Raw genomic sequence first — 115343 nt, forward strand, 5'->3', positions numbered from 1 at the left:
CCACGACGAAGGGCTGGCGGCCCATCTCCGTGAAGATCCAGCCGGCGGCGTTAGCCCCGAAGGGTGCCAGGATGCCGAAGACCGCGAGCCGCATCAGCCAGCGCGATTCGGGCACCGTACCCTTGCGGGTGATCCACAGGGCAACCAGCGCGGCCAGGGCTGCGAGGCCGCCGAATCCGATCATCATACGGAAACCCCAGTAGGTGACCTCCATGACGGGGACGTATTCAATCTCCTGGCCGGCGCGCTCCCCGTAGATCGGGTTGTCCGGAAGGTGCGTTCCGTAATCAGCTTTGTACTGGTCCAGGAGGCCGTTCACGCCGGGGACCTCGGTGGTGAAGTCACCCTTGGCGAGGAACGAAAGAATGCCGGGAACCTCAATCAGGGCCACGATCTCGTCGCAGTTCCTGGAGCCGAGGTTTCCCACGCTGAGTACCGAGAAACCGGTGCCGTCGTGGCAGGCGGCCTCGGCCGCGGCCATCTTCATGGGCTGCTGTTCGAACATCAGCTTGCCCTGCAGATCACCGGTGAGCGCAGTGCCGGCAAAGGAAATCATGGCCACAACGGCGCCGATCCGCAGGGACTTGATCCATACTGTGTAGTCGGTCCGGTCGCGGCCCGGGATGGCGGCTTCACCCGGGACCACCTTGCCGTCGGCGTCCACGGTGTCAATGCCGTCCCGCCTCCGCCGCCAGAGGTGGTACCAGGCGATGCCCAGGAGGAAGCCGCCGGCCACAGCCAGCGCGCCCATCAGCGTGTGCGGGACGGCTACCAGGGCTGTGTTGTTGGTGAAGACTGCCCACGCGTCCGTCATGACGGGACGCCCGTCGATCAGCTCCACACCCACCGGGTGCTGCATCCAGCTGTTGGCAACAATGATGAAGTACGCAGAGAACACCGAGCCCACCACGGCGATCCAGAGGCAGGCAAGGTGGATGCCGGGCTTGAGCTGCTTCCAGCCGAAGATCCACAGGCCGAGGAAGGTGGACTCGACGAAGAAGGCCAGCAGGGCCTCCAGTGCCAGCGGGGCACCGAAGACGTCCCCGACGAAGCGGCTGTATTCGCTCCAGGCCATGCCGAACTGGAACTCCTGAACGATGCCCGTTGCCACGCCCATGATGAAGTTGATGAGGAACAGCTTGCCCCAGAACTTCGTCATCCGCAGGTACTCCTGCTTGCCGGTGCGGTGCCAGGCGGTCTGCATGAGGGCAACCACCAGTCCAAGGCCGATGGTGAGCGGCACCATCATGAAGTGGTAGACGGTGGTGATCCCGAATTGCCAGCGTGCGATGTCCAAAGCTTCCAAGGCAGTTCCTCGTGTTGGCGGTCTCGACTCTTCTACGTTTCGTAGAAATGTAACTTCTACCGAGTGTAGAACAATGCGGCGGACACTGTAAAACACACAGTCCCATGGAGTCGGAGAGCCCACAAGGCCTCGGAAGCGGCATTCCGGGGCCCCGGCGCGGCGTGGCGTTCTACCGTACGTAGAAATTCGGGCGGAAACCGGGTAAATTTGTTCTTGTATTTGTTGTTTTCGTTGGCAGTCACCGCGGCCGTTCGGTCGCCCGGTGCAGGGAAAAACCTAAGGATGTATGGCAATGGCAAGTCTTGGCGAACTGGAACGGGCAGTGATGGATCTGCTCTGGGCAGGCCATGAAGCAGCCACCGCGAATACCCTGCGCGACAAACTGGCGCAAAGCACCGGTGCGCAGGGCGGCGTCGCGGGCCACGAGGGCAAGGAACTTGCCGTCACCACGGTTCTGACCGTCCTCTCCCGGCTGGAGAAGAAGGGCCTGGTGGAGCGGGAACGCGGCACACGGCCGCACCGCTACCAGGCCGTGTCCAGCAGGGAAGACCACACGGCCGAACTGATGCATGAAGTGCTGGGCTCAGCCCCGGACCGCGAAGCCGTGCTGGCCCGCTTTATCGGATCAGTGACCGCAAGTGAAGCGGAGACCCTGCGCAAACTGCTTGGCCACGTCTAGGGGACCATGTTCTGGACCTCGTACCTCCTGGCGGTCCTCGCGATAGTCCTGGCATGGCCAGTGCCTGTCTTCCTTTCCCGCGCCTCGTGGCCTGCCCGCTCGCCGTTTACGGCCATGCTCCTGTGGCAGGCCATCGCCCTTGCGGGTGGACTGTCCATGATTGGGGCGATGCTCGTCTACGGTCTTGAGCCGGTCGGCGACAACCTGATCGCAGGGCTACGGGCACTGGCCGGCATGGTCCTGTTCAATGCGCCGACGACGGCCCTTGGCTTCTGGCATATTTTTGCCCTTTCCGCCGCCGCGCTCCTTCTGGCCCACCTGGTGTTCACGTTGCTGCTGACCTACTACAAGATCGAGCGGCAGCGGCGCCGGCACCGTGAGCTCCTGCTGCTCCTGGCCTCGCCGTCCGCAGATGGCACCGGAACGATGGTCATCAGCCATGATTCGCCGGTGGCCTATTGCCTCCCGGGCGGGGCCCGTTCCGTGACTGTCCTCTCGGACGGCCTGATGGCAGCCCTTGAGCCCGCCGAGCTGCGGGCCGTCCTGATTCACGAGAACGCGCACCTGGGCCAACGCCACCATCTCCTGCTCTGGGCTTTTGCCGCCTGGCGCCAGGCACTCCCCTGGCTGCCCACTACGCGGCTGGCACAGGAATCCGTGAACTCGCTGATCGAGATGCTGGCCGACGACGTTGCCTTGCGGACAGAAAGCAAGGCCACGCTCATCAAGGCGATCGCCATTGTGGCCAGCGGCCCCTCCGGCGGCATGGCCGCGATGGCTGCGCCGGGACTGCCGGCGACTCACGCACACCTTTCCCTGACCGGACTTGAGGCCCCGTCAGGAGCCGTGTCGGGTTCTGCCCGCACCACGGTTTCCCGGGTCAGCAGGCTGCTCTCTCCCCAGCCGCCGCTGCCCGCGGCTGCCCGCGGGGCGGTCCTGGCAGGCTGTGTGTTGCTGCTTGCCCTGCCCACCGCGCTGCTGGTCGTGCCCGGCCTGCTGGGCTGACGTCCGACGCCGATCAGGCGTCAATCCGCTCCCTGTCCAGGCTGGAGGCGCCGGCGATGATGAAGTCCTTGCGCGGGGCAACGTCGGACCCCATCAGCAGGTCAAAAGTATCCTCCGCGTGCTTGGCGTTCTCGATGCCCACCTTGCGCAGCATCCTGTGCCGGGGATCCATAGTGGTCTCCGCAAGCTGTCCCGCATCCATCTCGCCCAGGCCCTTGTACCGCTGGATCGGCTCCTTGTAGCGCTTGCCTTCCTTGGCGAGCCGGGCAAGGAGCACGTGGAGTTCAGCCTCGGAGTACGTGTAGATCATCTCGTTGGCCTTCTGCCCGGCATTGATGACTTCCACGCGGTGCAGCGGCGGCACGGCGGCGTATACCCGTCCTGCATCGATCATGGGCCGCATGTACCGGAAGAAAAGGGTGAGCAGCAGCGTCCGGATGTGGGCGCCGTCGACATCCGCATCCGTCATCAGGATGACTTTGCCGTAGCGGGCAGCCGCCAGGTCGAAGCTACGCCCCGAGCCTGCGCCGACCACTTGGATCAGCGCCGCGCATTCAGCATTGGACAGCATGTCCCCAACGGATGCCTTCTGCACGTTCAGGATCTTTCCGCGGATGGGCAGCAATGCCTGGAAGTCCGAGGACCGTGCCAGCTTGGCGGTACCGAGCGCGGAGTCACCTTCGACGATGAACAACTCGGAACGTTCGACGTCGTCGGTGCGGCAGTCTGCAAGCTTGGTGGGCATGGACGACGTTTCCAGCGCATTCTTGCGCCGCTGGGTTTCCTTGTGCACCCGCGCGGAAATCCGGGACTTCATCTCGCTGACGATCTTTTCGAGCAGCAGCGCCGACTGGGCCTTGTCGTTCCGGTTGGCGGAGTTGAGCTTGGCATTGATCTCGTGTTCCACCACCCTGGCCACGATGGCACGGACAGCTGAGGTGCCAAGGATTTCCTTGGTCTGGCCTTCAAACTGCGGCTCGGCCAGCCGGACAGTCAGGACAGCGGTCATGCCCGCAAAGATGTCGTCTTTCTCGATCTTGTCGTTGCCTGCCTTGAGTTTGCGGGCATTGGCCTCCACGGCCTTACGGAAGGTCTTGACGAGGGCCTGCTCGAAACCGGACTGGTGCGTGCCGCCCTTGGGGGTAGAGATGATGTTCACGAAACTGCGCACTGTGCTGTCATAGCCGATGCCCCAGCGCAGTGCCACGTCCACTTCACAGTCCCGCTCGACCTCGGCGAGCTGGCTGTGTCCCCGCTCATCCAGGACGGGCACCGTTTCCTTGAACTTTCCGGAACCGTGCAGGCGCCAGGTGTCGGTGACCGCGGGATCGGCAGCGAGAAAGTCCACAAATTCGGAAAGGCCGCCGTCGTGGTGGAACACCTCTTCGTGTGGTCCGGCTTCGCCAGGGGTCCCTGGCAGCCTGCGCTCGTCGCGGACGGTAAGCCTGAGGCCGGGCACCAGGAAGGAGGTCTGCCGTGCCCGGGCAGCAAGTTCGTCGTAGGAGAACTTGGCATCGGGCGTGAAGATCTGGCGGTCTGCCCAGTACCTGATGCGCGTCCCCGTGACCCCGCGCTTTGCCTTGCCGGCCACATCCAGCACGGAGCCGTCCACGAATGGCTCAAACGTCGCCGACGGGTCAAGCTTTGTCCCCTGGTCCTTGAACCGGCCCGGCTCGCCGCGGCGGAATGACATCTTGTAGGTCTTACTGGAACGGTCCACCTCGACGTCGAGGCGGGCAGAAAGGGCGTTCACCACTGATGCGCCCACACCGTGCAGGCCCCCGGAAGCTGTGTAGGAGCCGCCGCCGAACTTGCCGCCCGCATGCAGCTTGGTGAAGACCACCTCGACGCCGGTGAGTCCGGTCTTGGGTTCGACGTCCACGGGGATGCCGCGGCCGTCGTCGTGGATTTCCACTGAGTTGTCGGCGTGGAGGATGATCTTGATGTCATGGCCGAAGCCCGCCAGGGCTTCGTCCACGGAGTTGTCGATGATCTCCCAGAGACAGTGCATCAGGCCACGGGAGTCTGTGGAGCCGATATACATGCCCGGACGCTTGCGGACGGCCTCAAGGCCCTCCAGTACGGAAAGGTGCCGGGCGGTGTAATCAGAACTTGGTGCCACGGGTTGTGAACTCCTTCAGTGACGGAACAGCCGGCGCTGCGGGCGCCGTTTCCAGCCTAGTCGGCCCGGCCCCGCAGGCCGGTCTGCCACTCCTGGCAGGGGTGTGGGCAGTGCCACTCGTTATGTTTCCGTGATCGGGTTTGAGCCTCTTGATGCAGTCTTGTGGCTACGCGGACAGCGAACTTGCCCCATCCTTGCGAAGGTTTTGCTACGAATACTGGTTACATAGAGGTACAGATCTACTAAGGAGGCCGACATGACAACAGCAGTGGCAGACCGCACACTGAACGCACTGGACCGGTGCGATCGCTGCGGAGCACAGGCATATGTCCGCGTTGTACTCGAGTCCTCCGGTGGTGAGCTGCTCTTCTGCGGCCACCACGCCCGTGGAGTCGAGGCTACGCTGAAGCCATTGAGCTCCGGCTGGCACGACGAGACGGGACGGCTTCACGAGAAGGCTCCCGTCGCAGTTGACTGACCCAAAGGGCGTCGACTGGACCTGACAAAAGCATCTCAGGACCCCTCCGGCCGGAGGGGTCCTGATTTCTTTAACTTTCTTTAACCCGGGCGGAGGAACCTGATCCTCAAAACCCGGGCCGACAGACAGAAACGCGGGACCACCTCAATCCCCATCGATCCGAAGATGTTGGGGGAAGGTGATCCCGCGTTGACCGGGGCGGCCCTAGTCCAGGTAGTCCCGCAGCACCTGCGACCGCGAGGGGTGGCGGAGCTTGGACATCGTCTTGGATTCGATCTGACGGATGCGCTCACGCGTGACTCCGTAAACCTTGCCGATTTCGTCTAAAGTCTTCGGCTGTCCGTCGGTCAGGCCGAACCTCATGGCCACCACACCGGCTTCGCGCTCGGAAAGCGTGTCCAGCACGGAGTGCAACTGCTCCTGCAGCAACGTGAAGCTCACGGCGTCGGCAGGGACCACGGCCTCTGAGTCCTCGATGAGGTCCCCGAACTCCGAGTCACCGTCTTCACCCAGCGGGGTGTGCAGCGAGATGGGCTCGCGGCCGTACTTCTGGACCTCCACCACTTTCTCCGGGGTCATGTCCAGTTCCAGGGCGAGCTCTTCGGGCGTGGGTTCGCGGCCCAGGTCCTGAAGCATCTGGCGCTGTACGCGGGCCAGCTTGTTGATGACTTCAACCATGTGCACCGGGATGCGGATGGTGCGGGCCTGGTCAGCCATGGCGCGGGTGATGGCCTGGCGGATCCACCAGGTGGCGTACGTGGAGAACTTGAAGCCCTTGGTGTAGTCGAACTTCTCCACTGCGCGGATCAGGCCAAGGTTGCCTTCCTGGATCAGGTCCAGGAACAGCATGCCGCGACCGGTGTAACGCTTGGCGAGCGAGACCACGAGGCGCAGGTTGGCTTCGAGCAGGTGGTTCTTTGCACGCTTGCCGTCGTGGATGACGAACTCAAGTTCGCGCTTGAATTTCGGATCCATCGAGCCGTCGTCCGCGTTGATCTTCTCTTCGGCGAAGAGTCCGGCTTCAATACGGAGCGCAAGGTCAACTTCCTGCTCGGCGTTGAGCAGCGCAACCTTGCCGATCTGCTTGAGGTAATCCTTCACGGGGTCGGCGGTGGCGCCCGCGGACATTACCTGCTGGACAGGCGCGTCGTCATCATCGGCATCCGAGTACACGAAGCCTTTGCCCGTGGCTGCGGAGGCAGCCTTGGCGGCGTCGATCTCGCTGTCGTCGCCGGCACCGTCAATGACGATGTCGTCGAGATCTTCTTCGGCGTCATCTTCATCAGAGTCCGAGGCGCTGCGCCCGGATTTTCCGGCGGCCTCGGCTGCGGCTTTGGCGCCGGGCTTGGGCCCGCGTTTCTTGGGCTCAGGCTTACCGTCCACGGCTGCGTCACCGGCGGCATCCTTGACGGCTTTATTGGCTGCCCGCGTCGCTGCTCGCTTGGCGTTCGTTGCAGCCTGCTTCTCCTCAGGGGACAACTCGTCCTGAGTGGCGGGTTCCTTCTTCGCGGAAGACGGGGTCACAGAAAACCTTTCTAGCGGCGGTCTGTGGAATCACCATACGGGCAACACCACTATGACCCTGTCAAGTCCGTGATGAATATCAGGTGCAACCACGGCCGGCAGAGTCTACAAGTAGAACTGCCGGAGCGGCCGTAATGTTCCCAGGAAGGGCCAATTACAAGCACTTGATTCACGGACCCAACCGGGTCTCGGCAACCATTGTCTCACGGTTTTGCCGCCAGGACCTCAAGGACTGCGGCTAGGCCGCATCCGGTTCGAACCTTTGCCAGGCTGCTTCCCTGCGCGCAGCCCAGCCGCAGAGCGTGCCCCGCCGGACCAGCTCCAGCATCAGTTCCGCCAGCCGGTAGCCCGGCTCTTCCTCCAGCGCCCTGCCCAGGTATGCGGCCGCGTACGAGCCCCGGCCCCTGCACCATGCAATCCACCCCCGGCCGGTCAGTGCGGAGGCGCCGGCCGGGCCGCCGCAGGCCGACAGCTGCTCCAGCACCTGGTCCAGGTTGTTCAGCCTGGACCAGGCCGGGAGCACGGGTTCACGTCCCAGCAGCACTTCGCCGTATCCCGGGACGTCGGCACCGTCTTCGCTATCAGCCCCGGCGTGCGGGCCAAGGAGTAACGATGCAGGCTGGTTTGTCCCCAGGGGTGCCGGCCCAACGGGGTCAAGCGTGCACCCGGCATCGAAGATGCCAAAGGCAACTGCGCCCGCCACGGCTGCCGTCCGGCCTGCTGCCGCCATCACCAGGACAGCGTCCCGCCACGCGGGGACCGCCAGCGAGGCCCGGAGGTAGGCAACGTCCTGCGCCGACAGTGGTTCCGCGGGCGGGTTGGCCAGCAGTGCCTCCCAGTGCACCATCAGCCGGCAGAACTGCTCCCTGCTCCCCCGTCGGCGGTCCAGCTGCGCCGCCCACGCTGCTTCCGAGGCCAGGATGACGTCCCGCTCGGCGTCAGAGACCGGTGACCTGGGGAGGTCCCGGACCGCGGGCGCCGGCCCCACACTGCTGCCGCGGTAGACCATCTCCGCGTTGAGCATGCTGTCACGGATCGCCTGGACCGGACGGCCCGGAAACGGGCAGCAGTCCTGGTCGGTGCAGTGGGCGTCACGCCAGTAGGCGTCCCCGACGTACCACGCGTCACGAACGGTCAGGCCCGCAGAGTCCAGGACGTCCTCCAGCGCACCCAGGAGCCCGCTGTAGGTTCCAGGCGGTTCCATCCAGCCGTCGTTGGTGAAGAAAGCCAGGAGGGCGGCGTCGGCGCGCTGGTCCGCAAGGAGGTAGTCGCGCACTGTACGGGCGTAGTCCCTGGGGTCGGCAAGCGTTTCCGGACCGGGCAAATCAAGCCTCAGGGTTGCGCCCAGGCGTTTCCCCTGCATGGTCATGGCCACGAGGCTGTCCGCCGGCCAGTACCCGAGGGAATGCGGAATGAACCCGAGGATGTCTTCAGGGCCCCGGACTGTCAGGTGTTCTGGAGGTGTCATGACTCCAGCTTTGGCCCGGTCGTGGCTGGTCTGAAGAGCCGGCTTTCCTATGTGAACAATCCTCCCGAAACAGCCTGTGTGGAGGACAAGTGCCGGCCTTAGTCAGCGCTGTCCCGGTGACGCCGTTGGGCCAGGCTCGCCCGCCGCTGCTGTGCCATGGCCTGCAGGAGGGGCGCCACCACAACACCCTGGGACGCCATCTGGCGCCGGACTTTGCGTCGGCAGGCAAGCATCATGACTGAACCGAATCCCAGGAGCAGGAACTGGACGCTGAGGGCAATACGGAAGGGGTCCAGGCCGTAAAGGACGCCCTGCGAAAAACCGGTGGCCAGCAGCACATCGAGGACCAGTCCGATCAGGAAGATGGCCACGAGCGCGGCGATGAAGCCGCCGACGTTCACAATCCCCGTCGCGGTGCCGATTCTGTGCGCCGGATTGAAAGTCCTCGCAAAATCAAAGCCGATCATCGACCCGGGCCCGCCGATGGCCAGGACCATCACCAGGCAGGCCAACAGCCACAGCGGGGCACGGCCGGGCGTCAGCAGGACCGCAGCCCATGCAGCGCCCGTGGACCCGGCGATCAGCAGGACCATGGTGGACCGCCGAAGGGGGTGTCTGGAAACGAACCGGCCAAAAAAGGGGCCAACCGCCATCGCCGAGGCCACGTAAAGCGACATCAGCCCGGCCACGGTTGCGGCGTCCAGGCCCTGTCCCGATATCAGGAAGGGATAGCCCCAGGTCATGGCAAACACCGTGCCGCTGAACTGGATGGTGAAGTGGCTCCACATCCCCAGCCGGGTTCCGGGCTGCCGCCATGCCCTCGCGAGGGTTGTGCCGGTGGCCCGCAGCCCCTGGTGCGTTCCCTGGACCGGCGCGCCCGGCGGGTGGTCCTGGAGGAGCACCACGACGAGCACCACGGCCAGTCCGGACAGGCCGGCGAGCATCAGGAAGCCGGGCGTCCAGCCGAAGGAGTGCAGCACGAACGCGAAGGGCACCACGCTGATCAGCTGCCCCAGCTGGCCGGACATGCCGGTCAGCTGGGTGACAAGGGGGACCCGCGCGGGAGCGAACCACAGCGGAATCAGGCGGATGACGGAGATGAAGGTCATGGCGTCCCCAGCGCCCACAAGAACGCGCCCGGCCACTCCCCCGGGGATGCTGTCGGCAAAGGCCAGCTGCAGCTGCCCCAGGCCCATCAGAACGGCGCCGCCGGCGATCATCGTCCGCGAACCGAACCTGTCCACCAGGAGACCGACCGGAATCTGCAGCGCCGCGTAGACGAGCAGCTGCAGCACCGTAAAGAACGAGATGGCGGAAGCCCCGGCATGGAAGCGCTCGGTGGCTTCGAGACCCACCACCCCGAATGACGTGCGCTGGGAGACTGCAACCAGATACGCGAAGATTCCGATGGTCCAGATCAGCCAGGCGCGGGGTGAAGTCACTCCCTTATTATGCCCGGGCGGGCGACGCCGCGCCGCAGGGGTCTGCCAGGCGGACGCCCCATGCAGGCCTCCGGGCGCATGCTCTACGTGCCGGGGTTCTCGCGGGCCAGGTATGCCTCCACCGCGGCCCCGAGCTCGTCCCCGTTGGGCAGTTCGTCGTTTTCATCGGCGAGGAGTGAGCGGCGGACGGTGCCTTCAGCCTTTTCGTCATACCGGGCTTCGAGGCGGGCAACCACCTGCTGAACGTCCTCCGAGGCTTCGATCTGCTCGGCGATCTGCCGGCCCACTTCCCTGCCGGCTTCGCGCAGCCTGTCCGTTGGCATCATCAGCGACGTCGCCGCACCGAGGAACTCAAGGCCCGCTACGGCAGCTGTCGGGTACTCCGCTTCCGCGAGGTAATGCGGGACGTGGATGACATAGCCGGCAACGTTGCGTCCGGCCTCCAGCAGCCGCAGCTCCAGGATGTGCCCCACGGCCGCCGGGACTTCCACGGTGGGTTTCCAGACGGAGATCCCCTCGATCAGTTCCGGGCGGTTGCCATGGACGGTTACACCCACCGGGCGCGTATGCGGCACCGGCATGGGAATGGAGTGGATCCAGGTCACGAGGTTCACCTCCAGCTTTTCCACGATGCCGACGACTGCGCGCGCAAAGCGTTCCCACTGAAGGTCAGGCTCAAAGCCTGCCAGCAGGAGGAAGGGGCTGCCGAGGCCGTCAGTAAGTTTGTAGAGTGCAAGCCTGGGCTCCTGGTAGTCCTGCAGATGGTCCTCCACAAAGGACACGTGGGGCCTGCGGGACCGGTAGTCGATGAGCTGGTCGGCGTCGAAAACAGCCACCGTCTCGGCGTCGAGGGCTTCGAGCAGCTCCGCGTTAATCTGCTTGACCACGTGGCCGGCATCGGCGAAGCCGGTAAAACCCATCACCAGGTTCAGCCCGCGGAGCGCCGGGCTGTGGAACAGCTCGATGTTGCTCGCATAGAGCGCATCGGGGTCCAGCAGGGAGCCGGAAATCCGTTCAAGCACGGCGTCTTCCTTTCGTGGGTTCGGGTGGATATCTTCTATAACGCGGCAGGGCACCCCCGCATTCCGCGCATCCCGGATGTGGCGCAGGTCTCCCGCAATACGGCAGCGGGCGTCCGCAGCGGCTACGATCGACAATGGCGTGCCGGACGGACTTAGCCTGCACCCCGGCCCCGTCCCGATCGGACGGCCGCCGGATTTCCATGGCCGGGAGCCTGGCATCCATCCAGCGCGAACAGCCTTTTCGAGAATTGAGGACTTGCACCATGGTCAAAAATACTGAAATCAACCTTAGTACCCTCTCGAAGGACCTGAGGAGGACCCCCAGTGACGCCGTCGTCATTGGCGTGGGACAAGGCCCGGACGGCCCTGTCCTTCTCAGTAACCCGCTGACCGGAAAATCGGCCGAAGCACTGGCCGATTCCCTCAAGGTCCTTGGTGTCACCGGCGCGGCGGACCAGATCGTCCGGCTCCCCGGCCTGCCCGAAACGGGAGCCGGGGTCCTTGTCCTGGCCGGTGTGGGCAAAGTCGCGGCTGACCGTCCGCTGACCGCGGAGGCGCTCAGGCGCGCCGCGGGTTCGGCCGTTCGCCAGCTGGCCGGGCTGCCCACCGTTGTCCTGGCACTCCCGACGGCGGAAACCTCCGACGTCGCGGCGGTCGCCGAAGGTGCCGCACTCGGCGCCTACTCCTTCACCGAGTACCGTTCATCGGCCGACGGGTTGAAGGACCCGGTCCGCAGCGCTGTGATCTGGACGGCAGTTCCGGAAAGCCAGGAACTGGATACGGCACTGACCCGCGCAGGCCTGATAGGCAAAGCCGTCAACGCCACGCGTTCCCTGGTCAACCAGCCACCCAGCCACCTTTACCCTGAGTCCTTCGCCGAGGCCGCGAAAGAGCTGTCCAAGGGCCTGCCCGTCAAGGTGACGGTCTGGGATGAGAAGCGCCTTGAAAAGGAAGGCTTCGGCGGCATCATGGGCGTGGGCAAGGGCTCCTCCCGCCAGCCGCGCCTGGTCAAGGTGGAGTACTCCCCCGCCAAAGCGACCGCGAAGATAGCGCTCGTTGGCAAGGGCATCACCTTTGACACCGGCGGCATTTCCCTTAAGCCTGCCCTGGGCATGGGCGACATGAAGAGCGACATGGCAGGAGCCGCCGTCGTCCTTAATACTGTGCTGGCGATCGCCGGACTGGGCCTGCCCGTGAAAGCCACGGCCTGGCTGTGCATTGCAGAAAACATGCCAGGCGGTGCAGCGTCACGGCCGGCCGACGTCCTGACAATGTTCGGCGGAAAGACCGTCGAAGTGCTGAACACCGATGCCGAAGGCCGTCTGGTGATGGCCGACGGAATCACCGCCGCCAGCCGCGAATACCCGGATGCCATCATCGACGTCGCCACGCTGACCGGTGCGCAGCTCATCGCGCTGGGCAACCGGACCGCCGGCCTGATGGGCTCGGAGAGCGTCACGGGTCCCCTCAAAGCCGCCGCTGACCGCGCCGGCGAACTTGTCTGGCCCATGCCGCTGCCGGAAGAACTGCGTCCAAGCATCGATTCCCAGGTAGCGGACCTGGCCAACATCGGCGAACGGCACGGCGGCATGATGACCGCCGCCGTTTTCCTCCGCGAGTTCGTGGGTAAGGGGAAGGACGGGGAACAGATTCCCTGGGCCCATATCGACATCGCCGGTCCGTCCTTCAACAACGGGAGCCCCTATGGCTACACCCACAAGCAGGGCACCGGCTGCACGGTCCGGACCCTGGTGGCCTATGTGGAGGACCTCCTGGTCTGAGCCGCGTGAGACTGGACACAAGCGCTCCACAAACGCGGCGGCAAGGTGGAGCATGGATAAGTGGTTCGCTAAGGTGAACAACGGTAGTCACAAATGCAAGAGAACCTGCCTGCTGGCATAATCACGGCAGTACAAGTTCCAAGACCAGATGATGCGTACTCTCGCGTCATCATTCACGCGAGGGAGCGTCTAAGTGGCCGATCAGGCAACTGCGCAAGAATTCGACATCCTGGTACTCGGTGGCGGCAGCGGCGGATACGCCACCGCCCTGCGTGCCGTACAGCTTGGCCTGACGGTCGGCCTCGTGGAGAAGGGCAAGCTGGGCGGCACCTGCCTCCACAACGGCTGCATCCCCACCAAGGCCCTCCTCCACTCGGCAGAACTGGCCGACCACGCCCGCGACTCCGCCAAATACGGCGTGAACGTGACACTGGACAGCATTGACATCACCGCCGTCAACGCCTACAAAGACGGCATCATCGCCGGCAAGTTCAAGGGCCTGCAGGGTCTGATCAAGGGCAAAAAGGGCATCACCGTCATCGAGGGTGAGGGCAAGCTCCAGGGCACCGACACCGTCGTGGTGAACGGGACCGCTTACAAGGGCAAGAACATCGTCCTCGCGACGGGTTCCTACTCCCGGACCCTGCCGGGCCTGGAAATCGGCGGCAAGGTCATCACCTCCGACGAAGCGCTCACCATGGACTACATCCCCAAGAGCGCCATCATCCTCGGCGGCGGCGTCATCGGCGTCGAGTTCGCTTCCGTCTGGAAGTCCTTCGGCGTGGACGTCACCATTGTTGAGGGCCTGCCCTCGCTGGTTCCCAACGAGGACGCAGCGATCGTCAAGAACTTTGAGCGTGCGTTCAAGAAGCGCGGCATCAAGTTCTCCACAGGTGTCTTCTTCCAGGGAGTCGAGCAGAACGACGACGGCGTCAAGGTCACCCTCGTTGACGGCAAGACCTTCGAAGCGGACCTTCTCCTCGTGGCAGTCGGCCGCGGACCGGTCACCGCGAACCTGGGCTACGAGGAAGCCGGTGTCACCATCGACCGCGGCTTCGTCATCACCAACGAACGCCTGCACACCGGCGTCGGCAATGTTTACGCCGTCGGCGACATCGTTCCCGGCGTGCAGCTTGCCCACCGCGGCTACCAGCAGGGCATTTTTGTGGCCGAGGAGATCGCGGGCCTGAAGCCTGTCGTCGTCGAGGACGTCAACATCCCCAAGGTCACCTACTCCGAACCTGAAATCGCCACCGTGGGCTACACCGAAAAGGGAGCCAAAGAGAAGTTCGGCGAGGACCAGGTGGAGATCCAGGAGTACAACCTCGCCGGGAACGGCAAGAGCTCCATCCTGGGCACCGGCGGCCTGGTCAAGCTGGTCCGCCAAAAGGACGGCCCCGTCGTCGGCGTCCACATGATCGGCTCCCGCATGGGCGAGCAGATCGGTGAAGCCCAGCTGATCGTGAACTGGGAAGCCTACCCGGAGGATGTGGCCCAGTTGCTGCACGCCCACCCGACCCAGAACGAAGCCCTGGGTGAGGCACACCTGGCGCTGGCCGGCAAGGCCCTGCACGGCTGATCAGCCCCGCCCGCACCACCGCAAGACCCTTGGGCTTAGTGCGCCCGGCCCGAACTGCCGGGTGCACTAAGCTCAAAATAAGGCAGCAACCATCCGCACTAAGATCAATAAGGAGAACGGGGACGACATGTCTGAATCCGTTAACTTGCCCGCCCTCGGTGAGAGTGTCACCGAAGGAACCGTCACCCGCTGGCTCAAGCAGGTAGGTGACCGGGTAGAGGTGGACGAGCCGCTGCTCGAGGTTTCCACCGACAAAGTAGACACCGAAATCCCCTCTCCGATAGCCGGCATCATCGAAGAAATCCTCGTCGCCGAGGACGAGACCGCCGAGGTCGGCGCTCCCCTGGTCCGCATTGGCGACGGCTCCGGCGGTGGCGCAGCCCCTGAAGCGGCAGCCCCCGAAGCCGCCGCACCGGCCGAAGAAGCTCCGGCAGCCCCCGCCGAAGCATCTCCGGCCGAAGCGCCCGCAGAGCAGGCCCCCGCCGAAGAGGCCGCCCCCGCCCGGCAGGCCCCGGCCGCAGCCGGTGGCGAAAGCCACGATGTCACCCTCCCCGCCCTCGGCGAAAGCGTCACCGAAGGCACCGTGACCCGCTGGCTGAAGGCCATCGGCGACACCGTCGAGGTCGACGAGCCGCTGCTGGAGGTATCCACCGACAAAGTGGACACCGAAATCCCCTCCCCGGTTGCAGGAACGCTGCAGGAGATCCGGGTCAACGAGGACGAAACCGCAGAAGTAGGCGCTGTCCTCGCCGTCATCGGCTCCGGCGCAGCAGCCCCCGCCGCAGCAGAACCCGAGGCCCCGGCACCCGCAGCCGAAGCCAAACCCGAGGCACCTGCCCCGGCCCCGGCCCCTGCAGCAGCACCCGCTCCCGAAGCACCCAAAGCCGAAGCACCCCAGGCTGAGGCAGCTCCCGCAGCCCCGGCCGCGCCCGCCGCTGCACCGGCTCCGGCAGCGGAGCCCGCAGCCGGCGGCGAGTCCGGCTACGTCACGCCACTGGTCCGCAAACTGGCGAACCAGCACGGCGTGGACGTCACGTCACTCTCCGGCACCGGTGTTGGCGGCCGCATCCGCAAGCAGGATGTCATCGCTGCAGCTGAAGCCAAGGCCGCCCCGGCCGCATCGGCCCCCGCAGCATCGGCACCGGCGGCATCAGCTGCCCCGGCCGGCCCGGCGGCCTCCTCGCTGCGCGGCACCACGCAGAAGGCTCCCCGCATCCGCCAGGTCATCGCCCGCCGCATGCGCGAGTCCCTCGAGGTCTCCACCCAGCTCACGCAGGTGCACGAAGTGGACATGACCAAGGTGGCCAAGCTCCGCCTCAAGGCCAAGAACTCCTTCCAGGCCCAGAACGGCACCAAGCTCACCTTCCTCCCCTTCATCGCCAAGGCTGTTGCCGAGGCCCTGAAGCAGCACCCCAAGCTCAACGCTGCGTACGACGAAGGCAAGCAGGAGATCACTTACCACAACGCTGAGCACCTGGCGATCGCTGTGGACACGGACAAGGGCCTGCTGGTCCCGGTTATCACGGACGCCGGCAACCTGAACCTGGCCGGCCTGGCCGGCAAGATCGCCGACGTCGCAAGCCGCACCCGCGACGGCAAGATCGGTCCGGATGAGCTCTCCGGTGGCACGTTCAGCATCACCAACATCGGCTCCGTCGGCGCACTGTTCGACACCCCGATCATCAACCAGCCGCAGGTGGGCATCCTCGGTACCGGAGCGATCGTCAAGCGCCCCGTAGTGGTCTCTGATGAGAACGGTGACGACTCGATCGCCATCCGCTCCATGATGTACCTGTCCCTCACGTACGATCACCGCCTGGTGGACGGCGCCGATGCAGGACGCTTCCTGCAGACCCTGAAGGCCCGCCTTGAAGAAGGCGCTTTCGAGGCGGACCTCGGGCTCTAGTCCCCGGCGGTTCCTTTAAGCTCAACCGGCGACGGCGGTGCGGACATCGGTGGGAAACCACCGACAGCCCGTGCCGCCGTCGCCGTTTTGCTCCCGGGCCAGGCAGTGCCGCAGGCAGCGCGGGTCTTACTACGCCGCGTAGAAACTTCTGGTTAGACTGGGGCCATGCAAATTGTCTATAACATCGTGGTTTTCCTGCACATCGTCGGCGCCGCCATGATCGTGGGCATCTGGATCGGCCAGATGAAGAAGCCCACCGTCCACCCGCGCCAGTTTGACGGAGCGATGCTGCAGCTCCTGACCGGCATCGCGCTCATGGGCCTGATCCCGGCGCTGGACATGGACGCGAACTACGCCAAGCTGGGCGTGAAGTTTGCGATCGCACTGGTGGTGGGCGTGCTCGCCTTCATCGGCCGCCGCAAGTACAAGAAGGGCGAGGACATCAGCAAGGGACTCGCGCACGGCGTCGGCGGGCTTGCGTTGCTCAACGTCGCCATCGCCACGATCTGGAACTGACCGGCCACTGAACCACGCACGACGGCGCCGCTCCCCGCATGTGGGGAGCGGCGCCGTCGTTGTTTATCCACTGAGAGCGGACACCCTGTGCGTGGCTGCCGGGGAATCCCTAGGATGGAAACCGGCGGGGCCAGGCAGCGGCCTGCCCCGGTTCGAACCGACATCTAGGAGTGGACATGGCAGCAACACGCACAGCGCACACAGTATGGAACGGCGACCTTTTCGCAGGCTCGGGACAGACCACGCTGGACAGCTCCGGCCTGGGCACCTTCGACGTCACCTGGAAGGCACGCACCGAAGCGGCCGAGGGCAAGACCAGCCCGGAAGAACTCATTGCCGCAGCCCACGCCAGCTGCTTTTCGATGGCTTTCAGCAACATGCTCGCCCAGGCCGGGCACACGCCCGAAGAGGTTCGCACCAAAGCCGACGTGACCTTTGTTCCCGGCACCGGCATCACCGGCAGCCACCTGACCGTCGGCGCGCGCATTCCGGGGATTTCCGAAGAGGACTTCCAGCGGATCGCCGGCGAAGCCAAGACCGGTTGCCCGGTCTCCGGAGCACTTGCCAGCATCAACATCACCATGGAAGCCACGCTCGACGCCTAAAGAGCTGACAAAGAAGGCCCTGCCCTTTCCGGTTCATCCGGCGGGGGCAGGGCCTTTCTTTGTTCGTGTCAGTGGCCCTCCGGCGCCTTGACGCGCGCCGGAAGCGGCGCGGGCTTGAGGCGACGGTAACCTTCCCGCGCCGGGGGCATGTCAGTGGGCAGCTCCTGGATCATTTCCTTGAGCGCCCCGATGCCGTATTCCAGCTGGGGATCCCGGCCTGCGGCATAGGCGTGCGGCGGGTAGGCGACCTCGATGTCGGGGTCCACGCCGTAGTTCTCCACCGACCAGCCCACACCGCCGCTGAACCAGTTGGCATACCGCGGCTGGGTCACGCCCGTGCCGTCGGCCAGCGAGAACCTGTTGTCAATCCCCACTACTCCACCCCAGGTCCGCGTTCCAATGACCGGCCCGATGCCGCGGAGCTTTGAAACCTGGGTGATGATGTCGCCGTCGGAGCCGGCGAATTCGTCCGCGAGGATGACGACCGGTCCGCGCGGGGCGTGGTGCGGGTACGTCCTGGGGCGTTCGCCGCGGGGCATGCTCCAGCCGGTGACCTTTCTGCCGATCAGCTCAGCGACGAGCTGTGACGTGTGGCCGCCACGGTTCCGGCGGACGTCCACGATCAGGCCATCGAGAGCGGTTTCGGTATCAAGATCCCGGTGCAGCTGCGCCCAGCCGTTAGCCATCATGTCCGGGATGTGGAGGTAGCCGTAGCGGCCTCCGGACGCCTCACGGACGGTCCGGCGGTTCGCGGCGACCCACTCCTGGTAGCGGAGTCGTTCCTCATCCCTGACCGGGATGACGGCAATCCGCCGTTGCTCCCCCGCTTTGGCCCCGTGACCGGGCCCGTTGCGGAGCGTCAGTTCGACAGCCCGTCCTGCGGCACCCACCAGCTGCATGGCCGGCGTCAGGGTAGCGGACAGGGGCACCCCGTCGATGGCCAGCAGCACGTCCCCGGCCATGGCCCCTGCACCGGGCCGCGTCAAAGGTGACGTGGCCAGCGGATCCGACGATTCGCCGGCCAGGACGCGGCTGATCTCCCAGCCGGCCGCGGTGAGCGTAAGGTCGGCCCCGAGCCGGCCCTGGCCGTTGCTGCCATTCTCGGTCACGGCCGCAGGCTTGACGTAGGCATGCGAGGTGCCCAGTTCACCGTGCAGCTCCCACAGAAGGTCCACCAGGTCATCATGGGACCCCAGCCGGTCCACCAGCGGACGGTACCTCTTGTGGATCGACGCCCAGTCCTGGCCGGCCATGTCCTCGGTCCAGAAGAAGTCGCGCTGCAGGCGCCAGGCTTCGTCAAAGGCCTGGCCCCAGACGCTGACGGGGTCCATCATGACCCGGATCCTGCCCAGATCCACCTTGACCAGCTGGCCGGAATCCTCGTCCGCCTTGGCCGCCGAAGGGACCACGCTGACCTGTTTGTCGCTGATCAGCACCACTTTCTTACCGTCGCCGGAGAGCCGATAGCTGTCCAGTGCCTCCACCAGCGTGGCGGACTTCCGCCGCGCGAGGTCGAACCGGACCAGGTTCGGGCGCGAATCCTTGTCATCCTTGCTGGCCTTGCCGTCGCCGGTGACGCCGGCAAGCGCCCAGTCCAGCCACAGCAGTGCGTCCTCCGTGGACGTCAGGGAGGTGTAGTTGCCCTGCGGAACGGGGACGCCGATGACCCTGTGGGCCAGCCCTTCCGGATCCACCTGGACCTGGGCTGTGCCGGACGCTGCGCCTGTGCCGTCCTCACCGTCCGGCGTCACGGCAGGTTCCAGGTCAACGGCCGGGCCAAAGGGCGATGGCGTGGCAGCGGCCAGTGCCACGAGATAGGGCTTGATGGGGCTTGGGAAGGAGAGGTCGAAGGAATGCCCGTCATATACCGGGTCAAAGCTGCGGTTGGAGAGGAAGGCCAGGAACTTGCCGTCCGGGGTAAAGCCGGGTGACTCGTCGCGGAAACGGCCGTCGGTGACCTCAACGATGCCGTCGGCGAAGCCCGTGACGCTGGCGAGCCTCAGCCGGCTCCGGGAGCCGAACGAGGTGACAGGTTCAGACCAGGCCAGCCATTGTGAATCGGGCGACCACGCCAACTCCTCGATCGCACCCTCACCGATGGTGGTGACCAGGGAAAGTACGCCGGAAACCGTGTCCGCCAGGAACACGTCGCCGAAGGAGGTGCCCAAGGCCAGCCAGCGGCCGTCCGGGCTCGCTTCCATGGCACTGGTGCGTGAGGGCTTCGGGAAGTCGATGCGTGATCCCGGTACCGTTGTTCCGGCATCAGCAGCCACCTGCGCCGGGCTGTCCCCAACGTCGGCCGCCGTTACCTCGGAACGTGAATCATCGTGTACGGAGACGACGACGTCGGCGGTCGCCGCAGGCGCCGAAGCCGTGGCAGGAACCGGCCGGGGCAGTTGTGCTTCCGCGGTGTCCGGCGTGCTGTCCGGGCCGGGCGCCGGCGCTGCCGACGGAACCGCCAGACCGGGAACCTGCGCGGCGATTTCCTTGATGTGGATTGCTTCGACGCCGTCGTGGTCGGCAATATAAGCGAGGCGGCCGCCGTCGAGCACTCTGGGGAGCCTGGCGCGGACTCCGGGAGTGGCCTCCACGATGCGGGAAGGCCCGTCCTTGTGCCGGATCCAGTGAATCGTGCCGTGGGCTTCCACGGCACTGGCCGAGCCGCTGGAGTCGGGCACAACCTCGCCCAGATGTTTGGCGGTCTTCAGCAGGGCCGGCCGCCGCGACTGCGAGGCGGAGCCCAGGGAGATGTCCAGCCGGACCGCGTCAGAGTCCAGGTCATGCAGGACCCAGAGCTCACCGGCGGATTCGAAGATGACCCGCTTGCCGTCACTGGCGGCGTGCCTGACGTAGAAGTCTTCGTGGTCGGTGTGGCGCCGCAGGTCCGCGCCGCCGGGCAGTACGGAGTACAGGTTTCCGTAGCCCTCGTGGTCAGAAAGGAAGGCAATCCGCCCGTCCACCCACATTGGATCGGCCAGGTTTCCGTCAAGGTCCGGAAGCAGGCGTTCGAACTCGCCGTTCCCGTCGGCATCGATCCAGAGCTTGCCGGCGGTGCCGCCGCGGTACCTCTTCCACCAGGCGGGCTCCCGTGAGAGCACACTGGCCAGGACAACCGGACGTTCGTCGCCGACCTCCGGGCCGAACGCCACGGATTCCACCGGCCCGAACGGCAGTTCCTCCGCCCAGCCGCCGTCAACCGGGACGCGGTAGGCATGGGTGTGCCGGCTTTCGGCCTGGCGGAAGGCGCTGGTCACCACCACTTCGCCACGGGCCGTGAAGCCCTTCACCCTGGTGGTGGCGTGGCCAAAGTATGTCAGCTGGCGGTAACCACCGCCGTCCACCTCGGCCGAAACCACTTCGGGCGACGTCCCCTGCACGACGGTCCAGACGAGCCGTTTGCCATCAGGTGTGAAACGCGGGTTGCGTGCGGGCAACTGCAGCGACGAAACGCGCCACGCCCTGCCACCGCCCAGCGGAGCTATCCAGACATCGTCCTCAGCCACAAATGTGACCAGATCGCCGTGGACGTGCGGAAACCGGAGGTAGCTCGAAGAAGTCATCGTTCGATCATAGTCAAAGTCAGGAGGCCGGACGGGAGGTGCCGCCGCCGTGCCGGGCGTGGTGAGATGGATCATGCGAATCATCATGGCCGGAGCTTCAGGCCTCATTGGAAGCGATATGGCCGCCCATTTGCGTTCGGGCGGCCATGAGGTCCTCCGGCTGGTGCGGCGGGCCCCGGCTTCGTCACTGGAACGGCGCTGGGACCCCTCCTCCGGAGAGCTCGATCCAGCCCATCTTGAGGGCGCGGACGCCGTAATCAACCTCTCCGGCGCCGGTATAGGAGACCGCCCCTGGACGCGCGGCCGCATTGACGAACTGTTCCGCTCACGGCTGGACCCCACCAGGACCCTGGCCGCAGGCATGGCCAAAGTGGACAGCCCGCCCAAGGTTTTCCTCAGCCAGTCGGGCTCCAACTATTACGGCGATTGCGGCACAGCCGTCCTTCGCGAGAATTCCCCGAACGGCACCGGAATCATGGCCCGGATCTGCAGCGAGTGGGAAGCGGCTGCACATGGTGCCCCGGCCGGAGTCCGGGTGGTGACGCCGCGGACAGGGGTGGTCCTGAGCAGGAGGGGAGGCGCGTTGGGCCGGCTCATGCCGTTGCTCCGGCTTGGCGTCGGTGGTCCGCTGGGCAACGGCCGCCAGTACTGGCCCTGGATCACGCTTCCGGATGTGTCCTCAGCCTTCAGCTTCCTGCTCCAGGCCCCCGTGTCAGGTCCGGTGAACGTCTGCGCTCCGGAGGCCGCGGACGTCAATGCCCTCATTGCGGGGCTGGCGGGTGCACTCCACCGGCCGGCAGTGTTCCGTGTTCCCGCGCCGGTGCTGCGGCTCGTGATGGGCAAACTGGCCGACGAACTCCTGCTGGGCAGCCAGCGGATGGAACCGGCGGTCCTGACTGAGGCGGGCTTCGCCTGGAGGCACCCGGGCCTTGCCCAGGCTGCGGCCTGGGTTGCGGCCAAGGACTGACCCGCCCACGGATATCCGGTGGCGGCTGCTCCGCACGGGCACTCCGGGTCTCAGGTCCCGGGCAGGACGTCTGTAATCCGCCACCGCCCTTCAGCGGAAACCAGCACGAGTCGAAGTTGTTGCCCCGCACCGGCCGGGGCCGTAGCCACCACCGCCCCGGAACGGTTCTTCTCCTCATACGAGGATGTGGTGGAGATGACCTGGATGACTGCCCGGCCGGACGAGCTTCCGGGCTGGACATCCAGACCAGATACGGTGCTGGTGAAGCCCGCGAGGACATTTCCCGATTCCTGGAGTTCGTCCTTGATGCGCGTGTCTGCGGCTGAGGCAGCGGAACCCGGGACATTAACGAGGTCAAGAAGCTCCAGCCGGCCGGAACTGAACGCCAGGGACCGCACCGCGGCCAGCCCGCGGACGGCTTCAATCGGGTCTGCTGAGTCCAGCCGCGCCGAAACCTCAGCGGGGATCAGGGAATCCGCCGGTGCACTGTTGCTCCCACCAGCTCCGTTGCCGGCCGCGGCACCCGCACCGTTGGTTGCCCCGGCACTGGCTGCCGGCTCCCCGGTTCCGGCCTGTGCCGTCCACGGACCCCCTGGCCCGAAGGCAGCGGCGAGCCAGATTCCCGCCGCGACCAGGACGCCTGCCCCCGCCGCCAGCAGCACGGTCCCCCGCATTTGTGGTGTTCTTGCCGTGGTTGCCGGAACCAGCCCGACCCGGTCTCTGGATGGGGGACCGGCTGCTTTCCGCTTCGAACCGTCTTCCATTGCGTGTTTGCCGTGTGAGGCGCTTTTTTCGAGTCCGGCAGCCTGGACTTTTCCGGCCCGCACACTGGTCCCTGACGTACGCGGCCCGGGTGGGTGCACCCGCCCGCCTTCTGGAAATAGCAGCATCGGGCGCGCCCCGACCAGCCCGGGCCAGCGGGAGGTTGAGATCCTGCGCCCCCAGGCCCGAAGGCCGTTTTTGTATGCGCTGCCGCGACCATCCGGAATGCGGCGCCGGGTCAACAGTTGCGGAATGACTGTGGAGTGGACGGACGAGGCAAGGTCAACAGGCAGCGGGGCCGCGCTCCGGTAGACCGCCGTCGCCAGTTCCAAGGCGGTGGGACGCAGCCGCCGGTCCTCGTTGAGACCGGCTTCCAGGGCCGCCGCGAGGTCGGCGGGAACGTCAGGAAGCAGGAGCGGCAGTGGCGGCCGGTCTGCTGTCCGCCGGGGCGCCTCCCCGGTCAGGCAATACCATCCCAGCGCAGCGAGGGAGTAGACATCCCGCTCCGGCTGCAGCCCGGCCCTGACAGCATCCACCGGTGACGGATCCATAAACCCCGGAGTGCCGTGGTCCGGCACAGAGGAAACGTCACCCACCATCCTGGCAATCCCGACGTCGGAGAGCATTGGCTTGCCTTGGCCGGTAAACAGGACATTGCCTGGCGATACATCACCGTGGGTGAATCCTTTGCCATGGAGATAACCGAGCACCTGGGCCATGGGGGTCAGGACTGTCACTGTCTCCCCGATGCTGAGTTTCGCGCGGCTGCCGACAAGTTCCGCCAGCGAGCCGCCGGGCGCATAATCCAGGAGCAGACCGACTCCGCAACGCGCTTTCCCCGATCCGCCCGGCCAGTCAAAACGGAATGCCTCGTGGGCCTTGATCAGGTGCTGGTGGTCCAGAACGGAAAGGATCCGGATTTCCCGGCGAATGGCCTCCTCTGATGCCGGACCGGGCCGCGGGGCTGCCGTGGGTCCGGCTGCGCTGCCGCCCTCGCTCCCCAGACATTTCAGGGCGAAGTCACGGCCCGTCTTTTCCTCCGTGACCAGCCACACTGTTGAGCTTCCGCCGCGGCCCAGCACACGCCCCACCACGAAACCGGGAACCTCCGGGACAGCGAAATTTGTCATGACACATGTCTAACGGATTCCTGCGGCCCCTGCAGAAGTTATCCACAGCCCCGCCTGCCCTGCGCCCAGGTCCTGGGACCCGGGCCACCGGATCAGGCCGTTGGATCCTCCGTGGGGTCCTCCGTGGGGGTCCCGTGAGAGGTTTGACACTTAAAGGGAGACGCCGCTGCCCGGGGTCTAAGCTGGAAGGCATGACTCTTGAGTTTTCACAGGTGGGTCTTGCCCCGGACTTCGTTGAATACACGCGCGGCTGGGAACTCCAACGCGAAATCCACGGCGCCGTCCTCGCAGGCACTTCCCCCAGCACGGTCCTGCTTTTGGAGCATGCCGCCGTCTACACCGCCGGCAAGCGCACTGAGGACCACGAGCGCCCCTTCGACGGAACCCCCGTGGTGGCCGTGGACCGCGGAGGGAAGCTGACGTGGCACGGACCCGGGCAGCTGGTGGGCTACCCGATCATCAAACTGAAAAACCCGGCCGGAATCCGTGATTACGTCGATCGGCTCGAAGCCGTGATCATCGCTGTCCTGGCGGACTATGGCATCCTGGCCGAGCGGATCAAGGGCAGGGCAGGGGTGTGGCTCAACGCAGATGCGAAGGGCCCTGCGCGCAAGATCGCGGCCATCGGCATCCGCGTCAGTGAGGGTGTCACCATGCACGGATTCGCTATCAACTGCAACAACGATCTCGCCCCCTATGGCCAGATCATTGCCTGCGGAATTACTGACGCCGGCGTCACCACCATTGCCCGGGAGACAGGCCGCGACGTCACACCCGCGGACCTGGTGGCACGGGTCACCGAAGAACTGCAGAAAAATGAAGACGCATTAGTCGCCACCCCTGAAGGAGCTCTCCTATGACATTGGCACCAGAAGGCCGCAAGCTGCTCCGGGTTGAGCAGCGTAACTCGGCGGTTCCCGTGGAGCGGAAGCCTGAGTGGATCAAGGCGAAGGTCCAGATGGGCCCGGAGTATGTGCAGCTGAAGAACCTGGTCAAGAAGGAAGGCCTGCACACGGTGTGTGAGGAGGCCGGCTGCCCCAACATTTTTGAGTGCTGGGAGGACAAGGAGGCCACGTTCCTGATCGGCGGGTCCGAGTGCACCCGGCGCTGTGATTTCTGCCAGATCGATACCGGCAAGCCCTCCCCGGTGGACATGTTCGAACCCACGAAGGTGGCCCGCTCGGTCCAGGCCATGCAGCTGCGCTACGCCACCGTGACCGGGGTGGCCCGGGATGACCTGGCCGATGAGGGTGTCTGGCTGTACGCCGAAACGGTCCGGAAGATCCACGAGCTGAACCCGGGCACCGGTGTTGAACTGCTGATCCCTGACTTCTCCGGCAAGCCGGAGCACATTGCGGCGATCTGCGATTCCAAGCCCGAGGTGTTCGCGCACAACGTGGAGACGGTGCCGAGGATTTTCAAGCGGATCCGGCCCGCGTTCCGGTACGAGCGGTCCCTTGATGTGATCACCCAGGGCCGGGCCCTGGGCATGGTGACCAAGTCCAACCTGATCCTGGGCATGGGTGAGACCCGCGAGGAAATCTCCGAGGCCCTGAAGGACCTGCATGAGGCCGGGTGTGACCTGATCACCATTACCCAGTACCTGCGCCCGTCCGAGCGGCACCTGCCGGTGGACCGCTGGGTCAAGCCGCAGGAATTCGTGGACCTCCAGGACGAGGCCACCGAGCTAGGGTTCCTCGGCGTCATGTCCGGTCCTTTGGTCCGGTCCTCCTACCGTGCCGGCAGGCTCTGGGCCACCGCGATGCGGAAGAAGGGCTGGGAAATCCCCGCCGAACTCGCCCACATCGAGTCCTCCGGCAGCACCCGCCAGGAAGCCAGCTCACTCCTGGCAGCCCGGGCCTAAGCCGCACTTTCTTATTCCTCAGGGCCGGCACCGGACTATTTCCGGCGTCCGGCCTTCAGGCTTAAATCACGTAGAATTGAGGCACTATGGCGAAATCCCCTGATTCCAGTAACACTACGCCGGCGGCCGACGACGCCCCGAAGCGTGGCCTCTTCTCGCGCAAGCCCAAAGAAGCAAAGGTCAAAAAGCCCAGCCGGCTCAAGCAGATCGGCGAAGTTTTCAACATGACCCGCCGGCATGACCCCATGGTCCCGTGGCTGATGCTGCTGGTGTTCCTGGGCGTTGTGGCGGTCAGCTTCCTGGTGGGCTTCTGGCTGGAGAACTGGATCACCGGCCTGATCATCGGCATCCCGCTGGGCCTGCTTGGCGCAACCCTGATCCTCTCGCGGCGTGCAGAACGCGCAGCCTTCGCACAGATCGAGAACCAGCCGGGTGCCTCAGGCGCAGCTTTGGGTACGCTCAAGCGCGGCTGGATCACCGAGGATCAGCCGGTTGCCGTAAACCCGCGCACCCAGGACGCCGTATTCCGGGCCGTCGGCCGCCCCGGCGTCGTACTCGTCAGCGAAGGCCCCACCGTACGTGTGAAGCCGATGCTCGATGCCGAACGCAAACGCCTTGCCCGCATCCTCCCGAACGTCACGGTCCATGTGATCGAAAGCGGCCGGGGCGAGGGCCAGGTGCCCATCAGCCAGGTTGCCAAAAAGATGACCAAGCTGAAGAACGAACTGACCAAGCTCGAGGTGAACGCGGTTTCCAAGCGGATTTCCTCGCTCGGCAACCGCCTCCCGATCCCCAAGGGAATCGACCCCTACAAGGCGCGTCCCAACCGCGGACGCTAGGACCATTGGACCGCCCCGGTTCCGGCTCGGCTGGAACCGGGGCGGTTTTTTGTCGGGTGGAAAACACCCCGGTGACCACACAAGCACGAGATTGGAAGAAACCGCGTGACGACGACGGCTACAGCCCTCACGATCAGGGCCTTTCGCATTCTGGCCATCGCAGAAGCATTCAGCTGGGCTGCGCTGCTGACGGGCATGTACTTCAAGTGGATAGCGCGGACCACCGAGATTGGCGTGGAAATCGCCGGCCCGGTACACGGTGCACTCTTTGTGGGGTACGCCGTCACCGCACTGGTCCTGTGGCGGCTCCAGCGGTGGCCGTTTGCTGTTGCCCTTTTTGCCGGATTGTCGGCGGTCTTCCCCTTCGCCACCATCGCCTTTGAACGCTGGGCCGGAAAACGCGGCCACCTCACGCCCCGTGCGCCCTATGATGCCGCTTCACCGGATGCCGGGGCCAGGGAAAAGTCAATAGTCTGACCCGGGCGCCTGGGGTCTATCGGCGGACCAGGACGGTGTTCATGGCTTTGTCGTGCAGGCCGCGGTGGTCCGGATCGAAAATCACCGCGGGGATCACCAGGCACAGGAGCAGCGCCCGTACCACCCCGGCCAGGGGACCGGCCGGACCGCCGCCAAGCCGCACAACATGGATTCCCACGAGTCTGTGGCCGATGCTGTAGCCAAGCGTGCCGACCAGCATCATCTGTTCAGCAGCGAAGACGGCCAGTGTGGCCCAGGGGTCTCCGCCGAAGGCAAAATTGCTGATCAGCAGGGCGATCCCCCAGTCCACCATGATCGCCACGATCCGGCGGCCGGCACGGGCGATGGAGCCGGAACCGGACTCCGGCAGCCCCAGCCGCTCCCCCGGATACTTTGAAATGCCGGACGTGTCCGGTCCAGTGAGCCAGGAGCCTATGTCTTTGCGATCTACCACGAACCAAGCTTACCGACTCGCCGTCGAACGTCCGGGCCATGCAGTGAAACGCCTTCTCACCGCCGTTCACAGAGTGGAACCAGCTAGACCACACTCTGGACACCCGATAGCGTTGCCTGATCAGGGCATTCTGTAACCTGCCCGAAACAATGTGGACATGGACGGGAAATGCCGCGTCCATAGGCTAAGAGCAGTTTCAAGCGAACCCGAAGCAGGGAAACCCCGTCTCCCTGCCCTTCGGATTGCGCTGGATCAGATGGCTTGCAGCCAGATATTACATATGCGTTAGGAGCATAGATGTTCAAGAATGCGGACGAAGTCCTCAAGTTCATCAAAGACGAAGATATCAAGTTCGTCGATATCCGCTTCACCGATCTCCCTGGTGTCCAGCAGCACTTCAACGTGCCGGCCAAGAGCGTTGACGCGGATTTCTTCGTCAACGGCCAGCTGTTCGACGGATCTTCCATCCGCGGCTTCCAGGGCATTGCGGAATCGGACATGCAGCTGATCCCGGACGTCACCACCGCATTCCTGGACACCTTCCGCATGGAAAAGACGCTGGCGCTGAACTTCTCCATCGTGAACCCCCGCACCGGGGACCCGTACCACCGCGACCCCCGTGGCGTGGCCGAAAAGGCTGAGGCCTACCTCGCCTCCACCGGCATCGCAGACACCGCGTTCTTCGCACCCGAAGCAGAATTCTTCGTCTTCGACAACGTCCAGTACCAGTCCTCCCCCGAGGGCAGCTTCTACAAGATCGACTCCGAAGAAGCCCACTGGAACACCGGCCGCGAAGAAGAAGGCGGAAACCTCGGTTACAAGACTCCCGTCAAGGGCGGTTATTTCCCCGTCTCCCCCACGGACAAGCAGGCCGACCTCCGCGATGCCATGTGTATTGCCCTGGATGAGGCCGGCCTTGAGGTCGAGCGCAGCCACCACGAGGTCGGTTCCGCCGGCCAGGCTGAGATCAACTACAAGTTCACCACGCTGACGCACGCCGCAGATGACCTGCAGAAGTTCAAGTACGTCATCAAGAACACGGCCGACGCCTGGGGCAAGTCCGTGACCTTCATGCCGAAGCCCGTCTTCGGTGACAACGGCTCGGGCATGCACTGCCACCAGTCGCTCTGGACCAACGGTGAGCCGCTGTTCTACGACGAAAAGGGCTACGCCGGCCTGTCCGACACCGCCCGCTGGTACATCGGCGGCCTGCTGAAGCACTCCTCCGCCGTCCTGGCCTTCACCAACCCGACGGTGAACTCCTACCGCCGCCTGGTCAAGGGCTTCGAAGCTCCGGTGAACATGGTTTACTCGCAGGGCAACCGCTCCGCCGGTATCCGCATCCCGATCACGGGCTCGAACCCCAAGGCAAAGCGCATCGAGTTCCGCGCTCCGGACCCCTCGTCCAACCCGTACCTGGCGTTCGCCGCGCAGCTGATGGCCGGCATTGACGGCATCCGCAACCGCATCGAACCGCCCGCCCCGATTGACAAGGACCTCTACGAGCTCCCCGCCGAGGAAGCCAAAGACATCCCCAAGGCACCGGGCACCCTCGAGGAGGCCCTGGAGGCCCTGGCCGAGGACAACGAGTTCCTGCAGGCCGGCGGCGTGTTCACGCAGGACCTGATCGACACCTGGATCGAATACAAGTACGAGTACGAGATCCGCCCGCTGTCCCTGCGCCCGAACCCCTACGAGTTCGAGCTCTACTACGGCGTCTAGCTAGAATCCGCGGCTAGATCGGGCTTAGTCCGCAGACAGTCCGCAAGAATCCAGATATACAGAAAAGGCCGGCCCCAGGTTCACCACCCGGGGCCGGCCTTTTTGTCGTGCCTGGATCGGCTCAGCCGTGCCGCTCAGTCCGCGAGCTCAGCCGCTCCCCCAGCACACCGGCCACGGCCGCCCGCGCCGACTCTTCCTTGTCCGGCCACATGTGCCCGTACGTGTCCAGCGTCGTCTTCGCTGAGGAGTGCCGCAGGCTCTTCTGCACCACCTTCACGTCAAGGCCCTGGGAAATCAGCAGGGACGCGAAATAGTGCCGCAGGTCATGGAACCTGAACCCCTCCGGTAGACCCTTGACCGTGGCCCGCGCTTCCCGGAAGTAGTGCTCAAGCCGGTGAGGCGAGATCCCGCGGCCCCACTCGTTGGTTACGAGTGTCACACTCCCCCACTTTGTGTGATTCACCGACAGCTCAAGGCACATGTTCTGTGGAATCGGGATCGGCGTTTTGGACTCTTTGGTCTTGAGCTCCACGCCAGGATATTGGATGGCCGGCGAGATGATGCCGCGCATGAAGTCGACATCGGAAACCCGCAAGGCCACAGCCTCCGCCACCCGGAGCCCGGCGAACGCAGCGAGCAGCACCGCAGGCTGCAGGCCGTCCGGCATCGCGTCATGCAGGGCCCACACCTGTTGCGTCGTTGCAACGTAGGGCCGCTGCTCCCCCGACTTGGGCGCCGTGCGCCGGCTCAGCGGCGACTTCGGCAAAAGACCGTCATGGACGGCGTCACTGAATAGCTGTCCCATGCGTGAATGCAGCGCGTAGATTGTGGAATCAGCCAAGCCCTCATCGCTGAGCTTTGCCGTCCATGCCTTGACTTCCGACGGCCGGACACTCTTGAGCGGGCGGTGCCCGAATACCGCATTGATCCGCTTCATGTGAGTCTTGGCCTGGCGCACAGTGGATGGCCGGTTGTTCTCGTAGCCCTTCAGCCAGACCTCCGACCACTGGCGGACCGTCGTCTGTGCCGTCTTGGGGTCCACGTAGGTGCCCGCAACAACCGTCGCGGTGACCTCATCAAGCCAATGCTGCCCGTCGATCTTCCGCCGGAAGTGCCTGGCATGCTCCTTGCCCGCGTCGTCGCGGTACCGGGCACGCCAGGTCCCGTCGGCCCTCTTCTTGATGCTCGCCATCAGAAGTAGTTCCCGGGGTCGGGTGCGCCGGTTGCCGGATTCATGCGGGGAGGTTCATCGAGCAGCTCGTCTGGCGATGTCACGTCTAGGGCCTCGTGATAGGCGTCGAAGCTCCCGAACTCCTGGAGTATGTCTTGAGCCTGATCATCCCCTTTGATGAACTGGCGGAACTGCTCCTTGCCCTTGGCAACGGCCCCCTCGGCTGACATTTTTAGAGCATGCTCCGCATTGTCGACAAGGTCCTGGACCGATGGACGCTCGGAGGCCGGAACCTGCACACGAGCAGACCCAAGAAGATTGCGCAGCTTGTAAAGCTCATGCTCGAGGATGTCTGTGTGGGCAACGATGTTGTCGTAGTTTTTCTGAACCCGCGTCCTTGCTGATTCAAGCTCCTCGGCAATTCGGGCATCCTCAGGTAGGGTCAGCATCTTTTCGAGCGGAACATCCAGGATAGCGGCCACCGCCCTAGCCTCCCCGAGCTTGATTGGACGCTCCCCCGACTCAATCCGGGAAACAGTCGTTTGGTGAAAGATGTTCCAGCCAGCCTCAATCAACCTGCGGCTCATTTCGCCCTGCGACCATCCCCGCTTCTCGCGAAGCAAGCGCATATTCATGCGGAATCGTTCCTCATCAACGCTAGGTGCGGGGTATTCGCTCATGCCATACCTTCTCACCTAAGCGCATTGACAGTCAACACGAATCAGACTTATGCTGATTCGTGTCAGCACGACTCACGACTTGTAAGAATGGATCCTTATGCCCAACCTTTTGAACATCCAAGAAGTATCTGAGATGACCCGTATCCCGGTTGCGACTCTGCGGTATTGGCGTCACCGCGGCGAAGGTCCACGCGCCGCACGCTTCGGGGCTCGCATTCTCTACAAACAGGAGGATGTCACAGCTTGGATCGAGGCCGCATTCGAGAGCGGCGCCGCATAAAAGCTCACCCGGCCCCATCTGGGCCCACGAGAAGAATCAGAATTACAAAAAGTCTGGGGAGACAGTAATGAACACTTCAACAAACACCGCAACGACCGCAATGACCTCATCAAGAGCCTCACAATTGGCCCGCGCATCGCATGCCGATGATTCCGCCGAGTATTCCCGCGCGTTCGACGAGGACTCGATAGTGACGCTCGTTGAAGACGAGGCCGGCCTCAATGTCCTGGACGTGTACGACGTGATTGACGGTGGCCAGCACGTAGGAATCAGCGCCCATGTCCCGCTGGAAGCCCTGACGTGTCTCGGGCTGGACGTCTGCACCGACATCGGAATCCTGGAACTCACCGGATCGCGAGAAGAAATCGCCAAGGCCGCCGCACTGTTCACCGAAGTCGGCGCCAAGCTTCAGGCTCACTTGGACTCGCTGCCCGAGGTTGAAGCGGTGGAGGGTGAGGCGATCGTCCTGCACTACGTTCCCAAGGACCGGTCAGCCTCGACCGTGCGCACGCTCTGTGGGGAAGCGTGGCACGCCGAGGAAGAACTGGGGCTTCCGGGTGAAGGAGTCGACGGTGCCGAGACTGTCGTCTGCCACCTCTGCCTCGATGCCCATCTGAAGCTGACGAAGTGACCCGACCGGGCACCGACGTAGTAAGCGCGGTCCGGCTGCACTCGCCAAAGTCAGTAGCCGGACCGCTTGAAAAAACCCCATCAGCCATCAGCTATCAGGAGATTTCCCATGCACAACAGTAACGAACCCAAGACCGCTATGCCCCCTGCAGGCTTCAGATCAACACCGGAGACAACCGCAGCGGGCACCCCGATCTTTGAGGGGACATCGCACTACATCAGGTCAGGCAGCCACGGCGTGACCCCTACCTGGACGGAAGACGGCGGGACCTCATACTTCATCGACGCGGCGCTTCGGCCCCTCACCGGCGAGCAGCTGGACGAGCTCACCGCTTGCCTGACCAACGCCCGCCGCACCGCGGCCACGTCGGAGCCCGAGCGCATCGGGCCGATCCTGGACCGAGTCGTCGAGGACCTGCGCCTGCGGGCCGCCCGCAGTGAGTCCAGGGAGGGCGTTCCAGTTTGAGCAGGGACCGCGCCAATATCAATACCGCGATCTGGACGGAGGTGGCAGCCTGATGGAGCTGGATGAATTCCCTCCCTATGACGGATCGATCGATATCGGGATTTGGAAGGCACAGCGGGCGAAAGCGATCAAAGTTGCCAGAGCCAAGCGGTCAACAATGCTGAGCCACGTGGGCGCAGACGGCGCTCCCCTGTACAGGCTGACCGAGGGCGGAAACTTCCAACGTACTGATCCGCTGTCGCAAACTACCCGGGAATTGGTCATTGAGCGCGACGGTCATGCATGTGTGTCATGCAGCGCCGCTGGCCCCTTTGAGGTGGACCACATCATTCGGTATGTGGACGGCGGTAGCAACGATCCTGGCAACCTGCAGACCCTTTGCGGGCCATGCCACCGAATCAAGGGTGGGCGCTGATGACGTGGTTCAAGATGGACGACGGCTTCGCCAACTCCAAGCCCGTACTGAGGATCCCCCGCCGCTACCGGCTGCAGGCCGTTGGCTTATGGGCGCTGGCAGGCACGTGGAGCGCCAAAGAAGAGACGGATGGATTCATCCCGGAATACGTCCTCGAAGAGCTCTGCGGGACTGCAGGAGTAGCTAATCAGCTCGTCCAAGCAGGTCTTTGGGAGACCGTATCGGGATCCTCCGAGCATCCTACTTCGATCCTATCGACATCCTCTAGCGATCCTCAGTTGCCCGGGTGGGTGTACCGGAATTGGAGTAAGTACCAGCCAACAAAGGCCGAACTTGAAGAAAACCGCGAGAAAGAGCGGATCAGGAAGGCTAACTATCGGATGTCCCAGCGGGACACCAAGGGGACCGGTTCGGGACAGACGGAGGGACACCACCCGGAGTCCGAACACCCCGACCCGACCCGACCCGACCCGACCATTAAAGAAGAAGCTAAAGCTTCTTCAGCGCAAACCCGCGAGGACGTCGACCATCTGTGCACCCTGTTGGCTGACATGGTCGAGGGCAATGGTTCAAAGCGCCCGGAGATCAGCACGACCTGGACGGATGAGGCGCGGCGCCTGCTGGACCTCGACGGCCGCGAGTTTGCGAAGGCGGAGAATCTGATCCGCTGGTCACAGCGCGACACTTTCTGGAGGAAGAACATCCTGTCGATGACGAAGTTCCGGGCCAAGTACGACCAGCTCCGGCTGGCCGCCATGGAGGATTGGGAGAAGAACAAGACCACGGCATCCCCGGATGGCGAGATCGACGTCGATGCCATCCTTGGCCGTGATGTCTGGTCAACGGGCACTCCGCCGGAGGGTCTGGACTATCACGGCGAGATCGAGTGGAAGAAAGCCCGACGCGCTGCCCATCAAGCGGAGCGTCTCGCTGAGGCCAAGGTCAAGCTCGGGCTGGCATCATGAACGACAGGACCCCACGTCAGGACGTGGAAGCTGAACGGGCCGTGCTGGGCGCAGTGCTCCTGGACCAGCGCGCCTTGAACGAGATCATCCTGAGAGCGGAGGACTTCTACCGCCCGCAGCATGAGCAGCTGTGGTCGATCATCCAGACCGAGGCAAGGGCGGGCCGGCCAGTGTCCGCGCTGACGATCTCCCAGAAGCTCATCTCCCAACCCATCGCGGGACTTGACCCCACCTACCTGCACCAGTGCATGGAAAATGCCCCGGTGAAGTCGGCGGCGGCTCACTACGCGGAGATCGTCACGGGCACCGCACGCCTGCGCAGACTGGCCGACGTCGGAGCCAAACTCCAGCAGATGGCCGGGACCGCGGGCTGGGAAGATACCGAATCGGTGCTGGATAGCGCCAGGCGGACCCTCGACGCCACCGCAAACGAGGCGGCCGGCATCAGGATCCGGACCTTCGCCGATGCGCTCGAAGACGCGATCGACCTCTGGTCATCCCCAAAGGGCAAATCCTTCCCAACCGGTTGGGGCGAGCTCGACTATCGGTTCAACGGCGGATGGCACCCCGGCCAGCTGACCATCCTCGGTGCACGGCCGGCCGTCGGCAAGTCGCTGGTGGCAGGTTGTGCTGCCGTGGCAGCCTCCGCATACGGCGTCGGATTCTTCTCGCTCGAAATGAAAGAGCATGAGGTTGTAGGCCGGATGGCCGCGGCATCCGAGGGCATCGACCTGCACAAGATCAACTCACACTCCCTCGGTGACCCCGAATGGCAGAAGATCGCACGACTGACAGCCAAAGCATCCGAATGGCCGGTCTACATCGAGGAAGCCTCACGCATCACCATGGCCCAGATCCGGGCAACCGTCCGCACATGGTCACGCCGGGGGCCGCTCCCACTCGTGATCATCGACTACCTGCAGCTGTGCGCACCGGCCGACCCTCGGGACATGAGGGAACGCCAGGTCTCCCGGATAGCTGAAGACTGCAAGCACCTCGCCAAAGAGTTCGACACTCACGTGTTGGCCCTCGCGCAGGTCAACCGCGGATCCACGCAACGAGCCGACCCCCGGCCCACCATGGCCGACCTGCGCGAGTCCGGCGGCATCGAAGCGCACGCCGACAACATCATCCTCCTGCACCGCGACGACCAAGAGATGGAAGGGGAAATCGAACTGATCATCGAAAAGAACCGGCACGGTGAGACGGGCAAGATCCGACTCGCATGGCGGCCACACTTCGCGTCCGTCAACAGCATGGCCCACGGCGCCAACGACTTCCGCCACGGCGTCGCATGAACGAGACATCGGAAGTGCAGCGCATCGCTGATTTCGCCGAGGCCCACGGATTAATCGTCTATCCATGGCAGCGCCAGCTGCTTGCCAACTTCTTGGCCGGCGGCACTGTCGGCTTGCAACATCGGCGCTCCAAGTTCGCACCCCCCAAAGGGCCACACCCAACCTCAACCCCTCACCCAGGAGACCGTCCCATGACCGACGCCAAACTGAACGAAACCGTCCACCGCCTCACCCGCGACCACCGAACCACCGTGGCAGACCCGGAAACCGGGACCCGCACGTACCCCACCGAGCTCGCACTCTTCACCCAACTCGAGCAGGAGCTCTCGTCCAGCAGCAGGCCATCCGGCGGAGCATCCACGGGCCCGAGGATCCCGCTCGCCCTCGCGGCCGTCATGCTCTGGTCTGAGATCCGGGAGACGCTCAACACCAAGCACATTGCTATCACCGGGCGCGACGACACACTCAAGCCGCCCGCGCAGAAGCTACAGGAGTGGGCAGCCTGGGCCGGGTCGGATGAGGCCGCCAAGTGTCTGCGCGCCTCAGCCGCATGGGCGAGAGCGATCGAGCAGCTGATCAACCCCATCCGCCGGACCGAGATCACCGGCGCCTGCCCGGCCGTCGACTGCGGCGCGACCCACGCCTGGACATGGGAAGACGGCGAGTACGTCCGCAACACGGCAATCATGGCAACTGGGTCCGAAGCGCGTTGCGGAGCCTGCGGAACCGCCTGGGTGGGTGCAGAATTGCACTCACTGGCACTTGGACTCCGGAAGGACGCGGCATGACATCTGATTCACCGGCGCCGATCTACAAGGCAGCGCTCACGAAGTATGCAATGCCATTCGACATGGCGGCCGGAGCACGGGCACCTCAAATACCGGACGACCCGGGTATCGTCCACGCCGTTCGCCCCGTTCATAGCGAGCTCGGCATCCGGGAACCGTACTACATCGAAGACACCGGCAATTACCGTGCGGCCCTCTGCGGAGCGCTCGTCAAAGTAATCATGCCCAACACCTTCAAGACTGAAGAGCCAGAGGCCTGCACGTACTGCATCGCGGAAACGTTGAACCCTGCAACCGACCACCGACCGATCCTTAGGCCGGGAGGGCTATTCGGAATGTACGGCGGAGACGCGTGGAGCCCCCGACGATGGTTCCGGAAGCGCGTCGAACGGAACAAATGACAACGATGGAATTATGAGTTAGAATCGACCTACAGCGCACAGCTGTCACCAAACGCCATGAAGCCCCGTCGAGCATCCGCCCCGGGGCTTCAGTCGTATCCGCCCACTTGACGGCGAAAACCCCCGGCCAACAACCGAAAACGCGGGGCGAGCCAGTAGCCGTCAGACTTAGTAGTAACTGAAACCATGGGAGGTCCCGAGTGAAGCGCGTGAAGGAATGGTTGGGCATCACCTCTCCGTCTGCTGCCGTGATCGCTGAGGCCGACGCCGAAACTCGGCGGCTTGTGCGGATCCTAAACGGCCAAGGGTTCCGAGAGTATGAGCGTCCGCAAGGCGTTCGCGGCACGAAGGACCTGCCCGAGTACCGCGTGACCGACTACTGGGATGGCCGAGACGTCGATGAAGGATTCACCTTCAGCCGAGCCACAGCTGACGCGATGCTGGCCGGAGCGGTTGATCAGGCTTATGGAGCCGAACTCCATGTCCGGACGGATGGCGACTGGCAGTTGATCGAACGACGCGAGCCCAGTGAATAGGGGTCATGCCCCCGCTCGATGAGTGGGACCCGAAGCGCGGCAGGTCCGGCCGACCATGGCAACGTCTGGTCAAGAGGCACTGCATACCCGGCGCGGTTTGCGCCTGGTGCAACGAAGAGATCCTGTTCGGACTCCGGCCCCGTCACCCGCTCGGCCCCTCACTCGACCACATCACCGCACTGATCGACGGCGGCCACCCGACCGCAGCCTGGAACCTTCAACCCATGCACCTGGGCTGCAACGTGAAGAAGGAGAACCAGCGCCGGCGGCTCGTCAAGGCACGTGCGCACCGCGTGGAAAGGCCGCGCACGAAGCTCAGGCCGCGCTGAACTTCCGCTAGAACACGGCGATTTTTTAGGAATCCGGCGTGTGGGCGACCCGCGCATCTTCCATTTTTTCTCCCCCTCGAAAATCCCCGGGTAGCGCCCTACGCGTGTAGGGCGGCGCCGCACATGAATGTCCTGGAGATTGGGACAGCAAGGCCCGCCCCAGCGGCCGGGCCTTGCTGCATCACGAAGCCTATAACCCGAGCCTTACCCGCGCAACGGCGGGCGACCGTTGCAACGCCGGACCCCGGCGAGGTGCACCGAACCGGGGCCTGGCACAAAAACCCGGGGAGGTGCCGCATGGACGAAGCAGTTGACCTCGCCAAGATCCCGTACCGCCATGGACCTGCAGGGCCCAGCCTCGGCGGATACCGAAAGGGCTGCCGCTGTGCGGGCTGCAAAAAGTGCAAGCGTGAAGACATGGCCAAATACCGGGCTGGTAAGAAGCCTTCGGTGACCACCGCGGACCGAGATCAGGATCAAACCGACTCTCCGGAAATCGAGACACCGTCACTGGCCATGGCGTGGGATGCCCCGGCGGGGCCGATTGAGACCGCGCTCCTTTCCGAGCTGGCCGCGCTTATTGGTGAGCCTCCCTTCAAGAAGACTCTGCTTGAGATGGCCAAGTACAACGCCCGTGTGCTGGATCAGATCCCCGCAATGGAGCGGCCGGACCTGATCAGCGGCATGCAGTCTCGCCTGTTCAACATGTTCGACCGCCTCCGGAAGACCGAGGCGGCGGCCGGCGCCACTGACAGCTGGGACCTTTCGGCCCTGCTGCAGGTGGATGACTAGCCCCCGGAACCCCCCGCCCCGGTACGGCACGCCCCGGAACCCTGACCGCAAGACCATCGGCGCAGGCGTCGGCAAGGTCATGGCCGCGCTGAAGAACCCCCCGATGCCTTGGCAGCGGGACTTCCTCGCCGCGGCCTGCGAGATCGACCCGGCCACCGGGCTGTTCTGGTATCGCAACATCATCCTGATCCTGCCCCGCCAGGGCGGGAAGACGTCAACGTCGCGAGGGAAGATCACGCACCGGGCGCTGACGACCAAGGATGCGCTGATGCTGTACACGGCGCAGGACCGGAACAAGGCGCGTAAGCGTCTGGAGAAGAACTTCTACAACCCGCTGAAGGCGTCACCGCTGAGCCAGTTCCTCGGCAAGCCCCGGTGGCAGGCTGGCTCAGAGGCCCTGCGCTGGACGACTGGCGCGGAACTGGGCATCGATGCGGTGGGCAGGAAGACCGGCCACGGGGACACGCTCACAGAGGCGCACATCGATGAGGCCTACGCGCACCGCGACACGGCCATCGAGCAGGGCATCACGCCGACCTTGATCACCGTCCCGGGTTCGCAGAAGTGGATCACTTCCGCAGCTGGTGACACCGACTCAACGTTCCTCTGGAACAAGGTGGAGATGGGCCGGGCCCTGGTCGAATCGGGCCAGGAATCCCGCACGCTCTACTGGGAGTACGGTGCCGAAGAGGACCTGGACCCGGAAGACCCGGAGACGGCACTGTCCTCGCATCCGGCCATCGGACACACGATCACCCTGGACGCGGTTCTGGACGACATCCTGAATTCGACTGACAAGGACGACGCCTACCGCGCGTACTACAGCTGGTGGGCGAAACCCAAGGCAGCACCACGGGTCATCCCCACTGAGGCCTGGGAATCGAACTACGTCACCGGCGAAGAAGAGACGTGGACCGGGACGCCATTCTGGGCAGTCGACACTTCACCTGATCGTGAGACGACATCCATAGCGATGGCCGCACGGTCCGTAGACCCGAAGGCCCGCTGCTACATCGAGCTGTACGAAGAGCTGATGGGAACCGCCGGCGTTGTCGCAACCATGGTCAAGCTCCGGTCGGATTTTGGCGGGAACATCATCGCCGTGGACGGCAGCGGGGCAGCGAAGTCTCTGGCCAGAGACCTTGAGGATGAAGGCTTCGAGGTCATCAGGGTCCCCGGAACCAGTCGCATCGATGCATGCGGCGGACTCTACGACGATGCCCTGGCGGGCACCCTTCGCTTTGAGAACGACCCCACCCTCAACACGTCCATGGGGAACGCCATCAAGCAGTACGTGTCCGGCCGCGCGTGGCTGTTCGCAAGGAATAAGTCGCTGGCGGATATCTCGGGCCTGTACGCGGTCACCTTCGCCCGCTGGCTGTTCAAGGAAAAAGCAGCCGACGACTACGACATCGGGGATTCCCTCGGATGAAAGGCAGGACACATGGAGCGAGTGACGTCATGGCTGGACCTGATCGGCATGCTGCTGGTCGTCTCAGCCGTTGCCCTCGCCATCGGCGCCCTATACCTCCCCGGCGGTGTGGCCGCCGGGGGTCTGGGCCTACTGCTTGTGTCTTGGCTGATTGATCGCAGGAGGTCCACCCAGTGAGCCTCCTGCGTCAACGATCCGCTGATTTGGGCTCACTCCTGCCGACTCGGCTGGGCAAGAAGAGCACGTCAGTGGCCGTCACGGCGTCATCCGCGTTCAAGCACTCCGCGGTGTGGGCATCCATCCGGCTTCGGGCGGACCTCATGTCCTCAATGCCGATAGATGTTTTCCGGCGTGTGCCCGGCGAAAAGGTGGACTTCGAGGTCGAGAAACCAAAGGTCCTGATCACTCCATCCAGCCACGGCGATGGCCAGCCCATGGATATCAGCGAGTGGATGTACTCGACGCAGTCGGATCTGGACAAACTCGGCAACACATTCGGGCTGATTGTCGAGCGCGACCAGCTGGGACTGCCATCGCAAATCGACCCGCTGCCCGCAGAACAGGTAACCGTCGTAGTCAAGAAGGGCCGCATAGACCACTACAGGGTCGGCGGGACCCGGTACGAGACGGCAGAGATCTGGCACGAAAGACAGTTCACCAGCGCCGGCTCCCATGTCGGGATGTCGCCGGTGGCTTATGCCGCTGCTTCCATCGGCGGTGCGCTCTCCGCGCAGCAGTTCGCCCTGGACTGGTTCAGCAACGGAGCAGTGCCAGGAGCCATCCTGAAGAACACCGGCAAGAAGCTGGACCGTGCCGAGACGGCGCAGGCGAAGGCATTGTTCCTCGCATCGGTCAGCATAGGCGAACCTTTCGTCACCGGCATGGACTGGGAATACTCGATGCTGCAGGCGAAGGCCAGCGAGTCGGAATTCATCAAGGAGATGGAGTTCTCCATCTCGGATATCGCCAGGTTCTTTGGTGTCCCCGGTGACATGATCGACGCGCCCATCTCGGGATCGGCTGTTACCTATGCCAACGTCACCCAGCGCAACCTGCAGCTACTCATCATGAACCTCGGCCCTGCGGTAATGCGCCGGGAAAGGGCGCTGAGCAGACTCACCCCCGAACCGCGCAAGGTGAAGCTGAACACCGACGCCATTCTTCGGATGGACCCGGAAGCCCGGCAGCGTGTCTTCAAGCTCCAGATAGATTCGCGGACACTCGCCCCGTCTGAAGCCCGGGCCCTGAACAACTACGCCCCGTTCACGCCGGAGCAGTTGCAGGAATTTGACCTGTTCCGTGGCGCCGAACCTGAACTGTCAGCGGCAGAAGAAGCCAAGCAGATCGCCGAAGTAATCCAGAAGATCTACCTCGGCGTCGGCACGGTCATCTCCGAAGAAGAAGCCCGCCTGATCCTCAAGGACGCCGGCCTGAACATCAACCCCAGCTCATCGATTGGAGCCACGCCATGATCCCGGATCCGCAACTGGCGGCACGCGAACGTGCCGCCGCGGTCAGCGCCCGCGCCGACCGCCCATCCCAGCGCCGTTGCTCTGAAGAGTCCGGGTCTCCGGCAAGGGTCAGTGCCCGCGCCCATGGCATCCAGATCCGTCAGGCCGGCGGAGACGGGCCCCTGCAGTTTGAGGGCCTCGCCTCGGTCTACGAGCGCGGCTACGAGATGTACGACTTCTTCGGCCCGTACACAGAGATAGTGTCCGCAGGCGCAGCGAGTGAGTCATTGGCCCGCACCGACCTCGATGTCCCGCTGGTCCTTCAACATCAGGACCTCCGACGGATTGCCCGCACCACCAACGGTTCCCTGATCCTCACCGAGACTGACGAAGGCCTGCACGTCAACGCACCGGAACTTGACCAGACGGATCACGACGTCCAGTACATCGTGCCTAAGCTCCGCTCCGGCCTGGTCGACGAGATGTCCTTCAAGTTCCGGATCACCTCCGGTGTCTGGTCCCCGGACTACACCGAGTACCGGATCCAGTCTTTCGACATCCACCGCGGCGACGTCGCCATCGTCGGCTACGGGGCAAGTCCTCACACCGCAGGCGCCGGGCTCCGCAAAGACGAGAGTCCAGCGTCCTTCATCCGCGGCCTCACCGAAACCGAAGCACGCCAGGCGCTCACCGAGCTCCGGGCACGCTTCCCCATGACCGGGCGTGACCTCATCGCAAACGAGGAAACTGCCCTGCGCCACCTCTAGGCGCACCATCTCTGCACCTCGCGTAAAGACCAAGCGCGCCGCGTTCGCCCGGCCTGCGTGGCACTGCCTGCTGCTGTCAGAGCGATTACAACAAACCCACCTGAGCCCCGCAACGACGGGGAGAAAGGGGCATGTCTTCCATGACAATTGCCCAGCTCATTGCTCAGCTTCGTTCGCAGATCGCCGACAAGCTGAGTGTCCGCAACGCCCACGCCACCGAACTGGAAACCCTTCGCGGGACCGACTCCGTCACTGACGAGCAGCGCGCCCGCATCACCGAACTGCGCAGCCTCAAGGATGGTCTCGACAACGAGATCGACGCCCTGCGCCAGCGCGTCACCGACCTGGACGACGAAGCCGAGCGAGACGCCGCAGCTGACCGCCTTGCGCGTGAAGTGACACCCGCGGCCGCCCGCCCCGCCTACGACGGCGTTGCCCGCGTCGGTCAGGAGCCCCGGACCTACACCCGCGAGACCGCGCGTTCCGGCCGCTCCTGGTTCGCTGACGCGTACCGCTCGCAGTTCAAGAGCGACCGCAACGCCTCCGAGCGTCTGGAGCGTCACGCCCGCGAAGTGGAGGTGGAAGGCGAACTCACCGAGCGTGCGCTGACCACGGGCAGCTTCGCCGGGCTGGTCACTCCCCAGTACCTGATCGACCTCACCGCCCCGGTCCTGCGTGCCGGCCGCCCGCTCGCGGACATCGTCAACCGCCACGAGCTGCCTGCCGAGGGCATGAACCTGGTCATCCCCCGCGGGACTACCGGCGCAACCGTTGCGGCGCAGACCGCCGAGAACACCGCCGGTTCCAACACCGACGTCGTGTTCGCTGATCTGACCGTCCCGGTCCGCACCCTCATGGGCCGACAGGAAGTATCCCGTCAGTCACTGGAGCGCGGCAGCAAGACGGACGAGATCCTCTACCTGGACCTCGCCCGCGCACACGCCGCCCAGGTCGATTCCCAGATCATCAACGGCAGCGGCTCGGCCGGCCAGATGAAGGGCATCCTCAACACCGCGGGCATCGGCGCTGCGACGGCTTTCGGCGCGGCCCCGTCCGCGGCAAACTATGGCCGGAAGATCGCCGGCGCCAACACGTTTGTGGCAACAAGCGGCGGCGGCATCTACGCAAAGGTCCTGGTCATGCACCCCCGCCGCTGGGGCTGGCTCACCGGCGAGTACGATTCCGCAGGCCGCCCGATCGTCACCGCCAACACGGTGCCGAACTTCAACGCCGCCGGGATCATCAACAAGCCGGGCGAGACCTCCGACAACGGCGCCACCGCCCCGTACTTCGTCGGCGTGCACTCCTCCGGACTGCCGGTCCTCTCGGACGTCAACATCCCGATCAACGTCGGCACCAACCTGGAGGACGTCACGCTCTCACTCGACACCTCCGAGCTGCACCTGTGGGAGGAAGGCGACGGGCTGCCCCGCCAGCTGAACTTCGAACAGCGCCAAGGCACCCAGCTCACGGTCGATGTCGTGGTCTACAGCTACGCGGCATTCACCGCAGAGCGGTACCCGACGGCAAGCGCCAAGATCGGCGGGCTCGACACTGTTGCCGGCAACGGTCTGATCGCCCCGACGTTCTAGTCGCGGATTGAGACACCTGCGGGGCAGGCGGCCTAGTCCCCTGCCCCGCAGCGCCTCCCCACAACACACCACCCTCAAGGAGTACGGCCATGTCCACAATCGACCCGGACGTCAAGCAGAACTACCAGGACCTTCACGAATCCACGGGGGAGTCCTACGAATCCATCGCCCGCCGCGTCAACGCCCACGGCGACCCGGAGCTGGCTTCCTGGCTCCGTTCGCAGGCCGCGGGCGAACCTGCCCATCAGGATGATCAGGAGACGCGCACCACTCCCCCGCAGGGCCGCCGCCCGGCCAAGCAGGAAACGGCCGCCGCAGCAGACGCTGAATCGTCGGCCACCGCCGACGCCAAGGCCAAGGAAGCCGCGGCTAAGAAGTAATGGGATCTCTTGATCTCGGCGCGCTGGCTACGGTGAGGTGGCCCACCGCGCCGGATACCGGAGCCTACGCGCTCGCGGTCAAGCGGCCGGACGGCACCACCCTGACCCCGGCACCCGCGGTGACCGGATTCAAGGAGACCGTGCAGGCGAAGTTCACCCCGTCGATGGCTGGCAGGTACCTGCTGTCCTGGACGGCGGGCGGTGCCGGCGCCCACACCGACGTGCTGGACGTGTGGCCCGCAGACCCGCAGTTCCTCATCTCGGTGGATGAAGTGCTTGCGGGTCTGCGACTGCCCGCTAACGCTGACCCGGCCAAGGCGCAGGACCTGCGCCTGTACGTGGCCGCAGCAACTCCCGTGATCGAAGACATCACCGGGCCCATGCTCGCCACCACGAAGACGTTCACGACCTGGGGCGGCGGCTCGGCCGTGGTCCTCCCGCATCTACCGAACCAGATCCTTGGCATCACGGCAGACGGCGCCCCAGTGACGAGCTATGTTCCCGAACTGGCCGCCGGCATCATCTATGCCGGAAGCCGGACGGCAGCGTCTTCCTTTCCCGGCGGGGAACTGGTCATCACCTACCGGGTCGGCGCCGCGGAGATTCCGCCGAACATCAGGCTGGCCGCGCGTGAGCTGGTCCGCTTCTGGTGGCAGGGCGGCATGCAGGGCTCGGGGGGCAACGCCCGCGGCTCAGCGTCGGACGGCGATGCCTTCACCCCGTCCGGCTACGCGGTCCCCCGCAGGGTCATCGAGCTGTGCGCAGCCCATGAGCAGGCCGGAGGGTTCGCCTGATGGATCTCACCCAGGCGACACTCGGCCTCGCTTTCAAGAAGGCCTTCTACCAGGCGGTCAAGACGCTGATGGCGGAGGGCTACGAAACCGAACACGTATATGTGGTCTTCGGCCCGCCCGCGACTTACAACCCGGAAGACATCGTGTCCTTCGGGCGCGTGTCCTCAGGGCAGGCAGCGGCCACGATGAGCACCAACCGCAGCCGCGAGGAAACACTCACCATCGAGGTGACCATCTCCTGCGCATTGGGCGGCGACGAAGACGCGGCACTCGCCACGTCTGAGCGCAGCACTGAGCTGCTCCGGCGGATCGAACGCCACGTCCGGATGGACGACACCACCCTCGGCGGCACCGTCAGGGAATGCGTGTTGACGTCCTATGAATCCGAAACGGAACTGACCGACGAAGGCATGGCTACGGACATCGCCGCCACATTCACCGCCAAAGCACGGATTACGGCCTAGGAGACCCCATGCCAAGAATCAAGAACGTATCCCCGCTCGGTGCACTCGACGTGCCACTGCTCCGCAGAGTCGTTGAAGCCGACGAGATCATCGACGTCACCGAGGATCAGGCCCGAGTCCTGCTCCTGCAGCCAGACAATTACCAGCCCACGGACAAGGCAGCCAAAACGCTGGCTGCCGATCTGACGGCCCAGCATGACGACGCCGGGGCAGAGAGCCGCGATGGCGACAACGAGGACGCAGGCACCCCAGCCGGCGGCGAAGGAGAGGGTGAAGACCAGTGACGACCCAGCTTGATTGCTCCGTGGGCCTGAAGAAGGAAACCACATACGGCACGGCGGTGACCGTGGACCGTTTCCCCGAGTTCATCGACGAGTCCTTCGCCTGGAACCCGACGTTCGTCCAGGGCACCGGGATGCGCGTCGGGTCCCGCCTCGCCCGCTCTGCCCGCCGCGTCCTCGCCAAGCAGTCCGCCGGCGGCGACATCAACGTCGAGCTCCTCAGTAAGGGCCTCGGCGTCCTGCTCGAAGCCCTGTTCGGCACCGGCGTTTCCACCGCGGTGCCCGGTCAGACAGGCGTCTTCCAGCAGCTCTACACTCCCACTACCACGGACCCGCTGAACTCCTACACGATCCAGAAGGGAATCCCCACCCTGGGCGGCGGCGCAGCCACGGCCATGACATTCCTCGGCGCGGTCTGCACCTCGGGTGAGTTCTCCGCTTCGAACGCTGACATCGTCAAGCTGAAGACCAGCTGGGACGCGAAGGAAGTCAAGACCGACGTCGCCTATGCAGCCCCGTCCTACGTTGTCGGCGGAGAGCTGTTCCACTTCGCCCAGGGCGCTATCACCGTCGGCGGGTCACAGACTCCGCCGACTGCGACGGCGCTCGCCACCGGCGGAACCGTGGCGGCCACGATCGAGGACTTCTCGGTCACCTTCGATAACAAGATCGATGACGGCGGCTTCACCTTCGGCGGCAAAGGCAAACGGCGCCGCAAGCCTGTCGTGGGCCTGGCTGATGCGAAGGGCAAGGTCACTGCCGAGTACAGCGACACGGTCCTGCGGGATGCCTACCTGAATCAGACGCCACTCGGCCTCACCCTGACGTTCCTGTCCGACGCGGTAATCGGGACCTCGGCGAACTTCGCGCTGCAGTTCCACTTCCCGGACATCCGCCTCGAGGGGGAACTGCCCAAGTCCAACGCGGGCGCACCGGTCAAGCAGTCCATCGACTTCACTGTCCTGGACGGTCTGGCCGCCGGTGTCTCGCCGGTCTACGTCGCACTGGTCACGACCGACGCCACGATCTAGTGGCACGCGCTGCGCATCAGCGCGGCGGCGGGCCTGATCTTCCGGAGATCACCATCACTTCCCCGAACATCCGGGAAGCGCTGGCGAGAGCGAAGGAGATCGGGCCCGCTGTCCAGCGGAACCTGCGACGGAACCTGCGTGGTGTGGGCGACGAGATCATCAAAGATCAGCGCGCCATCCTGGACGGCGCCAAACCGGGCAACGCACGCAAGGCCGGGATGAGGGTGAAGAAAGTCAAGCGCGGCGGCAGCGGCAAGGCCTACCTGCGGGCGGTCAACGTCTACAAAGCAGAGGCCGCCGGCCGGTCCCGCAGCACCGGCATGCGGCAGCGGGTCAAGGCCTCGCTGAAGACCCGCGTCGTGGCGGGCGCGACCAGGTCAGGGATCAGCGTCCGCGCCGACAAGTCCGTCGGCGGGGTCATGGTCAAGGGCTGGAACAAGAAAGTCATCCGCCACCCGGTGTTCGGGAACAAGGAAACATTCGTCACGCAGTTCGGCCAGCCCTACTGGTGGGAGCCGATCAAGCGCGGACGCATCGACGCGAAAGAGAAAGCCCTCCGGGCGATCGAGGACGCACTCAACGGAAAAGGGTAAAAGCGTGAAGCTCATTGTTGGAGATCAGAAGTACCCGCTGCAGGAAGCGATCCAGGGCGCGACGCTCCGGAACCTGTACACCCTGAAGCTGCAGACCAAAGGCGACGGCCAGCCCGGCATCGGCATCAAGTCGCTGCGGGACGCGTTCCAGCGGATGCAGGACAACGCCCCGAAGGACGGTACCCCGGCTGACCCTCTGGACTTCCTCGAAGACGCAGAGAACCTGCTCGCGCTCCAGGCCATGGTCTGGCTGTGCAAGCGCCACGCCGGCGAGTCCGTGACCGTAGCCGAAGCGAACGACTTTCCCCTCTCCCGGATAGGTTTCGAGGCCGACGAGTCGGAGGCCGCTGAAGCGGACCCTACGGTAGCCCGGACGGATACCGTTCCGGGCGAAGAGCCAGCAGCTCCACCAAGCAGCTAGAAGACGCTGACGACATCGAGGCGTCCATCTACCGGTGGATCACCACGATCTCGCACGTGTGGCCCGGTATCACCCCGCTGAACGTCTGGGACCTGCCCTACCTGATGTGGCTCAACTTCGTTGCGAACGCGGCCGCCTGGGAAGAACAGCAGGACAAGAACCGGCAACGATAAGGAAGGCGGTCCCTGGTGGCAACCCAGCAGCTGCTGTTCGACATTCTGGCCACGTCCAAGGGCGTCGATAAGACCTTCCAGGAAGTCGCTGACTCGGCTGACTCGATGGTCGGGAAGCTCGGCGCGGCCGGGTCCAAGGCCACCGCGGCGCTGTTCTCCCCGATGACGGCGGCGGCGGCAGGCGGTGTCGCAGGTGCTGCGCTGATGTCCGGTCTGACGACGGCCATCAACATGGATTCGGTCACTTCGACCATGACGGCCGGGCTGAACCTCACCGGCCCGGCCGCCGCAGCGGCAGGGCAGGTCGCAGGGAAGCTGTACGCGGACGGCTACGGTGAATCCTTCGAGGGCGTATCGGCCGCTGTCGGCGCTACCCTGTCCTCCATCAAGGGGCTCTCAGGCCAGTCCCAGGCGGACATCGAGTCCGTGACCGGCAAGGTCATGGACCTGTCCGCAGCCTTCGACCTTGACGTCGCCAGGGCGGCGCAGGTGGCCGGCCAGATGATCAACACCGGCCTGGCAAAAGACGGCGTCGAAGCAGCCGACCTGCTGGCCGCCACTCTCTCGAAGGTCCCGGTCAACCTCCGCGAGGACGTCATGGACGCCATCGACGAATACGGGCCGATGTTCGCCAACCTCGGCATGTCCGGCGGCGAAGCCATGACCCTGCTCGCCGACGCCTCCGCGAAGGGCATGTACGGGATCGACAAGACCGGCGACGCGCTCAAAGAGTTCACGATCCGCGCCACCGACATGTCCAAGGCAACCTCCGGCGCCTACGAGGCGCTGGGCATGGACCAGACCACCATGACGAACCAGCTGCTGGCCGGCGGCGACACCGCCCGCGGCGCGTTCGACAAGATCATCACGGGACTCGGCGACATCAAGGACCCGGCCCAGCAGTCACAGGCCGCGCTCGCGCTCTTCGGAACCCCCATCGAGGATCTGGGCACCGCCGAGATCCCCAAGTTCATCGACTCGCTGCTCAACTCCCAGGAAGCCCTCGGCACCGTAGAAGGCTCAGCGGCAACCCTCGGCGAGAAGCTCCACTCAGGACCGGGCGCCGCGTTCACTGAGCTGCAGCGCACAGCAGAGACCACCCTCGGCGCAATGGGAGCGCAACTGCTGCCGGTCCTGACACCCATCCTCGAAGGGATGAAGCAGTTCGCCCCCGTCATCGTCCCCGCCGTGATCGCTCTCGGCGCGCTCGCAGCCGTGATCGCCGTCGTGAACTTCCTGATGGCCACAAACCCGGCGGTCTGGATCACCGTCGGGATCGTGGCGCTGATCGCCGCGATCGTCGCCCTGGTCATGAACTGGGACACCGTCGTAGCGTTCCTCACCCAGGCATGGGCCGGATTCGTCGGCTGGTTCCAGGGCATCATGGGCGGGTTCGTGAACTGGTGGAACGAAGTCTGGGGCGGCCTGGGGAACTGGGTCACCGAGGTCTGGAACGGACTCCTGGGCTTCCTCAGCGGGATCTGGAATGCCATCGCCGCGGCCGTCATGGTCGGCGTGCACGCCGTGATGGACCCCATCATCGCCGGGGTAACCAACGTCTGGAACTTCATCACCTCGGTCTTCACCGCCATCGGTAACTTCATCGGCGGCGTGTGGAACTGGATCACTTCCCTGGTAGGGAACATCATTGCCGCGTTCGTGCAGACCCACGGCGATCAGATCGCTGCCATCTGGAACAACATCGTCGCGGTCTTCACGGCCATCGGCGGGTTCTTCGTCGGGATCTGGAACTGGTACGTCGGCATCATCACCGGCGCGCTGCAAGCCGTCTGGGGAGTCATCTCCGCAGTCTTCAACGCCGTCTGGGGATTCATCGCCGGAGTGTTCACAGCCATCGGCGGATTCATCGGCGGGGTCTGGAACAACATCGTAGCGATCATCTCAGGCGCGGTAGGCGCAGTCTGGGGAGCCATCTCCTCCGGGTTCTCCGCGGCGTGGAACTTCATCTCGGGGATCTTCGGTCAGGTAGGCGGGTTCCTCGGCGGTGTCTGGAACGGCATCGTCTCGGGTGTGTCCGGCATGATCGGTAACGTCCTCGGGGTCCTGGGCGGGCTTGGCTCCCAGATCATCGGGGCACTGTCCGGCGCCGGGAGCTGGCTGTTCGGCATCGGCAAGAACATCGTCGAAGGCCTGATGAGCGGTATCGGTTCGCTCGCCGGAAGCATCGGGAACTTCTTTCTGAACCTGATCCCCGGCTGGATCGTCGGCCCGTTCAAAACCGCACTGGGCATCGCATCCCCGTCGAAGGTCTTCGCCGGGTTCGGCGAGAACATCGGCGAGGGCGTGCTCGTCGGCGTCGGCCGTGTACAGGGCAGGATCGATGACCGCATGTCCAGCCTGGTCACCGTCCCGGACATCGGCACTGGCGGTCTGCTCGGAAGCGGCAGTACCGCTGGCGGTTCCCGCCCCGGCGGCGGGTCCACTATCGATGACCTGATCAGGGCCATCCGGGAACAGCGCCCGATCCAGGTCAACGGCGCCCCCGGGATGGACGAGGAACTACTCGCCCGGGCGACGGCCGAGCAGATCATGTGGAGAGGGTGACATGCCAAGAACACGCACGGTAACCGTGGACGGGCTGACCTTCAGTGAAGACGGCTGGACCAGCCCGGACGGGTACACCCTCTGGCTGGACGACCTCCCCGGGTGGAAGGACGGGCCCGGCGTCCGCAGGGAACGCGCCGCACGCATGAACGCACATGGCGAGTTCGGCGAACGAGGCTGGCGCGACGCCCGCCTCGTCACCATCCAGGGGGACGCTACCTGCCCCTCAGAGGAAGTAACAGCGCTCGCCGAGCAGCATCTCGCGGCGGTCCTCGCTGACGGGCTGGCGGGCGTTCTGGAAGTTACGGACACGGCGACGGTCCCCATGTCCTCCGGCACCTACCTTTTCAGCGAACCGAAAATCGAGTACAAGAACGACACCACCCTGACCTACCAGATCCAGTTCATCTGCCCCAAGCCCCGCAAGTACGGTGCCGCGGTCAACGCGGTGACCGGCGTGGCCACGGCCGGCGGCGGACTCGGGTACCCGCTCGGTGACCCGCTGGACTACGGCGCCGCCGGTACCCCCGGAACGGTCACCCTGGCCAACTCGGGGACAGCGGACACGGCCCCGGCGTTCACGGCCTCGGCCGTGACCACGGACATGCCGTTCGGTTTCACAATCACCCACGTTCAGTCGGGCAGCAGGCTGGTCTACTCCGACGCCGTGCTCCTCGGCCAGCAGATCCGGCTTGATGCCTCGGACGGGTCCGTGCTCCTCGAGGGATACGCCGACAGGTCAGCGAAACTCACCGTCCGCGAATGGACCAGGCTTGCCAAGAAGTCGGCAGGCACATGGCTCTTCGAAGCAACCGGTGCGCCCGGTGCGCAGCTGATCGTGGAAGTGAGGCCGGCATGGTGGTAGCCCCCGAGTTCCGCGTCTTCATCGGAAACATGGTCACCGGAAAAATCACCGCGGACCTGCCCGCTGCGTCGCAGTCATGGGGCATGCGACTCAACGGGGCCGGGTCCCTGGACCTGACGACCCGGGCACTGTCCGAGGATCTGCGGAACAAAGATCTGCGGAACGCAACAGCGACCAAGAAGAACTACCTCGCTGTCGCCTACGGAAACACCATCCTTGAAGCAGGGCCGATCTGGAAGCGGGACTACGACGCGCGGACCGGGGTCCTGAAGCTCGGCGCCGCGGGCCTTTGGTCATTCCTGGACAAGGTCAAGGCGCTGAACTGGGCCCAGATCACCGCAGGGACGGAAGTGACCCGGACATCCTTGGACCTGACAGGACTGTCCCGGGGCAGCATTGCCCGGGAAATCGTCAGGCTCTCGATCTTCGGCAACCCGAACAACCCGGGCCTTCCCATCGTTCTGCCTCCACTCGAAACCGGAACCCACGATCGGCACTACAAGGGCTACACGCTGCCCTGGGTAGGGGATCTGCTGCGGAAGCTCACCGCAGTGGACAACGGACCCGACATCGCGTTCCGTCCCCGGTACGACGGCGCTGACCCGACCCGCATCGAGTGGGTCATGACGCATGGTTCGGAAGCGGAGCCACTGCTGTACCAGGCCGGTGATGATTGGACCTGGGATGGCTCAACCGAAGAGTCCGGCGTCTCCGATATTGGAACCAAGGAGGACGGCTCCGGGATGGCTGATCGGGTATGGCAGCCCGGGGCCGGCTCCGAGCTCGCGATGAAGCTCGCCACCGCCCAGGACCTCGACCTCATCCGGTACGCCGGCTACCCGTGGACTGAGGCGGACGCCGCTTCCAAAGACGTCGAGGACGCCGCCATCCTCCAGAGCCACGCCGACGCCGCGATGGCCGCCGCCCGCCGCCCCGTTGAGACATGGGACATGACCGTCCGCGCCGACACCAGCCCGGTGCTGGGGAAATACTCCCCCGGGGACTTCGCCCACATCAACGTACCCAAAGGCAACCCCATGATCGAGGCCGGAAACCGTCGCGTCCGGATCATGGCCATCGACGGGGATAACACCCAAACCGTGAAGCTCACGCCCGCGCCCATGCCCTCAGGAGTGTAATGACCATCGACGCACCACGCTCCATCCCTGACCCGGACCCGCTCAAGCGGATGAGCGACAACACCAAAGACGACCAACGGCGAACAGAGGAGATGGAACGCGGCACACCCCAGCGTTCCATGTCGATCTCCGACGCCACCGGCCGCGGCATCCGCGCCGACGAAACAGGGTTCCGGACAGTGGACGCCGCCGGCAACACCATCGGCGACTTCCAGACCAGCGACGGAACCTTCGTCGTCAAAGACGTCACCACCGGCAACCCCCGGGCCCGCTTCGGCGCGCTGCTCTCGGACCCCGGCAACTTCGGCGGCGAAATCTGGGACACCGTCAACAGCGTCTGGGTCAAGCTCGTCACCGGCGCCTCCGCCTCATGGGCCTCCATCACCGGCAAACCGGCAACCTTCGCACCCTCAGCGCACACCCACGCAGGGTCCGACGTCACCAGCCCCGTGGCGCTCGCCGACGGCTCGGCGTATGCGTTCAACAACAACGTTGCCGGAACGACGTTCTACGCCGTCTGGGTGGGCAACGACGGCGGCAACCACTTGGGCAAGAACACATCCTCGATGCGGTACAAGCAGAACGTCAGGCCCTACGCCGTTGACCCCGCGAAGGTCCTCCAGTTGGAACCGAAGATCTTCGACCGGAAGCCCGTCCGGATCCCCACGGCCGAGGGTCAGGCAGGCCCGGACCAGATGGTCCCCGGGGCAACTGACGAGTACGGGCTGATCGCTGAGGAAGTACACCAGCTCGTGCCCGAGATCGTGGTCTGGTACGACGGCCAGATCGATGGCATCCGGTATGACCTGCTGGCACTGGCCCTGCTCGATGTGGCCAAGGCCCAGGACCGGCAACTCAAATCACAAGACGAACGGCTGACTGCCCTTGAGGCCGCGGTCATTGCTATGGGAGGAACACTATGACCGTCAACCGAGGACCAGGCGTTGCGCCCATAGCCGGCGTTGGCACCACCACCCTGGAGCACCGGCTCCAGCTGGCTGGCCTGTACGCGGAGAATGCCCCCGGAGTGCCCCGCTCGGGCGTGCTGGGGCAGGCGACAGACTTACTCGTCATGGGCCGGGCGGACATGTCCTACGACGTCGGCCCGGCCCCCTTGGTCATCAGCCGGACCGCGGGGGAAGGCGTCTACACGCCGACCCTGACCGGGACAACGAACGTAGCAACGGACGCTGCGCCTGCCACGAACTCACGCTGGGACCTGATCTACGTCAAGCAAAACGACCAGGCGAAAGGCGACGCCGACAACGCCGCCGTTATCGGCGTGGTGAAGGGCACCGCGGCCGCGTCCCCGACGAAGCCCACAGGCTCCCTTCCGGCCGGCGCATACGTGCTGGCTGAGGCGCGCATCTTCGCCGGCACGACCGGAACATCCGGCGGGTCCAACACCATCACCCATGCGTGGCGGCACACAGCGTCCCGCGGGGCCCCGATCATCATCCGCAACCCCACGGAGCGGGCCGAGATCACGGCACCGGTTCAGGGGCAGCTGATCGACCGGCGCGACACCGGTCTCTCGGAACGCTGGAACGGTACACGGTGGGCGCAAGCCACCCTCACCCGGCTCGGCGAAGCATCACACGTTCCACCAACCCCGAAGACCACACTGGCAGCCAGCGGGTCATGGACTGACATCGCTACGGTGACGGCCTCCTCACTGGGCGGGCAGGTCACCGTCGGGTACAAGGTCACTCTTGCCAATGCCAACTCCGGCGCGGACATGGACGCGGCAGTCAGAGTCATCTGCGACGGCGGCGAGATCGACGGGTGGACGATCCCCTGCAACTACGTGGCGGGCAAAGTCGTACCAGTCACCCCGTCACTGGACGTATTCCACACTCCGACCGCAGGGCTGCATACCTGGAAGATTCAGGGCAACGCGGGCGTGGCCTCGTCCATCCAGATCTTCCGCGGCTCCATCACCGTGACCGAGAAGCCGTAGGCGGGGAGCCAGATGCCGCAGTGGATCAGCGACGTCATCTCCGTGTCCCCCATCATGGGCGCCCTCGCCCTCGCATGCTTTGTCGTCTGGAAGGTAGGCCCCGTATTCCGCAAATGGTCACGGTTCATCGACCGTGTCGTGGGAGTCCCCGCCGACCCGAAGACCGGGCAGAAGGAAGTGCCCGGCATCTTCGAACGGCTTGACCATCAGGATGAGGTGCTCGAAACCATCCGGCACGAAGTCGAATTCAACAACGGATCCTCCGTTAAGGACGCCGTCACCCGCGTTGAAAGCAAGCTCAACGAGCACCTCGCCGCCACCCCCGCACCGGTGACCACCATCAACGTCAACCCCGGAGGGACGCCATGACGTACAGCCAGGTGATCACGCCCAACCCGGACATTCCCTGCAAGCCGGGCTGGTGCCTCGCCTACGTCAACGAGGCGTTCGGCGTCCGCAAGGTCTACGGCTCCGCGACAGCTGCATGGAACGGATCGAGCACGAAGCACCGAGACTACGACTTCCCGGCCGGCTACTGGGTGCCTGTCTGGTTCCATCTGGCCAACGAGCCAAACGGGCATGTCGCCCTCCTCGCCCCGGACGGTTCCGTGTACTCCACATCGGACGACTCCACCACCCCGCACCACCATCCCGACCTCGCCGACCTCATCGCCTACTACTGGCGAAACCCGCTCACCTACCTCGGCTGGACTGAGGACGTAGAGGGAACACCCGTCATCGCCACCGGCGCGGGCACGATCTCCTACGCGTCCGACTCCATCACCCCCACCACCTCCACAGAGGAGCTCGACATGTCAGCAGAAGAAAACATTCTCGCGAGGATCACGGAGACGGTGGGCTGGCAGAACGCGCAGTTCCAGGACATCCGCGACACCGCTGAACGGAACCGCAACGCGCTCGCCGCATTCGTCCGCGACGTCGTGGCCGAGCGGGGGGAAATCACCGCCGCGGAAATCGACGCCAAGTTCGCCGCACTGACATCCGCGCCCGCACCAGCCGGGACCCTGCTCTACAAGGGCAAGGACACCCCCGACGTGTACGTGTGGGACGCCTCCAGCGGCTTCCGCCACATCGGCATCGAAGAGTTCGTCGCGCTCACCGTCGCCGGCGCCAACCTCCGCGAACTCGACCAGGCCATCATCGACGCACTCCCGAAAGCATGACCGCCCCACGCGTGGCCCTGCTCGGCTTCACGGCCGGCGCTTCCCTCGCGTGCGGGTGGATGGCAGCTGTGGCTGTCCGGACCGCGTACACCATCACCGCCGGCCACCGCTGGTACCAGCTCAAGAAACTCTAGGAGAGTCGAATGCTCACTGCCCTGCTCCGCACCATCGTCCCAGCCCTCTGGGGATCTCTGATCGCCTGGCTGATCGGCGTCCTGCCGATCCTTGCGCCGCTCGAGACCGACCTGAAGGGTCTCGCAGACATCCTGCTGCCCATCATCACGGCCGTCATCATCGGCGCCTGGTACGCGTTCTGGCGGTGGCTGGAACCGCGCCTGCCAGACTGGCTCACCCGCGCCGTCCTCGGTTCAGCAAATACGCCAACTTATGAGGGCAAGCCTTCGACCGGCGCACTCGACAGAACGCCCGGCCCTGACCCTCGCGCCTAACACCACCCCCATCAGTAGGACAAGGCCCGGCCGCCGGGCAGAGTAGGAGCTTTCCCCATGGGCTTTCCCGCAGGCATGCTGCTGAACACGATCGCGTTCGGCATTCCGATGACGGCCACCGGCAAGGACGTGGTCACCACGGTGACGGTGAAGCCGACGGCGCGCGTGATCTGGGCAGCGACAGGCCAGCCGCTGCCGGAGTTCTCCGACAGCTTCACGGCCGAGGCCGGCCAGCTCGGGCAGTTCCAGGTGCCGGCCATTGACCAGCCGGGTTTCATCGATTCGACCGGCGCGGCAATAACGGACTGGGCGTACCAGATCACCGCGTCCTGGTCGTTCGGGAACGAACGCCCGATCACCTGGTCCAAGAACCTGAAACCCCTGATGGCACAGTCCGGGATCATCGATCTTGACCTGGTCCCGGACGGCCCGGTGTCCATCCCTGTCACGGCGCCGACGGCTGCGGTCCTGGGTTTCGGTGGCCGGACCGGGTTCGTCACGCTCCAGGAATCTGACCTCCCCTCGCGGCTCTCGGATGCGTCACTTTCTGCCACTTATGCCAGCTACGTGAGCCTCGCGAAGAACCCGGACACCCTCATTGCCGGGGCAGTGACGGTGGACGCGAACAACCTGGTCACATCCGCCGCCGTCGTGTGGCCTGACGGGAAGCCGGGGACCATGACGGTAACCGGCCGGGACGCGAATAACGCGGTCCTCGCCTACAACATCACCTACGGCTCGCCGGTCACCAAGACTTTCACGCAGCCGACCATTACCCGGAACGCCGCAGGCGCGGCAACCAACGTCCCTCAGATTGTGGTGAGCTAAATTGGGTATCCTCGATGTCCCCTTCAACCCGTCCAGCTTTGTCCCCAGGTGGAAGGCCAACACAGCGTACCTTGCGGGCTCGCTGGTGGTGGCCCCGACCGGCGAAACTGTTTCCGCGAAAGTGGGCTTCACTTCCGGCTCGACTTTCAGTGCGGCCAACTGGAATTTCCCGGCTACTGGAGGCGGCAGTGTCACGTTCACGACACTTACCAGCGCAGGGCAGGTCATCAGCCTCGCCTCAACGGGCGTCGTTGGCCTCGCGCTGGTGCAGGATGCTACCGGCTCCCGCACCGTCACCTGGCCTGCTGGTATCCGCTGGGCAGGCGGAACTGTCCCGACCCTCTCCACGGGCGGCGGCGCGACTGACCTGTTCACGTTCGTGGCTCTCACGGGCGGGGGTTGGCTCGGCAAGCAGGAGGGCAGCTTCGCCTCGCCCTCTGACATCACACCCCCGTCCGCCGTGACAGGGCTGGCAGCCGGAACTGTTTCGGCTACCAGCGTCCCGCTCTCGTGGACGGCAGCGACGGACAACATAGCGGTGACCGGCTACGAGTACAGCACGAACGGGACGACGTACACCAGTACTGGATCTACGGGCACCAGCTACACCGTCACGGGGCTGACCTCCGGGACCGCCTACACCCTGTCGGTCCGGGCGTTCGACGCCGCAGGGAACCGTGGCACCGCAGCGTCGGTGGCGGTCACCACCTCCGCGACCGGCTACACTGCCGGTCAGGTCATTACCTCGGACAGCTTCAACCGTGCCGACACGGCCAACATCAACGGCTCGGCAACCGACATCGCATCGGGCGGATCCGCGATCACATGGGTTGCTACCGGCGGCATTGGGATCACGACCAACCAGCTCGTGCCTGGCACGAACGGGACGGCGCAAACCGCGAAGCTCGTCCTGCCTGCTGCCACGGCGCGGCTCAAGGCGTCCGTCAACCTCGCGGCCTTGCCTGCTGGTGGAAACCTCGAAATCCAGTTCTTCTCCGGTGCGACTGTGAAAACTGTTCTCAGGATCGCCGCCGGCGCCGCAACCATGTACAAGGAAGGTTACGGCAACCTCGGAGCGTGGACGGCGGGCACGGGCCTGACGACGATCACGCTGGATGGGACGGCCATCTCGGCAACCGGCTTCGATAACGTCGCCGCCGCGAAGTCCCTCTCTGGCGTGGGCGCTGGCGGAAACATTGACAACGTCATCGTTTCCACGGCGGCCAGTGTTACGAGCTGGAAGCTTGATGACCTGATTGTGTCGGTGCCCGCATAATGACACTACTTCTGCTCACGGGCGGCGGGGTATCAGCCCCCGCCGCCCCGGCGCTCACGACGCTCCGGCAGTTCACAGACAGGACCGCCACCGCCTACGGCGTTTCCCCGCAGTTCAGTGCGGGCACCAGCTCGTACACGCACAAGTCCGTGCACGTAGCCAAAGCTGCCGCAAAGAACATTCAACTCGTCTACGGCAACAACTACAGCACCAGCTACACGGTGGCTGCCGCCATTGAGTGGCAGGGCTCCCTTTATCCGCTAACCTTTGGCGGTGCGTCACAGAAAACCCTCAGCAACGGGCAGTTCGCCATCAGTGACGCCCTGCCCATCACTGTGGCAGCGGGCGACTCTATGCCCGTCCGAACCTTTGTGACGGGCGCTGTCGGCGCATACGTCCCATGGGTCTCCAACGACAACCTGCAAACGGCACGCGGTGAGGGTGAGGTGACCAACGCGGACCTGACCCTCGCAGGGTCCGGAACAATCGCGGCCAATGGTTCGGCGTTCGGGCGCGGCCCCACCGGCATCCACGGGCTATCCCCCGCAAGTACCGTCTCAGTGCTTGTCTGCGGCGACTCCATCACTGAGGGCGGCAACGACACCACGGGCGGCATGCCTAAGGGTTTCGCCACGCGTGGACTCCGGGCGGCCGGCGTGCCGTACACCAACGCAGGTAAGTGGGCAGAGCAGGCGGGTGGGCTCTACTCTGGCGGGACGACAACCGCGCTGTTCAATGCCAGGTTCCACCCGCAAATGCTCGCCGCCGCAACGCATGTGCTATGCGAGCAGGGCAGGAACGACGTAGCCAACGTCAACACCGTCGCGTCACTCATGGCCATCTACCTCGGGCTGTGGGGTGCGCTCGGCTCGGGCGGGGCGAAGGTCTACCAGACCACCATCACGCCCGGCTCCGACAGCACGGACGGGTGGACGACACTAGTCGGGCAAACGGCGCGCACCGCCCAAACCCAGGAAGCGAAGCGCGTCAGCCTCAACGACTGGTTCCGAGATGGCGCACCAACCGTCGCGGGCGTAGGAGTCACTGCCGGGTCAACCGACCCGACGGCTAAGCGGGCAGGCGCCGCAGGGCACCCGCTCACCGGCTACATCGAAGTTGCGGACACCGTCGAATCCTCACGCAACTCCGGCAAGTGGGCAGTGGACGCCGGGGCGCTCACAGCGGACGGCACGCACCCGGAAACCATCGGCCACAACCGCATGCTCACACCCGTCCAGACGTGGGCCGCAGGGCTTACTGCCTAGGGATTCTTTCGACCGGAATAGTTCCCCATGGTGATGACATAGGTTTGGGGTATGAAGAAACTTGGTCTCCTGCTCGTGGCCGGCATGCTCCTTGTAGGGTGCGATAACCCTGCTCCCGCTGAGGCGCCAACCAGCACTGCGCCCGCGCCCCAGCCCACGCCTTCGATGCTGGCCCCGGTGAAGTGAGACCGGGAATCCAAAGGTAAGTCACCTGTCGGACATACGAAAAAGCCCGTCCTCTTCGGAGGGCGGGCTTTTTCTCGTTGCCCGAGGCGGCCCGCCTCCCGAATCGCCGTGGCAGTAGGTCTAGCGGCCGCATGCATGGTCGATGCGGTTGCCGGAGCGTTTGCACGTCTCGTCATATTCAAAATAGTTTCGTAATATGCTGGGCTTAGCACGACTGTCAAGAACGATAATGCAACCTAGCATTTTCCGCGACCGGCTCCGGCGAAGACCGTTTGCACGGGGATGCCGGGATGGTGCCGGTTTGGCGGTGGGGGTCTCGGCGCCGGAGATTCCGCCCCCCGGTCCGCGCCCATTCTGTCGGTGGCCGGCGATAGCCTGAAAGTGCATTGCCCGGAAAACGACGGCGGCCCCATCAGAGCGGGAACTCTGACAGGGCCTATGCCGCCAACCATTCACCTAATCAGAGCTACATGGAGACGACATGCAAAAGACTACGCTCATTGGCGTACCCAAGACACGAATCACCACCACTGCCGAACTCGCGGCGGCCGGCTACCTCGCCCGCTACCGCGGCAGCACCAGGGAGACGTACAAGGTCTCACTGAAGCTCCTGTTCAACTGGTGCGCAGGGATCGGCGCGGATCCGTTGGAGGGCATGCGCCGCCCGGTGCTGGAACTGTTCGCCCGGCACCTAGAGGAGGAGCGGCACAACTCCCCCGCCACCGTGGCCCATCACCTGTCCATCGTCCGCGGCTACTACAGCTTCGCCGAAATCGACGGCTACATCGAACGCTCCCCCGCTGCTCACATCCGCATGCCTCGCGTCTTCATTGACGAGTCACGCGCAATGGGCCTTGACCGGATGGAGCTCGGCGCCGTAATCCAATGCGCCAGGGCATCCTCGCCGTCGGACAACGCACTGATCGCACTCATGGGCATGTTGGGCTTGCGCGTCTCGGAAGCGTGCGCCGTACGCATTGAGGATTACCAGGACATCGAGCGCGGCCACCGCGTGCTGAGGCTGGTAGGAAAGGGTGGGAAGCCGGCCACTATCCCGCTGCCCGTCCCCGTCCTGCGGGCGCTCGATGCAGCAGCTGGTGAACGCGCCTCGGGGCCGCTGCTCCTCCGCAACAAGGGCGGGGGACCGGTCAACCGGAAGTCGGCGGCGCTCACCGTGCAGCGGCTGTGCAGGAAGGCCGGCATCAAGAAGAACGTCACCCCGCACGGACTCCGCCACAGCTTCGTCACCGCCGCCCTGGACGCAGGTGTGCCGCTGCGCGACGTGCAGATCGCCGCCCGCCACAGCGACCCCCGCATCACCGCGAGGTACGACCGCGCCAGGCACAACCACGACCGACACGCCTCGCACGTCGTGGCAGCATTTTTGGCGGGCGCGGCATAGAGATCCCACCTTTGCTACCTCTGGCTGGTTTGCTTGAACGCCCGTCTGACCAGTAGCTTTGTTCAAAGCACCTTGCCACATGCCCCCATGTGTGAGGTAGCAGCTATATAGAGAGGCCCCGAGGCATCCCCCATGCCCCGGGGCCTCTTGCTGTCCTTGGGGGTGAAGAGGGCGTTGGCCGGAAGTCCGAACAGTTCCGCGATTGCCATGGCCACGTCTTGGTTGACGGTACTGCGAGCGCCCGATCGCAGATGCCCGATGGTCGATTTGCTGATCCGGGCTTTGGAGCGTTTGCGGATGAGGACGTGCCCCACGGATTCGGTGAGGGTCCTCACGGTGTAGCCGCGCGCCCGCATGATCTCGCCGAAGATCGCGGCGTTACTGAGTTTGATGTCGAGCCTTTGCGTGGGGGTGCGCAGCGCCGCTGTTCTTCGTATGCGCAGACTGCTTGTCACAAGGACGGCCTTCGTGTCCGGCGGCGCGCGGGACGCTCTGGTGGCGGGGTTGCTTCAGCACTAGCAAGGATGGTGTTGAGGTGGTTGTCGGTGAAGCGGATTGTTTTGGGGCCGAGGTCGAGGTGCGGCCAGGTCCCTGCCTTGGCTTTGGTGCGGACGGCGCGGGGGTCGATCTGGAGGATGTCGGCGAGCTGGTTGACGGTGTAGACGCGGGGGGCAGGTTGCCGCAAATCTGTTTCGTCGGTCGCATGGTCGATGTTGTCCAAGAGTGATCCATCCAATCCTCAAAAGTCCCGAAAAGACCGAAGATAGCATGTGTTTGACCCTGCGAAATCCACGTGACATTGGGGGTATTCAAGGTGCGTATTTGCAGCACGAATGCTGCCCCCGCCGCATAGACTAACCGTGCAAAGGCAGGGGCACCCTGCCACGGGCAGGCCTAGTAGGGGGATATGAAATCGATGGCAGAATACCAGTACGGAGCGAACCTGCAGCGAGGGGATGTTGTGGTTTGCGGCGACGGTCTCATACGGACCGTGATCAAGAATCGGGACAAGCTGATCTGGTGGACACTCGGGGGTCGAGATGGAGCCCGGATCATTGCTCATGAAAATGGGGATACCCTCGCGTTGGAACAGATTTCCCATGACGTGATGAGGGTGAACATGCTGGTCCTGGCCTCTATCAGATAGAGCTAAGTCCGCAAAAAGTCCGCAAGAGGGTCCAAACGCGCCAGTTTTCGACCGTCACAACCAACGCCAGAACTCCCGGAATCTCGCGGATTTCAACGGTGCCCAACAAGGACCAATCAGTATTGTTTAGTTCGAGCTCTACTACGGCGTCTAGCACATCCCGGGGCTGAGCAGGTTTCAGTCCTTCAAGAGTCCGCCCGCCCGTGCAGCCATGCTGCCGGCCGGGCGGACTTTTTTGTGTTTGAGGTGGGGGCCGGCTCCAGACGTGCTGAGACCAAGAGCCGGCCCCCTGACGTGTGCCCCCGAGACGAAGACTGTTCAGGCCTTCCCCCCAACAAGGTATGAGAACACCGCCAATCCACATGATCTGCCAATGCCGGCCCGCAGGCAAATGAACCTTCGGTGCGCCGTAAACGAAGATGCGCGGTGTGGCAGGAAGTTATCCTGCGAAGCTCCGGTACATGGTCCGCTGGGGTCCGGAACCGCCGCCCAGGTATTGTCCGCGGTCCTCGAAGCCCGCACGCCGGTACGCGGACAGCCCTGCGGGGTTTCCCTCGTTGACGGACAGCACGACGCCGGTTTCTGCCGTATGCAGCTTCGCGGTAAGTTTCGCGGCGGTACCGACGGCGGACGCCGCGGCCAGCGGCCCGAGTCCTTTGCCCTGGTGCCGGCGGTCAATGAGGAAGCCCCGCAGCAGCCACGCGGAGTTCCCGTCCGGCCAGCCGGCAAGGTCCGCGGCGCCGGCCTGCAGCGTGAGAACACCGACGGCGTAACCGTCGGCCTCAATGACGTAGGGAAACCGCGATTCCTCGGCGAGCCCGGTCAGGGCCATGCGGAGCGGGTCCCCCACAAAAGTGCTTTGGCCCGGTGCCAGTTCCAGGCCGGCAACTTCACCGAGCTGGATGGCGAGGGAATCGGCGTCGAGATCGTCAAGGGCAATCAGCCAAACAGAGGCAAGGGAGTCTTTCAGGTCAGCGGCCCTCGTTGGCTGCGGGCGGCCCGTCTTCGGCTGGCGGGCCTGCCGGGTCCATCCACAGGACCTCCCACAGATGCCCGTCCGGGTCCTGGAAGCTGTGGTTGTACATGAAGCCGTAATCCTGGACCTCCTGTGAGGGCCTGCCGCCCGCGGCAAGGGCTTTGCGCACTGTCTCGTCCACGGCTTCTCTGCTGTCCACGGAGAACGCTGTGATGGCCTCGGTCGCACGGGTGGCATCCACCAGGTCCTTGGACGTGGTTGTCTTGAAGAAGTTTTCCACCAGGAGCATGACGAAGGCGTTGTCGTTGATGATCATGCAGGTGGCATTCTCATCCGTGTAGTCCGGGTTGAAGGAGAAACCGAGGGCCGTGAAAAAGTCCACCGACCGCTTGAGGTCCTTGACGGGCAGGTTCAGATAGATTTGGGTAGCCATCGCCCCAAGTTAGCACCGGACCACTGCGGGTGTCTCCAGTGCGATGCCGGCGCCTGCCGGTCCCTTGCTAGTGACCGTAGAAGAGCCGCTCGAAAACAGCACGGGCACGCCGGCTCAGGCGAAGGTAATCCTCCTCCAGCGCGGCCGCGTTGCCCGGTTCGTAGCCGCACCAGCGTGCCACTGCCTCCAGGTCCCGCCGGGATGACGGCAGCAGGTCCGACGCTTTGCCGCTCCAGATGACATTGGCGGAACGGATCCGGCTGGCGAGCAGCCAGGCGTCGGCCAGCAGCTTTGCGTCGGCGCCCGCGACCAGGTTCAGGGAAACCGCAGCATCAAGTGCCTCAACGGTCGACGTTGTCCGCAATTCGCGGTGCTTGCCGGCGTGCTGGAGCTGAAGGAGCTGCACCAGCCACTCGACGTCGCTCAATCCCCCTCGGCCAAGTTTCAGGTGACGGGCGGGATCGGCCCCGCGCGGCAGTCGCTCGGCCTCCACCCGGGCCTTGACCCGACGGACCTCCCGCACGTCCTGATCTGAAATTGATTCGGGGTACCTGATGGGGTCAATCAACGCCAGGAAGTCGCGGGCCAGATCGTCGTTGCCCGCCATCGGCCGGGCCCGAAGCAGCGCCTGCGCCTCCCAGATCAGCGACCACCGGCGGTAGTATTCGGCGAACGAATCCAGGGACCGGACCATGGCGCCGTTCTTGCCCTCCGGCCGCAGGTCGGCGTCCATCTGCAGGACCCGTTCGGCCATGATGGCCGGTTTGAGCGGCTGGGTCAGCAGTCCGGAGAGCAAGGAGACAATCCTCAGGGCCTGTTCCTGAGCCTCTTCCTCCGAGTGGCCGGGGAGTGCACGGTGGACGTACATGACATCCGCGTCGGATCCATATCCGATTTCCCGGCCGCCCTGCCGTCCCATGGCCACCACCAGCACGGCGGTCTTCAGCGGGCCATCGGCGGAGACCATGCCTTCGGCCACCCGCAGCGCGCCCAGCACGGCGGCGCGGTCGGTGTCCGCGAGTTCGGCGCCCACGCGGTCCTGGCTCAGCAGCCCGGCGGAATCGGCAATGGCAATCCGCAGGATTTCCCGGCGCCGGATCAGCCGGATCAGCCGCATGGCGCTCTCCGGATCCGAGTGCCGTGACATCTTGGAGGTGATCTCGTGCCACTGTGCCTCGAAGCCAAGCGGCGCAAGGTCCTTGTCGTTGCCCAGCCATGCCACGGATTCCGGTGACACCTCCAGGAGGTCCGCAATCAGGCGGGAGTTGGAGAGCACATGGCACAGCCGCTCGGCGGCCGCCGTTGAATCGCGGAGCATGCCAAGGTACCAGTGGGTTGTGCCCAAAGCCTCGCTGACGCGCCGGAACGCGAGGAGCCCGGCGTCGGGGTCCACACCTTCGGCGAGCCAGTCCAGGAGGATGGGCAGCAGCTGGCGCTGCAGGGCGGCCCGCCGGCTGACGCCCGCGGTGAGCGCCTCGATGTGCCTCATCGCCCCGCGCGGGTCTCCGTAGCCGAGGGCGGCGAGGCGGCCCTGGGCAGCCTCCGGCGTCAGCCTGGCGTCCTCGCTGCTGAGCTTTGCCGCTGTATTGAGCAGCGGCCGGTAGAAGATGCGTTCGTGCAGCTCACGGACGGACCGTTTGGTCTTCTGCCAGGCCGCCAGCAGCGCGTCAGCGGGCGGCCGGTCGTTGGAGAAGGGGCCCAGGACTGCCTTGGCAAGGGCGCGCAGGGCCGGTTCGTTGACAGGCATCAAATGGGTCCGGCGGAGCTGGAACAGCTGGATCCGATGCTCGAGGAGCCGCAGGTACCGGTACGCATGGTCGAAAGCAGCGGCGTCCGCCCGGCCAATGTAGCCGCCGGCGGACAGTGCTGCAATGGCCGAGGTGGTGTCGCGGCGGCGGAGCGATTCGTCCGATTTGCCGTGCACCAGCTGAAGCAGCTGGACGGTAAATTCGACGTCGCGGAGGCCGCCCCGGCCGAGCTTGATCTGCCGCTGTTCTTCAGCGGCCGGAATATGTTCGGTCACCCGGCGGCGCATGGCCTGCACCGACTCGACGAATCCCTCGCGGCCGGCCGAACTCCAGATCAGGGGCGCCACCGCTTTTTCGTAGCGCTCACCAAGCTCCGTGTCTCCGGCGATGGTGCGGGCTTTGAGCAGGGCCTGGAACTCCCAGCTTTCGGCCCAGCGGGCGTAGTAGCTTTCGTGGGATGCCAGGGTGCGGACCAGGGGGCCCGATTTGCCCTCCGGCCGGAGGTTGGCATCCACTTCCCAGAGGCCAGGCTCCCGCGCCACCGAGAAGATGGCACGCGAGATGCCTGTGGCCAGGGCAGTTCCCACCGTACTGGCACGGGCATCGTCCAGGTCCCCTGCGTCCATCACGTAAATGACGTCGACGTCGGAAATGTAGTTCAGCTCGCGCGCTCCGCATTTGCCCATTCCGATGACCGCCAGGCCGACGCCGGCCACCTCCTCCGCGGTGAACTGGTCAGCCGCCTCAGCCCGCGACACAGCCAGCGCCGCCTCGATTGCGGCACCGGCCAGGTCCGCGAGTTCCGCCCCGACGGCGGGCATGAAATCCAGCGGGTCAACGGCGCAGAGGTCCTTGACCGCAAGGTCCACCACCCCGCGTCGGTAGGCCGTTCGCAGCGCAGCATATGCTTCAGCACCGGTCATCCCCGCCACCGGCCGGGACGACCCCGGGTCTGCCCGGACGGAATTCAGCAGGGCAGCGCGAAGCTGTTCGGGATCCGCCTGGCGTGGCTCGGGACTGGCTTTTACCTCGAAGGCAGCAAGGTGCTCCGGGTGGCGGATGAGGAACTCCCCCAAAGCCTCAGAGGCGCCGAGCACACGGTAAAGCGGCTCGCTGGCCTCCGGATCAGCGGCAGCCAGTTCGCGGAGCGCCGGGTGTTTTTCAATCAGCCTGACCAGCGACTGCAGGGCCGTGTCCGGGTTTGCCGCCATCGCCAGGCCGGCGAAGATCCTGTCCGGGTCCAGTCCGTCCAGTTCGGCGGCAGCAAGGAACCGCTCGCCCTTCTCCAGGTCACTGAAGCCGGCCGAGATAAGGCGGCGGGCAAGGCTCACCGCCGCCGCCTAGAGAATGCCGAGGTTGCGCTGCAGTTCGTAGGGCGTGACCTGGAGCCGGTAATCCTGCCATTCGGCACGCTTGTTGCGCAGGAAGTGCTCGAAGACCTGCTCGCCAAGGATCTGCGGCATCAGTTCCGAATCCTCCATGGAACGGATTGCATCGTGTAGGCTCGCCGGCAGGGGGTCATGCCCCATGGCGCGGCGCTCGGCGGAACTCAGTGACCAGACGTCGTCCTCGGCAGCGGCCGGGAGGTCATAGCCTTCTTCGATCCCCTTCAGGCCCGCACCAAGCAGGACTGCGTACGCGAGGTAGGGGTTTGCCGCGGAGTCGATTCCGCGGTATTCGATGCGGGCCGACTGGCCCTTGCCCGGCTTGTAGAGCGGGACCCGGACCAGCGCCGACCGGTTGTTGTGCCCCCAGCTCAGGTAGCTGGGTGCTTCCCCGCCTCCCCAGAGCCGCTTGTAGGAGTTGACGAACTGGTTGGTCACAGCCGTGAACTCGGGTGCGTGCTTGAGGATTCCGGCAATGAACTGCCGTGCCGTCTTGGACAGCTGGAACTCGGTGCCGGCCTCGTAGAAAGCGTTGGTGTCGCCCTCGAACAGCGAGAAGTGGGTGTGCATGCCGGACCCCGGGTGCGCAGTGAAGGGTTTGGGCATGAAGGTTGCGTAGGTGCCCTGCTGCAGGGCGACCTCCTTGATGACGGTCCGGAACGTCATGATGTTATCCGCAGTCTGCAGGGCGTCAGCGTAGCGGAGGTCGATTTCATTCTGGCCCGGGCCTGCTTCGTGGTGGCTGAACTCCACGGAAATGCCGACGGACTCCAGCATGGTCACGGCTGTGCGCCGGAAGTCCTGGGCCACGCCGCCGGGCACGTGGTCAAAGTAGCCGCCCTCGTCCACCGGAACCGGCGCCCCGTCCGGCCCCGGCTCCTGGGATTTGAGCAGGTAGAACTCGATTTCGGGGTGCGTGTAGCACGTGAAGCCCATGTCCGCGGCCTTGGCAAGGGTGCGCTTGAGCACGTTGCGCGGGTCCGCAGCGGACGGTTCGCCGTCCGGAGTGAGGATGTCGCAGAACATGCGCGATGTCTGCTCGGTTTCGCCTCGCCACGGCAGGATCTGGAAGGTCGAGGGATCCGGCTGTGCCAGCATGTCGGATTCAAAGACCCGGGCCAGGCCCTCGATCGCGGACCCGTCAAAGCCGAGGCCTTCCTCGAAGGCCCCCTCCACCTCGGCCGGGGCGAGTGCCACAGACTTGAGCGAACCTACGACGTCGGTGAACCACAGACGTACGAACCGTACGTCGCGCTCCTCGATAGTGCGCAGGACAAACTCTTGCTGGCGGTCCATGAAGGCCTCTTCTCCGGTCAACGTTCTTGCCCCGGGTCCGCGGAAGCGGCAGCCGGCAGCAGCTCATCATCACTTTACTAAGCAATTGGCTCCAATGCGGGAGCCTGCCCCGCACGTAACACAGCGTTAACACTGCCACCAGACGCGGCCCCGTAGCGCCTGAGGCCGGACTGACCCCCGCGGCCGGTTCAAAATATGACGCGGATCACGGCGCTCCGGCCGCCCGGAGGTAGCTTGGACCGCCGGTACAGCACTACGCTCTTGGCATGGCCACAACCAACAGCCCTGACTCAAGCGCGTCCGCTGAAGTACCCGCCCCTTACGGAAACGGCCCTGCACAGGTTCCCGCGCCGTCGTCGGCAGGTCCTGCGAAGCCCGCCGCGAGGGTGCGGATCCACCACCTGCAGCAAGCCAAGAGGGACGGCACGCGGTTCGCGATGCTGACCGCCTATGAGCAGTACAGCGCGGAGATTTTCGATCAGGCCGGCATCGAAGTGCTCCTGATCGGCGATTCCGCTTCCAATAATGTTTTCGGCAATGAAACCAGCCTGCCCGTCACAGTGGACGAGCTCCTCCCCCTCTGCCGCGCCGTGGCGCGGTCCGCCAAGAGGGCGCTGGTGGTGGCTGACCTGCCGTTCGGCAGTTACGAAGTTTCAGCACAGCAGGGTGTGGAGACCGGAGTCCGCTTCCTCAAGGAAGGCCTGGCCCACGCAGTCAAGATCGAGGGCGGCAAATACTATGCCGAAACCGTCCGCGCCATGGTCCAGGCCGGTGTCCCGGTGATGGCCCACATCGGCTTCACACCGCAGAGCGAGCACGCCCTCGGCGGCTACCGTGTCCAGGGCCGCGGCGATGACGCCCAGCGCCTGATAGACGACGCCGTGGCGCTGGCCGAAGCGGGGGCCTTCTGCGTCCTGATGGAAATGGTACCGGCAGACACGGCGGCCGCCGTCGATGCAGCCGTCGACGTGCCGACGGTCGGCATCGGTGCCGGCAACGCCACAACAGGCCAGGTTCTGGTGTGGCAGGACATGGCGGGACTCCGCGGCGGGAAGATGGCCAAGTTCGTCAAGCAGTATGCCGATCTCCGCACCACCCTCAGCGATGCCGCGAAATCTTACGGCGACGAAGTCCGCTCAGGGCAGTTTCCGGGCCCCGAGCACTCCTTCTAGGACGGCCTCCCCCGGCCGGGTGGTGTGACGCTGTTTAGTCCTCGTCGCCCTTTTCCCAGGCCTCGTTGCGCGCCCGGACCTTTTCCAGTGCGTGCTCAGCTTCCTCCCGGGTCTTGTAGGGGCCAATCAGCTGGCTCCAATCCGACATCGCGTCCTCTTCCACCTCGTGGGTGTTCACGTTGTACCAGTACTCCGTCATCGGTGCTCCTCGTTCCGGCCTGCAACGGCCTTTCTGTGATCCGCGTAACTTATACACGGATGCGGACAGGTTGGGCCTGAAGTTTCTTGGCGTTCTGCGGTCCCTTATATGATCAATCTATGCCTTCCCTAGCCTCAACTGCACCCACCGGAACCCTGACCCGGGGAACGGTCAGCCCGCAGCTCCCCGTACCGGCGTCCATCCCCCGCCCGGAATATGTGGGCAGGCCCGGCCCGGCCAAGTTCACCGGCTCGGAGATCAAGTCGGCCGAGACCATCGAAAAAATCCGGATCGCAAGCCGGATCGCCGCGCAGGCCATCGTCGAGGTCGGCAAACACATCGAGCCTGGCGTGACCACCGACCAGCTGGACAAGGTGGGGCACGAATTCCTCCTGGACCACCAGGCGTACCCGTCCACCCTCGGGTACCGCGGATTTCCCAAGTCACTGTGCTCGTCCCTGAACGAAGTCATCTGCCACGGCATCCCGGACAGCACCGTGGTGCAGGACGGCGACATCATCAACATCGACATCACCGCCTTCATCAACGGCGTCCACGGCGACACCAACCACACGTTCCTGGTGGGCAACGTCGATGAAGAGTCACGCCTGCTCGTCGACCGGACCCGCGAGTCACTCAACCGGGCCATCAAAGCCGTGGCACCCGGCCGCGAAATCAATGTGATCGGACGCGCCATCCAGTCCTACGCCAAGCGTTTCGGCTACGGTGTGGTGCGGGACTTCACCGGACACGGCGTCGGGGAAGCCTTCCACACCGGGCTCATCATCCCGCACTACGATGCAGCCCCCGCCTACAACACCGTGATCGAGGCAGGCATGGTTTTCACCATCGAACCCATGCTGACGCTCGGTACGGTTGAATGGGACATGTGGGAGGACGACTGGACGGTGGTCACCCGCGACCACAAGCGGACAGCCCAGTTCGAGCACACCCTGCTGGTGACAGAGTCCGGCGCCGAAATCCTCACCCTGCCCTGAAATCCGTGCGGGTCAGCCACCCGGCTGCCAGCACGCCCTTCCACGAACGGAACAACATTGGCCAAGAAGGACGAGAAGTCGCACAAGAACTCCCCGCTGATCGGAATCGACATCGGCGGAACGGGAATCAAGGGCGGCATTGTCGACCTGAAAAAAGGCAAGCTCCTCGGTGAGCGGTTCCGTGTGCCGACGCCCCAGCCCGCCACTCCCGAAGCTGTTGCCGAAGTGGTGGCCCAGGTAGTGGCCGAGCTGTCTGCCCGCCCGGAGGCGCCGGCCGACGACTCACCGGTTGGCGTCACGTTCCCCGGCATCATCCAGCATGGCGTTGTCCATTCGGCGGCCAACGTGGACAAGAGCTGGCTCAACACTGACATCGACGGTTTGCTGACCGCCCGGCTGGGCCGGCCTGTTGAGGTCATCAACGACGCCGACGCCGCCGGGCTGGCTGAGGCACGCTACGGCGCCGGAGCCGGCGTGGAAGGTACCGTCCTGGTCATCACCCTGGGCACCGGAATCGGTTCCGCCTTTATCTTCGACGGCCGTCTGGTCCCCAACGCTGAGCTGGGCCATCTTGAAATTGACGGCTTTGACGCCGAAAGCAAGGCCTCGGCGGTGGCACGGGAGCGGGACGGGCTCAGCTGGGACGAGTACAGCGTCCTGCTGCAGCGCTACTTCTCCCACGTGGAGTTCCTCTTCTCCCCGGAACTCTTCATCGTGGGCGGCGGCATCTCCAAGCGGGCGGACGAATACCTGCCCAATCTCAGGCTGCGCACCCCCATTGTGCCTGCCAAGCTGAAGAATGAGGCCGGAATTGTCGGCGCCGCCGTCGAAATTGCCGTGAAGCACAAGCTGACCAAATAAAACGTGGATGCCGGTGGCGGCAGCGGCTTCCCCTCCGCTGCCGCCACCGGAAGTCTTACAGGGGGGTCTTCTCGGAGCTCTTGGTGCCCTTGACGGTTTCCTTCGTGGCCTCTTCGGCTGACTCGTGGCGGAGCAGGGCGATGGCCGTTTCGAAGTCCTCAAGCGACTCGAACGCCTGGTAGACGCTGGCGAAGCGCAGATAGGCCACCTGGTCCAGTTTCTGCAGCGGCCCCAGAATGATCAGCCCCACCTCGTGCGCGTCAATTTCCGCTGCCCCGGAGGCGCGGATCTGCTCCTCAACCTCCTGGGCAAGGAGCGCCAGGTCATCTTCGCTGACGGGGCGTCCCTGGCAGGCTTTGCGCACGCCGTTGATGACTTTGCTCCGGCTGAACGGCTCGCCGACGCCGGAACGTTTGATGACCGAGAGGCTGGTCGTCTCCACCGTGGTGAACCTGCGGCCGCATTCCGGGCACTGACGACGACGCCGGATGGCCGAGCCGTCGTCGGCCATGCGGCTGTCCACAACACGGGAGTCCGGATTACGACAGAACGGACAGTACATGATGTCCCCTCCCTGTTGTTTCTTCTGGCCGTCTATCAGTCTACGACTACATATAGCGGAATAACAAGCCTGTAATTACTACATGTAGTGGCGTTGCCGGTTTCCGGCAGTCCGGACGCCGGTCAGCTCTTCTGCTGGAACCGTGCGGCGACCGCTTCGCCGTGGGCCGGCAGGTCCTCGGCGCCGGAGAGGCTCACGATGTGGCCGCTGACCTCCTGCAGCGCAGCCTTGCTGTAGTTCACCACCTGGATTGCACGCAGGAACGTGGTGACGTTCAGTCCGGAGGAAAACGCGGCGGTCCCGCTGGTGGGCAGCACGTGGTTGGAGCCCGCACAGTAATCCCCCAGGCTGACCGGACTGTAGTCGCCGACAAAAATGGCACCGGCGTTCCGGATCCGGGCGGCCACCGCCGGTGCGTCCCTCGTCATGATTTCGAGGTGTTCAGCGGCGTAGGCGTCACAGGCTGCGATGCCATGCTCCAGATCCTCCACCAGGACAACACCGGACTGGGGGCCGGAGAGAGCCTCGCGAACCCGGTCAGCGTGCCGGGTGGCGGCCGATTGCCGGTCCAGTTCCACGATGACAGCGGCGGCGAGGTCCTCGGAATCGGTGATGAGCACCGACGCGGCTTTCGGATCGTGTTCGGCCTGGCTGATCAGGTCGGCGGCCACCAGGGCGGGCTGGGCGGAGGCATCGGCCAGAATGGCGATTTCCGTGGTGCCTGCCTCGGAGTCGATGCCCACCACGCCTTTGACGAGGCGTTTCGCCGTGGCCACGAAGATGTTTCCCGGACCCGTGACGACATCAACGGGCTCCAGCGCCGGTCCCGCGTCACTGGCCTGGACACCGTAGGCGAAGGCGGCGATGGCCTGTGCGCCACCGATGGCGTAGACCTCGTCGATGCCGAGCAGGGCGGCCGCCGCCAGGATGGTGGGGTGCGGGAGTCCGCCGAAGTCTTTCTGCGGCGGCGATGCGAGGGCGATGGATTCCACACCCGCGGCAAGGGCAGGAACCACGTTCATGATCACCGACGACGGGTAGACCGCCAGGCCCCCGGGGACATAGAGGCCCACGCGTGCTACCGGAACCCAGTTCTGGCTCACCAGGGCGCCATCCCCAAGCTCGACGTCGAGATTCCGGGGCCGCTGTCCATCGGCGAACCGCCGGGCGCGGCTGATCGATTCCTCCAGGGCACTGCGGACCGCAGGATCCAGGTTCGCCAAGGCACTGGCCAAAGCGTCGGCCGGGACCCGCGGGTGGTGCTGCTGAACACCGTCAAACGTCAGTGCGAGTTCACTGAGGGCCGCGAAGCCCCGGGTGCGGACCGCCCCGATGATGTCCAGCACCTTCTGCTCCGCGTCCGCCACCGTCTGGTGCTGCGCGCGGGGAACTGCCGCCCGCAAACCGGCCAGCGTCAGGTCCCGCCCCCGAAGATCGACTGTACGGAAACTGAGCGCCGTGGCAGGGGCAGGCACTGGAAATTCAGGAGTAATGGTCACCGGTCCATTTTACGCACCCGGCGCGGTGCCTCCCGTTAACGGCGAGCCTGCACCCTCCGTGCCCCTGCGGAGAAGGTTCAGCAGGCTCAACACGAAGACGGACGCGGCCGTCGCAGCCGGCCAGAGGAGCAGGACTGAGAGGGACCGGAGGGAAAAGCCCACGCTGGCATTGACGGAGGTGTCGGCAGGCCCGCCCCAAAGCCGGGCTGCGAGCATACCGGTCTGCCACGCCACAACCGCGCCGGCGAGGCCGCCGGCCAGGCTGAGGAGGAAGGCCACCTGCGCAGCGCGGCCGCCCTTGTCCGTCAGCAGCACGGCCACCAGGCATCCGGCGAACACCAGGAGGCCTGCCAGGGTGAGGTCCCGGGGCAGCCACGCCTCCGGATTGGTTCCGCCTGCAAAGGCAGGATCACGGGTGAGCAGGTTCAGCCCGCCCGGGGCCAGCAGCCACTAGAGGAGCCCCACGGGAACGCCTCCGGCTGCGGCAACCGCAAACCACTTCCACGGCATGCGGGAAGACCGGCGGCTGGCGGTGTGTTGACTCATTTAACACACCTTAACAAATCTTCGCCCCACCCGATCAAATGACGTGGCGGGTCAGGCGATTCCGCCGGGCTCTGCGGGAGCAATACGCTTAACGTAGAGTCCGAAATAAGCCCGCGTTTCAGGGAGCCAGTTTCAAACATGACAGACAAGACGGCGTACGAAAGCACGTTCAAGGAAATGTTCCGCCGGCATGCGGCCGGCGTGGCCATCATTACGGTGAACTACAAGGGCGAACCGTATGGTTTCACCGCGACGTCCGTTGCCTCGTTATCTGCTCAACCACCCAGGTTCACCTTCAACATGGCCCGGAGTTCGAGTTCGTGGCCTGCCGTAGCCAACACCACCCACCTCGGTGTCCACATGCTGGGTCTGGAAAACCAGGAGCTGGCCGACCGCTTCGCCCGCACCAAGGATCGTTTCGGCGGGGACCACTGGGAACTTGGCCCGCACGACGTCCCGATCCTCAAAGGGGTCGCCGGCTGGCTCATCGGCGAAATCCAGATGCGGCTCTCTTTCGAGAACAATGCAGTGGTGGTCGTTGAAGTGGTGGACGGTGCAGTGGGCGACGACGGTTCCCCGCTCCTCTACCACGGCGGCGCCTACGGCCAGCCCGTCCCGCTGGACTACGAAATCTAGTTATCCAGGCAGGTCGGCCCGAGGAGAACCTTCAGGTCGCCGAACAGGGACGGACTCGGGTTGACCCGCAGGTGCACGGGCAGGCCCATGACCTCAGTCCGGGTGTCCCCCTGAAGGTGGAGCCGGACTTCCGAGTTTCCCCGGTGGTTCCGCAGGACATCCCCCAGTTCGGTGACCACAGCCTCCGTTGCCTTGTGCGTGGGCATCGAGATGAGTATGGGCCCGTTCGTGCCTTCGCTGAGGTCGGGGACTGACAGTTCCATGCAGTTGAGCGCCACGGCGCCGTCGTCGCGCCGCTGCAGGCGGCCCTTGACCACCACGATAAGGTCCTCGGCCAGGACGGACGCGATGGGACCGTAGACCTGGCCGAAGAACATCACCTCCATGGAGCCGCCGAGGTCTTCGATTTCCGCGCGGGCGTAGGCGTTGCCGCTGGCCTTGGCGATCCTGCGGCTCAGCGAGGTGATCATGCCCGAGATGGTGATGATGGCGCCGTCGTGTGGCCCGTCCTCGGCGATCACCGAGGTGATGCTCTGGTCCGCGTGCTGGCTCAGGAGTCCCTCAAGCCCCTGCAGCGGGTGGTCCGAGACGTACAGTCCCAGCATGTCCCGCTCGAACGAGAGCTTGTCTTTCTTCTCCCATTCCGGCAGGTCCGGAATTTCGATGCTCAAAGAAGCCTCGGATTCGGCTTCGTCGAAACCGGCGAAGAGGTCGAACTGGCCGATCGCCTCATTTCGCTTCAGGGTGATGACGGAGTCAATGGCCTCTTCGTGGATCATGGCCAGCGCGCGCCGGTGGTGGTTCAGGGAGTCGAAGGCGCCGGCCTTGATCAGTGATTCGATGGTCCGCTTGTTGCAGACAACAGCGGGGACCTTCACGAGGTAGTCCTTGAAGGACGTGTAGGCGCCTTCCTTTTCGCGGGCGGCCACCATGGCTTCGACGGCGTTGACGCCGACGTTGCGGATGGCTCCCATGCCGAAGCGGATGTCGTTGCCCACGGGGGTGAAGTTCAGCGCTGACTCGTTGACGTCCGGCGGCAGCACGGTGATACCCATGCGGCGGCACTCGTTGAGGTAGATCGCAGACTTGTCCTTGTCGTCACCGACTGAGGTCAGCAGGGCGGCCATGTACTCCGGCGCGTAGTGCGCTTTCAGGTAGGCGGTCCAGTATGAAATCACGCCATAAGCGGCAGAGTGTGCCTTGTTGAAGGCGTAGTCGGAGAACGGAAGCAGGATATCCCACAGGGTTTTGACGGCTTCCATGGAGTAGCCGTTGTCCTGCATGCCCTGGGAGAAGCCCGCGAACTGCTTGTCCAGTTCAGATTTCTTCTTCTTGCCCATGGCGCGGCGCAGGATATCTGCCTGGCCGAGGGAATAGCCGGCGAGCTTCTGCGCCACGGCCATGACCTGTTCCTGATAGACGATCAGGCCGTAGGTTCCGCCGAGGATTTCGGCGAGCGGTTCTTTGAGCTCAGGGTGGATCGGGATGACTTCCTGGATCCCGTTCTTGCGCAGCGCATAGTCTGTGTGCGCGTTGGCGCCCATCGGCCCTGGCCGGTAGAGCGCCAGCACGGCGGAGATGTCCTCGAAGTTGTCAGGCTTCATCAGCTTCAGGAGCGCACGCATGGGGCCGCCGTCGAGCTGGAAAACGCCGAGAGTATCGCCGCGGGCCATCAGCTCGTAGGACGGGACGTCGTCCAGGGCAAGGGTGTCCAGGTCGAGGTCGTGGCCCCGGTTGAGCTTGATGTTCTCCAGCGCGTCGGAAATGATCGTCAGGTTCCGCAACCCCAGGAAGTCCATCTTGATCAGGCCCAGGCCTTCACAGGTGGGGTAATCGAACTGGGTGATCACCTGGCCGTCCTGGATGCGGCGCATGACCGGGATGACGTCGATGATGGGGTCCGAGGACATGATGACGCCGGCCGCGTGCACGCCCCACTGGCGCTTCAGTCCCTCAATACCCAGGGCGGTTTCGAAGACCTTTGCGGCCTCGGGATCCGTGCTGATGAGCTGGCGGAAATCGCCGGCCTCGCCGTACCTCTTGGACTCAGGGTTCTGGATGTCCGCGAGCGGGATGTCCTTGGCCATGACGGCCGGGGGAAGGGCTTTGGTCAGCTGCTCCCCCATGCTGAAGGGGTAGCCGAGCACGCGGGACGAATCCTTGAGCGCCTGCTTGGTCTTGATGGTTCCGTAGGTGACGATCATGGCTACGCGCTCGTCGCCGTACTTGCGGGTCACATAGTCGATCACCTCGGAGCGGCGCCGGTCATCGAAGTCGACGTCGAAGTCGGGCATGGAGACGCGGTCCGGGTTGAGGAAGCGCTCGAAGATCAGGCCGTGGTGCAGCGGATCCAGATCGGTGATCCGCATGGCGTAGGCCACCATGGAACCGGCACCGGAACCACGGCCCGGGCCGACGCGGATGCCGTTGTTCTTCGCCCAGTTGATGAAGTCCGCCACCACCAGGAAGTACCCGGGGAACCCCATGGAGGTGATGACTTCGAGCTCGTAGTCGGCCTGCGTGCGGACCTTGTCCGGAATTCCGCCCGGGTAGCGGTACTCGAGGCCTGCGGCTACTTCCTTGACCAGCCAGGACGTCTCGTCTTCCCCCGGCGGGCAGGGGAACCGCGGCATGTAGTTCGCCCCGGTGTTGAACGACACCTCGCAGCGCTCGGCGATCAGCAGCGTGTTGTCGCAGGCATCAGGGTGGTCCCTGAAAAGCTCCCGCATTTCCTGGGGCGACTTGAGGTAGTAACCGCTGCCGGAGAACGCAAACCGGGAGCCGCCATTGTCATAGGTGGGCTCCAGCAGGGTTGATCCGGACTGGATGGCCAGCAGGGCTTCGTGGGCCTTGGCGTCGTGCTCATGCGTGTAGTGGAGGTCGTTCGTGGCCACCAGGGGCAGGTTCAGGTCTTTGGCCAGCCGCAGCAGGTCCCCGGTGACCCTGCGTTCGATGTCCAGGCCGTGGTCCATCAGCTCACAGAAGTAGTTCTCTGCACCAAAGATGTCCCGGAACTCCGAGGCGGCTTCCAGTGCCTCACGGTACTGGCCCAGCCGCAGGCGGGTCTGGACCTCCCCCGACGGGCAGCCGGTGGTGGCGATCAGGCCTTCGGAATATGTGTTCAAAAGCTCCCGGTCCAGCCGCGGCCACTTGCCGAAGACTGCATCCAGTGATGCGATGGACGATGCCCGGAAGAGGTTGCGCATCCCCGCATTGTTGTAGCTCAGGAGCGTCATGTGGGTGTATGAACCACCGCCGGAGATGTCGTCTTTCCGCTGGTGTTCCTCGCCCCAGCGGACCCGGCTTTTGTCTGTCCGTGCGGTGCCGGGAGTGACATAGGCTTCGACGCCGATGATGGGCTTGATGCCCTGGTCCGTGGCACGTTTCCAGAAGTCGAAAGCGCCGAACAGATAACCGTGGTCAGTCGTGGCGAGGGCAGGCATGCCGAGGCGTTCGGTCTCATCGAACAACTCCCCCAGGCGGGCAGCGCCGTCCAGCATGGAGTATTCGGTGTGGTTGTGAAGATGGACGAACGAGGCATTGCTGGAAGTCACCGCACTATTCTATGCGCTGGCCGGCCGTCCCTGCCGCAGCGACCCAGTACCTAGGCCTGGCCCGATTCCAGGACCTCCAGGGCATACTCCAGGTCCTGGGGATACTCGCTGGTGACCGTCACGCGCTCCCCTGTCACAGGGTGTTCGAAACCGAGCTGGCGGGCATGCAGCCACTGGCGGGTCAGCCCCAGCGTGGCGGCGAGCCGCGGGTCTGCGCCGTAGGTGAGGTCTCCGGCGCAGGGGTGCCGCAGTGCTGAGAAGTGCACGCGGATCTGGTGCGTGCGGCCTGTCTCCAGGTGCACCTCCACCAGGGTGGCCTTGCCGAAAGCTTCGAGCACCTCGTAATGCGTGATGGACGGCCGGCCGTCCTCGATGACGGCAAACCGCCAGTCATGTCCCGGGTGCCGCCCAATGGGCGCATCTATGGTGCCTTCCAGGGGATCCGGGAGCCCCTGGACGACGGCGTGATACACCTTATCCACGGTGCGTTCCTTGAACGCACGCTTCAGGGCGGTGTATGCACGCTCTGTCTTGGCCACCACCATCACGCCCGACGTGCCGACGTCGAGCCTGTGCACGATACCGGCCCGCTCAGGGGAACCCGACGTCGAAATCCGGTACCCGGCGCCCGCGAGGCCACCCACGACGGTAGGGCCCACCCATCCTGGTGAAGGATGGGCCGCGACCCCCACCGGCTTGTCCACAACGACAAAGTCGTCGTCGTCCAACAGGATCTTCAGGCCTTCCACAACTTCCTCCACCACTTCGAGCGGGTCCCGTCGATCAGGCACCGTCACTTCCAGGACATCGCCCGCCACCAGGCGCGCGGACTTCCCGACCTTCTTGCCGCGGCTGACCACGTTGCCTTCCGCAATCAGGGTGGCAGCGAGCGAGCGGGAGATTCCCAGCAGCTTCGCGAGCCCCGCGTCCGCCCGGGCTCCGCCGAATTCCTCGGCAACCACAACGCGCTCAGGCATCGTTGGCTTTGTCCGGCGAAGCCGCAACATGCCGTGATCCGTCAAGGGCGATCCCCTTCAGGGTCAGGATGCAGATGATGGCCACCGCGGAGACCACGGCGGAATCGGCAATATTGAAAATCGCAAAATTCGGCAACTGGATGAAGTCAACAACATGCCCCATTCCGAAGGAGGGTTCCCGGAACAGCCGGTCCGTCAGGTTGCCCAGCGCTCCACCCAAAAGAAGGCCCAGAGCCAGTGCCCACCAGGCAGAGCCAAGTTTCCGCACCTGGAAGAGGATGGCAAGGGAGACGCCGGCCATAATGATGGAAAACACCCACGTCACGTTCTCTCCGATGGAGAAGGCCGCGCCCGAGTTGCGGATGAAATACCAGTGCAGGAGCGGCGGCAGAACGGGAATGCGTTCGCCCTCCACCATTGTGGAGGTCACCCAGAGTTTGGTCAGCTGGTCCAGCACGTAGGCGAAGGCTGCAAAGCCTGCGAAGAGCGAGAGCAGGCGTGCCCGTGCGGGACGGGGGGAGGAGGAAGCGGGGTGTGCAGCGTCCGCGGCGAGGTCGTCAGTCATGGTGCTTTCATTTGGGTAATACCGATGCAATCACAAAAAGCCGGCGGCCGAGGAAACCCCAGCCACCGGCTTTCAGAATACGTGCTTTGCGGAACTAGTGCGCTTCAACTTCCGGGGCGGCAACTGAGCCACGGGCGTCGAGGTCGCGGAGCTGGCCTTCGATGTAGGCCTTCAGGCGTGAACGGTAGTCCCGCTCGAAGCCACGGAGCTGCTCGACCTTGCGTTCCAGGACGGAGCGCTGCTGCTCAAGGGCACCAAGGATCTTCCGGGACTTCTCCTGGGCATCGTTGACCAGGCTGCTGGCTTCGATCTGCGCCTCGGCAATGATCTTGTCCTTCTGGGACTGACCGTCAGCGACGTGGCGGTCGTGCATCTGCTGGGCCATGGCAAGCAGGCCGGCGGCGGACTCGGCGGAAACCGTGCTGCCTGCGGCAGCTGCGGGGGCAGCGGCAGGAGCGGCTGCAACAGGTACTACCTGCTCGGTTTCCTTCTTCTTGGCCGCGTCGGCAGCCTTGGCTTCAGCCTCGGCCTTCGCCGCGGAGTCGTCCTTTTCGGCCTTGACGGGCGCGGGGACCTTCTCGACCACCGGGGCGGCTGCAGCTGAGCTGGCCGGCACGGCAGTACCTGATTCGGCAAGCTTCTTGCGGAGCTCGTCGTTCTCCTGGTTCAGGCGCCTGAGTTCCACGACGATCTCGTCCAGGAAGTCGTCAACTTCGTCCTGGTCGTAGCCTTCGCGGAACTTGGTCGGCTGAAAGCGCTTGTTGACAACGTCTTCTGGCGTCAAAGCCATCTGGTCACCTCATTGGTCTAGTTAGTCAGTAGGCCTTCCGGCCGTCAAAACTACGGTACCTAAATATTGTCTGGTTCCTCTAATTCAACACTGGGTGTCAAACCGGAGATTTCTTCGCGTCGCAGGACTGCCGTTCCTCGAAGGGAACTTCACCTGCGCCGCTAGGTCTTATCGAAAACTTACGCGAAACCCCGGGTGACCGCCATTGCGATGACAACGGCGATGAACAGGACCAGGAAACCGAGGTCCAGCGTCACCCCTCCGAGCCGCAGCGGAGGGATCAGCCGACGGAGCACCTTCAGTGGCGGATCCGTGATGGAATACACCGTGTGGGCCGCCACGAGGGCAACACCGCGCGGACGCCATTCCCTGGCGAACATCTGGACCCAGTCAAAGACCAGCCGGATGATGAGCCCCACAAAGAACAGCAACAGGACGATATAGACAAGTCCGAAAACGATTCCCATGACTTAACTCATATCTCCATGTCCATTCCGGATACCGCAGTGCCCTGCCAACGTTTCGTGTCTATTTCAGCACAGATGCCAGACAGGTGTCCCTGCCTGGCATCCGCTCGAAGCTTTGTGGCTAGCTTTGGTTGAAGAAGCTGGCCTGGGTCTCGCTGACCTTCTTGTCATCACCGATGACCTCAACGTACGACGGCGAGAGCAGGAACACCTTGTTCGTGACCCGTTCAATACTGCCGCGGAGCCCGAACACCAGCCCTGCCGAGAAGTCCACGAGGCGCTTGGCGTCTGACTCACCCATGTCGGTGACGTTCATGATGACAGGGATGCCGTCCCGGAAACTCTCGCCAATGAGCTTGGCGTCGTTATAGGACCGGGGGTGGATGGTGGTGATCTGGCGAAGCCCGGTTGTTTCTTCGCGGCTCGAGGCCGCACGCTTAATGGGGGTCACAGGTGCGCGGTATTCCTCTTCGGGGGCGTACGACGACTCACGGCTGACATCGCGGACCGGTGCCGGTGCACGGCGTTCCTCGCGGTCAACTTCCATGGATTCGTCCTCGTCCTTACGTGTAGTGGTGTGCTCGGACTCGTAATGTTCGTCGCCATCGGCGAGCCCAAGATAGATCATTGTCTTGCGCAGAGCGCCGGCCATGGTCGACTCCTAATCGTGTCCGCAGACGGGCCCGCCCAATGACTTGACAGCACTGGCATCCCCCGCCATTCACTTCCTATAGCTCGACGCTACCGCACGTCAGGACGCGATCCGAGAATATCGGAGCCGATTCGCAGGTGTGTCGCCCCGAAGCGGATGGCCGCTTCGAGGTCCTGGCTCATGCCGGCCGAGATGGACCGGGCGGAGGGGTGGTCCGCCACCAGGGCCGCCGAGATGCCGGCAAGTTTGTCAAAGGCTTCCTCCGGGCTGCGGCCGAGCGGAGCCACGGCCATCACGCCCGCCAGCTCCAATCCAGCAGCTGCCGCCAGCCTGTCCGCCAGGAAAGGAACGTCGGCCGGCGCCGCCCCGCCACGGTGCGTGCCGGCGTCGTCGTCGAGGTTGACCTGGATGAAGCAGTCAAGAGGTCCCCGCCCGGTCCTGGCCTGTTCCGCGGAAATGGCCCGCTCGAGGCTGTCCACCAACGTCAGCCGGTCAACAGAGTGCAATGCGCGGGCGTAGCGGACCACGGACTTTGCCTTCTTGCTTTGCAGCTGTCCGACGAAATGCCATTTGAGGTCGAGATCGGCCAGTTCAGCTGCCTTCGACGAGGCTTCCTGGTCCTTGTTTTCGCCGACGTCGCGGACACCGAGTCCGGCCAGCCGCCTGATATCCGCCGCCGGATGGAATTTGGTGACCACGATCAGGGTCGGCAGCTCCACGGACCGGCCTGAGGCTGCGGCAGCGGCTTCGATGCGCCGCTGAACGGCGGCGAGCCGCCGGGACAGCTCTGCGGTCCGGGCTGCGCCGGCAGCCGCTTCACCTTCACTCATGTGCCCACACGAGCCCGGCGAACCGGCCGGTGCCCCTGGACCGGCGGTACGAGAAAAGCTGGTCATTCTCGAGTGTGCATGGCCCCGCGTACTCGACAATGACGCCGGCTGCTTCCAGCTGGCTCCTCGCCCCGGCAGGCAGATCCAGCGACGGAGTGCCCCACGACGTGGAAGCCCACGTTGCAGGCACCCGGGCCGCGACGTCGGCGCGCAGCTCAGCGGGCACCTCATAGCAGGAGCCGCAGATGGACGGGCCGAGCCACGCATGGATACCGGCCGCGCCCGCTGACCTCATTGACTGGACTGCAGCCGCGAGTATGGCGTTGGCGATGCCCGGCCGGCCGGCATGCACGGCGGCCAGGACCGGGCCGTCGGGCCCTTCTCCAACGAGCACCACGGGGATGCAGTCAGCCACCATCACGGCGAGCGGCAGACCCTGGGACACCATGGCGTCCGCAGTCGGGGCCGGAGTTTCCGGTTCCATCAGTTCCACAGCAGTGCCGTGGACCTGCTCCATAAACCTCAAGGAGCCGGGCACCAGGCCCGCGGCGTCCTCCAGGGCACGGCGGCGCTGGAGGACGTCAGCGGGGTTGTCCCCCACGTGCAGGGCAAGGTTGCCGGCGTGAATGTCCGTGAAGGCCACACTCACCCCGGGACGGACCACCGTCCGCCAGAAGAACAAGCCGTGACCTATTTCAGGAAGTCGGGGACATCCAGGTCATCCGCACGGCTTCCCGAGAGGTCCGGCTCCACTACCGAGGGGAGGTCGACGTCGAAGCCTGAGTCTGCGGGAACGGACGACTGCCGCTGCTGGCCCCAGTTGCTGAGTCCGGACGCGCCGACACCGGCGTGCACAGGCTGGGCGTTCAACTGGTGGCTGCCTGCGGAGGAGGCGGGTGCCTGGGTCGGTGCCGCGGCGGGCCGCTGGGGCGCCACCTGGGGCTGTGACTGGTCCATGGACGGCGAGGTGGCCTTGACGTCGTCGAACCCTGCGGCGATGACCGTCACGCGGGCTTCGTCGCCCAGGGCGTCGTCGATGACCGCACCGAAGATGATGTTGGCTTCCGGGTGGGCCACTTCCTGGACAAGCCGGGCTGCTTCGTTGATTTCGAACAGACCAAGGTCCGAACCGCCCTGGATGGACAACAGGACGCCGTGGGCGCCGTCAATGGAAGCCTCCAGGAGCGGGGAAGCGATGGCCAGCTCTGCAGCCTTGACGGCACGGTCTTCACCGCGGGCGGAGCCGATGCCCATCAGCGCAGAGCCTGCACCCTGCATGACGGACTTGACGTCGGCGAAGTCAAGGTTGATCAGGCCGGGGGTGGTGATGAGGTCCGTGATGCCCTGGACACCGGACAGCAGGACCTGGTCAGCGGAGCGGAAGGCGTCCAGGACCGAAACGTTGCGGTCGCTGATGGACAGCAGACGGTCGTTGGGGATGACGATCAGGGTGTCCACTTCGTCGCGGAGGGCGTCGATGCCTGCTTCGGCGGAACCTGCACGGCGGCGGCCTTCGAACGTGAAGGGACGGGTTACCACGCCGATGGTCAGCGCGCCGAGCGAGCGGGCAATGCGGGCGACGACCGGAGCGCCGCCGGTGCCGGTTCCGCCACCTTCGCCGGCGGTGACGAAGACCATGTCCGCGCCGCGGATGACCTCTTCGATCTCCTCGGCGTGGTCCTCGGCAGCCTGCCGGCCCACCTCCGGGTTCGCACCGGCGCCCAGGCCGCGGGTCAGCTCACGCCCGATGTCGAGCTTGACGTCGGCATCGCTCATCAACAATGCCTGCGCATCGGTGTTGACGGCGATGAACTCGACGCCGCGGAGACCGACCTCGATCATGCGGTTGACTGCGTTCACGCCACCGCCGCCGATGCCGACGACCTTGATGACGGCCAAGTAGTTCTGCGGAGCTGCCACGTTACGTGTCCCTTGTTCGTGTTCTATTGCGAAAACTGTGGAGTCGGGCTTGAAGCTTGAAACCCTAACCTTCGAGTTGAAGGTTATAGTTATGTCAAGTAACTCATGTCTGGAACGCTATTTCCTATGTTCTGGACATTCAATAACCGGCGCCGCGTGTCGCGCGATTACCGGAAAATAAACCGTCACCGCGTCACGGGATGACGGGGCGCACTCACATCGTAGACACGCACGGGGTTTTTGGGATCGGCTGGTACCTTCAGCAAAGCCTCGAGCACCTTTGCCTTCAGTTCCTTCTCCCCCGCGTTGCCCCAGACGATGGTCTGGCCGTCCACCAGCTTCAGCTCGACGGCGTCCACGGACTGGGCAGAGGCGTTCGACAGCCGCGCCAGGATATCCAGCGGGAGGGCTCCCAGGACCGCTGCAGTGGCCTGGAAGAGTTCTCTGCCAATGGTTCCCGCCCCGCCGTCGATCACAGGCAGGGCGACTGACGCAGTGTCCGACGTGGCAGCCAGCACCACACCATCCACATCGACTAGCTGGTACTGTTCCCCCTGCTTCACCAACGCGACCGGGACCCGTTCGCGTACCTCCACCACCAGCTCGGACGGCGGCCGGGCCTGGGTGGAGACGGACTTGACCTGGACGAGGGGCTCCAGGAGGCGTGCCACCTCCTCGTCGCTGATCTGGGGCAAGGGCCTGCCCTTGAGCGGGTCAAGGGCAGCTTTGACCTGGTCGGCAGTGACCAGCCTGGTCCCGGACACCGAAACAGTTCCTACGGCCAGGAGGGGGGAAAAGATTGCGGCGGCCAGTAAGGCCGCAACCACCACCAGGGCAGTGCAAAGCGCAGCAAGGATGTTCCTCCTGCGCCGCTTTGCGGGCGGCTCGGGGAAGGTCAGCACATTGTCGCGGCGGGAGGGCCCATCGCTGCCGTACCTTTTGCCGTCACGTTTCTTCGTCATGGTTGGAGCCTGGCCGGCCGGTTTTGGGGCCGGTGCCGCGGCGGGCTCCGGCGCGCTCTTTGAGGCAGAGATGACCGCCGGCTCTGCCTGCCCGGTCTCCGCCCGTTTCCGGCCGCCGGGCGAGGCGTAGGTGGGCCGGCGCGGACTACCCACCGAGGGCCTGCACAATCTTCGGCCCGAAAGCCGTGACGTCCCCGGCGCCGACAGTCAGAACGACGTCCCCGGGCCCCGCAGCCGTTGCCAGGGCATCCACCGCGGCAGCGGACTCCACGAGGCGTCCGCCGTGGGCCAGGTGTTCGGCGATGAGCTGGCTGGTGACCCCGGGGATGGGATCTTCCCGTGCAGGGTAGATGTCCAGGACCAGGGCCGTGTCGGCCAGGTTCAGGGCGTCAGCGAATTCCCTCGCAAACTCCCTGGTCCTGGAGAAGAGGTGGGGCTGGAACAGGACGTGGACCTTGTGCCCGCCGGCCACGGAGCGGGCCGCGGTGAGGGCTGCCCGGACCTCCGTGGGATGGTGGGCGTAATCATCAAAAACGCGTACGCCGCGCGCCTCTCCCTTCAGTTCGAAGCGGCGGGACGCACCGGAAAAGTCCGCGAGGGCCCGCGCCGCCGCGGCGGGGTCGACGCCGAGCTCCAGGGCGACGGCGACGGCGGCCGCAGCGTTCAGCGCGTTGTGCCGTCCAGGCACCTGCAGCTCCAGGGCGAAGCGTCCTGCAGGCGAGGAGACCGCCACGTCCCCGGGGCCGCCGTCGTGCAATACCAGGTCGGACCGGTCCGAGGTTCCGTACAGCACCACCCTCGTGTTGCCGCGCGCCAGCGTGCGCTCGGCCAAGGCCAGGGCACCGGCGTCGTCAGCGCAGGCGATCAGGACCCCGTCTGCAGGGAGAAGCATGGTGAAGCGGTCAAAGGACTCGTAGACGGCGTCAGCCGTGCCGTAGTAGTCCAGGTGGTCAGGTTCAACGTTGGTGACCACGGCAATCCTCGGCCGGTAGTTCAGGAAGGACCCGTCGGATTCGTCGGCCTCGGCCACAAAAACTCCGGATGTCCCGTGGGCGGCGTTGACGCCGAGGGAAGGCACGTTGGCGCCGATGGCGAACGAGGGGTCCAATCCGGCGCCCTGGAGGAGGACGGTGATCATGGAGGTGGTTGTTGACTTGCCGTGAGTGCCCGCGACAGTGACGACGAGGTCCTCCCCCATGGTGGCCGCCAGGGCTTCCGAGCGGTGCAGGACGGGCAGCCCGGCGGCGCGTGCGGCAACCAGCTCGGGGTTGTCGGCGCGGATAGCGGAGCCGGCCACCACGGTTTCGGCATCGCCGATGTTGACGGCGCTGTAACCCACGGCGATCCTCGCGCCGGCGGCGGCCAGCTCGGCCAACACGGGAAGGTCCTTGGCATCGGATCCGCTCACGGGCACGCCGCGTGCCACCATGATGCGGGCCACGGCGGACATGCCCACCCCGCCGATGCCGATGAAATGGACGCGGCCCAGGGATTGCTGGCTGCGGAGGCCGGCCGGGCTCATGCGGATACCGCTTCCAGGACAAGGTCAGCCATCAACTGATCGGCGTTTCTGATACCCAGGCGGCGTGAGCTGGCCGCCATGACGGCAAGCCTCCCGGGATCGGTAACCAGGGGAATGAGCTCGCGCACCACCCACTGCGGGGTGAAATCCCTGTCCGGAACGATCACCGCACCGCCGGCGTTCACCAGCCCTGCAGCGTTCAGGGCCTGTTCGCCGTTGCCAATGGGCAGCGGGACAAACACGGCCGGCACGCCCACTGCCGCTGCTTCGCTGACAGTCGCCGCGCCGGCCCGCGCAAGCAGCACGTCTGCGGCGGCGTACACGAGCTCCATGCCATCCACGTACTCGACCTGGCGGTAGCCCTCTGCGGCGAGCGGGCCGCCGTCGGCTCCCATAACGGTCTTTCCACGGCCGGTGATGTGGAGCGTCTGGATTCCGGCGGCAGCAAGGTCCTTGACGGCTGCGGCGACCGCCTGGTTGATGCTCTGCGCGCCGGACGAACCGCCGGTGACAATCAGCGTGGGCTTGGCAGGTTGCAGGCCCAGTGCTTCACGTGCGGCGGCCCGGGCAGAGTCCCTGTCGAGGCCGGATATTTCCGTGCGCATGGGCATGCCGACATGGCGGGCGTGGCGCAGGCGGGTGCTGTCGAAGGCGGTGGCCACGTGACGGGTCAGGAACGAGCCCACGCGGTTCGCGAGGCCGGGCCTGGTGTTGGCTTCATGGATCACGATGGGGATCCCCCGCCGCCGGGCCGCGAGATACAGCGGCGTGCAGACGTAGCCTCCCACCCCCACGAGGACATCGGCGGACGCCTCGTCAAGGATGCGGCCGGACTGCCGCACGGCACCAGCCAGCCGGGCAGGCAGCCTGAGCAGGTCCATGGAGGGTTTCCTCGGAAACGGAACGCGGTCAATAGTGGCGAGCTCCACGCCGGCGGCCGGAACCAGCCGGGTCTCCATGCCTGCCGGCGTACCCACGGCCAGCAGCCTGGCTCCCGGCACGGCGGAACGGAGCGCTGCCGCGATGGCAAGCAGCGGGCTGATGTGGCCGGCGGTTCCGCCGCCCGCGAGGACAATGGAGGGGTTCTGGGATGTCATGTGGTGCTAGGTACGCTTTCTGACGGTTTTCTTGGAGCCGGTTAATCCCCGCGCCCGTTTGGTGCCGAACTTCAGCAGCTTCTTGGGCCGCAGCGCTGGAGCCATCTGTTCGCGTGCCAGCGACAGGACCACGCCGACGGCACACAGTGACATCAGCAGCGCCGAGCCGCCGTAGGAAATGAACGGCAGGGGCACTCCGATGACCGGCATCAGGCCTGTCACCACGGCCATGTTGACGGTGGCCTGACCCAGCAGCCAGACCATGATGGTGCCGGCAAGGACGCGGTGGAACATGTCCTCCTGCGCCACCACTACGCGGTAAATCGCCGCACCGAGGATGGCAAAAAGGACAAGTACGACGACGGTGCCCACCAGGCCGAGTTCCTCGCCGATGATGGCAAAAATGAAGTCGTTGTGGGCTTCGGGAATCCAGCTGTATTTCTGCCGGCTCTGGCCAAGGCCCACGCCGAACCAGCCGCCCGAGGCAAGCCCGTAGATACCGTTGGTTGCCTGGTAGTTGGCGTCAATGCCGTCGGCACAGGACTGCCCTGTCCACCAGGAGGTGATGCGGCACATCCGGTTTGAGCTGGTGATGGCCATGACTGCTGTCCCGGCGGCGGCCACCAGGGCGGCAAACCCGAACAGATAAAGGGGCACACCGGCGAAAAAAAGAGCCGCAGCCGTGATCATCATGATGATCATCGCCGTACCGAGGTCGTTGCCCAGGAGTACCAGTCCAATCACGCCGCCCGCCAGCGGCACCGCTGGAATCAGGACGTGGGGCAGGCGCTGGAGCAGCTTCCCTTTCCTGGCAAGGACTGTGGCCATCCACAGTGCAAGGGCAAGCTTGGACGCCTCGGACGGCTGGAACGTGATGCCGCCGATATCGATCCAGTTCTTGTTTCCGTTGACTTCGTCACCGATCAGCTGGACCAGGACCAGCAGGACCAGGGCGCCTCCCAGGCCGGGCCAGGCCAGGCGTTTGAGCCAGACCACGTTGATGCGCGAGAGGACGAACATGGTGAAGATGCCGATTGCGGCGAACATGCCCTGTTTGAGGGCATCCCCGTAGGGCGACTTTCCGGCGGCAATTGATTCAACACTGGAGGCCGAAAGCACCATCATGATGCCTATGGCGGTCAGGGCAAGCGTGGAGCCCAGGATGAGGTAGTAGGTTGAACCGTTCCTGGATGTCCCTGTTCCTTCGAGCGTGGACCAGAAACCCCGGTACCAGCCCCGGATCCTTGCCGGAACCGTGGGCCGGGTTGCCGGCGGGCGGGTGGGCGTGCTGACCATTGTCACTCCTCGCCGGTCTTGGCCTGCCCTTCCACCAGCTCGCGGACAGCTTCGATAAAGGCGTCGCCGCGGTGAGCGTAGGAAGAGAACTGATCCATGGAAGCAGCTGCCGGGGCCATCAGGACGGTGTCCCCGGGTGCGGCCAGCTGCGCTGCTGACGCGACGGCCCGGGCCATCACCCTCTCACCGGAAACCGGAGAGCTGGCCTCGATGGCTCCGCCCGTTACGGCAGTCTGCCTATTTTCAGTGTCGCCCGCCGGTGGCAGGATCACGGGGACATCGGGTGCGTGTCGCCGCAGGGCATCGGCCAACGGCGCCGTGTCGGTGCCGATGAGTATGACAGCCTTCAGCCGTGCTGCGTGCTCACGCACCAGGTCGTCGTAGCTGACGCCCTTCGAGAGTCCGCCGGCAATCCAGATGACGTTACTGAAGGTTCCCAAAGAGGCTGCCGCGGCGTGCGGATTGGTTGCCTTGGAGTCGTTGACCCAAAGCACTCCGTTTTCCCGGGAAACGGGCTGTATGCGGTGGTTGCCCGGCACATAGTCCTGGATTCCCCGGCGCACCGCTTTGGGCTCCACGCCGTAGGCCCGGACCAGGGCAGCGGCAGCAAGTGCGTTGGCCACCATATGGCGGGGAGCAAACTCGCCGAGGTCCCCGAGGGAAGCCAGTTCGGCCGCGCTGTCCTTCCGCTCCTCGATGAACGCACGGTCCACCAGGAGCCCTTCCACCACCCCGAGCATGCTGATGGCCGGGGTCACTGTAGTGAAACCTATGGCCCGGCAGCCCTCCACGACGTCGGCGTCTTCGACCATCCGTTCGGTCTCGATCTGCTCTGCGTTGAAGATGCACGCCTTTTGGGTACGTTCGTAGACCTTCGCCTTGTCCGCGAGGTAGGAGTTGTAGGAACCGTGCCAGTCGACATGGTCTTCGGCCACGTTGAGGCAGACGCTGGCGACCGGCGACACGGATTCGGCCCAGTGCAGCTGGAAGCTGGAAAGCTCGACGGCGAACACGTCATACTCAACGGGGTCGCGGAGGGCATCCAGAATAGGGGTTCCCACGTTGCCTACCGCAATGGCCTTCAGTCCGGCCGCCTGCAGCATTGACTCTGTCAGTCCCACCGTGGTGGTCTTGCCGTTGGTGCCGGTAATGGTGAGCCAGTCCGCCGTTTTGTGGCCCTCCCGCACCCGCAGGCGCCAGGCAAGTTCGACGTCGCCCCACACCGGAAGGTGGGCGCGGGCGGCCGCCGCGAGCAGCGCCTGGTCCGGCCGCCAACCCGGAGAGGTGACGATGAGATCGGGGAAGGCGCCGTCGATCCTGGGGACTTTGCTGACGGCTTCCTCACCCAGGAGTACATCGGTGGCGCCGACGATCTTCAGCGTGTCAGCCTGGGCCCTGGCCGTTTCGCTGGTGGCGGCGTCAACCACCACAACATGGGCGCCCAGTTCGATGAGCGTATCGGCCGCGGCAAAACCCGAAACGCCGATACCGGTCACCACTACGCGCAGTCCCGCCCAGTCGGAGTCCCAGCTGAGAAGGTTCTGCAGGCGGGGCGAAACAGTCACAGGAGCACAACCCATTCTGCGTAGAAGACGCCCAGGCCCACGGCAACGAAGAGCCCGCCCAGGATCCAGAACCGGACAACGACGGTGACTTCGGCCCAGCCTTGGAGCTCGAAGTGGTGTTGCAGCGGGGCCATCTTGAAGATCCGTTTGCCGCCGGTGGCTTTGAAGTAGCCCACCTGGATGATCACGGACAGGGTAATCAGGACGAACAGGCCGCCGATGATTCCCAGCAGCAGTTCCGTACGCGAGAGGATGGCAAAGCCGGCAATGGCACCGCCGATGGCAAGCGATCCCGTGTCACCCATGAAAATCTTCGCCGGAGACGTGTTCCACCACAGGAACCCGACCAGGGCTGCGCTGATGATCGCAGCCAGGAGAGCCAGGTCCAGGGGATCCCGGACGGAGTAGCAGCCGCTGCCGGCCTGCCGCGGCGACCCGCACGCCTGGTTGCTCTGCCAGAAACCCATCAGCGTGTAAGCACCAAACACCATGATCGAGGCTCCTGCCGCCAGCCCGTCGAGGCCGTCGGTGAGGTTTACGCCGTTGGTTGCCGCTGTGACGATCAGGTTGGACCAGAGGACAAAGAGTATGGCCCCGACCACCGTGCCGGCGAACGCCAGGTCAAGCCAGGGCACGTCCCGGACCAGGGAAATCTTCGTGGACGCGGGCGTGACGCCGTCCGCGTTGGGGAAATTCAGCGCGAGGATGGCGAAGCCGATGCCTACCGCAGCCTGCAGGATGAGCTTGGCTTTCGCGTCCAGGCCAAGGCTGCGCTGGCGGGAGATCTTGATAAAGTCATCCAGGAAGCCCACCAGCCCCATCCCCACCATCAGGAAGAGCAGGATCAGGGCGGACGCGGAGGGGCCGGCCGAGTCCGGGTTCATCATCCACATGATCAGGTGCGTCAGTCCGTAGCTGAGCAGGACTGCTGCCACCACGACAGTTCCGCCCATGGTGGGGGTGCCGCGCTTGGTGTGGTGTGAAGTGGGTCCGTCATCGCGGATGAATTGGCCGTAGCTCTTATGAACCAGCAGGCGGATAAACAACGGGGTCCCTGCCAGCGCGAGCAGCAGGGCCAGTCCCGAGCCGATCAGAAGTGCAATCACAGCAGTTTGCTCCCTCGGTCGGCAGGTTGGACGGATTGTGGGGGTAATGCTATCCGATCGCCCAGATGCCGCAGCCCCACGCTGTTCGACGACTTGAAGAGCACCAGATCGCCGGGTTCAAGCTCCGCGTCGAGGATTGCGTAGGCCTCTTCCGCCGTTTCGGCGAAGACACATTCGTCACCCCAGGAGCCTTCCTGGACGGCGGAAACATACAGTGCGCGGGCTTCACGGCCAACAACCACAAGACGTGAAATGTTCAGTCGGACCACCTGGGTTCCCACTGCTGTGTGCTCGCGGATCGAATCGGCTCCAAGTTCCAGCATGGCTCCCAGGACAGCCCATGTCCGGCGTCCCCGGCCAAGATCTGCCAGGGTGCGCAGGGCGGCCCGCATGGATTCGGGATTCGCGTTGTATGCGTCATTAATGACCGTGACGCCGTCAGCCCGTTCAGTGCGTTCCATCCGCCACCGGCTGGCCGCCGACTGTGTACTCAACGAGGCAGCGATGTCCCGTCCAGGCACGCCCGCGGCAAAGGCCGCAGCAGCCGCAGCCAGGAGGTTGCCGGTGTGGTGAGCCCCGATGAGGCGGCTGCTGACGTGCAGGCCGGCCTCTTCGCCGGGCAGCCGGAGGTCGAATTCGGGGTTTCCCGCGGCGTTGGTGTCCGGATTGACCGCCTGGACAGCTGCGTCGGTGCGTCCTTCGGCTGAGAAGCCCAGCACGACGGCGCTGGTGCGGCTCCGCATGGCGGCCACGCGTTCGTCGTCGAGGTTGATGATCGCGGTTCCGGCGGGTTCAAGGGCTTCGAGCAGCTCGCCCTTTGCCTGGGCGATGTTCTCCACACCGCCGAACTCGCCGGCGTGTGCAGTGCCGACGCCAAGGACCACTCCAATGTCCGGCTTGACCATGTCCGCCAGATAGCGGATATGCCCGATGCCCGTGGCGCCCATCTCAATCACCAGGTACCGCGTATCCGCATCAGCCCGGAAAACAGTGAGCGGAACACCGACTTCGCCGTTATAGGATCCCTGCGGCGCAACGGTGGGTCCATGCTGGGCGAGGACTCCTGCAAGGAGGTCTTTGGTCGTCGTTTTGCCGGCGGATCCGGTAATTCCTATGACGGTGAGAACGCCGTTCGCGGCAGCCTTGGCTGAGCGGATCCGGCGGACTGCCTCGGCGGCGAGGGCACCCATGGCCAGTACAGCATCCGGGACCAGGACGGCGGGGTACTTCTCACCATCCGGGCCGGAGACCGGGCGCTCCGCCAGGACAAGCACCGCCCCCCGGCTGAAAGCCGCAGCGACGAAGTCGTGGCCGTCGGCCTGCTCGCCCGGCTTAGCCACGTAGAGGGACCCGGACGTGGCCTCGCGGGAATCAGTGACCACCGAAAGGGGCGTGATCCCGGGATCGGCGTCAAGGCGGCCGTTGGTAATTTCGGCGATTTCCGCCGCAGTAAATGCAATCATCTCGGTCTAGGACTCTATCCGGTCGTCTTGGAGAACGGTGAATCCCCTGGCTGTCAAGGCGTTCCGGAGCTCCACCCGGTCATCGAGCACGAGGTTGACGCCCTTGACTTCCTGCCAGACCTCGTGACCGCGGCCCGCCACGAGGATGGTGTCGTGCGGCTCGGCCAGCTCTACTGCCCGTTCGATGGCGGTGTCGCGGGGATAAACCTCCTCGATGACGCACTCCAGAGCTTCCTGCTCCCGGGCTGCCTGCGCACCCGCCATCACCTCGGCACGGATGGCCGCCGGGTCTTCATCATGGGGGTCGTCATCGGTCACGATCACAACGTCCGCGAGCCGGGCCGCGACCGCTCCCATGGCCGGCCGTTTGCCTTGGTCCCGCTGCCCGGTGGCCCCGAAGACAACTATTGCCCGGGAGCCGGGCACGGGCGACCTGACGGCTTCCAGTGCCCGGGCAAGGGCGTCCGTGTTGTGCGCAAAATCGACGACGGCGGCCGGCGCCTCCGAGACCAGCTGCATCCTGCCCGGCACAGCCACGGTGAAGGGGTCGTGCTCATCCAGGGCCGCCTGCACGGCCGCGGCGTCCATACCTCCGGCCAGGACCATCACGGTGGCCAGCGCCGCGTTGGCGACGTTGAAGCTACCGGGCAGCCCGGTGTGGACTTTCAGCACCAGGCCGTCGGGGCCCTGGAGGGTGAAGTCGGAACCCAGGCCGCGGGGGACCGTTTCCGTGACTTTCCAGTCGGCGTCTCCGGGCGCAGGAGCTGCACCCGGGGTGGTCAGGACAGTGGTGACCGGGATCTCCGCCGTGGCGGCAAGCCTGCGGCCCCATTCGTCGTCGACCGTCACCACGGCGGCGCGGGCGCGGCGCGGCGTGAAAAGTTCCGCTTTGGTGGAAAAGTAGTCCTCCATGGTCCCGTGCAGGTCCAGGTGGTCCTGCGTCAGGTTGGTGAACCCCGCGACGTCGAACATCACACCGTCCACCCGCTGGAAGGACACGGCGTGGGACGAAACTTCCATTGAGGCGGCGTCCAGGCCTCTTTCCCGCATCAGTGCCAGCAGTCCGTGGAGATCCGTTGATTCGGGCGTGGTCAAAAGGCTGGGAATCGGCTTCCCGCCGGCAAGGATCTCGATGGTTCCGATCAGGCCGGTCTTCTGCCCCAGCGAGCGGAGCAGGGCGTTGATGAAGTAGGTGGTGGTGGTCTTGCCGTTGGTGCCCGTCACGGCGTACAGGCGCGGTGCCGTCCCGGTGGGCGGCTGGCTCCGGTAGATCAGGGCTGAGAGCGGCCCCACGACATTGCGCGGGTCCGCCACCACCAGGACAGGAACGGCGGTGTCCTCGGAGAGGGCCAGAATGCGGGCGCCGGCGTCGTCCGTGAGGACGGCCACCGCTCCCCTGTCCACCGCCTGCGACACGAAGTCGGCGCCATGGCGGGTGGCACCGGGCAGGGCCACGTACAGGTCACCGGGCTCCACGGTGCGCGAGTTCAGCGATATTCCGGTGACGCTGACTTCAGCGGACGAACCCCGGACCGGAACACCGATTGCCTCCCCGATGCGGTCCAGGTGGACTGCGGCAACGGCGGTGGGCCTGAACCGGTTGGTGGGGGTTTCCCCCTCCGGCGCGCTGCTGCTGCCTGGTGCGTTCTGGTGTGACAAGGGGATCTCCGAAGGTGCTAGTGGATCATATGCCCGCCGGAAACTGTTTCCGGTGCGGGCACACTGGGACTGCTGCCTGGCGTGGTACTACTTGGCGAACTGCGGCAACCTGGCCGGTTCACCCGTGGACGGCTGGATGTTGTAGGTGCGCAGCGCCTGACTCATCACCGAGCGGAACACCGGCCCCTGGGTGATGCCGTAGATATTGCCCTTCGGACGCTGCAGCACCACCTCAACAATAAACCGCGGGTCATCCATCGGTGCCATCCCCACGATCGAAGCGGTGAAGCCGCAGAATCCCGACTTGCCGTCGTCGCACGGTGATTCAGATGTTCCGGTCTTTGCCCCCACGCGGTAACCGTCGATCGCAGCGTCCTTGATCTGCCCTTCGGTGACCGCGCTTTCGAGGATGTCCTGGACCTGCTGGGCCGTGTTGTTGGAGACCACCTGGCGGGAGGGCTGGGCGGGGACCTTCTCCGCTTTGCCGTCGGCCGGGATATAGGCATCGATCAGCCTGGGCTGGAGCATCACGCCGTTGTTGGCGATTGTCTGGAACGCCCGCACTGTCTGGAGTGTCGATTGTGAGACCCCCTGGCCGAAGAGCACCGTGTACTCCTGGCGCCCGTCCCACTGGTCGGCGGGGGTCAGGATGCCGGCCGCGACGGCGGGCAGGCCGATGTCCGGTGCCTCGCCGATTCCGAATTTTTTGAGCCAGTCGTACCTTTGTTCCTTGGTGAGTCGCTGGCCGGCCATCACTGTTCCCGTATTCATGGACCAGCCCAGAATCCCGGCGAGGGTGCGGTCTTCGGTGCCGTGGGCGAAGGAGTCCGTAAACGTCTGGCCGTCCACGGTGTACGAGGGTCCGAGCGTGAAGGTATCCGTGGGGCTGGACTTGCCTTCTTCAATCAGGGCGGCAGCGGTGATCATCTTCTGCACGGATCCGGGCTCGTAAGCAGCAGTCACCGAACGGACACCACGGTCTTTGGCCGCCACCCGGCCGGGATCGTTGGGGTCCGGGGCGTTGGTATCCGCCATGGCCACGATGTCACCGGTCTTGGCATCCATGACAGTGATGACGCCCCACTCGGCTCCCTGCTTGTCCGACTGGCTCTGGATCGCCTGCTGGGCGAAGTACTGGAGATCTGAATTAAGGGTGAGCCTGATGTCCTTGCCGTTCTCAGGTGGAGTCAGTTCGTCCACTCCCACCGGGATGCGCAGACCGTCTGCACCGATTTCGAAAAGACGTTTCCCGTCTCTCCCGCGCAGCAACTCATCCTGGGTCTGCTCGATGCCGGCCTGGCCAGTGCTGCCATCCTGCAGGAAACCGATGATCCCGCCGGCCACGGACCCGTTCGGGTACACCCTCTTGCTGACGCCCTCCGTGACAATGCCGGGAATCTGCAGCCTGGAGATCCGGTCCTCGACGTCCGGCTTCAGGTCCTTGGCCACGATGTAATACTTCGATTCACCGGTGACTGCCTTCCGGAGTTCGTCTGCGCCGATCCCCAGGACAGCTGCGAGCTCGCTGATGCCCTGGTCCCGGCTGACCTCCACCAGCTTGTCCTGGCCCTCCACCAGCCGCCAGAACTTCTCCGTTTTCGTATTGGTGACCTGGTCAACCACCAGGTTGTAGCGGATCAGGCTGTTGGCCAGCACCACGCCATTTGCGTCGAGTATGCTGCCGCGTTCGGCAGGGAGGGACGTTTCCCGCATCCGGTAATCGAGTGCTGCCGCCGCCATGCCACCGACGTCGAGCCCCTGAACCATGAAAAGCTTGCCGCCCACAACCAGAAGGAGCGTGAGCATGATCCCCAAGCCCAGGCGCAACCGCTTAGTGGTGTTGGGCACCTTGCCGCTTTGTGCCTTGCCGGTCCTCTGCGCCACCGTTTTTCCCTTGCTGCTCGCCGTGTTGCCCGCTTGGGGCTGACTGGTTGTCCGCCTGGTGCCTGGCCGGTGGTCTGACGTGCTGCCTGGCGGCTGCGTTCAGTTACCGGCCGGGCACCTTCTGTTCAGGCGCCGGAACCGAACCGCCGTGAAGTTCGACGGCGGGTGCCGCCGGCGCTGCCGCCCGTGCCTGCGCTGCTGCTTCTGCTCCCGCCGCTGCGGCCGCTGCGGCCTGGGCAGGTACGGCCGGAACCGTTGCCGGCGCCTCGCCCACCGGCTTGCGGCCTGCCAGCGGTTCGCCGGACGTTGCCGGTGGAACCACGGTCAGCAGCCCGGCGACAGCCGGAGCCGGGATAACGGATCCAGCGGCGCCGCCCTTCACGGCCGGGGTTGCCTTGCCTGTTACAGCAAGGGTGGAGAGGTCGATCTGGCCTTTGACCGTGGAGGCTACCATTCCCAAGTCTGCAGCCTTGGCCGCCAGGTTCTGGGGAGCCTCGAAGTTCTGGACCTGCTGTGTCAGATCCTGGTTCTGCTTGGTGAGGCTGCTTTGCTTGCTCTTGAGCTCGACGAGCTGATACTGCGACGTGGACACGGAGATGTTCAGGACCAACACGGCCACCAAGGCAACGGCAAGCATCGCGAAACACATCACCACAAAAGGAGCACGGCGCTTCTTCGGGGCAAAGCGCACCACGGACAACGGTGTGCGTTCCTTGCGGCCGGCCCCGGGCGCAGCGGGCCTGATGGCCGGTGCGGTGCTGCCGGAGATCACCGGGAAGTTCTTGACGGCGGTGCTCATGCTTCTCTCCTGGCTCTGATGCGTTCCACTGCCCGCAACCTTGCGGAAGCTGCGCGCGGGTTCTCTGCGATTTCGACGGCGGTGGGGACTTCGGTGCCCTTTGTCAGGGTCTTGAGGATGGCTTTGTGTTCCTCGAGTTCCACCGGGAAGCCCAGCGGTGCGGAGGATTTCGAGCCTGCCTGGAAAACAGCTTTGACGATCTTGTCCTCCAGGGAGTGGTACGACATCACCACGATGCGCCCGCCCAGGGCGATGGCATCCACGGCGGCCGGGACGGCACGCTCCAGCACATCGAGTTCCTCATTTACTTCGATCCGGAGGGCCTGGAAGGTCCGCTTGGCAGGGTGGCCTCCCGATTTGGCGGCGGCCGCCGGGACAACAGAGCGAATCTGCTCCACCAGTTCGCCGGTGGTGGTGAACGGCTTGACCGCCCTCGCCGCGACGATCCTGTTCGCGATGCGGCCGGCGAACTTCTCCTCGCCCCACTTCCGGATTATCCTGACCAGGTCCTCTTCGCTGTAATTGTTGACCACGTCTGCTGCGGTCTGCCCGCGGCTGGTATCCATCCGCATGTCCAGCGGCGCATCAAAGGAATAGGCGAATCCGCGCTCCCGCTCGTCCAGCTGCAGCGAGGAGACGCCCAGGTCCATCAGGATGCCGTGGACCTCGGTGACGCCCAGGTCTTGGAGGACGTCGGCGATTTCGTCATACACCGCATGGACGAGGTCTGTCCGTGAGGCGAAGGGCGCGAGCCGTTCCCCTGCCAGGGCCAAGGCTTCCTCGTCGCGGTCGATGCCGATCAGATGCAGGTCCGGGAAACGTTGGAGCATGGCCTCGGCATGTCCGCCCATTCCGAGCGTTGCGTCAATGGCGATGGGTGTTTCGCCCCTCAGGCGGGCAGCTTCAAAGCCGGGGGCCAACAAATTGATGCACCGGTCCCGCAGGACCGGCACATGGCGTTCAGACGTCGGCTTCGGGTTTTCGTTCATGCCTTCGTCCTTCCTGCCGTTGGTGTGGTTGTTGCTTCTTAAGCCAGATCCCCATCCGCGCCTATCATTCGGCCGGCCTGGCTCCGGGGAAGTGAGCCAGGTTGACTGTCCGATGGGCGGCTGGAGATCTCGTTCAAGAAGCGCTTTGCCGGGGCCGTTCAGGTGATCACAGGATCCCGGGAATGGCGTCGTCGGTTTCAGAGAAGGCGGTTTCCTTCTCCGCGAGGTACTCGTTCCAGGCCTGGGCATCCCAGATCTCGGCGCGGGTTCCTGCACCGATGACGGCCAGTTCCCTGCCGAGGCCTGCGTACTCCCGGAGTGCGGCCGGAATGGTCACGCGCCCCTGCTTGTCAGGTACCTCATCAGAGGCTCCAGAGAGAAAGACGCGGATGTAGTCACGGGCCTGCTTGGAGGAAATGGGCGCCTCCCGCATCTGCTCGTGAACACGTGCAAACTCCTGCTCACTGAAGACGTAGATGCAACGCTCCTGGCCCCTCGTGAGCACCAGTCCGCCGGCAAGTTCCTCGCGGAACTTTGCGGGGAGGATAATCCGGCCCTTTTCGTCCAGACGCGGCGAGTGTGTGCCCAGAAACACTGGCCCACCGCCTGTCTGCCGAAAGGAACTGCACATCCCCTGTGTTGCAACTACCCTCTTATGTCCTCCACATTACTCCACTTTCCCCCACAGTCAACGCGAAATGGCTCGAACTTCCCCCATTTTGGGGTGTTTGTGCACCCGAATGGCCCGGAAGCACAGGGTGGTGGCAGGTGGAGGAAATTCTGGCGGCCCGAATGCGGCGGCCCTGCGGGTTAAAAGCAAAAGACCCGCCGAAGCGGGTCTTTTTGGCAGTCAGCCTGGTCTTGGGGAGCAAAGTGGGGAATCAGGGAATGGAGGGAACACATCGGATTCATCCGGGTGCGCGCGTCAGGGCATTCTGCATGAACCCTTCACGGCAGGCCGCCTGTCAGCCCGCTTCCGGCAAATCCTTTAGGATTCGTCCCTGCGCCGCTCGTCCCAGCGCTCCTCCAGGCTGCTCATAAAGGAACTCCGTGGTTTTCCGGACTTACCGGTACCGGAGCCGGGGCGCTGGTTTGGCGCTGATGCGTTCCGCATCGTCGCGAAATAGACCCCGCCACCCATGACAACGAAGCCCAGAACACCGACAAAAATGTTCTGGAACGTGACACCGACCAAGAGGAGGGCAACCCCGGCCAGGGCGCAAAGAACGCCGATCACCACGTGCCGGGTGGACCAACTGCGTCCCGGATCCGAACCCATGGAATTCGCGAACTTCGGATCGTCCTCGTGCAGCTGCTTCTCCAACTGCTCCAGCAGCTTCTGTTCGTGCTCCGAGAGCGGCATCACGACCTCCTTAAGTAGGCCAACGTCCGGGCTGGTCCATCCAGTACTACTGCTCCCATAACGACCGACATGCCCAGGTGGTTCCCGCCCCGCCGTCGATGGCGGAATGGCAACACCGGCATGGGAGCCGATGGAACGGCAGCACGTCTAAGAGGTCCGGCAGTAACTGAAAACTATGTACATATAAGGATAGTTTGTCGGGGGCCGTTCTGAAAGACGGCAATGACTTTCCCGGCGCCGCCACCGCCCGCGCGGGCCGCCTCAGTTCCCGTTTCCGGAATCCATGAGACTGGCCGGGAGAATCGATTTGTTGCCGAACTTCCGGCTGACCTCGTCCAGTGCCTGCTCTGCCGCCCGCCAGTTGTCGTCGCGGCGGTCAAGGCTCAGTTGCAGGGACGCCTGTGCGGTCTCCTCCAACTGCTCGGCGCGGATGCCCACCAGCCGGACTGTCATGGGACGCTCTCCCAGTGAATCCAGCAACTGCAGTGCCACGGCGTGGATCAGCTGGGCGCTGTCCACGGGCGTGTGGACGGTCCGGCTCCTGGTGATGGTGGAAAAGTCCGCATAGCGGAGCTTCAGGGCCACGGTCCGGGCAACCATCCCCGAACTCCGCAACCGCCCTGCCGTTCGATGGGCAAGCCGGAGCAGCTCACGGCTGATAATGGCGTCGTCGCCGGTATCCACGGCAAAGGTCTCTTCGGCCCCGATGCTCTTTTCCAGCCTGACCGGTGTGACCGGACGCGGATCAATCCCCCACGAAAGCCGGTAGACGTGTTCGCCTGTAGCACCCAGGACCTTCTTGAGGGAGGACAACGGCGTGGCCGCCACGTCGGCCACGGTGTTGATGCCCATCCGGGCAAGGACGTCGGTGGTCTTCGCACCGATTCCCCAGAGGGCGCCCACCGGGAGGCTGTGAAGGTAGGGAACCGTCTCGTCAGGTCCAATGAGCTGCAAACCGTCAGGTTTGCAGCGCGTCGAGGCAATCTTGGCCACGAACTTGCTCGCGGCGATCCCCACGGAGGCGGTAATGCCCAGCTCGGTTGCCACCTGATGCCGGATTTGTTCACCGATGGCGCGCGGGGGCCCCAATCGACGGATCGCACCTCCCACATCCAGGAAGGCCTCGTCGACGCTGAGCGGCTCCACGAGGTCGGTGATGGAATGGAAAATCTCCATCAGCTGCCCCGACACCTCGTAGTACAGCTTGTGGCGCGGTTCAATGATGACCGCCTTGGGGCACATGCGCGCCGCCACCACCATGGGCATGGCTGACTTCACGCCAAAGGCCCGCGCCTCGTACGACGCCGAGAGGACCACCGAACGGTCAGCCGGAAAGCCGACGATCACGGGTTTGCCCCGCAGTTCCGGACGGGTGCGCAGTTCCACGGACACAAAGAAAGCGTCCATATCCACATGCATAATGCAGTTGCGCCGGAGCTCCCGAAGGCCCGCTTCGGTGTACTGGTTGTTCCGCTCTAGCCCCACACCGGCAATTCTATCGGTCGGTACTGACTAAACTGGAGGCTGAATCCGGCATCAACCCCAGGAGGAAAGTCCCTGTGACGGTCATGAGACACCTTAAGGCAACAGGATTGGCGGCCCTTGCCACCGGCGCCATGCTGGCCGTCGCAGCCTGCACCCCCTCGGTTCCCGGTGCGGCGCCGTCCGCCAGCGCCCCCTCCCCCGGGTCCGGCACCTCCACCATGACCGCTTCCGCCAGCCCGACTGCGTCGCCCGGCACCTCCGCCACTGTAGGAAAGATCGTCGAAGGTTTTCCGGAGAAGCTGCTCCCCCTGATACCGGGAGCCACAGTCATTTCGAGCAGTTTTGACAAGGCTGCAACACCGGCAACCGCGGCACTGGTGGCCAGCATCCCTTCCCCGGCCGCCGCCGTCGTGGATTTCTATTCACAGCACCTTCAGGCGCAGGGATTCAAAGCCGTCCCCGGCGATGCCGTGGGCGCCGTGACTTCCAAGGATTTCGTCCGGAATGACACGGAGACGGTCAACGTCGCGGTGGTTGAAGCGGCAGGTGTGGCCACGTTCACCATTGGAGCCAACGTGGCAGCCGAGTCCGCCAAGTGACCGTTTCTGAGCAGCTGAGGCGCGAACAGACGGCGTTCGTGGCGGCGGTTGCCGGCGAGCTGACCGATTTCCTCACCCAGCGGCAAGCCCTCATGTCCGCAATTTCCCCGGATATCGACCCCATCATGGGTTCCATCTCCAACCTGGTGACCGGGGGCAAGAGGCTCCGGGCGCTCATGTGCTACTGGGGCTGGCGCGGCGCAGGCGGGGATCCGTCGGCCGCCCAGATCGTCACGGCAGGATCTGCCCTGGAACTTTTCCAGGCAGCCGCCCTGATCCATGACGACATTATTGACCGTTCGGACACCCGGCGGGGCGGGCCCAGCGTCCATCGCCGCTTCAGCCAGCTGCATCTCGCACAGGGCTGGGCCCTGGACAGCGAGCGGTTCGGGCACGCGGCCGCCATCCTCACCGGAGACCTGTGCCTGTCCTTCAGCGAGGAGGCGTTTACCGAAATCGGCGGACAGGCCGGAACGGGCACGCGGGCACGGCTGATTTTCAACCTCATGCGCGCCGAAGTGATGGCAGGGCAGTACCTGGACATCCTGGAGGAAGTCGCCGGTCCGGTCCGTGACCGTGCGGGTGCGGTGACCCGGGCGCAGTCCATCATCAGGTTCAAGTCGGCCAAATATTCCACCGAACACCCGCTGGCGCTGGGCGGCGCCCTGGCGGGGGCCCCGGACGAACTGCTGCGCGGCTACTCGGCTTTCGCGTTGCCCCTTGGTGAGGCCTTCCAACTGCGCGACGACGTCCTGGGGGTTTTTGGCGACCCGGTCACCACCGGCAAGCCAGCAGGAGACGACCTCCGGGAAGGCAAACGTACAGTGCTGATTGCGCTGGCACTGGAACATGCAACTGCCGCTGAATCGGCTTTCATTGATGCCAAACTCGGCAGCCCTGAACTGGGCGAGGGCGATGTTGCCGAGATTCGCCGGATCATCGAGGAATCCGGGGCGCTGCAGGCGACCGAGGCACTGATCAGCGACTTCGGATCCGAGGCCTTTGACGCCTTGGACCGGCTGCCACTGGATGACCTGCCGAAGACCGCCCTGCGCCGGCTGGCGGAAGCAACCGTCAGCCGCGCCTCCTGACCCGGGCCAGCAACGGCTCCGCCCTGGGAACCGGCTCCCGCCCTACCAGGCCAGAGTCTGGGCCCTGCGCCTGATTTCGGTTTTGCGGCCTTCCCGCAACGCGTCGATCGGCCGGCCACGCAATGAGTCGTCGGCGGTGAACAGCCAGACGATCAGGTCTTCATCGGAGTACCCTGCGTCAGCCAACACCAGAATAGTGCCCTTCAGGCTGTCAACAACCTGGCCGTCCTGGATAAAGGCTGCAGGCACTGACCGTATGCGCCGTTCCCCGACACGCAAAGCCGCGAGGGCCCGCTCATCTATCAGGCTGTGGACTTTCGTAATCGATACGTTCAATAACTGCGCGACATCCGGCAGGGGCAGCCACTCGCCCACAAGGCTTTCTACGTTACTCACGGATCAAGGTTGCCACGGCCGGAGCCCCTGCGCCTAGTCAGTTTCTCCGCCGCCAGGACAAATGGCGCGACACTCCACAAAACTCTTGAAACCGTCAAGGCTGAATTCTTGTGCTATGGAGAATTTCATGAGAGATTCACATAGATCACATTTGTAACAGCAACAACATAAGTAACATTAGTATCAATAGTCACACGTACGTTCCTTCCCGGCAGTTGAAGAAGAGGATTCCTTTCATGACGACGTCCCGCTCGCCAAAGCAGCACCCCAGGCCGAGTCTGCCCATGATTGCCGTCACGACGGCAGCACTGCCTGCGGTTGTCTTGTCGTCACTGGCCCTCGCTCAACCTGCAGCGGCACAGGCCCCTGCGCGGACGGTTCCGGCGACGCTTGCCGCTGCCATGAAGGCCCAGGCAGCCGAAGCCAAGGCGGGCCTGATTCCGGCAGCCGCCGTGTCAACGACCATTCCGGCAGCCTTCCAGCCTGCCCAGCAGGCTGCACCAGCCGAGTACACCGTGGCCCGTGGCGACACCGTCAGCGCCATCGCCGGCAAGTTCGGTCTCGACACGTACGAGATCCTCAAGCTGAACAATCTTCAGCCGAACACCATCATTTATCCCGGGCAGAAGATCAAGCTCTCCGGTACAGCCGGTGCACCCGCGTCTGCTCCTGCGCCCGCGCCCGCAGCGCCCGCCCCGGCCAGCACGGGAGGCAGTTACACGGTAAAGTCCGGTGACACTCTCGGCGCGATCGCCGCCAGGCACAATGTCAGCCTGTCGGATGTCTTCAGCTGGAACGGCCTGAACATGCGCTCCATCATCCACCCTGGCCAAAAGATCAAGGTGGGTGCGGGCGAGTCCGCCGCCCCGGCCGCCCCGGCCCTCCAGCCCGCCTCCGCTCCCGCCGCGCCGGCACCGGCGGCCCCGGCACCGGCGGCCCCCGCACCGGCGCCGGCAGGTTCCTACACGATCAAGGCCGGCGACACGCTGTCCGCCATCGCCTCACGGCACGGCGTCAAACTTTCCGATGTGCTGGCGGCTAACCAGCTGAGCATGACCTCCATCATCTACCCCGGCAACAAGCTGGTGATTCCCGGCGCCTCGGTCCAGCCGGCATCATCCGCCCCTTCGGCGCCGGCCGCCAATGTCACTCCGCTGGTTCCAGGGTCCTTCCTCGGGTTCAGCTACCCTGCGGCCGTGGTCAGTTCCGCGAATGAGAACAAGGCGTTGCTCAACGCCTCTCCCGTACCTTCCAGGGAGCAGATGCGGACCATCGTGGCAGACACTGCCCGCCAGATGGGTGTGGAGCCGTCACTGGCCCTGGCGTTCGCGCACCAGGAATCGGGGTTTAACCAGCGTGCGGTCTCGCCCGCCAACGCCATCGGAACAATGCAGGTAATTCCGAGCTCCGGCCAGTGGGCCTCCGACCTCGTGGGGCGGAAGCTGAACCTGCTGGATCCCTACGACAACGCGACGGCAGGGGTGGCAATCATCAAGCGCCTGATTGCCACGAGCAAGGACCAGGACACCGCGATCGCCGGCTATTACCAGGGCCAGTACTCTGTGAGCAAGTACGGCATGTACGACGACACCAAAGCCTATGTGGCAGCCATCAAGGCCCACCAGAAGAACTTCGGCTAAGCCGCGGCAACACTGCCAAGGCCTGCGTCAGCAGGCAGAGGCGCACGGAAAGGGTCCGGACCGCAGGTCGGTTCGGACCCTTTTTCATTGCGGGATTAGGATCGTAAGGTGCAGGAATACGTGTCTGACCGTCTAGTCGGAACGCTGGTGGACAACCGCTACGCCGTCCGCTCCAAACTCGCGCGCGGGGGCATGTCCACTGTCTACCTCGCCACCGACCTGAGGCTGGAACGCGACGTCGCACTGAAGGTGCTGCACCCGCACCTTGCCACGGATGAGACCTTTCTCGGCCGGCTTGGCAGGGAAGCAAAGGCAGCCGCCAGGTTGTCCCACCCCCACGTGGTGGGCGTCCTGGACCAGGGGAATGATGGCCAGACTGCCTACCTGGTCATGGAATACATCAAGGGCCATACCCTCAGGGACGTCATCACGTCCAAGGGCGCACTGCCGCCACGGCTGGCCCTGGCGCTCATCGATCCGGTGATCGAAGGTTTGGGAACTGCCCATGCCGCCGGGATGATCCACCGTGACATCAAGCCCGAGAACGTCCTCATCGCCGACGACGGCCGGATCAAGGTGGGCGACTTCGGCCTGGCGCGTGCTGTCTCCACATCCACCAGCATCGGTGCGTTGATCGGCACCGTGGCATACCTCTCCCCCGAACTGGTGCTCGGAAAGCCGGCTGATGCGCGCAGTGACATCTACTCGGTCGGAATCATGCTCTATGAGATGCTCACCGGCAAGCAGCCGTTCGACGGCGATGTGCCCATCCAGGTCGCGTACCAGCACGTGAACGGGAGGGTGGGACCGCCGTCGGCCCTGGTTCCGGGCCTTGCCGCCGAAGTGGACGAGCTCGTGCAGTGGTGCACGGACAACGACCCGGAGAACCGCCCCGTGGACGGCAACGCCCTGCTTCAGGAACTCCGCCATATCCGTACCAACCTCACGGACCGTGAACTGGACCTCCAGCCGCCGGCAGCCATCGTGGCGGGCGCGCAGAGTCCTACGGAAATCATCGCCCGCACACACAACCCCACCAGCGCGATGTCCCCGCTGGCTCCACCCGCGCGGCAGCCCCGGGTGCAGGAACTGCCACGGGTGGAGGAACAGCCACGTCAGGACTGGCAGCATACCTCTGTCCTTCCCGGCGTGGCGGCACCCGGTGCGTCCGGCCCTCCGGCGACTCGCGGGTATGGCCACTATCCGGACACAGACGCGGCCCCCCTCAGCAAACGGGCCCTCCGCAAGGCCGAAAAAGAGGCCGAGAAGGCCAGATCACGAGCCGCAGCCACTCCGCTTAGGTCCCTCCGGGAAGGAAACCCGGGAAGACGCGGGGCGCTCTGGGTGGTGGTCCTGATAATCATCGCTTTGCTGGCGACAGGCGCAGGGTGGTTTTTCGGCATGGGCCCTGGCTCACCGGGCACCATCCCTGCAGTGTCGAACAAGACGGTGGCGCAGGCGCAGCTGCTGCTGAGCGAGGCCGGCTTCCAGTCCAGCACCCGCGACGTTTTCGACGACGACGTTCCGTCCGGGCTGGTGGTGGGCTCGGACCCCACGTCCGGAACGGAAGTCAGGAAATTCCAGCCGGTGGCTTTGTTTGTCTCAAAGGGCCCGCAGCTGTTCGAACTGCCGAAACTTACCGGCCTGACGCTTGAACAGGCGAAGAATGAACTGAACAGGGCCGAAATGGCCTTGGGGACCGTCAGTGAACTCTTCGACGAAGGGATTGCCGCCGGCGTGGTTCTGGCCCAGGACCCGGTATCCGGAACGGCGTCCCGTCATGGCACGCCGGTTGCTCTGACCGTCTCCAAGGGCCCCGAGCCTATTGCCGTGCCCTCTGTTATCGGATTGGATGAGAAAAAAGCCGTCGACGCCCTGGAGGCCGTCGGCCTCAAAGCAGTGGTGGCACCTGATGAAGTCAACGACAAGAAAGTGCCCAAGGGCGCCGTACTCAGCCAGGCGCCGGCGAACGGGACACTCACCCGGGGCGGGACGGTGACGCTGACCATCTCCAAAGGACCCAAACTCGTGAAGGTGCCCAGCTTTGTGGGCAAGCAGGCGGGCGAGGCCCGCAGGGAACTGGAGAAGCTCGGCTTCGAGGTCCGGGTGAACAATATCCTCGGCGGGTTCTTTGGAACAGTCAGGGACCAGGACCCGGTCAACAAAGAGGTTCCGGAAGGGTCAGTGATCACCCTGACCGTGGTGTAGCCGGTTCTCGCCGGCCACACCACCGTCAGGTCGCGACGGACCGGCGATCAGTGCTTTGCCAGGGCGCCGGCCACCAGGAAGGCCATCTCGAGCGACTGCATGTGGTTCAGCCGCGGATCGCAAACCGATTCGTACTTGTCCAGGAAGGATTCCTGGTCAACGGGATCTGCGCCGCCAAGGCACTCGGCGACGTCGTCACCGGTCATCTCCACGTGCAGGCCACCTGGCACGGTGCCCAGGGCGTGGTGCACCTCGAAGAACCCGCGCACTTCGTCAATGACGTCGTCGAAGTTGCGGGTCTTGTAGCCGTTGGGCGACGTGACGGTGTTGCCATGCATCGGGTCCGTGACCCACAGGACCTGGGCCCCGGACGCGGTGACCTTCTCGACGACGGCGGGAAGCTTCTCGCGGATGTTTCCTGCACCCATGCGCGTGATGAAGGTCAGCCGGCCGGGCTCGCGTTCCGGGTCCAGCTTGTCAATCAGGCGCAGGGCGTCGTCACCTGTCGTGGAGGGGCCCAGCTTGACGCCAATGGGGTTCCGGACGCGCGACAGGAAATCGACATGCGCGTGGTCAAGCTCGCGGGTACGCTCCCCGATCCACAGGAAATGGGCCGACGTGTCGTACGGGAAGCCGGTGCGGGAATCGATGCGGGTCAGGGCGCGCTCGTAATCCAGGAGCAGGGCCTCGTGGCTCGCAAAGAACTCCACGCGCTTGAGTGCTTCGAAGTCCGCGCCGCACGAAGCCATGAACTTGATGGCCCGGTCAATATCGCGGGCCAGGGACTCATAGCGGGCGTGCGCGGGGTTTTCGGTGAAGCCCTTGTTCCACTGGTGAACCGAGCGGAGGTCCGCGAAACCGCCCTGGGTAAACGCCCTGATGAGGTTCAGCGTCGAGGCTGAAGTGTGGTACGCCTTGAGCATCCTGGCGGCGTCGTGTGCACGGGATTCGGGGGTGAAGTCATAGCCGTTGACGATGTCGCCGCGGTAGGCGGGGAGCGTCACGCCGTCGCGTGTCTCGTCGTTCGAAGAGCGCGGCTTGGCGAACTGGCCGGCCATGCGGCCCATCTTGATGACCGGCATGGCAGCACCATAGGTCAGGACCACAGCCATCTGGAGGATGGTCTTTACCCTGGCGCTGATCTTGTCCGCTGTTGCCGCTTCGAAGGTCTCCGCGCAGTCGCCGCCCTGGAGCAGGAACGCCTTGCCCTGTGCCGCAGCCGCAAGCCGTTCACGGAGGATATCGACTTCGCCCGCGAACACGAGCGGCGGGAGCACGGAGAGTTCCTTGACCGAGGCGTCGAATACGTCCTTGTCCTGCCAGCTGGGCTGCTGGGAAACGGGAAGGTCGCGCCAGTCATCAAGGCCAGGATAATTGGCTGCTCCGCTCTGGGCGGTACTGGACAGCGGAAAGGCAGGTTGTGCAGTTAGCTCAGTCACTATCTAAGACTAATGTGCGTGGCGGGCTTCGGAACACCCGACCGTCACGCGTCCCGGGAGGACCGTCACAGTCACCCGGCTGAAGTGTCTTGGCCCTTGGCCTCGGTTGCTGCATCGGCGAGCCGGAGCTTCACGACGGCTGCGTATTCGTCAACGTATTCCTGGCCTGACAGCCGCATGATCTCGAACATGATCTCATCAGTGACTTTCCGCTGGATCTCCCGATCCTCGGCCTGGTCCGCATACTGGCTGAAATCCAACGGAGCCCCGAAGATCATGCCGATCCGGCGAATGTTCGGCATCCTCTTGCCGATGGGCTGAACCTTGTCAGTTCCTATCATTGCCACCGGGATCACCGGGACGCCAGCCTGCAGGGCAAGCCTGGCAACCCCGACCTTGCCACGGTAGAGCCGTGCGTCCGGGCTGCGGGTGCCTTCGGGGTAAATCCCCAGGAGCCCTCCGGCCGTCAGGACTTCCATCCCGGCATTGAGCGAGACCGCAGATGCCGCGCCGCCGGACCTGTCCATGGGCAGCTGGTTGGTGAGGCGGAAGAACATGGCCGTCAACCGGCCTTTGAAGCCAGTGCCCGTGAAGTACTCGGACTTGGCCAGGAACACGACCGGCCTGCGCACGGTGAGCGGCATGAAAATGGAGTCGGAGAAGGACAGGTGGTTGGAGGCAATAATCGCCGCCCCCTCCGCCGGAACGTTGTCCAGCCCCTTGACCCACGGACGGAAAAGAAGCCGGAGGACCGGCCCCAGGAAGATCCTCTTCATGACCCAATAGAACACGTGACGAACCTCTCCGAGAGCTGGCCGGCCAGCCCTTTCGTCGGGTCAGGCCGGCACTCCAATGCAACCCTACTCTAGTGAGATTTGTCCCGAACAGTGACACGATGGTCTCATGACAGAAAGCAGCATCCCGCCCCGGCCTGCCGCTTTCAGCTACCCCGGCCACGGGCCCAACGCGCGGACCGGAATAGCCATCTGCCACGGCTTTACCGGCAGCCCGCTCAGCGTCACTCCATGGGCCGAGCACCTCGCCGCCCAGGGGTTTGCCGTTTCAGTGCCGCTCCTTCCCGGGCACGGCACTGACTGGAAGCAGCTGGCGCGCTGCGATTGGCACGACTGGTACACCGCCTTCGAAACCGCGTACATGGAGCTTTCCGCCCGGACGGACCGGTGCTTTGTGGCCGGCTTGTCGATGGGCGGGGCCATCGCTCTCCTGACAGCTGCCAGGCATCCTGTGGCCGGAGTCTCAGTGGTTAATCCCGGCCTGAGTTTTTACGACCGGCGGGTGCGGGTGATTGGGGTGCTCAAGTATTTCCAGCGCACCACGGTGCCCATCCAGGAGGAACAGCCGACGGCGGCGGCCACCGAGGACGGCGACTACTCCCGGACGCCACTGGCAGCAGTGCACGAGCTGAAGAAGCTCTTCGGCGCCGCAATCCGCGGGCTTCACCAGGTCAACGCCCCTGTGCAGGTCTTCAAATCCCGGACCGACGCCGTTGTGCCCCCTACCTCTCTGGCGACGCTGCGGCAACGCCTCGGACCGAGGCTGGTGGAGGTGGTTGACCTTCACAGCAGCGGGCACGTTGCGACCCTGGATGTTGACGCCCCGGAGATCTTTGCCCGTTCCAGCAAGTTCTTTCTCGACCATTCGGCGCGCGTTGATGGCGCCTCCCAACTGCATCGCGGAGATTCCATGGTTAGCCTTCCGGACCACAGCCCGTTCACCAGCGCCATCCAGGGCGAAGGTGCCCGCATCGGCGTCGTACTCGCACATGGGTTCACGGCCAGTCCGCACGGGCTCCGTGCCTGGGCACAGTCCCTTGCCGACGCGGGCTTCGCCGTGCGGATGCCCCTGTTGCCCGGCCACGGAACCACCTGGCAGGAACTTGCGCGGACCCGCTGGCCGCAGTGGCACGCCGCACTGGATGAGGCCTACCTGGACCTCGATTCGGAGTGTGACCACGTCTTCGTCGCCGGACTGAGCATGGGCGGCGCCCTGGCTCTGAGGATCGCGGCCACTCGGCCCGTTGCCGGCGTCATCCTGGTCAACCCCGGGCTGGTGATAGATGACCCCCGCGCGCCACTTGCCGGCATCCTGAAACTGGTGATGAAGTCCACCAAGGCAATCTCGAACGACATCCTGAAGCCTGGTATGGATGAGGGCGCCTACGAGCGCACTCCTGTGGCAGCAGCCCACGAAGTGAACAAGCTGTTCAAGGACACCATCAGGCTCCTCCCCCGTGTCACGGCACCGGTCCTCGTTTTCCGCTCAAGCGTGGACCACGTCGTCTCGGACTCCAGCATTGCTGCGCTGCGCCGGGGGCTCACGAACGCGTCCCTCACCCTGACCGCACTGGAGAACAGCTACCACGTCGCAACGTTGGATAACGACGCCGAAGAGATCTTCCGCGGGTCCGTGGAATTCATCCGGACAGTGATTGCCGCTGCGGCACCCCCGGACGCATCCCCGGCAGACACTGCGGCTGCAGGCACAAGGACGGACGTGCTGCAAAGGGGCATTGCCAATGACTAGGCCGGACCCGGGCTCACCGGACCAGGGCGCAAACCAGGACGACGCCGTCTGGCTTGACCTGGTGGCGCGGCTTGAGGCGGACTCCACCACCGGCGGCACGCCCGGTGATCCTGCGGATTCCGCCAACTCCGGCAAAGACGGGGGCACCTCCGACACCCCTGGCCGCGCGGCAACATTCCGCGACTTCGACCCCCTGGGCCTTGCCGGGGCGGCCCCCACAGAGCTGTCCGCTGCCGAGCGGCTCCAGCCCGCTCCGCAGTCCGGCGACGCCGGCCGGGCGGGCACGGGGTATGGAGCGGATGCTCCCGGACAGTCCGGCTCCGCGGCCGGAGGTCCCCGCGACTATGGGGTGGAAAACGACGACGGCGAATTCGTGCCCGAGGACCCCCCCAGCCTGGCAGGAACAGATCCGCTGACCATGCTGGCGTGGCTGGGCGCCCTAGGAGCGCCGGTTGCTCTGGTCCTGGCCGCCATGTTCTGGCGGTCCGCGCCTGTTCTGGCGATAGTGGGCATGGTGGCGGTGTTTGTCCTGGCCGTCATCTACCTGGTCATGAAGCTGCCTCAGGAAAAAGACGAGAACGACGACGGCGCGCGCGTCTAGCGCGTGCGCCGTGCCTGCACCCCTCCCTTAACTTCGCATCCGGCTGCTGACGCGGGACAGATCCGCGGCTCCGATGAGTCCTGCGTTAGGTCCCAGTGCGGCCAGTTCGATTCCCGCGGCAGGACGGAAGCCCCGGCCCGTGAGGTTTCGGGCAAACGCTTTACGGGCCGGCTCCAGGAGGAGGTCACCGGCAGAGCAGAGTCCCCCGCCGATGACAAACAGCCCCGGGTCCAGGGCGGCCGCCAGGTTCGCAAGTCCCAGGCCCAGCCACCCGCCCACTTCATCAAGGAGCTCGCGGCAGGCAGCGTCGCCGGCCAGTGCCAGGTCGGTGACGATCACCCCGGTAATCTGGTCCGCGTTTCCGTCCACGGCAGCCAACAGATCCTGCGCGACCGGAGAATTGGCCCGCGCCAGGATCCTCGCTTCACGACCCAAGGCGTTCCCTGAGGCGTACTGCTCCCAGCAGCCCCTGTTGCCACACTCGCATCGGTGTCCGCCCGGCATAATGATCTGGTGGCCGAATTCGCCCGCCACGCCGAACCGGCCGCGCTCCACCCGGCCGTCCATCACCATGGCCCCGCCGATGCCGGTACCGAGGGTAATGCACACCAGCCTGTCCTCGCCCTGCCCGGCACCGAAGCGCCATTCCGCCCAGGCCGCGGCGTCGGCGTCGTTCGTCAGCAGCACCGGCCGGCGCAGGAGCCGTTGCAGATTTTCCCGCAGCGGCTCATTGCGCCATGCCAGGTGAGGGCTGAAGAGCACCGTGCCGCCGTCGAGGTCCATCCAGCCGGCGGCGCCGATGCCTACCGACCAGATCCGATGGCCGGCGCTCAGTTCCTCCACGACTTCGACGATGACCCGCTCCACGGCCCGGGGGTCGCTGCCGGGGGTGGAGCGCCTGGTCTCGCTGAGGATCCTGCCTTCGGCGTCCACTACCCCGCCGGCGACCTTCGTCCCGCCAATGTCAATACCGATCGCCAGCCCCTTGCGCCCCAGCCGCAGGTGTTCGCGGAACCCTTGCCCCGGCCGCGGCCGCGGATGCAAAACCTGGGGCCGCCGCCGCCAGGGCGCTGGACGTCTGGGCGGGCCGGCCTGATCGCCGGAGGGCGGTGCATACATAGTCCCTCATTGTAGGCGGGCGGTGCAGGCGGCCGCGGGAGGCCCTCCGGATCGGCCTTCACTAACCTTTGACTCCTAAGTTACTCACCAGTAGGTTTGTTACTGCACGGCCACGATGCGGGCGTATTAGTCTTTAGGCATACCCTGTGCGGGTCTATGGATATCAAAGGAGCTATAGTGCGCGAATTCAGTGTTCCGCCACTGGTTGTTGTCCCCCCGGAAACCAATATCACCGATCTGCTGCTGCGGCAGGCAACCAAGCCCAGCAACCCTTCGCTGTTCTCACGGCTGGACCCCGCAGGTGCCTGGCAGGATGTCTCCGCCAAGGACTTCCTGGCCGACGTCTCCGCGCTTGCAAAGGGCCTGATCGCGAGCGGAGTCGGAGCCGGCGACCGAGTGGGCATCATGTCCCGCACACGCTACGAGTGGGCACTGATCGACTTCGCCATCTGGTTCGCCGGCGCAGTTCCGGTGCCGATCTACGAGACCTCATCACCGTCCCAGGTCGCCTGGAACCTTGGTGACTCCGGCGCCGTGGCCGCGTTCGGCGAGGCCGCACACCACGAGGACATCATCAGGCAGGCTGCCACTTCAGAAGGACTCACAGCGCTGCAACACGTCTGGCAGTTTGAGGGCGGCGGACTGGACGCCGTCCGCCAGGCCGGGAGCGGGGTCAGCGATGCCGAGCTTGAGGCCCGCCGAACGTCGGCAAAGCTGAACGATATCGCCACCATCATTTACACCTCCGGCACCACCGGCCGGCCCAAGGGCTGCGAGCTCACCCACGGCAACTTTGTGGAGCTCTCGGAGAACGCGCTGGCGATCCTGAGCGACGTCGTCAATGAAGATGCCAAGACCATCATGTTCCTCCCTCTGGCGCACGTGTTTGCCCGCTTCATCTCCGTCCTGGCAGTGGCGGGCGGCGCCACCGTGGCACACACGCCGGACATCAAGAACCTCCTTGCAGACCTGCAGAGCTACCAGCCCACGTTCATTCTGGCGGTGCCCCGCGTCTTCGAGAAGGTCTACAACTCGGCCCTGACCAAGGCCGAGGACGGCGGCAAGGGCGCAATCTTCCACAAGGCCACGGAGACGGCCATTGCCTTCTCGAAGGCACGGCAGGCCGGCCACATCGGCCTGGGCCTGAAGCTCCGCCACGCCCTCTTCGACAAACTCGTCTACGGCAAGCTCCGTGCTGCCATGGGCGGCAACGTAGCCCACGCGGTATCCGGCGGAGGGCCGCTCGGCGAACGCCTGGGCCACTTCTTCCAGGGCATCGGGCTCCAGATCCTGGAGGGCTACGGCCTGACCGAGACCACGGCGCCCATCTCCGTCAACACTCCCGCGCTGATCAAAATCGGCTCCGTGGGCAAGCCGCTGCCAGGCAACTCTGTCAGGATCGCCGAAGACGGCGAGATCCTCGCCAAGGGCGTCTGTGTGATGCGCGGTTACTACAACCGGGAGGACCTCACCTCGGAGACGTTTGCCGACGGCTGGCTGCGGACCGGTGACATCGGCCGCCTCGACGACGACGGCTTCGTGTGGATCACGGGCCGCAAGAAGGAAATCATCGTTACAGCCGGTGGCAAGAACGTCATCCCGGCCCTTTTGGAGGACCAGATCCGCGCCGATGCGCTGGTCTCCCAGGTCCTGGTGGTGGGTGACAACCGGCCCTTCATCGGCGCCTTGGTGACCTTGGACCAGGAAGCCCTCCCCGGCTGGCTGCAGCGCCACGGTCTGCCCGCCTCCACAACGCTTGACGAAGCGGTGGAGAATCCTGTGGTCAAGGCGGCGGTGCAGGACCTCATCACCCACGCGAACGCGTCGGTGTCCCAGGCCGAGGCCATCAAGTCATTCCGGATCGTCCCGTCAGACTTCACCGAGGCATCCGGGCACCTGACGCCCTCCATGAAGGTGAAGCGGGCCCAGGTGATGAAGGACTTCGAGACGGTCATCGAAGAGATGTACGGCGCTCCCCGCAGCTGACGGCGGAAACAACACCGCGGGGTCACTCCTCGCCCAATAAACTCTGTTTATCGGGCGAGGAGTGACCCCGCGTTGTGCTTAAGGAGCTACTCCACGACCAGGAGGAGGTCTCCGCCCTGGACCTGCTCGACGGCGGAGATGGCGAGGCGGGAGACCTTGCCGCCAACCGGCGTCGTGATGGAGGCCTCCATCTTCATGGCCTCGATGGTTGCCACGGTGTCACCGGCGTTGACGGTGTCCCCTGCCTTGACGGTGACCGTCACAGCGCCGGCAAACGGCGCCGCCACGTGCCCCTGCTGCGCGGGATCGGCCTTCTCAGCAGCCTTGACGTTGCTGACCACTGAACGGTCGCGGACCACAACGGGCCGGGACTGCCCGTTGAGGGTGCACATCACGGTGCGCATGCCCTTCTCGTCCGGTTCCGAGACGGCTTCGAGCGAGGCGATCAGCCGGACGCCCTTTTCGAGCTGGATCTCATGCTCGGCGCCGCGCTGGAGGCCGTAGAGGTAATCGCGGGTATCCAGTACGGAGATGTTGCCGTAGGTCTCCACGCTCTTGAGGTAGTCCTTAGTGGGGCCGTCGAAGAGCAGTCGGTTGAGCGTGTGCTGCCGGGTCTTGGAGTCTCCCTTGAGCGCTGCACTGTCCTCGGGGCTGAGATCGACGTCCCGGACCTTGATGCTGCGGCCCTGGAGTGCCTTGGTGCGGAAGGGCTCCGGCCAGCCGCCCGGAGGGGCGCCGAGCTCACCGGAAAGGAAGCCGATGACCGAGTCGGGGATGTCGTAGTTCTGCGGGTTCTCGTTGAAGTCCGCCGGGTCGGCGTTGAGCCCCACCAAGTGCAGGGCGAGGTCACCCACCACCTT

111 protein-coding genes and 1 pseudogene (2 of these 112 cut by a window edge) are annotated in these 115343 nt (G+C 64.8%); 63 read left to right on the forward strand and 49 right to left on the reverse strand.

The annotated features are described in order from the left end of the window. Positions 1-1306: the 5' portion of a cytochrome ubiquinol oxidase subunit I gene (locus ACS5PJ_RS14205; protein WP_439435512.1), read on the reverse strand. The gene continues 293 nt to the left of window position 1, outside the view; only the first 1306 of its 1599 coding nucleotides appear in the window; it begins with the start codon at positions 1304-1306; its stop codon lies off the left edge, out of view. Positions 1307-1598: 292 nt separating this feature from the next. Here ACS5PJ_RS14205 and ACS5PJ_RS14210 point away from each other — a divergent pair, with 292 nt between their 5' ends. Together ACS5PJ_RS14210 and ACS5PJ_RS14215 are read left to right on the forward strand one after the other, a co-directional pair. After that, positions 1599-1985, forward strand: coding sequence for a BlaI/MecI/CopY family transcriptional regulator (locus ACS5PJ_RS14210; RefSeq protein WP_354147451.1), 387 nt, complete (start codon positions 1599-1601; stop codon positions 1983-1985). Between the two features lie 6 nt (positions 1986-1991). Continuing rightward, the gene (locus tag ACS5PJ_RS14215) at positions 1992-2990 is read left to right on the forward strand and encodes a M56 family metallopeptidase (RefSeq protein ID WP_439435513.1); all 999 of its coding nucleotides are present in this window, start codon (positions 1992-1994) and stop codon (positions 2988-2990) included. Positions 2991-3003: 13 nt separating this feature from the next. Here the strand turns inward: ACS5PJ_RS14215 and ACS5PJ_RS14220 are convergent, their stop codons facing one another. Continuing rightward, positions 3004-5112: a DNA gyrase/topoisomerase IV subunit B gene (locus ACS5PJ_RS14220; RefSeq protein ID WP_439435514.1), complete on the reverse strand. Its 2109-nt coding sequence runs from the start codon at positions 5110-5112 to the stop codon at positions 3004-3006. A 256-nt stretch (positions 5113-5368) separates the two neighbouring features. Between ACS5PJ_RS14220 and ACS5PJ_RS14225 the strand changes: the two genes are divergently transcribed. Further along, complete coding sequence (locus ACS5PJ_RS14225) at positions 5369-5590, forward strand: DUF7455 domain-containing protein (protein WP_354147448.1); 222 nt, start codon at positions 5369-5371, stop codon at positions 5588-5590. 204 nt (positions 5591-5794) lie between these two features. Here ACS5PJ_RS14225 and ACS5PJ_RS14230 read toward each other — a convergent pair whose 3' ends face one another. The 4 genes from ACS5PJ_RS14230 to ACS5PJ_RS14245 form a co-directional block, all read right to left on the reverse strand. Beyond that, positions 5795-7114: an RNA polymerase sigma factor gene (locus tag ACS5PJ_RS14230; RefSeq protein WP_439435515.1), complete on the reverse strand. Its 1320-nt coding sequence runs from the start codon at positions 7112-7114 to the stop codon at positions 5795-5797. A 238-nt stretch (positions 7115-7352) separates the two neighbouring features. Beyond that, a complete protein-coding gene (locus tag ACS5PJ_RS14235; protein ID WP_439435516.1) occupies positions 7353-8582 on the reverse strand; it encodes a DUF4192 domain-containing protein in 1230 nt (409 codons plus the stop codon). 98 nt (positions 8583-8680) lie between these two features. Then, the gene (locus ACS5PJ_RS14240; RefSeq protein WP_439435517.1) at positions 8681-10024 is read right to left on the reverse strand and encodes an MFS transporter; all 1344 of its coding nucleotides are present in this window, start codon (positions 10022-10024) and stop codon (positions 8681-8683) included. A gap of 83 nt (positions 10025-10107) precedes the next feature. Then, positions 10108-11046 carry a proteasome assembly chaperone family protein gene (locus ACS5PJ_RS14245; RefSeq protein WP_439435518.1) on the reverse strand — a complete coding sequence of 313 codons (939 nt, stop codon included), beginning with the start codon at positions 11044-11046 and terminating at the stop codon, positions 10108-10110. Positions 11047-11309: 263 nt separating this feature from the next. Here ACS5PJ_RS14245 and ACS5PJ_RS14250 point away from each other — a divergent pair, with 263 nt between their 5' ends. The 5 genes from ACS5PJ_RS14250 to ACS5PJ_RS14270 all read left to right on the forward strand — a co-directional run bounded on the left by ACS5PJ_RS14250 (position 11310) and on the right by ACS5PJ_RS14270 (position 17433). Beyond that, positions 11310-12827 (forward strand): leucyl aminopeptidase, encoded by a 1518-nt coding sequence (locus tag ACS5PJ_RS14250; RefSeq protein ID WP_439435519.1) that lies wholly within the window; start codon positions 11310-11312, stop codon positions 12825-12827. 193 nt (positions 12828-13020) lie between these two features. Further along, positions 13021-14406: a dihydrolipoyl dehydrogenase gene (gene lpdA / locus ACS5PJ_RS14255; protein ID WP_439435520.1), complete on the forward strand. Its 1386-nt coding sequence runs from the start codon at positions 13021-13023 to the stop codon at positions 14404-14406. A 127-nt stretch (positions 14407-14533) separates the two neighbouring features. After that, complete coding sequence (gene sucB / locus ACS5PJ_RS14260; protein ID WP_439435521.1) at positions 14534-16312, forward strand: 2-oxoglutarate dehydrogenase, E2 component, dihydrolipoamide succinyltransferase; 1779 nt, start codon at positions 14534-14536, stop codon at positions 16310-16312. Between the two features lie 165 nt (positions 16313-16477). Then, complete coding sequence (locus ACS5PJ_RS14265) at positions 16478-16828, forward strand: hypothetical protein (protein WP_439435522.1); 351 nt, start codon at positions 16478-16480, stop codon at positions 16826-16828. Between the two features lie 176 nt (positions 16829-17004). Then, a complete protein-coding gene (locus ACS5PJ_RS14270; RefSeq protein WP_439435523.1) occupies positions 17005-17433 on the forward strand; it encodes an OsmC family protein in 429 nt (142 codons plus the stop codon). Positions 17434-17501: 68 nt separating this feature from the next. Here the strand turns inward: ACS5PJ_RS14270 and ACS5PJ_RS14275 are convergent, their stop codons facing one another. Then, the gene (locus ACS5PJ_RS14275) at positions 17502-20993 is read right to left on the reverse strand and encodes a S41 family peptidase (RefSeq protein ID WP_439435524.1); all 3492 of its coding nucleotides are present in this window, start codon (positions 20991-20993) and stop codon (positions 17502-17504) included. Between the two features lie 73 nt (positions 20994-21066). Between ACS5PJ_RS14275 and ACS5PJ_RS14280 the strand changes: the two genes are divergently transcribed. Beyond that, complete coding sequence (locus ACS5PJ_RS14280; protein WP_439435525.1) at positions 21067-21960, forward strand: TIGR01777 family oxidoreductase; 894 nt, start codon at positions 21067-21069, stop codon at positions 21958-21960. 50 nt (positions 21961-22010) lie between these two features. Here ACS5PJ_RS14280 and ACS5PJ_RS14285 read toward each other — a convergent pair whose 3' ends face one another. Next, positions 22011-23852 (reverse strand): serine/threonine-protein kinase, encoded by a 1842-nt coding sequence (locus tag ACS5PJ_RS14285; protein ID WP_439435526.1) that lies wholly within the window; start codon positions 23850-23852, stop codon positions 22011-22013. 191 nt (positions 23853-24043) lie between these two features. Here ACS5PJ_RS14285 and lipB point away from each other — a divergent pair, with 191 nt between their 5' ends. From lipB to ACS5PJ_RS14305, 4 genes are all read left to right on the forward strand, one after another. Then, positions 24044-24712, forward strand: a complete 669-nt coding sequence (lipB, locus tag ACS5PJ_RS14290) for a lipoyl(octanoyl) transferase LipB (protein WP_439435527.1) — start codon at positions 24044-24046, stop codon at positions 24710-24712. Further along, positions 24709-25716, forward strand: coding sequence for a lipoyl synthase (lipA, locus tag ACS5PJ_RS14295; RefSeq protein ID WP_439435528.1), 1008 nt, complete (start codon positions 24709-24711; stop codon positions 25714-25716). Before lipB ends, lipA begins: the two co-directional genes overlap by 4 nt. An 86-nt stretch (positions 25717-25802) precedes the next feature. Continuing rightward, on the forward strand, positions 25803-26555 hold the full coding sequence (locus tag ACS5PJ_RS14300) for a DUF4191 domain-containing protein (protein ID WP_439435529.1): 753 nt from the start codon (positions 25803-25805) through the stop codon (positions 26553-26555). A gap of 105 nt (positions 26556-26660) precedes the next feature. Further along, the gene (locus tag ACS5PJ_RS14305) at positions 26661-27032 is read left to right on the forward strand and encodes a DUF3817 domain-containing protein (protein ID WP_439435530.1); all 372 of its coding nucleotides are present in this window, start codon (positions 26661-26663) and stop codon (positions 27030-27032) included. A gap of 16 nt (positions 27033-27048) precedes the next feature. Here the strand turns inward: ACS5PJ_RS14305 and ACS5PJ_RS14310 are convergent, their stop codons facing one another. Continuing rightward, complete coding sequence (locus tag ACS5PJ_RS14310; protein WP_439435531.1) at positions 27049-27486, reverse strand: RDD family protein; 438 nt, start codon at positions 27484-27486, stop codon at positions 27049-27051. A gap of 297 nt (positions 27487-27783) precedes the next feature. Between ACS5PJ_RS14310 and glnA (ACS5PJ_RS14315) the strand changes: the two genes are divergently transcribed. Beyond that, positions 27784-29208, forward strand: a complete 1425-nt coding sequence (gene glnA / locus ACS5PJ_RS14315; protein WP_354147430.1) for a type I glutamate--ammonia ligase — start codon at positions 27784-27786, stop codon at positions 29206-29208. Positions 29209-29329: 121 nt separating this feature from the next. Here glnA (ACS5PJ_RS14315) and ACS5PJ_RS14320 read toward each other — a convergent pair whose 3' ends face one another. After that, complete coding sequence (locus ACS5PJ_RS14320; RefSeq protein ID WP_439435532.1) at positions 29330-30400, reverse strand: tyrosine-type recombinase/integrase; 1071 nt, start codon at positions 30398-30400, stop codon at positions 29330-29332. Then, positions 30400-31059: a helix-turn-helix domain-containing protein gene (locus tag ACS5PJ_RS14325; RefSeq protein WP_439435533.1), complete on the reverse strand. Its 660-nt coding sequence runs from the start codon at positions 31057-31059 to the stop codon at positions 30400-30402. The genes ACS5PJ_RS14320 and ACS5PJ_RS14325 overlap by 1 nt, the downstream gene beginning before the upstream one ends. 97 nt (positions 31060-31156) lie before the next feature. Here ACS5PJ_RS14325 and ACS5PJ_RS14330 point away from each other — a divergent pair, with 97 nt between their 5' ends. From ACS5PJ_RS14330 to ACS5PJ_RS14510, 37 genes are all read left to right on the forward strand, one after another. Further along, positions 31157-31339 (forward strand): helix-turn-helix domain-containing protein, encoded by a 183-nt coding sequence (locus tag ACS5PJ_RS14330; protein ID WP_439435534.1) that lies wholly within the window; start codon positions 31157-31159, stop codon positions 31337-31339. A gap of 67 nt (positions 31340-31406) precedes the next feature. Continuing rightward, positions 31407-31970: a hypothetical protein gene (locus ACS5PJ_RS14335; protein WP_439435535.1), complete on the forward strand. Its 564-nt coding sequence runs from the start codon at positions 31407-31409 to the stop codon at positions 31968-31970. Between the two features lie 108 nt (positions 31971-32078). Further along, entirely contained in the window at positions 32079-32435 is a 357-nt protein-coding gene (locus ACS5PJ_RS14340; protein WP_439435536.1) for a hypothetical protein, read from the forward strand. Positions 32436-32487: 52 nt separating this feature from the next. Further along, positions 32488-32850 (forward strand): HNH endonuclease, encoded by a 363-nt coding sequence (locus ACS5PJ_RS14345; RefSeq protein WP_439435537.1) that lies wholly within the window; start codon positions 32488-32490, stop codon positions 32848-32850. After that, positions 32850-33815: a phage replication protein O gene (locus ACS5PJ_RS14350; RefSeq protein ID WP_439435538.1), complete on the forward strand. Its 966-nt coding sequence runs from the start codon at positions 32850-32852 to the stop codon at positions 33813-33815. The genes ACS5PJ_RS14345 and ACS5PJ_RS14350 overlap by 1 nt, the downstream gene beginning before the upstream one ends. Beyond that, positions 33812-35113 carry a replicative DNA helicase gene (locus ACS5PJ_RS14355; protein ID WP_439435539.1) on the forward strand — a complete coding sequence of 434 codons (1302 nt, stop codon included), beginning with the start codon at positions 33812-33814 and terminating at the stop codon, positions 35111-35113. Before ACS5PJ_RS14350 ends, ACS5PJ_RS14355 begins: the two co-directional genes overlap by 4 nt. A 191-nt stretch (positions 35114-35304) precedes the next feature. Then, positions 35305-35901: a DUF7341 domain-containing protein gene (locus ACS5PJ_RS14360; protein WP_439435540.1), complete on the forward strand. Its 597-nt coding sequence runs from the start codon at positions 35305-35307 to the stop codon at positions 35899-35901. Next, positions 35898-36302, forward strand: a complete 405-nt coding sequence (locus ACS5PJ_RS14365; RefSeq protein WP_439435541.1) for a hypothetical protein — start codon at positions 35898-35900, stop codon at positions 36300-36302. Before ACS5PJ_RS14360 ends, ACS5PJ_RS14365 begins: the two co-directional genes overlap by 4 nt. A 200-nt stretch (positions 36303-36502) precedes the next feature. Then, positions 36503-36838 (forward strand): hypothetical protein, encoded by a 336-nt coding sequence (locus ACS5PJ_RS14370; RefSeq protein WP_439435542.1) that lies wholly within the window; start codon positions 36503-36505, stop codon positions 36836-36838. A gap of 5 nt (positions 36839-36843) precedes the next feature. After that, positions 36844-37167: a hypothetical protein gene (locus tag ACS5PJ_RS14375; protein ID WP_439435543.1), complete on the forward strand. Its 324-nt coding sequence runs from the start codon at positions 36844-36846 to the stop codon at positions 37165-37167. A gap of 297 nt (positions 37168-37464) precedes the next feature. Continuing rightward, on the forward strand, positions 37465-37959 hold the full coding sequence (locus tag ACS5PJ_RS14380) for a hypothetical protein (RefSeq protein WP_439435544.1): 495 nt from the start codon (positions 37465-37467) through the stop codon (positions 37957-37959). After that, positions 37952-39391 carry a terminase large subunit domain-containing protein gene (locus tag ACS5PJ_RS14385; protein ID WP_439435545.1) on the forward strand — a complete coding sequence of 480 codons (1440 nt, stop codon included), beginning with the start codon at positions 37952-37954 and terminating at the stop codon, positions 39389-39391. Before ACS5PJ_RS14380 ends, ACS5PJ_RS14385 begins: the two co-directional genes overlap by 8 nt. 12 nt (positions 39392-39403) lie before the next feature. Continuing rightward, entirely contained in the window at positions 39404-39568 is a 165-nt protein-coding gene (locus ACS5PJ_RS14390; protein WP_439435546.1) for a hypothetical protein, read from the forward strand. Then, positions 39565-40863, forward strand: a complete 1299-nt coding sequence (locus ACS5PJ_RS14395) for a phage portal protein (protein WP_439435547.1) — start codon at positions 39565-39567, stop codon at positions 40861-40863. Before ACS5PJ_RS14390 ends, ACS5PJ_RS14395 begins: the two co-directional genes overlap by 4 nt. Continuing rightward, complete coding sequence (locus tag ACS5PJ_RS14400; RefSeq protein ID WP_439435548.1) at positions 40860-41609, forward strand: HK97 family phage prohead protease; 750 nt, start codon at positions 40860-40862, stop codon at positions 41607-41609. The genes ACS5PJ_RS14395 and ACS5PJ_RS14400 overlap by 4 nt, the downstream gene beginning before the upstream one ends. 131 nt (positions 41610-41740) lie before the next feature. Continuing rightward, positions 41741-43201, forward strand: coding sequence for a phage major capsid protein (locus tag ACS5PJ_RS14405; RefSeq protein ID WP_439435549.1), 1461 nt, complete (start codon positions 41741-41743; stop codon positions 43199-43201). Between the two features lie 89 nt (positions 43202-43290). Next, positions 43291-43581, forward strand: a complete 291-nt coding sequence (locus tag ACS5PJ_RS14410; protein ID WP_439435550.1) for a hypothetical protein — start codon at positions 43291-43293, stop codon at positions 43579-43581. Then, positions 43581-44375: a head-tail connector protein gene (locus ACS5PJ_RS14415; RefSeq protein WP_439435551.1), complete on the forward strand. Its 795-nt coding sequence runs from the start codon at positions 43581-43583 to the stop codon at positions 44373-44375. The genes ACS5PJ_RS14410 and ACS5PJ_RS14415 overlap by 1 nt, the downstream gene beginning before the upstream one ends. Next, a complete protein-coding gene (locus tag ACS5PJ_RS14420) occupies positions 44375-44839 on the forward strand; it encodes a hypothetical protein (protein WP_439435552.1) in 465 nt (154 codons plus the stop codon). The genes ACS5PJ_RS14415 and ACS5PJ_RS14420 overlap by 1 nt, the downstream gene beginning before the upstream one ends. A gap of 8 nt (positions 44840-44847) precedes the next feature. Next, positions 44848-45123: a hypothetical protein gene (locus tag ACS5PJ_RS14425; RefSeq protein ID WP_439435553.1), complete on the forward strand. Its 276-nt coding sequence runs from the start codon at positions 44848-44850 to the stop codon at positions 45121-45123. After that, complete coding sequence (locus ACS5PJ_RS14430) at positions 45120-46151, forward strand: phage tail tube protein (protein WP_439435554.1); 1032 nt, start codon at positions 45120-45122, stop codon at positions 46149-46151. The genes ACS5PJ_RS14425 and ACS5PJ_RS14430 overlap by 4 nt, the downstream gene beginning before the upstream one ends. Then, entirely contained in the window at positions 46151-46744 is a 594-nt protein-coding gene (locus tag ACS5PJ_RS14435) for a hypothetical protein (protein WP_439435555.1), read from the forward strand. Before ACS5PJ_RS14430 ends, ACS5PJ_RS14435 begins: the two co-directional genes overlap by 1 nt. Before the next feature lie 4 nt (positions 46745-46748). Further along, positions 46749-47165 (forward strand): hypothetical protein, encoded by a 417-nt coding sequence (locus ACS5PJ_RS14440; protein WP_439435556.1) that lies wholly within the window; start codon positions 46749-46751, stop codon positions 47163-47165. Positions 47166-47353: 188 nt separating this feature from the next. Then, entirely contained in the window at positions 47354-49903 is a 2550-nt protein-coding gene (locus tag ACS5PJ_RS14445) for a phage tail tape measure protein (RefSeq protein WP_439435557.1), read from the forward strand. Between the two features lies 1 nt (position 49904). After that, on the forward strand, positions 49905-50768 hold the full coding sequence (locus tag ACS5PJ_RS14450) for a phage tail family protein (RefSeq protein ID WP_439435558.1): 864 nt from the start codon (positions 49905-49907) through the stop codon (positions 50766-50768). Further along, positions 50759-51907 carry a hypothetical protein gene (locus ACS5PJ_RS14455; protein WP_439435559.1) on the forward strand — a complete coding sequence of 383 codons (1149 nt, stop codon included), beginning with the start codon at positions 50759-50761 and terminating at the stop codon, positions 51905-51907. The genes ACS5PJ_RS14450 and ACS5PJ_RS14455 overlap by 10 nt, the downstream gene beginning before the upstream one ends. Next, positions 51907-52830, forward strand: a complete 924-nt coding sequence (locus tag ACS5PJ_RS14460) for a tail fiber domain-containing protein (RefSeq protein ID WP_439435560.1) — start codon at positions 51907-51909, stop codon at positions 52828-52830. The genes ACS5PJ_RS14455 and ACS5PJ_RS14460 overlap by 1 nt, the downstream gene beginning before the upstream one ends. Further along, a complete protein-coding gene (locus ACS5PJ_RS14465) occupies positions 52827-53867 on the forward strand; it encodes a hypothetical protein (RefSeq protein ID WP_439435561.1) in 1041 nt (346 codons plus the stop codon). The genes ACS5PJ_RS14460 and ACS5PJ_RS14465 overlap by 4 nt, the downstream gene beginning before the upstream one ends. Before the next feature lie 12 nt (positions 53868-53879). After that, positions 53880-54236, forward strand: coding sequence for a hypothetical protein (locus ACS5PJ_RS14470; protein ID WP_439435562.1), 357 nt, complete (start codon positions 53880-53882; stop codon positions 54234-54236). After that, the gene (locus tag ACS5PJ_RS14475; RefSeq protein ID WP_439435563.1) at positions 54233-55051 is read left to right on the forward strand and encodes a hypothetical protein; all 819 of its coding nucleotides are present in this window, start codon (positions 54233-54235) and stop codon (positions 55049-55051) included. Before ACS5PJ_RS14470 ends, ACS5PJ_RS14475 begins: the two co-directional genes overlap by 4 nt. After that, entirely contained in the window at positions 55048-55185 is a 138-nt protein-coding gene (locus ACS5PJ_RS14480; RefSeq protein ID WP_439435564.1) for a hypothetical protein, read from the forward strand. Before ACS5PJ_RS14475 ends, ACS5PJ_RS14480 begins: the two co-directional genes overlap by 4 nt. Positions 55186-55194: 9 nt before the next feature. Then, on the forward strand, positions 55195-55500 hold the full coding sequence (locus tag ACS5PJ_RS14485) for a hypothetical protein (RefSeq protein ID WP_439435565.1): 306 nt from the start codon (positions 55195-55197) through the stop codon (positions 55498-55500). A gap of 57 nt (positions 55501-55557) precedes the next feature. Next, positions 55558-56328, forward strand: a complete 771-nt coding sequence (locus ACS5PJ_RS14490) for a hypothetical protein (RefSeq protein WP_439435566.1) — start codon at positions 55558-55560, stop codon at positions 56326-56328. Position 56329: 1 nt separating this feature from the next. Beyond that, complete coding sequence (locus ACS5PJ_RS14495; protein WP_439435567.1) at positions 56330-57604, forward strand: fibronectin type III domain-containing protein; 1275 nt, start codon at positions 56330-56332, stop codon at positions 57602-57604. Beyond that, the gene (locus tag ACS5PJ_RS14500; protein ID WP_439435568.1) at positions 57604-58869 is read left to right on the forward strand and encodes an SGNH/GDSL hydrolase family protein; all 1266 of its coding nucleotides are present in this window, start codon (positions 57604-57606) and stop codon (positions 58867-58869) included. The genes ACS5PJ_RS14495 and ACS5PJ_RS14500 overlap by 1 nt, the downstream gene beginning before the upstream one ends. A 51-nt stretch (positions 58870-58920) precedes the next feature. Continuing rightward, entirely contained in the window at positions 58921-59055 is a 135-nt protein-coding gene (locus ACS5PJ_RS14505) for a hypothetical protein (RefSeq protein WP_439435569.1), read from the forward strand. A gap of 481 nt (positions 59056-59536) precedes the next feature. Then, positions 59537-60457 (forward strand): tyrosine-type recombinase/integrase, encoded by a 921-nt coding sequence (locus tag ACS5PJ_RS14510; RefSeq protein WP_439435570.1) that lies wholly within the window; start codon positions 59537-59539, stop codon positions 60455-60457. A 62-nt stretch (positions 60458-60519) separates the two neighbouring features. Here ACS5PJ_RS14510 and ACS5PJ_RS14515 read toward each other — a convergent pair whose 3' ends face one another. The 6 genes from ACS5PJ_RS14515 to glnA (ACS5PJ_RS14540) all read right to left on the reverse strand — a co-directional run bounded on the left by ACS5PJ_RS14515 (position 60520) and on the right by glnA (ACS5PJ_RS14540) (position 67442). Next, a complete protein-coding gene (locus ACS5PJ_RS14515; RefSeq protein ID WP_439435571.1) occupies positions 60520-60912 on the reverse strand; it encodes a hypothetical protein in 393 nt (130 codons plus the stop codon). Continuing rightward, on the reverse strand, positions 60909-61178 hold the full coding sequence (locus tag ACS5PJ_RS14520) for a hypothetical protein (RefSeq protein WP_439435572.1): 270 nt from the start codon (positions 61176-61178) through the stop codon (positions 60909-60911). Before ACS5PJ_RS14520 ends, ACS5PJ_RS14515 begins: the two co-directional genes overlap by 4 nt. 865 nt (positions 61179-62043) lie before the next feature. Continuing rightward, positions 62044-62574 (reverse strand): GNAT family N-acetyltransferase, encoded by a 531-nt coding sequence (locus ACS5PJ_RS14525; protein ID WP_439435652.1) that lies wholly within the window; start codon positions 62572-62574, stop codon positions 62044-62046. Between the two features lies 1 nt (position 62575). Further along, on the reverse strand, positions 62576-63013 hold the full coding sequence (locus tag ACS5PJ_RS14530; RefSeq protein WP_439435573.1) for a VOC family protein: 438 nt from the start codon (positions 63011-63013) through the stop codon (positions 62576-62578). Positions 63014-63080: 67 nt separating this feature from the next. Continuing rightward, positions 63081-66092, reverse strand: coding sequence for a bifunctional [glutamine synthetase] adenylyltransferase/[glutamine synthetase]-adenylyl-L-tyrosine phosphorylase (locus ACS5PJ_RS14535; RefSeq protein ID WP_439435574.1), 3012 nt, complete (start codon positions 66090-66092; stop codon positions 63081-63083). Between the two features lie 9 nt (positions 66093-66101). Continuing rightward, complete coding sequence (gene glnA, locus ACS5PJ_RS14540; RefSeq protein ID WP_439435575.1) at positions 66102-67442, reverse strand: type I glutamate--ammonia ligase; 1341 nt, start codon at positions 67440-67442, stop codon at positions 66102-66104. Positions 67443-67708: 266 nt separating this feature from the next. On the opposite strand from glnA (ACS5PJ_RS14540), the gene panB reads away from it, so the two are divergent. Next, positions 67709-68614 carry a 3-methyl-2-oxobutanoate hydroxymethyltransferase gene (gene panB / locus ACS5PJ_RS14545; RefSeq protein WP_439435576.1) on the forward strand — a complete coding sequence of 302 codons (906 nt, stop codon included), beginning with the start codon at positions 67709-67711 and terminating at the stop codon, positions 68612-68614. A gap of 34 nt (positions 68615-68648) precedes the next feature. Here the strand turns inward: panB and ACS5PJ_RS14550 are convergent, their stop codons facing one another. Beyond that, complete coding sequence (locus ACS5PJ_RS14550; protein ID WP_439435577.1) at positions 68649-68813, reverse strand: SPOR domain-containing protein; 165 nt, start codon at positions 68811-68813, stop codon at positions 68649-68651. 119 nt (positions 68814-68932) lie between these two features. On the opposite strand from ACS5PJ_RS14550, the gene map reads away from it, so the two are divergent. Both map and ppgK read left to right on the forward strand, forming a co-directional pair. After that, on the forward strand, positions 68933-69811 hold the full coding sequence (gene map / locus ACS5PJ_RS14555) for a type I methionyl aminopeptidase (RefSeq protein ID WP_439435578.1): 879 nt from the start codon (positions 68933-68935) through the stop codon (positions 69809-69811). A gap of 57 nt (positions 69812-69868) precedes the next feature. After that, complete coding sequence (gene ppgK / locus ACS5PJ_RS14560) at positions 69869-70672, forward strand: polyphosphate--glucose phosphotransferase (protein ID WP_439435579.1); 804 nt, start codon at positions 69869-69871, stop codon at positions 70670-70672. A 55-nt stretch (positions 70673-70727) separates the two neighbouring features. Here ppgK and nrdR read toward each other — a convergent pair whose 3' ends face one another. From nrdR to ACS5PJ_RS14575, 3 genes are all read right to left on the reverse strand, one after another. Then, positions 70728-71234, reverse strand: a complete 507-nt coding sequence (nrdR, locus tag ACS5PJ_RS14565; protein WP_439435580.1) for a transcriptional regulator NrdR — start codon at positions 71232-71234, stop codon at positions 70728-70730. Between the two features lie 122 nt (positions 71235-71356). After that, positions 71357-72733, reverse strand: coding sequence for a histidinol dehydrogenase (gene hisD, locus ACS5PJ_RS14570; protein WP_439435581.1), 1377 nt, complete (start codon positions 72731-72733; stop codon positions 71357-71359). A gap of 9 nt (positions 72734-72742) precedes the next feature. After that, positions 72743-73072: a hypothetical protein gene (locus tag ACS5PJ_RS14575; protein ID WP_439435582.1), complete on the reverse strand. Its 330-nt coding sequence runs from the start codon at positions 73070-73072 to the stop codon at positions 72743-72745. A gap of 345 nt (positions 73073-73417) precedes the next feature. On the opposite strand from ACS5PJ_RS14575, the gene ACS5PJ_RS14580 reads away from it, so the two are divergent. Beyond that, positions 73418-73915, forward strand: a complete 498-nt coding sequence (locus tag ACS5PJ_RS14580) for a flavin reductase family protein (RefSeq protein ID WP_439435583.1) — start codon at positions 73418-73420, stop codon at positions 73913-73915. Here the strand turns inward: ACS5PJ_RS14580 and dnaE are convergent. The 23 genes from dnaE to dinB form a co-directional block, all read right to left on the reverse strand. After that, a complete protein-coding gene (gene dnaE, locus ACS5PJ_RS14585) occupies positions 73912-77469 on the reverse strand; it encodes a DNA polymerase III subunit alpha (RefSeq protein ID WP_354147418.1) in 3558 nt (1185 codons plus the stop codon). The genes ACS5PJ_RS14580 and dnaE overlap by 4 nt on opposite strands. 50 nt (positions 77470-77519) lie before the next feature. Further along, a complete protein-coding gene (locus ACS5PJ_RS14590; RefSeq protein WP_439435584.1) occupies positions 77520-78446 on the reverse strand; it encodes an RluA family pseudouridine synthase in 927 nt (308 codons plus the stop codon). Continuing rightward, on the reverse strand, positions 78439-79011 hold the full coding sequence (lspA, locus tag ACS5PJ_RS14595; RefSeq protein WP_439435585.1) for a signal peptidase II: 573 nt from the start codon (positions 79009-79011) through the stop codon (positions 78439-78441). The genes ACS5PJ_RS14590 and lspA overlap by 8 nt, the downstream gene beginning before the upstream one ends. A gap of 94 nt (positions 79012-79105) precedes the next feature. After that, positions 79106-79801, reverse strand: coding sequence for a DivIVA domain-containing protein (locus ACS5PJ_RS14600; protein WP_439435586.1), 696 nt, complete (start codon positions 79799-79801; stop codon positions 79106-79108). A 179-nt stretch (positions 79802-79980) separates the two neighbouring features. Continuing rightward, on the reverse strand, positions 79981-80268 hold the full coding sequence (locus ACS5PJ_RS14605; RefSeq protein ID WP_439435587.1) for a YggT family protein: 288 nt from the start codon (positions 80266-80268) through the stop codon (positions 79981-79983). Positions 80269-80389: 121 nt separating this feature from the next. Further along, complete coding sequence (locus tag ACS5PJ_RS14610) at positions 80390-80920, reverse strand: cell division protein SepF (protein WP_354147413.1); 531 nt, start codon at positions 80918-80920, stop codon at positions 80390-80392. 89 nt (positions 80921-81009) lie between these two features. Then, entirely contained in the window at positions 81010-81750 is a 741-nt protein-coding gene (locus ACS5PJ_RS14615) for a YggS family pyridoxal phosphate-dependent enzyme (RefSeq protein WP_439435588.1), read from the reverse strand. Next, positions 81743-82432 carry a purine nucleoside phosphorylase YfiH/LACC1 family protein gene (locus tag ACS5PJ_RS14620; protein ID WP_439435589.1) on the reverse strand — a complete coding sequence of 230 codons (690 nt, stop codon included), beginning with the start codon at positions 82430-82432 and terminating at the stop codon, positions 81743-81745. Before ACS5PJ_RS14620 ends, ACS5PJ_RS14615 begins: the two co-directional genes overlap by 8 nt. A gap of 8 nt (positions 82433-82440) precedes the next feature. After that, on the reverse strand, positions 82441-83670 hold the full coding sequence (gene ftsZ / locus ACS5PJ_RS14625) for a cell division protein FtsZ (protein ID WP_439435590.1): 1230 nt from the start codon (positions 83668-83670) through the stop codon (positions 82441-82443). Between the two features lie 185 nt (positions 83671-83855). Continuing rightward, on the reverse strand, positions 83856-84785 hold the full coding sequence (locus ACS5PJ_RS14630) for a cell division protein FtsQ/DivIB (RefSeq protein ID WP_439435591.1): 930 nt from the start codon (positions 84783-84785) through the stop codon (positions 83856-83858). Further along, positions 84778-86154 carry a UDP-N-acetylmuramate--L-alanine ligase gene (gene murC, locus ACS5PJ_RS14635; RefSeq protein WP_439435592.1) on the reverse strand — a complete coding sequence of 459 codons (1377 nt, stop codon included), beginning with the start codon at positions 86152-86154 and terminating at the stop codon, positions 84778-84780. Before murC ends, ACS5PJ_RS14630 begins: the two co-directional genes overlap by 8 nt. Beyond that, entirely contained in the window at positions 86151-87251 is a 1101-nt protein-coding gene (gene murG / locus ACS5PJ_RS14640; RefSeq protein WP_439435593.1) for an undecaprenyldiphospho-muramoylpentapeptide beta-N-acetylglucosaminyltransferase, read from the reverse strand. Before murG ends, murC begins: the two co-directional genes overlap by 4 nt. 6 nt (positions 87252-87257) lie before the next feature. Further along, entirely contained in the window at positions 87258-88547 is a 1290-nt protein-coding gene (ftsW, locus tag ACS5PJ_RS14645; protein WP_439435594.1) for a putative lipid II flippase FtsW, read from the reverse strand. 2 nt (positions 88548-88549) lie between these two features. Beyond that, entirely contained in the window at positions 88550-90127 is a 1578-nt protein-coding gene (murD, locus tag ACS5PJ_RS14650; protein ID WP_439435595.1) for a UDP-N-acetylmuramoyl-L-alanine--D-glutamate ligase, read from the reverse strand. Then, positions 90109-91218, reverse strand: coding sequence for a phospho-N-acetylmuramoyl-pentapeptide-transferase (mraY, locus tag ACS5PJ_RS14655; RefSeq protein WP_439435596.1), 1110 nt, complete (start codon positions 91216-91218; stop codon positions 90109-90111). Before mraY ends, murD begins: the two co-directional genes overlap by 19 nt. Then, complete coding sequence (locus ACS5PJ_RS14660; protein WP_439435597.1) at positions 91215-92681, reverse strand: UDP-N-acetylmuramoyl-tripeptide--D-alanyl-D-alanine ligase; 1467 nt, start codon at positions 92679-92681, stop codon at positions 91215-91217. Before ACS5PJ_RS14660 ends, mraY begins: the two co-directional genes overlap by 4 nt. A gap of 6 nt (positions 92682-92687) precedes the next feature. After that, positions 92688-94340, reverse strand: coding sequence for a UDP-N-acetylmuramoyl-L-alanyl-D-glutamate--2,6-diaminopimelate ligase (locus ACS5PJ_RS14665; RefSeq protein ID WP_439435598.1), 1653 nt, complete (start codon positions 94338-94340; stop codon positions 92688-92690). Positions 94341-94427: 87 nt separating this feature from the next. Next, positions 94428-96224 carry a peptidoglycan D,D-transpeptidase FtsI family protein gene (locus ACS5PJ_RS14670; protein ID WP_439435599.1) on the reverse strand — a complete coding sequence of 599 codons (1797 nt, stop codon included), beginning with the start codon at positions 96222-96224 and terminating at the stop codon, positions 94428-94430. A gap of 103 nt (positions 96225-96327) precedes the next feature. Further along, entirely contained in the window at positions 96328-97023 is a 696-nt protein-coding gene (ftsL, locus tag ACS5PJ_RS14675; RefSeq protein WP_439435600.1) for a cell division protein FtsL, read from the reverse strand. After that, positions 97020-98012, reverse strand: a complete 993-nt coding sequence (rsmH, locus tag ACS5PJ_RS14680) for a 16S rRNA (cytosine(1402)-N(4))-methyltransferase RsmH (RefSeq protein ID WP_439435601.1) — start codon at positions 98010-98012, stop codon at positions 97020-97022. The genes ftsL and rsmH overlap by 4 nt, the downstream gene beginning before the upstream one ends. A 166-nt stretch (positions 98013-98178) precedes the next feature. After that, a complete protein-coding gene (gene mraZ / locus ACS5PJ_RS14685; protein WP_066285792.1) occupies positions 98179-98607 on the reverse strand; it encodes a division/cell wall cluster transcriptional repressor MraZ in 429 nt (142 codons plus the stop codon). 393 nt (positions 98608-99000) lie between these two features. Further along, positions 99001-99375 carry an SCO2097 family morphological protein gene (locus ACS5PJ_RS14690; RefSeq protein ID WP_439435602.1) on the reverse strand — a complete coding sequence of 125 codons (375 nt, stop codon included), beginning with the start codon at positions 99373-99375 and terminating at the stop codon, positions 99001-99003. A gap of 261 nt (positions 99376-99636) precedes the next feature. After that, positions 99637-100860 (reverse strand): DNA polymerase IV, encoded by a 1224-nt coding sequence (gene dinB / locus ACS5PJ_RS14695; RefSeq protein ID WP_439435603.1) that lies wholly within the window; start codon positions 100858-100860, stop codon positions 99637-99639. Positions 100861-100934: 74 nt separating this feature from the next. Between dinB and ACS5PJ_RS14700 the strand changes: the two genes are divergently transcribed. After that, entirely contained in the window at positions 100935-101459 is a 525-nt protein-coding gene (locus tag ACS5PJ_RS14700) for a hypothetical protein (RefSeq protein WP_439435604.1), read from the forward strand. After that, positions 101456-102550 carry a polyprenyl synthetase family protein gene (locus tag ACS5PJ_RS14705; protein WP_439435605.1) on the forward strand — a complete coding sequence of 365 codons (1095 nt, stop codon included), beginning with the start codon at positions 101456-101458 and terminating at the stop codon, positions 102548-102550. The genes ACS5PJ_RS14700 and ACS5PJ_RS14705 overlap by 4 nt, the downstream gene beginning before the upstream one ends. 42 nt (positions 102551-102592) lie before the next feature. Here the strand turns inward: ACS5PJ_RS14705 and ACS5PJ_RS14710 are convergent, their stop codons facing one another. Then, positions 102593-102946 carry an Rv2175c family DNA-binding protein gene (locus ACS5PJ_RS14710; RefSeq protein ID WP_439435606.1) on the reverse strand — a complete coding sequence of 118 codons (354 nt, stop codon included), beginning with the start codon at positions 102944-102946 and terminating at the stop codon, positions 102593-102595. A gap of 236 nt (positions 102947-103182) precedes the next feature. Between ACS5PJ_RS14710 and ACS5PJ_RS14715 the strand changes: the two genes are divergently transcribed. Together ACS5PJ_RS14715 and pknB are read left to right on the forward strand one after the other, a co-directional pair. Then, the gene (locus ACS5PJ_RS14715) at positions 103183-104586 is read left to right on the forward strand and encodes a LysM peptidoglycan-binding domain-containing protein (RefSeq protein ID WP_439435607.1); all 1404 of its coding nucleotides are present in this window, start codon (positions 103183-103185) and stop codon (positions 104584-104586) included. A gap of 108 nt (positions 104587-104694) precedes the next feature. Then, entirely contained in the window at positions 104695-106794 is a 2100-nt protein-coding gene (gene pknB, locus ACS5PJ_RS14720) for a Stk1 family PASTA domain-containing Ser/Thr kinase (RefSeq protein WP_439435608.1), read from the forward strand. A gap of 47 nt (positions 106795-106841) precedes the next feature. Here the strand turns inward: pknB and ACS5PJ_RS14725 are convergent, their stop codons facing one another. Then, positions 106842-108233 (reverse strand): class II 3-deoxy-7-phosphoheptulonate synthase, encoded by a 1392-nt coding sequence (locus ACS5PJ_RS14725; RefSeq protein WP_439435609.1) that lies wholly within the window; start codon positions 108231-108233, stop codon positions 106842-106844. 71 nt (positions 108234-108304) lie between these two features. Beyond that, entirely contained in the window at positions 108305-109024 is a 720-nt protein-coding gene (locus ACS5PJ_RS14730) for a lysophospholipid acyltransferase family protein (RefSeq protein ID WP_439435610.1), read from the reverse strand. Positions 109025-109136: 112 nt separating this feature from the next. Between ACS5PJ_RS14730 and ACS5PJ_RS14735 the strand changes: the two are divergent. The 3 genes and pseudogenes from ACS5PJ_RS14735 to ACS5PJ_RS14745 form a co-directional block, all read left to right on the forward strand. Then, positions 109137-109895 (forward strand): annotated as a pseudogene (locus tag ACS5PJ_RS14735) (alpha/beta hydrolase); the annotation flags it as partial. 42 nt (positions 109896-109937) lie between these two features. After that, positions 109938-110777: an alpha/beta hydrolase gene (locus ACS5PJ_RS14740; protein WP_439435653.1), complete on the forward strand. Its 840-nt coding sequence runs from the start codon at positions 109938-109940 to the stop codon at positions 110775-110777. After that, a complete protein-coding gene (locus ACS5PJ_RS14745; RefSeq protein ID WP_439435611.1) occupies positions 110770-111378 on the forward strand; it encodes a hypothetical protein in 609 nt (202 codons plus the stop codon). Before ACS5PJ_RS14740 ends, ACS5PJ_RS14745 begins: the two co-directional genes overlap by 8 nt. 27 nt (positions 111379-111405) lie before the next feature. On the opposite strand, the gene ACS5PJ_RS14750 is transcribed toward ACS5PJ_RS14745, so the two are convergent. After that, on the reverse strand, positions 111406-112497 hold the full coding sequence (locus ACS5PJ_RS14750) for an ROK family glucokinase (protein ID WP_439435612.1): 1092 nt from the start codon (positions 112495-112497) through the stop codon (positions 111406-111408). 177 nt (positions 112498-112674) lie between these two features. Between ACS5PJ_RS14750 and ACS5PJ_RS14755 the strand changes: the two genes are divergently transcribed. Beyond that, positions 112675-114483, forward strand: a complete 1809-nt coding sequence (locus tag ACS5PJ_RS14755) for an AMP-dependent synthetase/ligase (RefSeq protein WP_439435613.1) — start codon at positions 112675-112677, stop codon at positions 114481-114483. Between the two features lie 86 nt (positions 114484-114569). Here ACS5PJ_RS14755 and ACS5PJ_RS14760 read toward each other — a convergent pair whose 3' ends face one another. Next, a protein-coding gene (locus ACS5PJ_RS14760; RefSeq protein WP_439435614.1) for a pyruvate carboxylase crosses the window boundary here: on the reverse strand, positions 114570-115343 show its end. Its footprint extends 2622 nt past the window's final position; the window shows 774 of its 3396 coding nt (coding positions 2623-3396); the start codon falls outside the window, past its right edge — the gene reads right to left on this strand; it ends in the stop codon at positions 114570-114572.

It is taken from the genome of Pseudarthrobacter cremeus (assembly GCF_051857465.1).
GTDB lineage: Bacteria > Actinomycetota > Actinomycetes > Actinomycetales > Micrococcaceae > Arthrobacter.

Bases quoted from the DNA above. Each gene is read 5' to 3' on its own strand.
- ACS5PJ_RS14590 (WP_439435584.1), bottom strand. From the start codon at position 78,446: ATGCCTGAGCGCGTTGTGGTTGCCGAGGAATTCGGCGGAGCCCGGGCG.
- ACS5PJ_RS14390 (WP_439435546.1), top strand. From the start codon at position 39,404: ATGGAGCGAGTGACGTCATGGCTGGACCTGATCGGCATGCTGCTGGTC.
- ACS5PJ_RS14450 (WP_439435558.1), top strand. From the start codon at position 49,905: ATGCCAAGAACACGCACGGTAACCGTGGACGGGCTGACCTTCAGTGAA.
- ACS5PJ_RS14500 (WP_439435568.1), top strand. From the start codon at position 57,604: ATGACACTACTTCTGCTCACGGGCGGCGGGGTATCAGCCCCCGCCGCC.
- ACS5PJ_RS14340 (WP_439435536.1), top strand. From the start codon at position 32,079: ATGCACAACAGTAACGAACCCAAGACCGCTATGCCCCCTGCAGGCTTC.
- ACS5PJ_RS14380 (WP_439435544.1), top strand. From the start codon at position 37,465: ATGGACGAAGCAGTTGACCTCGCCAAGATCCCGTACCGCCATGGACCT.
- ACS5PJ_RS14460 (WP_439435560.1), top strand. From the start codon at position 51,907: ATGACCATCGACGCACCACGCTCCATCCCTGACCCGGACCCGCTCAAG.
- lspA (WP_439435585.1), bottom strand. From the start codon at position 79,011: ATGACTGACGACCTCGCCGCGGACGCTGCACACCCCGCTTCCTCCTCC.
- ACS5PJ_RS14270 (WP_439435523.1), top strand. From the start codon at position 17,005: ATGGCAGCAACACGCACAGCGCACACAGTATGGAACGGCGACCTTTTC.
- nrdR (WP_439435580.1), bottom strand. From the start codon at position 71,234: ATGTACTGTCCGTTCTGTCGTAATCCGGACTCCCGTGTTGTGGACAGC.
- ACS5PJ_RS14280 (WP_439435525.1), top strand. From the start codon at position 21,067: ATGCGAATCATCATGGCCGGAGCTTCAGGCCTCATTGGAAGCGATATG.
- ACS5PJ_RS14470 (WP_439435562.1), top strand. From the start codon at position 53,880: ATGCCGCAGTGGATCAGCGACGTCATCTCCGTGTCCCCCATCATGGGC.
- ftsL (WP_439435600.1), bottom strand. From the start codon at position 97,023: ATGAGCACCGCCGTCAAGAACTTCCCGGTGATCTCCGGCAGCACCGCA.
- ACS5PJ_RS14265 (WP_439435522.1), top strand. From the start codon at position 16,478: ATGCAAATTGTCTATAACATCGTGGTTTTCCTGCACATCGTCGGCGCC.
- ACS5PJ_RS14335 (WP_439435535.1), top strand. From the start codon at position 31,407: ATGAACACTTCAACAAACACCGCAACGACCGCAATGACCTCATCAAGA.
- ftsW (WP_439435594.1), bottom strand. From the start codon at position 88,547: ATGGTCAGCACGCCCACCCGCCCGCCGGCAACCCGGCCCACGGTTCCG.
- ACS5PJ_RS14465 (WP_439435561.1), top strand. From the start codon at position 52,827: ATGACCGTCAACCGAGGACCAGGCGTTGCGCCCATAGCCGGCGTTGGC.
- ACS5PJ_RS14610 (WP_354147413.1), bottom strand. From the start codon at position 80,920: ATGGCCGGCGCTCTGCGCAAGACAATGATCTATCTTGGGCTCGCCGAT.
- ACS5PJ_RS14330 (WP_439435534.1), top strand. From the start codon at position 31,157: ATGCCCAACCTTTTGAACATCCAAGAAGTATCTGAGATGACCCGTATC.
- ACS5PJ_RS14355 (WP_439435539.1), top strand. From the start codon at position 33,812: ATGAACGACAGGACCCCACGTCAGGACGTGGAAGCTGAACGGGCCGTG.
- sucB (WP_439435521.1), top strand. From the start codon at position 14,534: ATGTCTGAATCCGTTAACTTGCCCGCCCTCGGTGAGAGTGTCACCGAA.
- ACS5PJ_RS14250 (WP_439435519.1), top strand. From the start codon at position 11,310: ATGGTCAAAAATACTGAAATCAACCTTAGTACCCTCTCGAAGGACCTG.
- ACS5PJ_RS14475 (WP_439435563.1), top strand. From the start codon at position 54,233: ATGACGTACAGCCAGGTGATCACGCCCAACCCGGACATTCCCTGCAAG.
- ACS5PJ_RS14605 (WP_439435587.1), bottom strand. From the start codon at position 80,268: ATGGGAATCGTTTTCGGACTTGTCTATATCGTCCTGTTGCTGTTCTTT.
- map (WP_439435578.1), top strand. From the start codon at position 68,933: ATGCCTTCCCTAGCCTCAACTGCACCCACCGGAACCCTGACCCGGGGA.
- ACS5PJ_RS14360 (WP_439435540.1), top strand. From the start codon at position 35,305: ATGACCGACGCCAAACTGAACGAAACCGTCCACCGCCTCACCCGCGAC.
- rsmH (WP_439435601.1), bottom strand. From the start codon at position 98,012: ATGAACGAAAACCCGAAGCCGACGTCTGAACGCCATGTGCCGGTCCTG.
- murG (WP_439435593.1), bottom strand. From the start codon at position 87,251: ATGACATCCCAGAACCCCTCCATTGTCCTCGCGGGCGGCGGAACCGCC.
- ACS5PJ_RS14740 (WP_439435653.1), top strand. From the start codon at position 109,938: ATGGTTAGCCTTCCGGACCACAGCCCGTTCACCAGCGCCATCCAGGGC.
- ACS5PJ_RS14425 (WP_439435553.1), top strand. From the start codon at position 44,848: ATGCCAAGAATCAAGAACGTATCCCCGCTCGGTGCACTCGACGTGCCA.
- ACS5PJ_RS14300 (WP_439435529.1), top strand. From the start codon at position 25,803: ATGGCGAAATCCCCTGATTCCAGTAACACTACGCCGGCGGCCGACGAC.
- panB (WP_439435576.1), top strand. From the start codon at position 67,709: ATGGCCACAACCAACAGCCCTGACTCAAGCGCGTCCGCTGAAGTACCC.
- lipB (WP_439435527.1), top strand. From the start codon at position 24,044: ATGACTCTTGAGTTTTCACAGGTGGGTCTTGCCCCGGACTTCGTTGAA.
- ACS5PJ_RS14235 (WP_439435516.1), bottom strand. From the start codon at position 8,582: ATGACACCTCCAGAACACCTGACAGTCCGGGGCCCTGAAGACATCCTC.
- ACS5PJ_RS14660 (WP_439435597.1), bottom strand. From the start codon at position 92,681: ATGATTGCATTTACTGCGGCGGAAATCGCCGAAATTACCAACGGCCGC.
- ACS5PJ_RS14490 (WP_439435566.1), top strand. From the start codon at position 55,558: ATGGGCTTTCCCGCAGGCATGCTGCTGAACACGATCGCGTTCGGCATT.
- ACS5PJ_RS14365 (WP_439435541.1), top strand. From the start codon at position 35,898: ATGACATCTGATTCACCGGCGCCGATCTACAAGGCAGCGCTCACGAAG.
- glnA (WP_354147430.1), top strand. From the start codon at position 27,784: ATGTTCAAGAATGCGGACGAAGTCCTCAAGTTCATCAAAGACGAAGAT.
- ACS5PJ_RS14215 (WP_439435513.1), top strand. From the start codon at position 1,992: ATGTTCTGGACCTCGTACCTCCTGGCGGTCCTCGCGATAGTCCTGGCA.
- ACS5PJ_RS14580 (WP_439435583.1), top strand. From the start codon at position 73,418: ATGACAGACAAGACGGCGTACGAAAGCACGTTCAAGGAAATGTTCCGC.
- lipA (WP_439435528.1), top strand. From the start codon at position 24,709: ATGACATTGGCACCAGAAGGCCGCAAGCTGCTCCGGGTTGAGCAGCGT.
- ACS5PJ_RS14210 (WP_354147451.1), top strand. From the start codon at position 1,599: ATGGCAAGTCTTGGCGAACTGGAACGGGCAGTGATGGATCTGCTCTGG.
- ACS5PJ_RS14225 (WP_354147448.1), top strand. From the start codon at position 5,369: ATGACAACAGCAGTGGCAGACCGCACACTGAACGCACTGGACCGGTGC.
- ACS5PJ_RS14485 (WP_439435565.1), top strand. From the start codon at position 55,195: ATGCTCACTGCCCTGCTCCGCACCATCGTCCCAGCCCTCTGGGGATCT.
- ACS5PJ_RS14400 (WP_439435548.1), top strand. From the start codon at position 40,860: ATGATCCCGGATCCGCAACTGGCGGCACGCGAACGTGCCGCCGCGGTC.
- ACS5PJ_RS14385 (WP_439435545.1), top strand. From the start codon at position 37,952: ATGACTAGCCCCCGGAACCCCCCGCCCCGGTACGGCACGCCCCGGAAC.
- murD (WP_439435595.1), bottom strand. From the start codon at position 90,127: ATGGGTTGTGCTCCTGTGACTGTTTCGCCCCGCCTGCAGAACCTTCTC.
- ACS5PJ_RS14345 (WP_439435537.1), top strand. From the start codon at position 32,488: ATGGAGCTGGATGAATTCCCTCCCTATGACGGATCGATCGATATCGGG.
- ACS5PJ_RS14550 (WP_439435577.1), bottom strand. From the start codon at position 68,813: ATGACGGAGTACTGGTACAACGTGAACACCCACGAGGTGGAAGAGGAC.
- ACS5PJ_RS14480 (WP_439435564.1), top strand. From the start codon at position 55,048: ATGACCGCCCCACGCGTGGCCCTGCTCGGCTTCACGGCCGGCGCTTCC.
- ACS5PJ_RS14325 (WP_439435533.1), bottom strand. From the start codon at position 31,059: ATGAGCGAATACCCCGCACCTAGCGTTGATGAGGAACGATTCCGCATG.
- ACS5PJ_RS14745 (WP_439435611.1), top strand. From the start codon at position 110,770: ATGACTAGGCCGGACCCGGGCTCACCGGACCAGGGCGCAAACCAGGAC.
- ACS5PJ_RS14275 (WP_439435524.1), bottom strand. From the start codon at position 20,993: ATGACTTCTTCGAGCTACCTCCGGTTTCCGCACGTCCACGGCGATCTG.
- ACS5PJ_RS14455 (WP_439435559.1), top strand. From the start codon at position 50,759: ATGGTGGTAGCCCCCGAGTTCCGCGTCTTCATCGGAAACATGGTCACC.
- ACS5PJ_RS14420 (WP_439435552.1), top strand. From the start codon at position 44,375: ATGGATCTCACCCAGGCGACACTCGGCCTCGCTTTCAAGAAGGCCTTC.
- ACS5PJ_RS14690 (WP_439435602.1), bottom strand. From the start codon at position 99,375: ATGCCGCTCTCGGAGCACGAACAGAAGCTGCTGGAGCAGTTGGAGAAG.
- ACS5PJ_RS14415 (WP_439435551.1), top strand. From the start codon at position 43,581: ATGGGATCTCTTGATCTCGGCGCGCTGGCTACGGTGAGGTGGCCCACC.
- murC (WP_439435592.1), bottom strand. From the start codon at position 86,154: ATGAGCCCGGCCGGCCTCCGCAGCCAGCAATCCCTGGGCCGCGTCCAT.
- ACS5PJ_RS14320 (WP_439435532.1), bottom strand. From the start codon at position 30,400: ATGGCGAGCATCAAGAAGAGGGCCGACGGGACCTGGCGTGCCCGGTAC.
- ACS5PJ_RS14405 (WP_439435549.1), top strand. From the start codon at position 41,741: ATGTCTTCCATGACAATTGCCCAGCTCATTGCTCAGCTTCGTTCGCAG.
- ACS5PJ_RS14750 (WP_439435612.1), bottom strand. From the start codon at position 112,497: ATGTATGCACCGCCCTCCGGCGATCAGGCCGGCCCGCCCAGACGTCCA.
- ACS5PJ_RS14530 (WP_439435573.1), bottom strand. From the start codon at position 63,013: ATGGCTACCCAAATCTATCTGAACCTGCCCGTCAAGGACCTCAAGCGG.
- ACS5PJ_RS14615 (WP_439435588.1), bottom strand. From the start codon at position 81,750: ATGAGTGAAGGTGAAGCGGCTGCCGGCGCAGCCCGGACCGCAGAGCTG.
- ACS5PJ_RS14510 (WP_439435570.1), top strand. From the start codon at position 59,537: ATGCAAAAGACTACGCTCATTGGCGTACCCAAGACACGAATCACCACC.
- ACS5PJ_RS14350 (WP_439435538.1), top strand. From the start codon at position 32,850: ATGACGTGGTTCAAGATGGACGACGGCTTCGCCAACTCCAAGCCCGTA.
- ACS5PJ_RS14600 (WP_439435586.1), bottom strand. From the start codon at position 79,801: ATGGCTTTGACGCCAGAAGACGTTGTCAACAAGCGCTTTCAGCCGACC.
- ACS5PJ_RS14715 (WP_439435607.1), top strand. From the start codon at position 103,183: ATGACGACGTCCCGCTCGCCAAAGCAGCACCCCAGGCCGAGTCTGCCC.
- ACS5PJ_RS14285 (WP_439435526.1), bottom strand. From the start codon at position 23,852: ATGACAAATTTCGCTGTCCCGGAGGTTCCCGGTTTCGTGGTGGGGCGT.
- ACS5PJ_RS14410 (WP_439435550.1), top strand. From the start codon at position 43,291: ATGTCCACAATCGACCCGGACGTCAAGCAGAACTACCAGGACCTTCAC.
- ACS5PJ_RS14505 (WP_439435569.1), top strand. From the start codon at position 58,921: ATGAAGAAACTTGGTCTCCTGCTCGTGGCCGGCATGCTCCTTGTAGGG.
- glnA (WP_439435575.1), bottom strand. From the start codon at position 67,442: ATGGACCGCCAGCAAGAGTTTGTCCTGCGCACTATCGAGGAGCGCGAC.
- ACS5PJ_RS14375 (WP_439435543.1), top strand. From the start codon at position 36,844: ATGCCCCCGCTCGATGAGTGGGACCCGAAGCGCGGCAGGTCCGGCCGA.